110 protein-coding genes and 1 riboswitch (2 of these 111 cut by a window edge) are annotated in these 115,343 nt (G+C 45.6%); of the genes, 102 read left to right on the top strand and 8 right to left on the bottom strand.

Going from position 1 to position 115,343, the window contains the following annotated elements; translation table 11 throughout:
- Positions 1-377, top strand: the 3' portion of a protein-coding gene (gene bcp / locus BK120_RS04555) for a thioredoxin-dependent thiol peroxidase (protein WP_076266305.1). Its footprint begins 94 nt before the window's first position; the window shows 377 of its 471 coding nt (coding positions 95-471); its start codon lies off the left edge, out of view; the stop codon is at positions 375-377.
- A 75-nt stretch (positions 378-452) separates the two neighbouring features.
- Here bcp and BK120_RS04550 read toward each other — a convergent pair whose 3' ends face one another.
- Positions 453-2,315, bottom strand: coding sequence for an LTA synthase family protein (locus BK120_RS04550; RefSeq protein ID WP_076266304.1), 1,863 nt, complete (start codon positions 2,313-2,315; stop codon positions 453-455).
- Between the two features lie 340 nt (positions 2,316-2,655).
- On the opposite strand from BK120_RS04550, the gene BK120_RS04545 reads away from it, so the two are divergent.
- The gene (locus BK120_RS04545; RefSeq protein ID WP_076266303.1) at positions 2,656-3,552 is read left to right on the top strand and encodes a M15 family metallopeptidase; all 897 of its coding nucleotides are present in this window, start codon (positions 2,656-2,658) and stop codon (positions 3,550-3,552) included.
- A 93-nt stretch (positions 3,553-3,645) separates the two neighbouring features.
- Here the strand turns inward: BK120_RS04545 and BK120_RS04540 are convergent, their stop codons facing one another.
- Positions 3,646-3,801 carry a DUF1540 domain-containing protein gene (locus tag BK120_RS04540; RefSeq protein WP_076266302.1) on the bottom strand — a complete coding sequence of 52 codons (156 nt, stop codon included), beginning with the start codon at positions 3,799-3,801 and terminating at the stop codon, positions 3,646-3,648.
- Between the two features lie 73 nt (positions 3,802-3,874).
- On the opposite strand from BK120_RS04540, the gene BK120_RS04535 reads away from it, so the two are divergent.
- A complete protein-coding gene (locus BK120_RS04535) occupies positions 3,875-4,846 on the top strand; it encodes a nucleoside hydrolase (protein ID WP_076266301.1) in 972 nt (323 codons plus the stop codon).
- A gap of 156 nt (positions 4,847-5,002) precedes the next feature.
- Here BK120_RS04535 and BK120_RS04530 read toward each other — a convergent pair whose 3' ends face one another.
- Complete coding sequence (locus BK120_RS04530; protein ID WP_076266300.1) at positions 5,003-6,319, bottom strand: deoxyguanosinetriphosphate triphosphohydrolase family protein; 1,317 nt, start codon at positions 6,317-6,319, stop codon at positions 5,003-5,005.
- 205 nt (positions 6,320-6,524) lie between these two features.
- On the opposite strand from BK120_RS04530, the gene cls reads away from it, so the two are divergent.
- From cls to BK120_RS04430, 21 genes are all read left to right on the top strand, one after another.
- Positions 6,525-7,973: a cardiolipin synthase gene (gene cls, locus BK120_RS04525; protein WP_076266299.1), complete on the top strand. Its 1,449-nt coding sequence runs from the start codon at positions 6,525-6,527 to the stop codon at positions 7,971-7,973.
- Positions 7,974-9,291: 1,318 nt separating this feature from the next.
- On the top strand, positions 9,292-9,687 hold the full coding sequence (locus BK120_RS04520; protein ID WP_076266298.1) for a Fur family transcriptional regulator: 396 nt from the start codon (positions 9,292-9,294) through the stop codon (positions 9,685-9,687).
- Entirely contained in the window at positions 9,663-10,496 is an 834-nt protein-coding gene (locus tag BK120_RS04515; protein ID WP_083681617.1) for a winged helix-turn-helix transcriptional regulator, read from the top strand. Before BK120_RS04520 ends, BK120_RS04515 begins: the two co-directional genes overlap by 25 nt.
- Positions 10,497-10,665: 169 nt before the next feature.
- Entirely contained in the window at positions 10,666-12,120 is a 1,455-nt protein-coding gene (locus tag BK120_RS04510; RefSeq protein ID WP_076266297.1) for a catalase, read from the top strand.
- A 1,106-nt stretch (positions 12,121-13,226) separates the two neighbouring features.
- The gene (locus BK120_RS35865; protein ID WP_256710795.1) at positions 13,227-13,535 is read left to right on the top strand and encodes a hypothetical protein; all 309 of its coding nucleotides are present in this window, start codon (positions 13,227-13,229) and stop codon (positions 13,533-13,535) included.
- Positions 13,505-13,900 carry a hypothetical protein gene (locus tag BK120_RS35860; protein WP_256710794.1) on the top strand — a complete coding sequence of 132 codons (396 nt, stop codon included), beginning with the start codon at positions 13,505-13,507 and terminating at the stop codon, positions 13,898-13,900. Before BK120_RS35865 ends, BK120_RS35860 begins: the two co-directional genes overlap by 31 nt.
- Positions 13,901-14,162: 262 nt before the next feature.
- Positions 14,163-14,645, top strand: a complete 483-nt coding sequence (locus BK120_RS04500; protein WP_305953867.1) for a CcdC family protein — start codon at positions 14,163-14,165, stop codon at positions 14,643-14,645.
- Positions 14,646-14,664: 19 nt separating this feature from the next.
- Positions 14,665-16,011 (top strand): DUF2252 domain-containing protein, encoded by a 1,347-nt coding sequence (locus BK120_RS04495; RefSeq protein WP_076266296.1) that lies wholly within the window; start codon positions 14,665-14,667, stop codon positions 16,009-16,011.
- A 259-nt stretch (positions 16,012-16,270) separates the two neighbouring features.
- Positions 16,271-16,816, top strand: coding sequence for a glutathione peroxidase (locus BK120_RS04490; protein WP_076266295.1), 546 nt, complete (start codon positions 16,271-16,273; stop codon positions 16,814-16,816).
- A 1,105-nt stretch (positions 16,817-17,921) separates the two neighbouring features.
- The gene (locus BK120_RS04485; protein ID WP_076266294.1) at positions 17,922-19,286 is read left to right on the top strand and encodes a sodium-dependent transporter; all 1,365 of its coding nucleotides are present in this window, start codon (positions 17,922-17,924) and stop codon (positions 19,284-19,286) included.
- Between the two features lie 126 nt (positions 19,287-19,412).
- Complete coding sequence (locus tag BK120_RS04480) at positions 19,413-21,086, top strand: glutamine--tRNA ligase/YqeY domain fusion protein (protein ID WP_076266293.1); 1,674 nt, start codon at positions 19,413-19,415, stop codon at positions 21,084-21,086.
- Positions 21,087-21,163: 77 nt separating this feature from the next.
- Positions 21,164-21,766 carry a molybdenum cofactor guanylyltransferase gene (gene mobA, locus BK120_RS04475; protein ID WP_076266292.1) on the top strand — a complete coding sequence of 201 codons (603 nt, stop codon included), beginning with the start codon at positions 21,164-21,166 and terminating at the stop codon, positions 21,764-21,766.
- Between the two features lie 152 nt (positions 21,767-21,918).
- Entirely contained in the window at positions 21,919-22,425 is a 507-nt protein-coding gene (locus BK120_RS04470) for a GNAT family N-acetyltransferase (protein WP_076266291.1), read from the top strand.
- Positions 22,422-23,135, top strand: coding sequence for a metallophosphoesterase family protein (locus BK120_RS04465; RefSeq protein WP_076266290.1), 714 nt, complete (start codon positions 22,422-22,424; stop codon positions 23,133-23,135). The genes BK120_RS04470 and BK120_RS04465 overlap by 4 nt, the downstream gene beginning before the upstream one ends.
- A 3-nt stretch (positions 23,136-23,138) precedes the next feature.
- Entirely contained in the window at positions 23,139-23,591 is a 453-nt protein-coding gene (locus BK120_RS04460) for a VanZ family protein (RefSeq protein WP_076266289.1), read from the top strand.
- A gap of 74 nt (positions 23,592-23,665) precedes the next feature.
- Entirely contained in the window at positions 23,666-24,727 is a 1,062-nt protein-coding gene (gene hisC / locus BK120_RS04455) for a histidinol-phosphate transaminase (RefSeq protein ID WP_076266288.1), read from the top strand.
- Positions 24,727-25,164: a hypothetical protein gene (locus BK120_RS04450; protein WP_076266287.1), complete on the top strand. Its 438-nt coding sequence runs from the start codon at positions 24,727-24,729 to the stop codon at positions 25,162-25,164. The genes hisC and BK120_RS04450 overlap by 1 nt, the downstream gene beginning before the upstream one ends.
- Before the next feature lie 156 nt (positions 25,165-25,320).
- Complete coding sequence (locus tag BK120_RS04445; RefSeq protein ID WP_076266286.1) at positions 25,321-25,926, top strand: TetR/AcrR family transcriptional regulator; 606 nt, start codon at positions 25,321-25,323, stop codon at positions 25,924-25,926.
- Entirely contained in the window at positions 25,878-26,315 is a 438-nt protein-coding gene (locus BK120_RS04440; RefSeq protein ID WP_305953866.1) for a DMT family transporter, read from the top strand. The genes BK120_RS04445 and BK120_RS04440 overlap by 49 nt, the downstream gene beginning before the upstream one ends.
- A gap of 1 nt (position 26,316) precedes the next feature.
- Complete coding sequence (locus tag BK120_RS04435) at positions 26,317-26,640, top strand: DMT family transporter (protein WP_076266284.1); 324 nt, start codon at positions 26,317-26,319, stop codon at positions 26,638-26,640.
- Positions 26,641-26,769: 129 nt separating this feature from the next.
- Entirely contained in the window at positions 26,770-27,447 is a 678-nt protein-coding gene (locus tag BK120_RS04430; RefSeq protein WP_076266283.1) for a serine/threonine-protein kinase, read from the top strand.
- Positions 27,448-27,513: 66 nt separating this feature from the next.
- Here the strand turns inward: BK120_RS04430 and BK120_RS04425 are convergent, their stop codons facing one another.
- The gene (locus BK120_RS04425; RefSeq protein WP_076266282.1) at positions 27,514-27,723 is read right to left on the bottom strand and encodes a hypothetical protein; all 210 of its coding nucleotides are present in this window, start codon (positions 27,721-27,723) and stop codon (positions 27,514-27,516) included.
- 303 nt (positions 27,724-28,026) lie between these two features.
- Here BK120_RS04425 and BK120_RS04420 point away from each other — a divergent pair, with 303 nt between their 5' ends.
- The 7 genes from BK120_RS04420 to BK120_RS04390 all read left to right on the top strand — a co-directional run bounded on the left by BK120_RS04420 (position 28,027) and on the right by BK120_RS04390 (position 34,457).
- Positions 28,027-28,446 carry an RrF2 family transcriptional regulator gene (locus BK120_RS04420; protein WP_076266281.1) on the top strand — a complete coding sequence of 140 codons (420 nt, stop codon included), beginning with the start codon at positions 28,027-28,029 and terminating at the stop codon, positions 28,444-28,446.
- Positions 28,447-28,519: 73 nt separating this feature from the next.
- Positions 28,520-28,831, top strand: coding sequence for a thioredoxin (trxA, locus tag BK120_RS04415; RefSeq protein WP_054025488.1), 312 nt, complete (start codon positions 28,520-28,522; stop codon positions 28,829-28,831).
- A gap of 284 nt (positions 28,832-29,115) precedes the next feature.
- Entirely contained in the window at positions 29,116-29,898 is a 783-nt protein-coding gene (locus tag BK120_RS04410; protein ID WP_256710793.1) for a glycosyltransferase family 2 protein, read from the top strand.
- Between the two features lie 51 nt (positions 29,899-29,949).
- Positions 29,950-30,294 (top strand): DUF2304 domain-containing protein, encoded by a 345-nt coding sequence (locus tag BK120_RS04405; RefSeq protein ID WP_054025487.1) that lies wholly within the window; start codon positions 29,950-29,952, stop codon positions 30,292-30,294.
- Positions 30,294-30,638 carry an EamA family transporter gene (locus BK120_RS04400; protein WP_076266280.1) on the top strand — a complete coding sequence of 115 codons (345 nt, stop codon included), beginning with the start codon at positions 30,294-30,296 and terminating at the stop codon, positions 30,636-30,638. Before BK120_RS04405 ends, BK120_RS04400 begins: the two co-directional genes overlap by 1 nt.
- A gap of 32 nt (positions 30,639-30,670) precedes the next feature.
- Positions 30,671-31,933, top strand: coding sequence for a phospholipid carrier-dependent glycosyltransferase (locus tag BK120_RS04395; protein ID WP_076266279.1), 1,263 nt, complete (start codon positions 30,671-30,673; stop codon positions 31,931-31,933).
- A 139-nt stretch (positions 31,934-32,072) separates the two neighbouring features.
- Positions 32,073-34,457, top strand: coding sequence for a YcdB/YcdC domain-containing protein (locus BK120_RS04390; protein WP_076266278.1), 2,385 nt, complete (start codon positions 32,073-32,075; stop codon positions 34,455-34,457).
- Between the two features lie 92 nt (positions 34,458-34,549).
- Here the strand turns inward: BK120_RS04390 and BK120_RS35150 are convergent, their stop codons facing one another.
- Positions 34,550-34,693 carry a hypothetical protein gene (locus tag BK120_RS35150; RefSeq protein ID WP_179089742.1) on the bottom strand — a complete coding sequence of 48 codons (144 nt, stop codon included), beginning with the start codon at positions 34,691-34,693 and terminating at the stop codon, positions 34,550-34,552.
- 351 nt (positions 34,694-35,044) lie between these two features.
- On the opposite strand from BK120_RS35150, the gene ychF reads away from it, so the two are divergent.
- From ychF to prmC, 3 genes are all read left to right on the top strand, one after another.
- Positions 35,045-36,145 carry a redox-regulated ATPase YchF gene (ychF, locus tag BK120_RS04385; protein ID WP_076266277.1) on the top strand — a complete coding sequence of 367 codons (1,101 nt, stop codon included), beginning with the start codon at positions 35,045-35,047 and terminating at the stop codon, positions 36,143-36,145.
- A gap of 239 nt (positions 36,146-36,384) precedes the next feature.
- Positions 36,385-37,455: a peptide chain release factor 1 gene (gene prfA, locus BK120_RS04380; protein ID WP_076266276.1), complete on the top strand. Its 1,071-nt coding sequence runs from the start codon at positions 36,385-36,387 to the stop codon at positions 37,453-37,455.
- 242 nt (positions 37,456-37,697) lie between these two features.
- Positions 37,698-38,648: a peptide chain release factor N(5)-glutamine methyltransferase gene (prmC, locus tag BK120_RS04375; protein WP_076266275.1), complete on the top strand. Its 951-nt coding sequence runs from the start codon at positions 37,698-37,700 to the stop codon at positions 38,646-38,648.
- A 789-nt stretch (positions 38,649-39,437) separates the two neighbouring features.
- Here the strand turns inward: prmC and BK120_RS04365 are convergent.
- Both BK120_RS04365 and BK120_RS04360 read right to left on the bottom strand, forming a co-directional pair.
- Positions 39,438-39,875, bottom strand: coding sequence for a carboxymuconolactone decarboxylase family protein (locus tag BK120_RS04365; RefSeq protein ID WP_076266273.1), 438 nt, complete (start codon positions 39,873-39,875; stop codon positions 39,438-39,440).
- A gap of 169 nt (positions 39,876-40,044) precedes the next feature.
- On the bottom strand, positions 40,045-40,917 hold the full coding sequence (locus BK120_RS04360) for an RNA polymerase sigma-70 factor (RefSeq protein WP_076266272.1): 873 nt from the start codon (positions 40,915-40,917) through the stop codon (positions 40,045-40,047).
- A 184-nt stretch (positions 40,918-41,101) separates the two neighbouring features.
- Between BK120_RS04360 and spoIIR the strand changes: the two genes are divergently transcribed.
- The 61 genes from spoIIR (at position 41,102) to BK120_RS34520 (ending at position 104,903) form a co-directional block, all read left to right on the top strand.
- Positions 41,102-41,866, top strand: coding sequence for a stage II sporulation protein R (gene spoIIR, locus BK120_RS04355; protein ID WP_083681616.1), 765 nt, complete (start codon positions 41,102-41,104; stop codon positions 41,864-41,866).
- Positions 41,867-41,990: 124 nt separating this feature from the next.
- Complete coding sequence (locus BK120_RS04350; protein ID WP_076266271.1) at positions 41,991-43,052, top strand: L-threonylcarbamoyladenylate synthase; 1,062 nt, start codon at positions 41,991-41,993, stop codon at positions 43,050-43,052.
- 123 nt (positions 43,053-43,175) lie between these two features.
- Positions 43,176-43,736 carry a manganese efflux pump MntP gene (locus BK120_RS04345; RefSeq protein ID WP_076266270.1) on the top strand — a complete coding sequence of 187 codons (561 nt, stop codon included), beginning with the start codon at positions 43,176-43,178 and terminating at the stop codon, positions 43,734-43,736.
- A gap of 142 nt (positions 43,737-43,878) precedes the next feature.
- Entirely contained in the window at positions 43,879-44,457 is a 579-nt protein-coding gene (locus BK120_RS04340) for a low molecular weight protein arginine phosphatase (protein ID WP_076266269.1), read from the top strand.
- An 83-nt stretch (positions 44,458-44,540) separates the two neighbouring features.
- A riboswitch (ZMP/ZTP riboswitch) is annotated at positions 44,541-44,621 on the top strand.
- A gap of 98 nt (positions 44,622-44,719) precedes the next feature.
- A complete protein-coding gene (gene rpiB / locus BK120_RS04335) occupies positions 44,720-45,178 on the top strand; it encodes a ribose 5-phosphate isomerase B (protein ID WP_076266268.1) in 459 nt (152 codons plus the stop codon).
- A 16-nt stretch (positions 45,179-45,194) separates the two neighbouring features.
- Complete coding sequence (locus BK120_RS04330) at positions 45,195-45,800, top strand: TIGR01440 family protein (RefSeq protein ID WP_076266267.1); 606 nt, start codon at positions 45,195-45,197, stop codon at positions 45,798-45,800.
- Between the two features lie 98 nt (positions 45,801-45,898).
- Entirely contained in the window at positions 45,899-47,146 is a 1,248-nt protein-coding gene (locus BK120_RS04325) for a serine hydroxymethyltransferase (protein WP_144376684.1), read from the top strand.
- Between the two features lie 720 nt (positions 47,147-47,866).
- Positions 47,867-49,549, top strand: coding sequence for a peptide ABC transporter substrate-binding protein (locus BK120_RS04320; protein ID WP_076266266.1), 1,683 nt, complete (start codon positions 47,867-47,869; stop codon positions 49,547-49,549).
- A 134-nt stretch (positions 49,550-49,683) separates the two neighbouring features.
- Positions 49,684-50,619 (top strand): ABC transporter permease, encoded by a 936-nt coding sequence (locus BK120_RS04315; RefSeq protein ID WP_076266265.1) that lies wholly within the window; start codon positions 49,684-49,686, stop codon positions 50,617-50,619.
- The gene (locus tag BK120_RS04310; protein WP_076266264.1) at positions 50,616-51,539 is read left to right on the top strand and encodes an ABC transporter permease; all 924 of its coding nucleotides are present in this window, start codon (positions 50,616-50,618) and stop codon (positions 51,537-51,539) included. Before BK120_RS04315 ends, BK120_RS04310 begins: the two co-directional genes overlap by 4 nt.
- Before the next feature lie 13 nt (positions 51,540-51,552).
- The gene (locus tag BK120_RS04305) at positions 51,553-52,551 is read left to right on the top strand and encodes an ABC transporter ATP-binding protein (RefSeq protein WP_076266263.1); all 999 of its coding nucleotides are present in this window, start codon (positions 51,553-51,555) and stop codon (positions 52,549-52,551) included.
- Positions 52,548-53,510: an ABC transporter ATP-binding protein gene (locus tag BK120_RS04300; protein WP_076266262.1), complete on the top strand. Its 963-nt coding sequence runs from the start codon at positions 52,548-52,550 to the stop codon at positions 53,508-53,510. Before BK120_RS04305 ends, BK120_RS04300 begins: the two co-directional genes overlap by 4 nt.
- Before the next feature lie 517 nt (positions 53,511-54,027).
- Entirely contained in the window at positions 54,028-55,125 is a 1,098-nt protein-coding gene (locus BK120_RS04295) for a glycine-rich domain-containing protein (protein ID WP_076266261.1), read from the top strand.
- Positions 55,126-55,293: 168 nt separating this feature from the next.
- On the top strand, positions 55,294-55,923 hold the full coding sequence (gene upp / locus BK120_RS04290; protein ID WP_076266260.1) for a uracil phosphoribosyltransferase: 630 nt from the start codon (positions 55,294-55,296) through the stop codon (positions 55,921-55,923).
- 38 nt (positions 55,924-55,961) lie between these two features.
- Positions 55,962-57,110: a non-hydrolyzing UDP-N-acetylglucosamine 2-epimerase gene (gene wecB, locus BK120_RS04285; protein ID WP_054025466.1), complete on the top strand. Its 1,149-nt coding sequence runs from the start codon at positions 55,962-55,964 to the stop codon at positions 57,108-57,110.
- 190 nt (positions 57,111-57,300) lie between these two features.
- Positions 57,301-57,534 carry an AtpZ/AtpI family protein gene (locus BK120_RS04280; protein WP_076266259.1) on the top strand — a complete coding sequence of 78 codons (234 nt, stop codon included), beginning with the start codon at positions 57,301-57,303 and terminating at the stop codon, positions 57,532-57,534.
- Positions 57,527-57,895, top strand: a complete 369-nt coding sequence (locus BK120_RS04275; RefSeq protein ID WP_076266258.1) for an ATP synthase subunit I — start codon at positions 57,527-57,529, stop codon at positions 57,893-57,895. Before BK120_RS04280 ends, BK120_RS04275 begins: the two co-directional genes overlap by 8 nt.
- Positions 57,896-57,917: 22 nt before the next feature.
- Positions 57,918-58,682 carry a F0F1 ATP synthase subunit A gene (gene atpB / locus BK120_RS04270; protein WP_076266257.1) on the top strand — a complete coding sequence of 255 codons (765 nt, stop codon included), beginning with the start codon at positions 57,918-57,920 and terminating at the stop codon, positions 58,680-58,682.
- Between the two features lie 76 nt (positions 58,683-58,758).
- Positions 58,759-58,974, top strand: coding sequence for a F0F1 ATP synthase subunit C (atpE, locus tag BK120_RS04265; protein WP_053373757.1), 216 nt, complete (start codon positions 58,759-58,761; stop codon positions 58,972-58,974).
- An 85-nt stretch (positions 58,975-59,059) separates the two neighbouring features.
- Entirely contained in the window at positions 59,060-59,542 is a 483-nt protein-coding gene (gene atpF / locus BK120_RS04260; protein ID WP_076266256.1) for a F0F1 ATP synthase subunit B, read from the top strand.
- On the top strand, positions 59,539-60,078 hold the full coding sequence (locus tag BK120_RS04255) for a F0F1 ATP synthase subunit delta (protein ID WP_076266255.1): 540 nt from the start codon (positions 59,539-59,541) through the stop codon (positions 60,076-60,078). Before atpF ends, BK120_RS04255 begins: the two co-directional genes overlap by 4 nt.
- Before the next feature lie 25 nt (positions 60,079-60,103).
- Complete coding sequence (gene atpA / locus BK120_RS04250; RefSeq protein ID WP_076266254.1) at positions 60,104-61,618, top strand: F0F1 ATP synthase subunit alpha; 1,515 nt, start codon at positions 60,104-60,106, stop codon at positions 61,616-61,618.
- 143 nt (positions 61,619-61,761) lie between these two features.
- Positions 61,762-62,622, top strand: coding sequence for an ATP synthase F1 subunit gamma (gene atpG, locus BK120_RS04245; RefSeq protein WP_076266253.1), 861 nt, complete (start codon positions 61,762-61,764; stop codon positions 62,620-62,622).
- Between the two features lie 78 nt (positions 62,623-62,700).
- Complete coding sequence (gene atpD / locus BK120_RS04240; RefSeq protein WP_076266252.1) at positions 62,701-64,104, top strand: F0F1 ATP synthase subunit beta; 1,404 nt, start codon at positions 62,701-62,703, stop codon at positions 64,102-64,104.
- 24 nt (positions 64,105-64,128) lie between these two features.
- Positions 64,129-64,527 (top strand): F0F1 ATP synthase subunit epsilon, encoded by a 399-nt coding sequence (locus BK120_RS04235; RefSeq protein ID WP_076266251.1) that lies wholly within the window; start codon positions 64,129-64,131, stop codon positions 64,525-64,527.
- Between the two features lie 302 nt (positions 64,528-64,829).
- Positions 64,830-67,052 (top strand): methyl-accepting chemotaxis protein, encoded by a 2,223-nt coding sequence (locus tag BK120_RS04230; protein WP_076266250.1) that lies wholly within the window; start codon positions 64,830-64,832, stop codon positions 67,050-67,052.
- A 160-nt stretch (positions 67,053-67,212) separates the two neighbouring features.
- Positions 67,213-68,826 carry a spore germination protein gene (locus tag BK120_RS04225; protein WP_076266249.1) on the top strand — a complete coding sequence of 538 codons (1,614 nt, stop codon included), beginning with the start codon at positions 67,213-67,215 and terminating at the stop codon, positions 68,824-68,826.
- The gene (locus BK120_RS04220) at positions 68,823-70,079 is read left to right on the top strand and encodes a Ger(x)C family spore germination protein (RefSeq protein WP_076266248.1); all 1,257 of its coding nucleotides are present in this window, start codon (positions 68,823-68,825) and stop codon (positions 70,077-70,079) included. Before BK120_RS04225 ends, BK120_RS04220 begins: the two co-directional genes overlap by 4 nt.
- 9 nt (positions 70,080-70,088) lie before the next feature.
- Positions 70,089-70,331, top strand: coding sequence for a hypothetical protein (locus tag BK120_RS04215; protein ID WP_076266247.1), 243 nt, complete (start codon positions 70,089-70,091; stop codon positions 70,329-70,331).
- A gap of 5 nt (positions 70,332-70,336) precedes the next feature.
- Positions 70,337-71,572, top strand: a complete 1,236-nt coding sequence (locus tag BK120_RS04210) for a GerAB/ArcD/ProY family transporter (protein WP_076266246.1) — start codon at positions 70,337-70,339, stop codon at positions 71,570-71,572.
- Positions 71,573-71,708: 136 nt separating this feature from the next.
- Positions 71,709-72,023 (top strand): NADH-quinone oxidoreductase subunit A, encoded by a 315-nt coding sequence (locus tag BK120_RS04205; RefSeq protein WP_256710814.1) that lies wholly within the window; start codon positions 71,709-71,711, stop codon positions 72,021-72,023.
- Positions 72,008-72,526: a NuoB/complex I 20 kDa subunit family protein gene (locus tag BK120_RS04200; protein ID WP_076266244.1), complete on the top strand. Its 519-nt coding sequence runs from the start codon at positions 72,008-72,010 to the stop codon at positions 72,524-72,526. The genes BK120_RS04205 and BK120_RS04200 overlap by 16 nt, the downstream gene beginning before the upstream one ends.
- On the top strand, positions 72,523-73,164 hold the full coding sequence (locus BK120_RS04195; protein WP_076266243.1) for an NADH-quinone oxidoreductase subunit C: 642 nt from the start codon (positions 72,523-72,525) through the stop codon (positions 73,162-73,164). The genes BK120_RS04200 and BK120_RS04195 overlap by 4 nt, the downstream gene beginning before the upstream one ends.
- A gap of 7 nt (positions 73,165-73,171) precedes the next feature.
- Complete coding sequence (locus tag BK120_RS04190; RefSeq protein WP_076266242.1) at positions 73,172-74,272, top strand: NADH-quinone oxidoreductase subunit D; 1,101 nt, start codon at positions 73,172-73,174, stop codon at positions 74,270-74,272.
- Positions 74,272-75,288 (top strand): NADH-quinone oxidoreductase subunit NuoH, encoded by a 1,017-nt coding sequence (gene nuoH, locus BK120_RS04185; RefSeq protein WP_076266241.1) that lies wholly within the window; start codon positions 74,272-74,274, stop codon positions 75,286-75,288. The genes BK120_RS04190 and nuoH overlap by 1 nt, the downstream gene beginning before the upstream one ends.
- Before the next feature lie 16 nt (positions 75,289-75,304).
- Positions 75,305-75,754: an NADH-quinone oxidoreductase subunit NuoI gene (nuoI, locus tag BK120_RS04180; RefSeq protein WP_054025448.1), complete on the top strand. Its 450-nt coding sequence runs from the start codon at positions 75,305-75,307 to the stop codon at positions 75,752-75,754.
- Positions 75,755-76,270: an NADH-quinone oxidoreductase subunit J gene (locus BK120_RS04175; protein WP_076266240.1), complete on the top strand. Its 516-nt coding sequence runs from the start codon at positions 75,755-75,757 to the stop codon at positions 76,268-76,270.
- Positions 76,271-76,274: 4 nt separating this feature from the next.
- On the top strand, positions 76,275-76,577 hold the full coding sequence (gene nuoK, locus BK120_RS04170; RefSeq protein WP_076266239.1) for an NADH-quinone oxidoreductase subunit NuoK: 303 nt from the start codon (positions 76,275-76,277) through the stop codon (positions 76,575-76,577).
- A gap of 8 nt (positions 76,578-76,585) precedes the next feature.
- Positions 76,586-78,457 (top strand): NADH-quinone oxidoreductase subunit L, encoded by a 1,872-nt coding sequence (nuoL, locus tag BK120_RS04165; protein ID WP_076266238.1) that lies wholly within the window; start codon positions 76,586-76,588, stop codon positions 78,455-78,457.
- Positions 78,454-80,085 (top strand): complex I subunit 4 family protein, encoded by a 1,632-nt coding sequence (locus BK120_RS04160; protein WP_076266237.1) that lies wholly within the window; start codon positions 78,454-78,456, stop codon positions 80,083-80,085. The genes nuoL and BK120_RS04160 overlap by 4 nt, the downstream gene beginning before the upstream one ends.
- Positions 80,086-80,088: 3 nt before the next feature.
- Positions 80,089-81,642, top strand: a complete 1,554-nt coding sequence (locus BK120_RS04155) for an NADH-quinone oxidoreductase subunit N (RefSeq protein ID WP_076266236.1) — start codon at positions 80,089-80,091, stop codon at positions 81,640-81,642.
- Between the two features lie 660 nt (positions 81,643-82,302).
- Positions 82,303-85,656, top strand: a complete 3,354-nt coding sequence (locus BK120_RS04150) for a S8 family serine peptidase (protein ID WP_256710792.1) — start codon at positions 82,303-82,305, stop codon at positions 85,654-85,656.
- Between the two features lie 116 nt (positions 85,657-85,772).
- On the top strand, positions 85,773-86,039 hold the full coding sequence (locus BK120_RS04145; RefSeq protein ID WP_076266234.1) for a DUF1146 family protein: 267 nt from the start codon (positions 85,773-85,775) through the stop codon (positions 86,037-86,039).
- A gap of 300 nt (positions 86,040-86,339) precedes the next feature.
- Positions 86,340-87,776, top strand: a complete 1,437-nt coding sequence (gene murA, locus BK120_RS04140) for a UDP-N-acetylglucosamine 1-carboxyvinyltransferase (RefSeq protein ID WP_076266233.1) — start codon at positions 86,340-86,342, stop codon at positions 87,774-87,776.
- Between the two features lie 173 nt (positions 87,777-87,949).
- Positions 87,950-88,927: a LacI family DNA-binding transcriptional regulator gene (locus tag BK120_RS04135; RefSeq protein ID WP_076266232.1), complete on the top strand. Its 978-nt coding sequence runs from the start codon at positions 87,950-87,952 to the stop codon at positions 88,925-88,927.
- Positions 88,928-89,118: 191 nt separating this feature from the next.
- On the top strand, positions 89,119-90,426 hold the full coding sequence (locus BK120_RS04130; protein ID WP_083681614.1) for an ABC transporter substrate-binding protein: 1,308 nt from the start codon (positions 89,119-89,121) through the stop codon (positions 90,424-90,426).
- A gap of 106 nt (positions 90,427-90,532) precedes the next feature.
- Positions 90,533-91,417 (top strand): carbohydrate ABC transporter permease, encoded by an 885-nt coding sequence (locus BK120_RS04125; protein ID WP_076266231.1) that lies wholly within the window; start codon positions 90,533-90,535, stop codon positions 91,415-91,417.
- On the top strand, positions 91,417-92,244 hold the full coding sequence (locus tag BK120_RS04120) for a carbohydrate ABC transporter permease (protein WP_076266230.1): 828 nt from the start codon (positions 91,417-91,419) through the stop codon (positions 92,242-92,244). The genes BK120_RS04125 and BK120_RS04120 overlap by 1 nt, the downstream gene beginning before the upstream one ends.
- A gap of 24 nt (positions 92,245-92,268) precedes the next feature.
- A complete protein-coding gene (locus BK120_RS04115; RefSeq protein WP_076266229.1) occupies positions 92,269-93,726 on the top strand; it encodes a glycoside hydrolase family 32 protein in 1,458 nt (485 codons plus the stop codon).
- An 11-nt stretch (positions 93,727-93,737) separates the two neighbouring features.
- Entirely contained in the window at positions 93,738-94,688 is a 951-nt protein-coding gene (locus BK120_RS04110) for a carbohydrate kinase family protein (RefSeq protein WP_076266611.1), read from the top strand.
- Between the two features lie 218 nt (positions 94,689-94,906).
- Positions 94,907-95,278, top strand: a complete 372-nt coding sequence (locus BK120_RS04105; RefSeq protein ID WP_477581803.1) for a DUF3846 domain-containing protein — start codon at positions 94,907-94,909, stop codon at positions 95,276-95,278.
- Positions 95,279-95,512: 234 nt separating this feature from the next.
- Positions 95,513-97,018, top strand: a complete 1,506-nt coding sequence (locus BK120_RS04100) for an efflux RND transporter periplasmic adaptor subunit (protein ID WP_076266227.1) — start codon at positions 95,513-95,515, stop codon at positions 97,016-97,018.
- The gene (locus BK120_RS04095) at positions 97,015-97,782 is read left to right on the top strand and encodes an ABC transporter ATP-binding protein (protein WP_076266226.1); all 768 of its coding nucleotides are present in this window, start codon (positions 97,015-97,017) and stop codon (positions 97,780-97,782) included. The genes BK120_RS04100 and BK120_RS04095 overlap by 4 nt, the downstream gene beginning before the upstream one ends.
- Entirely contained in the window at positions 97,724-98,914 is a 1,191-nt protein-coding gene (locus BK120_RS04090) for an ABC transporter permease (protein ID WP_076266225.1), read from the top strand. The genes BK120_RS04095 and BK120_RS04090 overlap by 59 nt, the downstream gene beginning before the upstream one ends.
- Before the next feature lie 124 nt (positions 98,915-99,038).
- Positions 99,039-100,229, top strand: coding sequence for a stage II sporulation protein D (spoIID, locus tag BK120_RS04085; protein ID WP_256710791.1), 1,191 nt, complete (start codon positions 99,039-99,041; stop codon positions 100,227-100,229).
- Positions 100,230-100,311: 82 nt separating this feature from the next.
- A complete protein-coding gene (locus BK120_RS04080; RefSeq protein WP_076266223.1) occupies positions 100,312-101,058 on the top strand; it encodes a M23 family metallopeptidase in 747 nt (248 codons plus the stop codon).
- 192 nt (positions 101,059-101,250) lie between these two features.
- Positions 101,251-101,538 carry a sporulation transcriptional regulator SpoIIID gene (gene spoIIID / locus BK120_RS04075; RefSeq protein WP_054025430.1) on the top strand — a complete coding sequence of 96 codons (288 nt, stop codon included), beginning with the start codon at positions 101,251-101,253 and terminating at the stop codon, positions 101,536-101,538.
- 124 nt (positions 101,539-101,662) lie between these two features.
- On the top strand, positions 101,663-102,655 hold the full coding sequence (gene mreB, locus BK120_RS04070) for a rod shape-determining protein MreB (RefSeq protein WP_076266222.1): 993 nt from the start codon (positions 101,663-101,665) through the stop codon (positions 102,653-102,655).
- A 175-nt stretch (positions 102,656-102,830) separates the two neighbouring features.
- A complete protein-coding gene (locus tag BK120_RS04065) occupies positions 102,831-103,694 on the top strand; it encodes a flagellar hook-basal body protein (protein WP_076266221.1) in 864 nt (287 codons plus the stop codon).
- 32 nt (positions 103,695-103,726) lie between these two features.
- Positions 103,727-104,569 (top strand): flagellar hook-basal body protein, encoded by an 843-nt coding sequence (locus BK120_RS04060; protein WP_076266220.1) that lies wholly within the window; start codon positions 103,727-103,729, stop codon positions 104,567-104,569.
- Between the two features lie 16 nt (positions 104,570-104,585).
- Positions 104,586-104,903, top strand: a complete 318-nt coding sequence (locus BK120_RS34520) for a DNA-directed RNA polymerase subunit beta (RefSeq protein ID WP_083681610.1) — start codon at positions 104,586-104,588, stop codon at positions 104,901-104,903.
- A 147-nt stretch (positions 104,904-105,050) separates the two neighbouring features.
- Here BK120_RS34520 and BK120_RS04050 read toward each other — a convergent pair whose 3' ends face one another.
- Positions 105,051-107,255: an Ig-like domain-containing protein gene (locus BK120_RS04050; protein ID WP_144376682.1), complete on the bottom strand. Its 2,205-nt coding sequence runs from the start codon at positions 107,253-107,255 to the stop codon at positions 105,051-105,053.
- Between the two features lie 245 nt (positions 107,256-107,500).
- Here BK120_RS04050 and BK120_RS04045 point away from each other — a divergent pair, with 245 nt between their 5' ends.
- The 7 genes from BK120_RS04045 to BK120_RS04015 form a co-directional block, all read left to right on the top strand.
- Positions 107,501-108,034 (top strand): CDP-alcohol phosphatidyltransferase family protein, encoded by a 534-nt coding sequence (locus BK120_RS04045; RefSeq protein ID WP_076266218.1) that lies wholly within the window; start codon positions 107,501-107,503, stop codon positions 108,032-108,034.
- A 176-nt stretch (positions 108,035-108,210) separates the two neighbouring features.
- The gene (gene fabZ / locus BK120_RS04040; RefSeq protein WP_056631018.1) at positions 108,211-108,642 is read left to right on the top strand and encodes a 3-hydroxyacyl-ACP dehydratase FabZ; all 432 of its coding nucleotides are present in this window, start codon (positions 108,211-108,213) and stop codon (positions 108,640-108,642) included.
- Between the two features lie 33 nt (positions 108,643-108,675).
- The gene (locus tag BK120_RS04035) at positions 108,676-110,403 is read left to right on the top strand and encodes a phospho-sugar mutase (RefSeq protein WP_076266217.1); all 1,728 of its coding nucleotides are present in this window, start codon (positions 108,676-108,678) and stop codon (positions 110,401-110,403) included.
- 35 nt (positions 110,404-110,438) lie between these two features.
- The gene (locus BK120_RS04030; RefSeq protein WP_076266216.1) at positions 110,439-112,583 is read left to right on the top strand and encodes a DUF5693 family protein; all 2,145 of its coding nucleotides are present in this window, start codon (positions 110,439-110,441) and stop codon (positions 112,581-112,583) included.
- Positions 112,547-113,695 (top strand): polysaccharide pyruvyl transferase CsaB, encoded by a 1,149-nt coding sequence (gene csaB, locus BK120_RS04025; RefSeq protein WP_076266215.1) that lies wholly within the window; start codon positions 112,547-112,549, stop codon positions 113,693-113,695. The genes BK120_RS04030 and csaB overlap by 37 nt, the downstream gene beginning before the upstream one ends.
- Positions 113,696-113,759: 64 nt before the next feature.
- On the top strand, positions 113,760-114,464 hold the full coding sequence (locus BK120_RS04020) for a WecB/TagA/CpsF family glycosyltransferase (RefSeq protein WP_083681660.1): 705 nt from the start codon (positions 113,760-113,762) through the stop codon (positions 114,462-114,464).
- A gap of 103 nt (positions 114,465-114,567) precedes the next feature.
- On the top strand, positions 114,568-115,343 hold the 5' portion of the coding sequence (locus BK120_RS04015; protein WP_054025418.1) for a glycosyltransferase family 4 protein. 367 nt of this gene lie beyond the right edge of the window; the window shows 776 of its 1,143 coding nt (coding positions 1-776); its start codon is at positions 114,568-114,570; its stop codon lies beyond the right edge, outside the window.

Genomic DNA, 115,343 nt, shown 5'->3' with positions numbered 1-115,343 from the left:
AGAAGCTCGTTATTTATTTTTATCCACGCGATATGACGCCTGGCTGTACGACTGAATCATGCGACTTCCGTGACTTTAACGGCGAGTTCGGTACGAATAACACGGAGGTAATTGGAATCAGCCCAGATGATCTTGCATCTCATGAGCAATTCGTAGACAAGCATGAGCTGCCATTCCTATTGCTGTCTGACACCGAGCATACGGTTTCGGAGCTGTTCGGCGTATGGAAGCTGCGGAGCTGGAACGGTGAGGAATTTATGGGTATCGAGCGCTCGACTTTCCTGCTTGATGAACAGGGCAAGCTTGTTAAGGAATGGCGCAGCGTAAGCGTGGATGGACATGTGAAGGAAGTACTTGAAGCGGTAAAAAGCAGCTAGCTTTGTCATTTGCGTAAAAGAAGGCTCCTCTCGAAGCGTGATATTCGCTTCAAGGGGAGCCTTTTAGTTTTTTTATTATTTGGTTTTCCAAGAAGGCAATTGGCTAACATAGCTGTCAGATAAGTTGAGGAGCTCTAATGCACGCTGATACTCATCTTCTGTCGCAGCCTGCTCCGTAATGCCGTCTCCGGCTAAGGAATAGTGCTTGCCGTCCTCATATCCGCTGCCTGACATGAATAGCTCTTTGCTGCTTAAGAATGATCCAGTCGGGAGATAATAACGTTGTGGCAATACGTTATACGACTGATTAAACAAGTCTTGGCCGAAGTGGATGTGATCATCCAAGGAAATGCCAAGCATGTTCGCGATCGTAGGCAATACGTCAACTTGACCGCCAAGCTGATCGAATACTTTGCCTTCGGTTACGCCTGTCGATGCAACAACGAGCGGAATGTTGATCATATCGGTGTAGCTATATTCATGACCATAAATTTCAGCCATAAGCGCTTTGTCATCACGATCCAGCGAGTACACTGGAAGGCCGAGATGGTCACCGTATAACAAGATTAAGCTGTTGTCCCAAATGCCGCGTTCCTTCAAATCTGCAATGAATTCGCCAAGTGCGAAGTCAGCGTAGTTTTGTGCACGGATATAATCACCAACAAAAGTTTTCTCATAACGCTCAGGGAGCGTCATTTTGTATTTGTCAGCAGGAATGGTGAATGGGTGATGTGATGTCATCGAAATAACATGGGAATAAAATGGTTTGCCATTCTCGCTCATGCGTGACATTTCAGCAGCTGTTTTCTTGTAAAGCTGCTCATCGGAAGCACCAAAAAATACGGTATCTTCATCTCCAAAAAACTTCTGATCGTAGTAACGGTCGAAACCAAGCGCTTTGTAAAGCTCGCCGCGATTCCAGAACTCAACAACATTCGTATGGAACGTAGTTGTATCATAGCCGTTTGCTTTCAGCAGTTTCGGCAAGCTCGGAAGCTCTTTGTCGGCATAAATCATCGTTGCCGCACCGCGTGGCGGAATATAGAAAGACGTGTTTACAACGAATTCCGCATCGGATGTATTGCCTTGGCCGACTTGCTGATAGAAATGCTTGAAGTAATAGTTTTCGTTGACCAGCTTATTAATGTTTGGCGTAATCTCTTTTCCGTCAATCTTCAAATTTACGAGGAAGTTTTGAAATGATTCCATTTGAATAATGATGACGTTTTTGCCTGCTGCTGTTTTCCACAGCTGCGGAGCGCCAGGTGTTTCGATCTTTTTGACGGAATCGATTTTTTCTTGCGTAATATGGTTTGGATCAACAAAGTCAATCGTTTTGTTCTTGAAAATCATATAAGCCTCGTAATTGAGTATACCCATTTGCTCCGCTTTGACGATCTCATTCATGCTGGCGCGGTTAGGCAAAATGTTGAACAAGCAAAGCGCGATTGAAATGCTGAACAGGGCAAGGACAAGTCGTTTGCTTTCCTTAACGGAGCTTTGTTTCTTCCAATTCACTGCTTTCTTAGGTCTAAACAACAGCACAGCCATAATGATAATGTCGATAAAGATGAGCAAGTAGTAAGGGTCCATCAGTGAAAATACGCTATTTTTTACCGCGGTGACTTGGTTTACCTGCTCTAGAGCGAGATAGGTTACAATTACACCGTAATACTTGTAATACATAATGACGGCAAATAATATGAGTGTCATTACTAGATTTGCTATTAAATAGTAAATAAGTTTACGTTTCGAAGCGAACCACTCTATGAGACAATAAACAATGAGGACAAACGGAATTTCTTTTAAAATAGTAGTCCACGAAAAACCATCCTCGAAAATGACCATCCAAGCCAGATAGCTTTTGAGAAGCATGATAAATGAAAAGAAAAGGATGGGACGAGTGCTTAATAATCGTTTTGGAGTTAAAAATGTCATATAACCGCCTACCTTTCACAGCAAAAACTGGCCATCTCACAGAGGCAGCCAGGCCGCTAATCATAATATACGTTCGTTCTGTAAATTCTTATCCATTATGCTCCTAATTATAGTCGAATGTCAAAAGGCAAAAGGCTCCTCCATGTCCAATCATAATTTATTGTAAATAACAAATTTATAAGGATTTTTGTTTATTCCTATTCATTACAACATTTCCAAGCTATTAGATTGAAACATTATAGCTGATTTAGTAGTCTATTAATTAGATGCTATTAGACAAACCATGATTACAAGTATAATTACATGAAATATATGTAAAAAATTATGTTGGAGGCTTATCATGAAAAAAAGAAGAAGAAGGCTGCTGCTGTTTATTATTGTATGCGCAGGAATGGTGTTTGGTTACTCTTTATTTAATAAGGATGAGACAACCACGATTCCGCCAAAGCAAGCTTCCGCTGATGGTACCACTAACGGCGGGGAAGTGTCGGGCAGCATAGGTTCTGAGCCTACGGATAAGCCGAGCGGCGGAACTCCAACAGATGGACAGCCAACAGCTACGGATAAGCCCGGTTCAAGCAATAACGGTAATGGTGGCAAGGGCTCTGGCACAGGAAAAGCAGAGCAGACTGAGGATGGAATGGTCGTTATTGCCAAACCAGAGGATATCGCGGTGCTTGTGAATAAGCAGCACAAGCTTCCGGAGGAATACAATCCCACGGATTTAGTTTATCCTGACGTTCGGTTTATATTTGCTGAGAAAATTGAAAAACGCATGATGAGACAGGATGCAGCTACAGCGCTTGAGAAGCTGTTTGCAGCCGCTGAGGAAGACAACATCCAATTGGCCGGTGTATCCGCTTATCGTTCGCATAAGACGCAAACAACGCTCTTTGATCGCTATGTGAAGAGGGATGGACTAGAAAAGGCAAGAACTTATAGCGCTCTACCTGGTACAAGCGAGCATGAAACGGGACTAGCGATCGATGTGTCGGGTAGTGACGGCAAGTGTGCGGCTGCCGATTGTTTTGCAGATACAAAGGAAGCGCAGTGGCTTGAGAAGTATGCGCATGAGTACGGATTTATCATTCGTTACTTGGAAGGCAAAGAAAAGATTACAGGCTATCAATATGAGCCTTGGCATTTGCGGTATGTAGGTGTGGATGTAGCTACTGAGATGGCGAAGAGCGGAGAAGTGCTGGAAGAGTATTTTGACGCGGTTCCTGTCACAAAATAAGATGCAATAGCGCAGCGCAAGCTGTATTCGCACAAGCCTTATTGCTCATAAAGGATAGTCGCTTGCGCTGCTTACTATTGGTAATGCCCTTCGTTAGATCTTTGCTTCAAACGTTTTGCAATCTGTTTCTTCGGAGTTGCTGGCTTGCTTGCCGCGATTGCTGACCACATAAATAGAAGAGGCGCCGCAGTGATTACCTGCTGCCCAGAACTTGCATGAATTCACTTCGCACAGTACATCCTTAGCCATTGACAATTCACCTCCTCTCTATATAGGATGGACAAACGATATATCGTTTTATACTCAGGAAGGATGGATAGATATGGGAGTTAAGCTTTATTTTAATCATGACGCCGGTGTAGACGACCTGGTATCGCTTTTTCTTCTTTTGCAAATGAAAGATGTTGAACTGCTTGGGGTATCCGTTATTCCAGCCGACGGCTATTTGGAGCCTGGCATCAAAGCCAGCAGCAAAATCATTGACCGCTTTGGCGACCCTGTCAAAAATAAATCACTTGAAGTGGCTAGATCAAATTCACGCGGTGTAAACCCATTCCCTGCTGAATGGCGCATGCATACGTTTTTTGTGGACGCGCTGCCTATTTTGAATGAATCGGGAACGATTAACACGAAAGTATCTGCGCTGCCAGCGCATCAACATATGATTGAACAGCTTCGCAAATCGGATGAGAAGGTGACATTGCTGTTTACAGGTCCGCTTACTGACCTAGCAAGAGCGCTGGATGAAGCTCCGGATGTGGAAGCGAAGATTGAGAAGCTTGTATGGATGGGCGGTACATTTAATGAGAAGGGCAATGTTCAAGAGCCTGAGCATGACGGAACCGCAGAATGGAATGCCTTCTGGGACCCTGAATCTATGCACCGCGTATGGGCAAGCAGCATTCCGATTTTGCTTGTTGCGCTTGAGAGCACGAACAAAGTACCTCTTACGATGGATGTACGCAACCGCTGGGCATCGCTTCGCAAGCATGAGGGACTAGATTTTGTCGGTCAATGTTATGCTGCATGTCCTCCACTTGTTTATATGGAGACGAACTCGACATATTATTTGTGGGATGTGCTTACGACAGCTGTTGTCGGCAATCCGGATCTCGTGGAAATTAAGACGGTACACAGCGGCGTGATTAAGGATGGACCTAGCCAAGGCCGTACGGTGGAAGTGGAAGGCGGTCGCCCGGTCAGCCTTGTGTATGATGTTGATCCTGTTCGATTCTTCGATTATATTACGGACCTTTCTGCAAGTGCGGTTAGCTACAATGTTAAGCAAGACTAAACCATAACAAAAAGCGCAGCTTCGAATGAGTTACACTCATCCAAAGCTGCGCTTTTTTAAAATATAAGAAAGTATATTATTTTCTCATACTTAGCTTATATTTCACGGTCTAAGCTGCTTCAGCGCCAGAAGGACGCCGAAGGCGTTTTAGCTTGTTTAATCCATTTCATAAATCGAACCTGATTTGCTGGCATAAAGCTCGGCGTACACCTTCTCGGCGTAAGCATCGGTCATACCCGAAATATAATCTGCAACAAATCGCGGCCAGCTCCATTTGTTCTTATGGATCTCGTAATTTTCTATCCAGTCTGGCGGTATGATAAGGCGACCAGATTCTTGAACCTTGAAGCTGTCCCATAACCGTCTTATCATAATTTCACTGCGCATTTGCAAGCGCTGAACACGGAAATCCTTAATGAGGGTTACCCATGCAAGCTTCTTCAAAATCTCCATTGTGCGGAGCAACTCGATATCCTGTTGCCCATTGTTGACGAACGTGACCTTTTTCCAGCTGCGCGATGTATCGTCTATAATACCGACTTTGCCTGCAAACAAGCTGACCCAGCGCGCTTTCATCTCCCGCCTTGTGCGCGAGGCTTCGCGATCACAGCTTGCATACAGCTCCTGCCACTGCTCGAAATAGGAGACGAGTACACGCTTCACCATCGCAGGGATATCGACCTCACCCCAGCCGATTCCGGTGTTGCCTTTATCCTCGACAATTTCCTGAACAACATGGTCGATAAGTCTGCTGTCTTCGAAAAAAGTACGGTTCATTTGGATTTTACCAGCACGTATGCCGTCTTCGATGTCATGTGTGGAATAAGCGATGTCATCACATAAATCCATGAGCTGTGCTTCCAAAGTTGAGCAGCCTTCTGGAATTTTCCATAAATGGCGTAGCTGTTCAATCTCTCCCCACTCGGTGCTGTAAAGCCCTTTTAGACGGCCAGGCTCACTGAGACTAAAAGGGTATTTATTAATAGCAAGCAAGACAGCTGCAGTTAAATCAAGGCCGCTTCCGCTTCCTGCCCTTTTCTCTAAAAACATCAATATTCGAAAATTTTGCGCATTGCCCTCGTATGGTATGCCATACTCCTCCATGAGCAAATGGTTGAGCACTTCTTCACCTTTATGTCCAAAAGGAGGATGACCCAAATCATGCGCGATCGCGGCAATCTCGACGACAGCGGGATCTAATATGAGCCCCGGATGCTCCTTGCGTGCAAGGAAATCATATTGTTTGCCTAACTTGCGAGCAACCTCGCGTGCAATCTGCGACACTTCGAGAGAGTGAGTTAGCCTTGTTCTATAGTAATCGCCCGTACCTGCGCCAAATACTTGTGATTTACCTTGCAGGCGGCGAAAGGCGGGAGATTGAATGAGTCTCGCATAATCTCGTTCATACTCATCTCGCTCCTCGCTTAAAGTACCGAGCGCTTTCTCGTCCAATCTAAGCTTGCGTATGTCCATCGTAAGTCCTCCAGTGCCGTTTATGCGGGTATTATTGAAATATATTAGCTCAAATAGTACATGTTGTAGATAGGTTTTTTTACGTCTTAAATTAGGAAAAATGCTTTGTTGCTTGAATTGTAGCATATAATGAGGCTTGAACATACACCGTGCTTGGAGTATGATCGCATTAGCTTTAACATAAAACTGAGGTGCTATAATACGGATGGTCATAATGCAAAATGCATCTGCAATTATTATGCTGCTAAACATTTTTTTGGCGATTACGGTTATCTTTCTAGAGAGGCGCAGCGCAAGTACAACTTGGGCATGGCTGATGATTCTTTTTTTCATCCCCGTTTTCGGCTTTGTTTTGTATTTAATATTAGGGCAGAAGGTACGTAAAAGAAAGCTGTATAAGCTGTTGGGTGATAGTCAGCGCATTATCGAGCATACGGTCGAGAGGCAAATGCGCCAGCTGCGAGAAGATGAAATTGTATATAATGATCCAGCGATGCGAAGTTATCAAGACATGATCTATATGAGTCTGAAAACGAGCTACGCGGTATATACGAGCAATAATGCGGTTGAGATCTACACGGAGGGCAATCAGAAGTTTGATGCGCTGCTTAAGGATATAGAATCAGCCCAGCATCATATTCATCTCGTTTATTATATCGTCCGTGACGATGAGCTTGGCAGAAGATTGGTTAAGGCGCTGGCAGCGAAAGCGGCGGAGGGCGTAGAAGTCAAGTTTTTGTACGATCATATAGGAAGCTCAAGCTTGCCGAAGCGTTATTTTGCGGAGTTGATTGCAGCAGGCGGCAGGGAAGCGGCGTTTTTCCCATCGCGCATTCCTTATTTGAATTTAAAAATCAATTATCGCAATCACCGCAAGCTCGTTATCGTTGACGGACAAGTCGGTTATATCGGCGGCTTCAACATCGGGGATGAATATTTAGGATTAAACGAGCATTTCGGCGAATGGCGGGATACTCATCTTAGAGTTCGCGGCAATGCCGTGCTGCAGATGCAGGCGCAGTTTCTGATGGATTGGAATTTAGCGGCTTCCGGTCGAATTGAGCTCAACGAGCTGTATTTCCCAATTATGAGCGATGATACGGGAACGATTGGCATGCAGCTTGTAGCGAGTGGCCCGGATACGCAATATCAGCAAATTAAAAATGGCTATATCAAAATGATTTATTCGGCTCGGAAAACAATCAGCTTGCAAACGCCATATTTTGTACCGGATGAAAGCTTGATGACCGCGCTGAAGATCGCTGCCCTGTCCGGGGTAGATGTACGTATTATGCTGCCGAGCAAGCCGGATCATTTCTTTGTATATTGGGCAACTCATTCTTATTTGGGAGAACTTCTCGCAGGCGGAGTGAAATGTTATATGTACGAGAAAGGGTTTCTTCATGCAAAAACGCTTGTCATCGACGGCAAGGTGGCGTCCGTTGGAACAGCCAATGTCGATATTCGCAGCTTTAAGCTTAATTTCGAGATGAATGCGTTTATCTATGATACGCAGACATCGGCAAAGCTGCAACGTATTTTTGAAGAAGATGTCAAACATTGCACGCAATTAACGGAACAAGTTTATGCTAATCGTCCAATCATCAATCGATTGAAAGAATCGATTTCCAGGCTGCTCAGCCCAATTCTATAGACAAACATCAGTCTAATCCTATAGACGCAAATCAGTCCGATCCTATAGACGCACATAAGAAGGGCTTCTGCTTATCTAAGATAACCAGAAGCCCTTCACGTGCTTGGTAGAGAACTATTCAATTTATTCTAACGCTCCAATCCGCTGTTTGCCTCTTCTTCGTCCTTTCGAATTTGTTACAAACCCTATCGACTTCGATCCTAATTTTATTGACCTCGATCAACTTCCTTTCGATTTGTTTCAAATCCTTGTTGCTTGTAAGTACTTCTCATCCAAATGGTCGACTACATCCGTCTTCGCTATTGTCCCAGCATGTCCGGCAGTGATTGAATGCTCCTTCCCGAGATTATGAGACATGCATCGCTAACCTACTTCAATGGGCTATCCCCTCTCGTTTAAGATAGGCTTAGTATACACCTTTATTTGAATTTTGTAAATATTCAGATTATTTAATTCGACAAAAAAAATTGTGTTGATTTTTTAGGTGTGATTTTGCGTGTGGGGTGGGGCGGGTTTACATCTTAAGGTAGTATAAGCTGCTGCTGTTTATGGTGAATGGAAGTAGGCGGGATGGTGGTGGACGCAGAAATGGTTGCTTATGGTGAATGTAGGTTAGGCGGGAGTGTGAAGGATCGGATTAATGGTGGATGGAGCGCGGGTCGGTTGGTAATGGACGTAGAGGTTTGAGTAAAGGTGACGGGATGCTGACTAAATTGCGATAGACGTAGGAGTTGAAGTAATGGTGTTCGAAACTTGTGAATTACAGTCTGGATGGTGATGGATGCAAAGTTGCTGTTTGAGGTGTATCAAGTTCAGGGTGAACGCTGGCGGGTAATAGTAGAAATCAATGTTTTGTCGCGATTGGAGCTCAAGCTGTGTTGTAACGGGCGTAGAAGTCGAAGTAATTGTGAGTGGAGTTCATGCTTGCCTCTAACGAACTCAGAAGTCGTTATTATAATGCTTTAGGCATAATCTGAATTTTAACGAACTTAGAGAGCGCTATATGCTCAAAAATGAGTTAAATCATTGATATTTGAGGCTAATAGGGTTATCTGAGTTCGTTACGTTTGTAAGTGTGTGGAATTGAAGCAAATAAGACTTCTGGAGTTCGTTACAACTTTTCGCGAGGTGCTTTTGTAGATAGCGTGTGGCTTCTGTGTAAAGTTAATGAGCTTCCATTTTGTTTCGTCTAGTATTGGTTGTGGCTTTGAGCCGCCTTTTGGAATAAGGAGGATAAAGGAAAGCTCATGAGGTTGACCGTTTTCGACCTTCAATTTATACTTAGTCTAAAATCAGTAGTAAAAGGAATGATCTTTTTATGAATAAAATTAACTTAACGATACAGCGCAAGGCCATCTTTGAAGTTGTGCAGCAAGCCCATGATCACCCGACGGCGGCCGATGTCATTGAACGGCTTCGGGGCAAAGGCTTCAACTTCGCATACGGCACCGTGTACAACTCATTGCGTTATTTAACTGACGTGGGTCTCATTAGAGAATTAAAGCTTGGAGAAACGGTTAGCCGCTATGATGCTCGGACGGATGAACATCAGCATATTGTGTGTACTGTATGCGGTCGTGTGGATGAAGTATTGACCGATTTGCCGAGTGAGTGGATGGAGAAGGTAGCTTTGGAGACGAAATACAAGATCGAGCATGTGCAAGTTGTATTAGAGGGGGTTTGTGATCAATGCGCGACGAAACAACCACAATGAACAACGATTATTTGAACGAGGGGATGCCACTCGACCAGAATGCTGCCTCAGCCACTGGCTATTCAGAGGAAGAGCTGCTGCAAAATGGGATGCTTTGCTCGATCACGAAGCGGGTCATGATTATTAGTCCGTTCCCAGAGAGGGTCAAAAGCCTGCTCGTCGCGCTTTCATCCGAATGCTTTGATGTGTTTTCACTGCATGATTTCAATAAAAGCATGCTCCAAAGCTTGCAGCCGGAGCTGCTCGTATTTGATGCGATTCCTGTAGCTCAAGCTGCCGCGAGCCATACGCTGCAAGCAGGAGCAGAACTGGTAGAAGCGGCTGAGCTGCATGCGGTTCCTGTCCTCATTTTAATGGATCAAAAATCGTATGATAGCCGTGAAACTTTTGCCCTTGGCGCATCTGAGCTGCTAGTCTGGCCGGCTAAACCTGAGCAAGCGATAAAACAAATCAACCGTATGCTTTTGAATAAACCAGCAGCAGCTGCGAAGGCAGATAGCGACATTCGTGTGTTTAAGGATATTGCAGTTGACCTCAAAAAAATGACCGTTGATCGAGCGGGGCAGCGAATTGAGCTTACGAAGACGGAATATGATTTGCTTCTGCATTTCATGACATCGGACGGCTCCGTTCTAACGCGTGAATCTTTGCTCGATACCGTTTGGGGGCTGCATTTCTATGGAGGCAGCAACTTGGTGGATGCTCATATTAAGAGCTTGCGCAAAAAACTAAAGGATAGCGCCGTAGCGCCAAAATATATAGTTACCGTGCGTGGTGTAGGTTACCGGATAGCGGATATCCGCGACTAAGGAGTATGTGCATCATTTTAGGTAATGAATTTCACCAGCATGCTGCGGTTCATGAAATATTCATTTTTCATTCATTAGGCTTTCATGACAGTAGTGCCTTGATTCGATAAGATTGTTTTATGGATTTAGATCAAGTCTAAATATATAAAATGATCGATGAGGTGCTATCATGGAAAACTATATGACAACGAACCAAGGCACGCCGGTTGGCGATAATCAAAACTCGCGCACAGCGGGGCAGCGTGGACCAACACTAATAGAGGATTACCATTTGCTTGAGAAGCTTGCGCATTTTGATCGGGAGCGTATTCCAGAGCGCGTCGTGCATGCCCGGGGAGCAGGCGCACATGGAGTATTTCGTACGGAAGTTAGTATGAAGGATCACACGAAGGCTCTTTTTATGCAGGAACCGGGAGTAGAGACGCCTGTATTTGTACGCTTTTCAACGGTTATTAACGGAACAGGCTCGCCGGAGACGGCGCGCGACCCACGCGGCTTTGCGGTAAAGTTTTATACGAAGGAAGGTAACTATGATCTTGTTGGAAACCATTTGCCGGTATTTTTCATTCGAGATGCGATGAAATTTCCTGATATGGTGCATTCCCTCAAGCCGGCGCCAAATACGAATGTCCAAGAGCCTGCGCGCTACTGGGATTTCATGACGCTCTCCCCAGAATCGACGCATATGCTCACTTGGTTGTTCTCCGATGACGGAACGCCTGCTACTTATCGTGAAATGGACGGATTCGGCGTTCATGCCTTCAAGTGGATTAATGATGATGGTAAACCGACCTATGTTAAATATCATTGGAAGTCGCTGCAAGGAGTACGAAACTTTACAGCAGCGGAAGCTAGCGTGATGCAAGGCAAAGACTTTAACCATGCGACACGTGATTTACATGATGCGATTGAACTCGGCAATTTTCCAGAATGGGAGCTTCATGTGCAGCTTATGCCTGTCGATCATGTGGAACGGTATTCGTTTGATCCGCTAGATCCAACGAAGGTGTGGCCGGAGGATATGTATCCGTTGCAAAAGGTAGGCACGATGACGTTGAATCGCAACCCAGTTAATTATTTTGCTGAGGTTGAGCAATCGGCTTTCTCGCCAAGCACACTTGTACCAGGAATCGAGCCATCGGAGGATAAATTGCTGCAAGGCCGACTGTTCTCTTATCCGGATACTCAGCGCTACCGCCTTGGAGCGAACTACCTGCATATTCCGGTAAATTGTCCGTATGCACCTGTTCGCAACTATCAACGAGATGGTGCAATGACAATGCACGCAAATCCTTCTCCAGTGAATTACGAACCTAATAGCTCATCAGAGAGTCCAAAGGAAGCAAAGGTTTATGCTGATTCTTACGCACCACTTCAGGGACAGGCTGGCCGCCAAAAAATCGATAAAACTGACGATTTCACTCAAGCGGGCGAACGCTATCGCTCACTGCCTGAAGAACAACAAGCAAACCTAATCGCCAATTTGACGGGTGAGCTGGAGCAAACCAATGATGATATAAGACTCCGCGCCATCTGCAACTTCTTCCGGGCTGATCGCGAATTAGGCATGAAGCTTTCGCAAGAACTGGGCGTTGATATCCGCAAGTTTGTACCGCAGAGCTAATTCAGAAGCAAATGGGAAACACAGAAGCACGCTGAATATGCGTGTTTCTGTGTTTCCCATCTACATATTCTTAAATCCACTAGAAGCCATGAGTAAGCGTAAAAGCAACGTCCAGCTGTGAGAAATCACAATTGGTCAAATCAAACTTTAAAAGATATCCCGTTCAAGACGAACGATTTAACCAAGAATGAAGAAACTTTTAACCACCTAGTACTCTACTCAACAATCTACGAACTATTGAACCGACGTATCGACGAACCCACGAACCCACGAACCCACGAACCCACGAACCCACGAACCCACGAACCCACGAACCCACGAACCCACCAAACAAACAAACTAACTAACCTATTCTTTCAATATCAACTAACACTAACAGGAAAACCTCCTTCTAATTATGCTAATTCAGCTGATTTTGCTCACTTAGAAGGAATATCTCCCGTTAATTTGTTGGATATTAGCAAATTCAGCCGAGATGGACAGTATTAACAGGAGAAATTCATCTTAAATTAATATTTTCCGTAAAAAAGTGTGAATTAGCGGTAGAAATTCCAGTTAAGCTGCTTTTCTTTGAGGAGGCAAGTTATGGAGGCAAGTAGGTTACATTTCTTATGCGAAGGATATGTTCATTTTAACCAAATCACTCAACATCAATTAACTCTAACAGGAAAACCTCCATCTAATTTTACTAATTCGGCTGATTTTAGTCATTTAGAAGGAAAGCCTCCCGTTAATTTGTTGGATATCAGCAAATTCCGCTGAAATGAACTAAATTAACAGGAGAAATTCCTGTTAAATTATTATTTTCCGAAAAAAAGGGTGAAATAGCGGTACATATTCCAGCTAAGTTACTTTTCTTTTGAGGAGAAAAGTTGAAGAAGCAATTTAGTTGCGTTTCATGCCAACTGATCGTTTATATGAGGTGGATAAGGTTGGACTTTCAGGCAACGGATAAGTTTGATATAACGCTAAAAAGAATGCAATAACAACACTATTCTTATTATTCCAGATACCTTATAATCAAAGGCAAGAGACGAAGAACGTCCCGTTACCACTCACTCTTGAGTGGTGACGGGACGTTTTCTATTTTTCAGAGAGGATGATTGATGGTGACTTATGAGGAGGCGCATCGCACATTTATTCAATACCATTTAGATGAAAGGGCAGGGGAACGTCGCGGCAGACTGGAAAGAGGGCATGGACATGCGGAATCGAAATTTTTGCGTAACGTCTGGTGGCCACTCTGTGGAGATTTTCGAAATCTGCATCCCGAGTATGAAGTGATGGATTGGCGCGGCAGATCCTATTTTGCTGATTTTGCTTGGCTCTCGGGTACCGTAAAGCTCATTATTGAGATCAAAGGATTGCATCTCATGTTAGAGACATGGATAGGCAAAAATATTGCCATGAACTAAACCGCGAAACCTTTTTGCATGCGATGGGTTACCCGGTCATCTCATTTGCTTACGATGATGTTGAGAAAAACCCTGAGGTATGTATGACTATGCTTAAAATGGTGATGAGCAGGTACCAGGCTAGGCGAGCACCAATAACGCGAATTCAACTAGCAGAGAAAGAAATTATACGGCTTGCAGTTCAACAGGCTCGTTTAATCAGGCCGAAGGATGTGGAGCGTCATTTTGGTATTGATCATAAAACAGCAGTAAATTTATTGAAAAAGTTATGCTCAAAAGGAGGGCTTATCCCTCTTTATCGTGGCAATCGACAACGAGTCGTAGGATATGAGCTCGCTCATGATTTTGTTAACTTTCTGAATTAATGGCTCGCCTCGTTATTACTGCCAGTTTTTTTCTTACATCGCAGCTTCCTTGAAGCTAGACGAAAATGAGGAACTTTTAGACCAGAGGAAAACCCTCCATAGACGATCACAGGTTTAAAAAAATAGCGTATGTTTGCGATGTTTATGGTTTTGAAGTACGATGGAATAAAGAGTAATTTATTGCTGCCTTGTAAAGGATTAAGAGCATTTTCGCGATTATAAAAATAGGGCATCCACACCATGAAAACGGGGGTAATTAGCGGTGCTGCTGTCAACGCAAGCGATTCAAGTTGGTTCCATCGTCATATCTGCTCTGGCCGGTCTTACACTTATTGTCCTGCGTATACGCGCTGGTAAACGGCCGACCTCATTGCGCAAAATCATCATACCGCCGTTAGGCATGGCAACAGGCTTCGTCATGTTTGCCTTTTCCCAGACGCATATTCCATGGTTTTGGGGGTTAGCCGCTTTTTTGACAGGCATGCTGATCTTTGCTTTCCCACTAATCGTCACGACCCGTTTGGAACGCGTGAAGTCGGAAATCTATGTAAGACGATCTAAGGCGTTTGTATTTATTATGCTGACGCTATTCATAATCAGGCTTTCTCTCCATAGTGTCGTAGAGCAATATATGTCGATTCCGCAAACCGGGGCGGTTTTCTATTTGCTCGCTTTTGGCATGATTTTACCATGGCGCTTGGCTATGATTAGTGATTATATGAGACTGCAAAAAGTAGAAATGTAAGTTGAATGGGGGAGAATGTATGGATTCGAAGCTGACAGAACGAGTGAAGCTGACCCAGAGCAAACTTAGAAGAAGGACACTATCTGCGATTTTTCAAGAATTTGATCAAAAAATAATGAAGCTTGAGCGCGGAAAACGTGAAGAAAAGTATCTTAAAATGTCGGAAACGCCATTTTCTTTTTTTCGCGGCAGCGCTTATTTGTTTTATTTTGACGCATCACGAATTTGGTTTCCCTATCACACGCCAGAAGGGCGTCCCACTTGGGTTCAGGGCGATCTGCACTTTGAGAACTTTGGTGCTTTCCGCAATGAGCAAGGTACGCTCGTCTATGATGTGAATGATTTTGACGAAGGTTATCTGGGCTCGTATTTGTATGATTTGATGCGAATGACGGTAAGTATAGCGCTCGTCGGCAGGCTTAAAGGACAAACCCATGCTAATCAGGTTAGCGCGGTTGAAGCTTATCTACAGGCCTATTCCAAGCAGATGCGCCGATTCGCAAAAGGCAAGGATGATCCCGGCACTTATGTGATTGATATTGAGCGTGCGGAAGGTCCCGTCAAGAAGCTGCTCAAAAAACTGCAAAAACGCAAGGATCAGCACTTCCTCGAAAAGGTTACGGCGCTCGTACAGGAGCATAGGCAGTTTGCAACGACAGATGAAATTGTATCTCCGACTGACGACGAACGTGAGGCTTTATTGCAAGCATGGCCGATGTATTTAGATACCGTCAAAGCCGATGACTCAGAAGAATTGCGTCATTTTCAGGTAAAGGATATTGCAGTGAAGCATGGCTCGGGGACAGCATCCATTGGGCTCGATAGATACTATGTACTGATTGAAGCAGGCGAAGATGCACAAGGCGAGGACGATATCGTGCTTGAGGTAAAGGAAGTGCGCGTTCCAGTTCCTGCTTATTTTATGCCTTATGATGAGACATTTTGGTCTATGTTTGAGCATCAGGGACAGCGCGTAACCATGACTCAAAGAGCGATGCACCATGAGGCAGACCCGTATCTTGGATGGTTATCCATTGGAGAGCGGCAGTTTTATGTGCGTGAGCGATCACCATATAAGAAGCGGCTTAAGCTAGAAGCGCTTGATACGGCTGGAGATTTGCTGTCGGTTACGACGAGCATGGGCAGGCTGACTGCAAAAATGCATGCGAGGGCGGATGCCGATGTAGCGCAAGGTATTCTTGCGTATCACAGTGAAATTGAGATTGTGAAGGCGATGGGTAATGACGAGGATGCTTTTTGCACGTCAATTGCCAATTGGGCGCTTTCCTACGCGGATCAAGTGGAGCAGGATTATGCTTTGTTCACGGAATGGCTGGGCGGTAGAAAGAAGCAATCGCAATTATAAATAATGGGACTGCACCGAGGCGCGAGGTAACTCGCAAGAGGAGCAGTTTTTTTTTTGCGTAGCAGCTATAAAAAAACGGTGGTCAGCGCAGGGGATTACATATAGCGACTGGATTATCGATTTTATAACCATGCTTTGCTTTTCCTATATAGGCTTTAGGTTTGACATTCATTTGTTTCGCATGGTATTCTATGTAATAATTAAATTGTGTACAATTTAATTTATTATAACTCACATATTTTAGAGGAGGCAATAAACAATGAGCATTTACTCACATGAGTTGCAAAGCATTAATGGTAAACAACAAAGCATGGAACAATATAAAGGTAAGGTGCTAATTGTCGTCAACACAGCAAGCAAATGCGGCTTTACACCACAATACGCGGATTTGCAAAAACTATATGAACAGTATAAAGACCAAGGTCTTGAGATTCTTGGTTTTCCAAGTAATCAATTTGGCGAGCAGGAGCCGGGTGCAAACTCTGATGTTCAAAGCTTTTGCCAGTTGAACTACGGCGTGACATTCCCTCTTTTTGAGAAAACCGATGTACGGGACGAAACCGCTCATCCTCTTTTCAAGCAGCTAACGGAAGATGCACCTTTCCAAGGTTTTGATACAAGCAACCCTAGCGGTAAAATGCTCAATGCTTTCCTTTCGGAGAAGCTGCCTCATTACCTCGAAGGCAACTCAGTCAAATGGAACTTTACTAAATTTCTAATTGACCGTGAAGGCAATGTCGTAAAACGGTTCGAATCGACCGATGAACCTTCCGAAATGAAGGCTAATATCGAGCAGCTGCTATAGTGCTCCCTCACTTAAAAATGAAATACATGCGGCTTCCGGGCGAAAAAAAGCCCATTTAATGGTTGTTTTAGTCGTTTTGTAGGTAAGGCTGGCGTCTAATGACGAATAGCTTCCTTATAACCATACATTCTTCGATATGGAGGACTATACTTCGACCTTTGGAAGTGAATGTAGAACTTACTTCTATATACTTGAACCGGATGGTTCATGGAAGTGATATCGAATAAAGTAGGATCATTACGGACAACGAGATATGCGAGGCTTGATCAATATGCTATCGCAATGCCGTAAAATCAACGAGGAATTGCTAAGGTTTTGATAGAGTGAACAACGGGTAATTGCTGAGGCTTTGATAGAGTGAACAACGAGCAATAGACGGGTTTTTAATTAGGATAACAACGGATTCAACTACACGTTCACACACCGTATATTAAGCAAAATGTGATCGGCGTAACCTCAGTTTAAGAGTTAATTGTTGGGCTCATCATACACTTCATACTGGCCTATCGATCCTGCAATTCTTATGAAAATATCGTACTTACACTCTATTCAATTAATATAAGATAGAAGTTGAAAATGGACAGAAACGATTAATCGTTTCTGTCCATTTTTTGATGGTATTAAGTATCTTGAAATTCGATATTTGAGTATTTTTCTATCCAAAATAAAAGTTGTAAATATGCAATTATATTCAAAAGAAACTTTTTACGCAATCAACATATGACCTTAGTATATAGGGATTTATCCATTACGTGTACCTGAGTAATTCGAAGTTTTAAAAGGTTCATATATGCAAATTAAAAATTCGTTCAGTCCTGTTAACTAGGATCAAATGAATAAATAGAAGCGAAAACGGAGCTGCAATGAAGCAGTGTGAAATATGTTGATTTATGATACTGTTCTTACCACCATTCTGATGATTGGCGAAGTACGAAGTAACCATCGTCAATACATATTCCAGCCAATTGGTTTATGGGTTTTTCAGATGAAACTATACCGGCTCAGACCGTGCGCTTGCAGATATATTTTTTGAAAAAGGTTATACTACCCATCGGAGCAATAGATAAGTCGCAGACAGCTTAGATTACTACAGGAGGAATGGCTTATGAAGGATCAAAAACAAGAAGGAGCCTCGCAAAGCGGGGAGAGCGGTACAGGGGAGCGGTTTACGTCCTCAGGATTTATTTTGGCGGCAATAGGCAGTGCGGTCGGACTCGGCAACATGTGGAGGTTCCCGTATATTACAGGTAAATATGGAGGAGCGGCTTTTTTTCTTCTATTTTTTATATGCATGCTGCTAGTAGGACTGCCGGTGCTGCTAGCGGAACTATCAGTTGGTCGAGGCGGCCGCGGCAATGCGTCCTCTTCGTTCACTCGGCTGGGCGCGCATAAGCTGTGGAGCGGCTTCGGCGTTATTATCATTTTGGGAGCGTTCGTTATATTGTCGTTCTATGCGATAGTCGCAGGCTGGACTTTGCATTATGCGATGCTGTCTTTTACAGGGCAGCTGTTTGAAAATAATGATTTTGCGCAGCAGTTCAGTGATCTTAATGGAAGCTGGATGCCGGTATTCTGGCAATTCATCGTCTTGCTGCTAACGGGTCTCATCATTATTCGAGGTGTATCGGCAGGGATTGAAAAGGTTAATAAAATTTTTATTCCAGGGCTGCTTGTACTGCTCATTGTACTTTGTGTGCGTGTAATGTTTCTGGATGGAGCCGGCGAGGGCGCAGCTTTTTTCCTAAAGCCTGACTTTAGCAAGCTGACAGCGGAGTCTGCATTCGTAGCGCTTGGCCATGCCTTCCTATCCCTTTCTCTTGGCATGGGTACCATTATTACTTATGGGGCGTACGTGGATAAACGGCAGTCGCTTTCTCTAGCAACAGCAGCAGTAGGTACAGGCAATATTGTTTATGCACTTCTTGCAGGACTGATCATTTTTCCTACTACCTTCGCATTTGGACTCGAGGCTTCGCAAGGCCCTGGTCTCGTATTCGTAGCCTTGCCTGCAGCGTTCTCAGCTATGCCGTTAGGGTGGCTGTTTGGAGGGCTGTTCTTCGTGATGATCGCCTTTGCGTCGCTTACTTCAACCATCTCACTGCTTGAGGTGCCGGTTGCTTTCGTTCGTGAGAAGTTTGGTTGGAGCCGCAGCTTTTCAGTTATTTTGTTATCCATTCTTTGCTTCGTTATTGGGGTGCCATCGGCGTTGTCGCTTGGTGACAAAATACCTTGGCTTACGTTTGGCGGGAAGTCGTTTTTTGACTGGGTTGATTTTGTATGCACGAACATCGTTCTGCCGCTTGGCGGACTAGTTGTTACTATATTTGTCGGGTATGTATGGAAAGGCGGAGCTAAAGAGTCAGGCTTGTCTGCATGGTGGCTGCGAGTATGGTTATTCATGCTGCGTTATGTGGCGCCTATTCTGGTATTGCTCGTATTTCTTTATTCTTCCGGCATTATTTCGTTCTAGTGCTCTGGATTGCTAGGCTCGGGAGCGTGCTCTGAAAGTGGTTGATACATACTAAGTATTATAATTTGACGGGAATTTGTGTATTATAAGAGGATAAATATTTTCCGTGGGAAAGGTTGGTCGCAGATGGAGAATGCAGTAGATAACAAGTCCTCATCCTCGAATTTTATAAAAAGCATCGTAGTCGAAGATTTGAAGAGCGGCCAAGTGAAAGAAATCGTCACTCGTTTTCCGCCAGAGCCAAATGGCTATTTGCATATTGGACATGCCAAGTCGATTTGCTTGAACTTTGAGCTGGCTGATGAATTCAAGGGCAAGACTAACTTGCGTTTTGACGATACGAATCCGTTGAAAGAAGATACTGAGTATGTAGAGTCCATCCAAGAGGATGTTCGCTGGCTTGGCTTCGAATGGGACGACCTTCGCTTTGCTTCCGATTATTTTGAAGAGCTTTACAATCGTGCGGTGTTTCTTATTCAAAAGGGCAAAGCATATGTATGTGATCTGACAGCTGAGCAAATGCGCGAATATCGCGGCACGTTGACTGAGCCAGGCAAGGAAAGCCCGTATCGGAACCGTACAGTAGAGGAAAACCTTGATTTGTTCGCACGCATGCGCGCAGGCGAATTTAAGGACGGCGAAAAGGTGCTGCGTGCAAAAATTGATATGGCTTCACCGAACATCACATTGCGTGATCCTGTGTTGTATCGCATTGCGCATACGCATCATCACCGCACGGGAGATGCTTGGTGCATCTATCCGATGTATGACTATGCTCACCCGCTAAGCGATGCAATTGAAGGCATCACGCATTCGATCTGTACGCTGGAATTTGAGGACCACCGTCCACTCTATGATTGGACGATAGCTGAATGTGAGATGGCTTCCACACCGCATCAATATGAATTTGCCCGCTTGAACGTAACGAACACCGTTATGAGCAAGCGCAAGCTGAAGCAATTGGTGGATGAAGGGGCTGTAGATGGCTGGGATGATCCGCGTATGCCAACGATCAGCGGTTTGCGCCGCAAAGGCTATACACCGGAATCGCTGCGTGCTTTCTGCCGTGAGATCGGTGTATCGAAGAGCAACAGCCTAGTGGATGAGCGCAACCTGGAGCATTTTATAAGAGAAGACTTGAAGCTGAAGGCGCTTCGTACGATGGCTGTATTGCGTCCGCTTAAAGTGGTCATTACAAACTATCCAGAAGGTCAAACTGAGCTGCTTGATGCCGAAAATAATGCGGAAAACGAAGAGATGGGAATCCGTCAAATTCCGTTTTCGCGTGAGATCTACATTGAACAGGATGATTTCATGGAAAATCCTCCGAACAAATATTTTCGTCTGTTCCCTGGCAATGAAGTGCGTCTAAAACATGCTTACTTCATTACATGCCAAGAGGCGATCAAGGATGCAGAGGGCAATGTGATTGAGCTGCGCTGTACCTATGATGTGAAGACGAAGAGCGGATCCGGCTTTAATGAACGTAAAGTGAAAGGCACCATCCACTGGATAGAAGCTTCTCAGGCGATAGCTGCTGAGTTCCGTTTGTTTGAACCGCTCATTACGAGCGAAGCGGAAGATGAAGGCAAACCTTTCATGGAATGCATCAACCCGAATTCACTTGAAGTATTGCAAGGCTTTGTTGAGCCTAATATGAAAGACGCTGTCGGCGGCGATAAATTCCAATTTTTCCGTCATGGCTACTTTAATGTAGATCCGAAGGATACAACAAGTGAGAAGCTTGCCTTCAATCGAATCGTTTCATTAAAGAGCTCATTCGATCCGTCCAAGGCGTAAACCCGTAAAAAATAATACAAGCCTGCCTTGCCTGAGTGCTCGGCAGGCTTTCTTTCTGTTTAGAGGGGGATGAGAAGATGGCGAAGCATGATATTAATGGCTTAATACTAGCTGGAGGCTTAAGCACGAGAATGGGAGCCGACAAAGCGCTGCTGCTTATTGAGGGCAAACCGCTGCTATATCATCTCGTACAACAGCTAACAGAGCTTGTGCAGCATGTAGTTGTTTCAGTAGGATCGCCTGAGCGTGAAGAGCTTTATCGTAAAAGCCTTGAAGATTTAGGAGAAACGGTAAGCTTCGTGACGGATCATTACCCAGAATGCGGGCCGTTATCGGGAATGCACGCGGGGTTGTCCATGATTGCAGAGGGTTATGTATTTGTTATGGCGTGTGATATGCCACAGTTGTCCGAAGGATTGCTGGCTGAGCTAATGACTCATGTGGAAAAAGGGGTAGACGTAATCCATGCGTCTGACCAGCCTTTTCATGCACTCTATCATGCTAGCATTGCCATTCAAATAGAAGAAGCGCTAAAGGAGCAAGATTATCGTTTCATGGGTCTATTGCGCCGGCTTCAGACCATCGAGGTTTCTCTGCTAGAGCAGTATGGTGTATCTGTTTTTACGAATCTCAACACGCCTGAAGATTATAACAAGTATAGGCAGGGACAAGGGGACTGAAGAAGCTCGCCCTTTATAGTCGGAATTAGACGGAATCTACAATGCGGCATAGATGCTTAAACATTCAGCGATGTGATATAATTTGTCAAAGTTGTAATAGGCCTATTTAAAGCAGCATCCATCTAGACGTAGAAGGGTAAGAGGTGGCAAGTATGACCAAAGAACTCAAATATGAAATTATCGATGCGCAGCTAAGTGATCTGGGGCGTATTGTTGATATTTATAATTCAACAATTGCAAGCAGAATGGTGACGGCTGATCTTGAGCCAGCTACTGTAGCTAGCAAAAAAGCATGGTTTGATGACCATTCTCCTGATTTCAGGCCGCTATGGGTATTAACGATTGAAGGGGAAATCGCAGCTTGGTTTAGTTTCCAATCGTTTTATGGCAGGCCCGCTTACAATGCAACTGCCGAGATAAGCATTTATATAGCGGAAGAATACCGCAAGCTTGGTCTTGGAACGGTACTGATTCAGAAAGCGATAGAGGCAAGTCCGGGCTTGGGGATAAATACGCTGCTTGGTTTTGTATTTGGACATAATGAGCCGAGCCTCGCTCTGCTTCGTAAGTTTGGATTTGAGGTTTGGGGTCATTTGCCTAAGGTAGCGGTACTGGACGGTGTAGAAAGAGATCTGGTGATCTCGGGGAGGCGTATATGAAGCGAACGCTTGTGATTAGTGATATTCATGGATGTTATACACCTTTTAATGATTTGCTTGAACGTATGAATTATTGTCCCGGCGAGGATCAGCTTATGCTGCTTGGTGATTTCGTTGATAGGGGGCCGCAAAGCAGAGAAGTGGTAGAGCAGGTCATCGGCTTAGTCCAAAAGGATGGAGCAATTGCCATTCAAGGCAATCACGACGAGAGGCTCGTTGATGTTATGCTGGAGCGAAGCGAGCAGGCGCTGCTTAAGTTTACCGGCCATGGCGGCAGGCAAACCGCAGAGAGCTATGCTGGCATTAAGCAAGGTCCGATTGAGTATGTTATCGATCAAGCCAAAATAGCTGTTCAAGAGCGTTATGCGCATCATATGACTTTTCTGGACAACCTGCCCTATTATCATGAGGATGAACACTTTATATATGTACATGCGGGTCTTAATCCGAATTACTTGAATTGGAAAGAGCAGCCTGCCAGAGATTTTCTTTACATAAAACAACCATTCCTTGAGAGGCCGACCAATGTAAACAAAACGGTTATTTTCGGCCATACAAAAACCATCGATATTCATGGAAAACCAGATATTTGGTTTGGCGCAGGGAAGATTGGCGTTGACGGAGGATGTGCAACAGGACATCAGCTTAACGGACTAGCGATTACAGGAGCGACAGAGTTTAACGTGTATTCTGTCCCTTGGAGATTGTAAGGGATGCGCGGGTATTCGAAAGCCATATTCATAAGCTCTCTGCTGAATATGTTGATTACCGTAATTGCTGTGTTCTACACCTTGATCATGTGCTGGCTTTTATTTCATCGTGGCCGTTATTTTGGCGAGGGGTACAACTATAATCTGGTACCGCTTTATACGATAAAAAAATATATCATCCATTATGATCATTTCAATCCTGACATTTGGTTCAAAAACTTATTCGGAAACATTGTCTTATTCATACCGATCGGCATATTCCTGCCCTTATTAAATAAGAAGTACTTGAAAGTATTTAGACTGACAATGGCCACGATTATGTTGATTACAGCCGTTGAGCTTACTCAAATGTTGACGCGGGTGGGCAGCTTCGACATTGACGATATTATTCTTAATACGTTTGGCGCGCTGCTTGGACTGCTGATGACTAGGCTTGTCGTTCGTCGGACTCTGTAATTAACACATCCTTTAATGTTAAAATAATTGAAAAGAAGCGATAGAAATATCGATTACGAAAGGAAGAATTGTCATTGAGTAAATTTTGGAGTCCGCTCACTGCTTCACTGGTGCCGTATGTCCCAGGCGAGCAGCCAAAGGATAAGACATATATCAAACTGAATACGAATGAAAATCCGTACCCGCCATCTCCGAAGGTAATTGATGCGATCAAAGGTGCAGCTAATGCTGATTTGCGGCTATATCCTGATCCTACTTGCGAGGGGCTGGTGAAAGCTGCTGCCTCCTATTACGGATTGCGGGCTGAGCAAGTGTTTGCGGGCAACGGTTCTGATGAAATTTTAGCTTTTGCGTTCGCAGCTTTTTTTGATCCGGCTAAGACGGTACTGTTCCCTGATATTACTTATAGCTTCTATAAGGTGTATGCGAAGTTATATGGCTTGCAAACAGAGCTTATCGCATTGGACGAGCAATTTAACGTTCAAGTCGAAGCATTCCATTCGGACAATGGTGGTATCATCATACCAAACCCAAATGCGCCAACGGCTCAATTGCTTCCGCTCGATGATATTCGTACATTGCTAGCAAGCAATCCTGATCAGGTTATTATCATCGACGAGGCCTACATTGACTTCGGCGGACAATCAGCAGTGGAGCTTATTCACGATTATCCCAATTTGCTTGTCGTTCAAACACTCTCGAAATCCCGTTCGCTCGCTGGGCTTCGCGTTGGTTTTGCTTTTGGCAGCGAGGAGTTAATTGATGGATTGAATCGAATCAAAAATTCATTTAATTCCTATACGATGGATCGGATTGCTTTGGCAGGCGCCATTGCTGCTCTTGAGGATGACGCTTATTTCCGAGATACGACGGAGAAGGTCATTGCTACACGTGAACGTGTAACGGAGCAGGTGAAGGAGCTCGGCTTTGCTGCAACAGACTCGAAGGCAAACTTCGTCTTCATTTCGCATAAAACGATAGCAGCTAAGGACATCTTTGTGCAGCTGCGCGATAAGGGCGTGCTGGTCCGGTATTTCGATCAACCTCGGATTAATGAATATTTGCGGGTGAGCATCGGAACGGATGAGGAAATGGATGCCTTTATTCGGGCACTCCAAGAAATCGTAGGCGAGTAATGGAAGAGGTTACGAAGGAGCAAGTGTTGTTTCGGCGGTCGATGCGGTTGGTACTGATCTTAAGTGCCATCTATGCTGCAGTGAGTAATGTGTTTCTATATACAGCTTATTATTATAGCGGGATTGTGGAGCAGAGCTACATCATTTGCATGATTATGATTATTGCGTTCGCTTTGCCAATCGTAAAGTTTTTTCGAAATCAGCATTGGTACTTTCCGATCTTCATATTTTTGTTCTGGATCCCGTTTAGCGTGCTTCTCGCATTTATACTAAGCCAAGTGCTTCCTCTATCGGACAATACGGTCGATTTTGGACTGCTGCTTGTTTACTGTCTTATTTTGAACGTTATCGTTACGCTGCTTGGCATTACACTGGGCATGATCTTTAATGGAGGATCTACGCTTTGGAAGAAATATAGCCAAGCCTCAAAGCAATAACAATAAAGCCATGTATGATCTCCTATGAAGGGGAGCGTGCATGGCTTTATTTGATGATCGTTATTTTCATCTTGACTAAATGATTATTTCATTTTAAAATTTGTAAAAACTAACGTTCGTTAGGCAGGGGAACGAAAGCGGATCGGAGGGAATGACATGAGTGCTGAATTAACAACGTCGGAACGAATAAAGCTAGCGGCGCTGACGATGTTTGCAGAATCAGGCTATGAGGGGGCATCCTTGTCAGAAATTGCCAAGGTAGTGGGCATTAAGACGCCATCCATATATGCGCATTATAAATCGAAAGAACAACTGTTCTTGCAGCTCATTCAGGAAATGATTGTTGAAGAGCATAATCAGTTTATAGAGCTTCTTCAAGATATGGATCAGGCGCCGATTAAGGAGCAAGTACATCGACTGTTTACTTTTTTTACCGATCTCACTCATTTAACGACAGGTCAAGCTTTCTTGAAGAAAACGATGCTTGTACCGCCGCGCCATTTGCGCGATCAGCTCAATCAAGATTTATTGCGCTATGAGTATGAACTGAACAAGGGAATTATTAGCGTGCTGGAAAAGGGAGCGTCACAAGGGTTGTTTAACCTGGAAGAGACGGAACGGTTAATTGCTACCTTCTATGTATGTGTAGATGGCATCCTTGTTGAGAATCAAATATATGGAAAAGAGCTGCTTGAGAAAAGGAAGCAAATGGTGTGGCAATCATTATGGCAGATTTGGACGATGACAGCGAGAGAGGATTGAAAAAAATGCAATGGGTCTTTTTATTATTAGCGGGGTTTCTTGAGGTAGGCTGGACGTTTGGCCTCAAATATTCGGAGGGCTTTACAGTGCTTGTTCCAAGCATAATAACAGTGGTGCTGCTTGTCATAAGCTTTATGCTGTTTGCCCGCGCAATGCGTACGATTGAGATTGGCGTTGCCTATGCTATGTTTACGGGAATTGGAACAGTAGGCACTGTTCTCGCAGGTATTATTATACTGAATGAGCCGGCTGATTTTTGGCGTTTGTTCTTTATCGCATTGCTTGTAGGGGGCATAGTCGGACTTAAGCTTGTGTCAAATGACAAGCCAGCTCCTGACAAAGCACCAAAGGCTGTAACCAACATAGAACAAGATAAGGTGGGTTCATAAAATGGCATGGGTCTTTTTAATCATATCAGGCTTCGGTGAGGTCGCCGGCGTTACTTTCATGAAGCTCTCTGATGGCTTTAAACGCTGGAAGGGAACGGTAGGGGCGATTGGCGCTGGTTTCGTGAGCTTTTTCTTCTTATCTAAAGCGTTACAGACAATTCCAATTAGTACGGCATATGGGATATGGACCGGAATCGGCTCGATAGGCAGCGTAGTGCTGGGTATGGTCATTTTTGGAGAGTCGAGAAATTGGCGCAAGATGCTGTTTCTCTCTATGATTATATCAGGCGTTATCGGGCTGAAAGTAGTAAGTGGAGGCCATTAGGATCAAGTTTGAAGCGAGACCGTGCAAAAGGGCTGTAAAGCTTTTTGGTGCGGTCTTTATTTTTGCAGCTCCTGGTCTTACAATGAAAGGAAAGCATGTATGTAGATAGGGAGAAGAGGAGTACTTACTATGGAGGAGAAGCAGCTGAATACGTTTATTGCTCTTATGGAGCAGTCATTGCTCTCGGAGCTTGTGCTTGATAGCGTTGACCCCACAAATCCAATCCGAGTAGCGGAGACGCCGCGCGGTTGGAGACTGCTTGGGGCGGGCAATTACGCTGGCGTATTTACACATCAGGACTATTCAGATATAGCTGTGAAGGTTTATGCGCCAGGCCGAGACGGCTGGGAGAGTGAGTGCGAGGTTTACCGGCGAATTGGCACGCATCCTGCCTTTTCAACTTGTTATCATGCCGGAGAATATAAAGGCCATTATTATTTGATTTTAAAGCGATTAAAGGGAAAGACCTTATATCAGTGCATCATTGATGGGGCAGCAATACCAAAAAAAGCGATAGAAGATATTGATCAAGCGCTGGAGTATGCAAGATCCCGCGGTTTGTTCCCGCATGATGTGCATGGAAAAAATGTAATGATCAAGGATGGAAGAGGCATCGTGCTTGATATTTCAGATTTTTTGAAGGAAGAGCCGTGCACGATGTGGGATGATTTGAAGAAAGCCTACAATCGTATCTACATGCCTTTTCTATCCAAAAAACCGATTCCGGTTCCCGAATGGGTGCTGAACGGTGTTCGTAAGGGCTATCGTTTTATGAGGAATTCTTCCGTAGTGGGACGCTCGTCCTAGAGAATCAGCACAAGCAGCGGCTGCCCTGCAAGGGTGCCGCTGCTTGGCAAAGCTTTGCCGCACATCTTAATGCTCCTCGTCAAACGCGTCCAGCAGCGTCTTGGCGAGATCGGCATCCTTTTTAAGCACATGAATCCGTTTCAAGGAATTGCCCTCAATGGTGATTTTGGTTTTCAATCCATTAGTTTTGAAATGAGCTTCCAATCGGTCTATGAGCTCCGATCTAGAACCCCCTTCCGTACGAATGACTACCCATCGATTCCAAAATAACGCCATTATGCGTCACCTCCTTAAAGTTTTACATTGTAAAACTAGTGTAGGAAGCCATGTGCCCATTGGATTTGAATGTTTTCTTATACGTTCAAATCAAATAAGGATGCACCTTTCATATTTATTCAGCAGAAGCCTTCAAACATGACAGAAAACCTAAAAAAACATTTGCCTTTAATCCAAAATCTGTTGGGGAATAACGTGATTGCTCCTGCCGTATCCTAAGAAAGCGAGATGGCGACCTGACCTATTGACAAACTTAACTGTAACGGATAAAATTACAGTATAAAGCAGGGAGGCCCTTAAACAGTGAACAGCGAATTTACGATTGCCGTACACAGTCTCGTTTACTTGGCTTATTTACCGGAAAGAATGGCTAGCAGCGATATGATCGCCGAGAATGTCGGCACACATTCTGCTCGTGTTCGCAAGGTAATGGGTGGTTTGCGCCGCAGTGGATATGTAGATACCCGTGAAGGCTCAGGAGGCGGCTATAGGCTGACGATTGACCCGAATGTGGTAACACTTGCCGATATCTATCGCGTGATGGCACAAGGCTCGCTAATTCCGAGCTGGTGCTCGGGCAACCCAGAGATGGATTGTGTTGTTGGGTCGAATATGAATCAAGTGATGTTCGGCATATTTTGTACAGCGGAGAAGCAGCTGGAAAGTCATTTTAGCGCGATTACGATTCAGGATGTGTTGAAGCAAATTCACGCATGCGGTTAGCAAATGATGTTTCATTTAACGGTGAGACGGGTATTCCCTTTATCATACACATTGTTTGGAGAGGATGATTGAAATGGCAGTAGCATTGACGAAAGAAAACTTTAACGAGTCCATTCAAAACGGCGTTTCCCTTGTAGATTTCTGGGCACCTTGGTGTGGACCTTGCAAAATGCAGCTACCAATCGTTGAGGAGCTTTCTGCTGAGCTGGAAGGCCAAGCAGTAATTGCTAAAATTAACGTTGACGAGCAGCCAGAACTTGCTTCACAATTCGGCGTTATGAGTATCCCAACATTGATTTTGTTCAAAGACGGTCAACCCGTTGACAAAATGGTTGGCGTACAATCCAAAGATGCTTTGAAAGCAAAAATTTCCGGCCAAATGTAAGCAACATTTTGTAATAAATAACCGTCTTAATATCGTCTGGTATCAGTGAGCAACTGGTGTCAGGCGATATTTTTTTTCTGGAAACTCTCATTTTCAATAAGATAATATTGGTATAAAAGGGAGTAAGTGTGAATGTAAAATTCGACCTAATTAAGCAAATGTTAAGGAAATAATAAGCGTTTATACCAACCTTATCTGTTGCTTTATACTAATTTAGTTAGTAGAATTAAAAATAATTGTACGCAGCAGCGTGCCCTAACTTTGATTTATGGAGTGGTGATGTAGTGAACGCAGTCAGTACGAAAAAGGACAAAACGGTTACCGGTGAGTCCCTGCGGCAAGGTATGACATCTTCAAAAATTTTGATCATTATACCGGCTTATAATGAAGAACACAGCATAAGCCATGTGATACATGATGTGAAGACACATTGCCCAACTGCTCATATTCTGGTCATTAATGATGGCTCCAAAGACCGTACACGTGAAGTGGCTGAAGCGAACGGTGCTTCTGTTATTACACTTCCGACCAATTTGGGCATCGGCGGAGCTATGCAGACGGGATATCGTTATGCCCACCGTTATGACTATGATGTAGCCGTTCAAGTGGACGGAGACGGTCAGCATAAGGCGGAGCAGCTTCATTTGATTTTGGATCCCGTGCTAAGCGGGAAAGCGGATTTGGCGATTGGTTCACGTTTTATTGAACAAACCGGCTTCTTGTCCTCCGCAACGCGCAGAGTTGGTATCAAGATTTTATCTACTATTGTTACTGCAATGACACGCAAGCGTGTGCTGGACGTAACCTCAGGGTTCCGCGCTGCAAATAAACGTGCGATTGCTGTATTCCAAAGCGATTATGCGACAGACTATCCAGAAGTGGATTCCATCGTGCTTATTCATCGCAGCGGATTGCGTACAAGCGAGGTGGCAGTCGTTATGGAAGCACGTACAGGTGGTACGTCATCAATAAATGCGATGCGTTCGGTTTATTATATGGTTAAGGTAACATTGTCGCTATTCATTCGCAGCTTGAAAGCAACGAAGCCAGTCGAGGTTCAATCTTAGAAAAATGCTTACGATGAGAGTTTGCTCTGCAAACTTTAAGGAGGATACACCATGCAAGCCTTGTGGATTATCACAAGTGTGGTTTTTTTGTTCGTGCTGATTATGTTGATTAACCGGAGATTGCTCCGTGAGCAGTATTCAATGCTCTGGCTTTTGTTTGGTGTAGTGATGCTGATATTGTCCGTGCGCGTCCAGATTATTGATACGCTGGCCCACGCGATTGGTATTGCTTATGCCCCGGCGCTGCTTTTCCTAGTCGGAATTTTATTTTGTATTATGCTTATTTTGCATCTTACAGTCATTGTATCCAAATTGTCGGAGAAGGTTATTCGTCTTACACAAGAGCTTGGAATTTTACATCACGAGCTGCATGAACGCAAAAGGTCGGATTCATAATGGCATATATCATATTGTTTTTTAATATTTTGCTGCTTGTTTCTGGCCAATTATTGTGGAAAACAGGAATGAACAAAATGGATACGGCGAAAGGCGACACATGGGTATCGTTATTGTGGTCGCCTCATATATGGTCAGGACTTGTTTTGTACGGAATTGCTACCGTTCTTTGGTTGTACGTACTTAAGAAGCTGCCGCTTAGCCTTGCCTATCCGCTGCAAAGCTTGGCTTATGTAATAGCGCTGGTTGCAGCTGTATTTATATTTAACGAATCGGTACCGCTGCAGCGCTGGATAGGCGCAGCTATTATTTTGGCGGGTGTAATCGTACTCGCTTGGAAATAAGCCGCTTTCAACATTGGGGAGGATCAATTTACGTGGTGGAATGGGTTAGGAAAAACAAAGCATGGACGATAGCGATCGTTCTTATTTTTATGCTTGCCTTGTGGCTGAGGGTTGATTTTCTTACATCGGTCAAACATAACATTTCACATGATTCGAAGTATTACGATGAGATGGTGCACCGGTTGCTTGATGAAGGCATTTACGCCTACAAGGAAGAGGTTTCAAATGCAAGGGTAACACCGGGTTATCCACTTTTTATGACGGGTATGTATTTGGTGGCTGATCAAATCGGCGTAGAGCCGTTCCCGCTTATTCGTTGGGTACAGGTGTTAATTAGCATGGCTACACTCATTATCATTTATATGATTGCGATGCAGGCAACAAGAAACAAATGGGTTGCAATTGTAGCGTTTTTTATTAGTGCAATTTATCATCCCTTCATTTGGGCAAATGGAGCAGTTCTCACAGAAACGCTCGCATTATTTCTCTTAATGGCCTATCTGTCTATGCAGTTATATGCCTTTCGTACCGAACGAAAGCGCGATGCTGCGCTTGCGGGTATCTTGTTAGGGCTCACCGTACTTGTTAGAGCGGAATTTTTACCGATTTTTGTTCCTTTGTACGGAGTGTTTTTGCTGCAGAAATGGTTCAAGAAGAAATCGGGTGTGCAGACCGAGGTTATATCCAAATGGGCTATTTTCAAAAAAGTTCTATTAATGGGTATTATTACGGGACTGTGCTTATCGGCTACGATGCTTCCTTGGTGGATAAGAAATGTCGTTTCATTAAATGAATTTGTATTGACTGCTTCCCAGTCCAATCCGTTCAAAGCGGGTACTTATCCAAATAAAGATTATACAGACAAGATCGTTGATCCAACGGGATTGACGCAGGATGAGGTTGCATGGGCGCGCATCAAGGCCGGATTCACGCAGCAAACCTGGAAATATGTAAAATGGTATACGGTAGGAAAGCTTAAATATACTTATACGCATATGTTCTTCGGCTCAGGACATTCTCCTATGTACCATGCCTATCCGAAGGTAGCATACTTGCATGTATTGATTATATACAGCACGATTATTCCTCTGCTTGCGCTGATATGGAGATGGAGACATCCTGCAGCCATGCTGGCGGTAGTCATCTTCGTCATGACGATGATTAGACTTGTATTCGTACCGGAATATCGATATAACTTTACCGTTATGCCCCTGTTTATTATATTGTTCTCTTGGCTCGGTATTTATATTTTGCAAAAAATATGGGCATATATTGAACGTAGAAAAACGGCGTAGCAGTTTTAACTGTATATTATCAAAGACTGCCTAAAGGACAAGCGCCTTGGGCAGTCTTTTTTCGCTTATTGTGCAACTTCCACAATGTATGGCGCGTCTAATTTATGAATAAATTGGAAAAGCATTGGAGGGTGAAGCAGTGAGGATCAATCATCGAAAGAGGCTTGCGGTAGTGCTATCAACAGCGATGCTTATGAGTATGTTGCCAGCAACGGCATTTGCTGAAAGCTCAAACAAGCCAGCAGTGACGAATGCAGCAGCAAAAGCCGTGCCATCGTCGGAAGGAGACATCATGAAAGAAGGATTTGCAGCTCCAGTTGATGTAGCAATAACGAAGGAAAAAGCGGAAGCACTAGCGAGGCAGTATGTAAGCATTCCGAAGGAGTATATCCTCCAAGGAGCTAGTCTTAATATGGAAGTGATGGCTAGCGGCAAACGTAATGCTTGGGGACTGGATTTCGTGAAGAAGGTGAACGGCAAGCATTTGGGAAGCATCTACGTTCGTATTCATGCGGATAAAGGTCAGCTTCTTGAGTTCAACTCTTATACCGATAACCCATCTGCCAAACCAACGTATCCGCTTAAGGTTGAACGTGATGCCGCTCAGCAGATTGCGCTCCAATTCATAGATAAAATCGCAGCTGATTATAAAGGACAAATTCAATACAATCCTGACTATGGTGTTCAACTGCGTCCACCGCTAACGGGTGAGGTTGTGCATTCCATTCGTTATGATCGGTTGGTGAATGACATACCCTATGTAGATAACTACATAGAGCTTGAAGTGGATAGTGAGGGGCATGTCCGAAGATTTTCCTTGCAATGGGATGATACAATTATTTTCCCAAAAGTAGATGCAAAGCTGTCGGCAGCAGAAGCAAATGAAAAGCTGAGAGCAGCAGCAGCTCCACTGTTAGCTTATATCGTGCCTTACAATATGCAGGGGAAAAGGAAACCTTTGCTTAGTTACGAGCTTCAGCCTATATCGATCGATGCGGTGACTGGCCAGTTAAAGGATCAGTCGAGAGACAATTATTTTAGAGCGGGAACGATATCGGAAACACCTATATCCGAGAAACCTTTAGGTGAAAAGCCGAAGGCGGGGGCAGTTACCGAGAAGCAAGCGATAGATGCGGTAAAAGCTGCTTTCGCGCTACCGGCAGGGGTGGAGCTTAATGGTTCCAACTACAGTGAAAATAGCAATGAAAGCACGGGTGAAACCGAAGCCTATTGGCAGCTGAATTGGACAGTGAAAAAGGATGGCAAGGAAGTGGGCTCAGCTTCAGCTTCCGTTAACGGTCGCACTGGAGAGGTTCGCCATTTCAATACGTATATGTATAACGAACAAAGTCAATCAGGCGGGACAAAGGTGACGCTAGAGCAAGCGTCAACAGCAGCGGTAGAAGCGATTAAGAAACGTCTGCCATGGCTAACGGATGAGCTATATTTGGTCAAACCTGATCCGAAGCAATATGAGGGGATTGTCGCAGGGCAACCTAGTCAATACTATTTCAATTTTGTACACAAAATCTATGGCGCAGTGGTTGAATATGACAACATTAGCTTATCGATTCATTCAAGCACTGGGGAAGTTGTAAATTACGATGCTAATTTGTCGAACTTTGAATATCCAGCTGAGGCTCCTGCCTTGATTAAGAAGGAGCAGGCAGTTGACAGCTGGCTGAATTATTACCGAACACAGCTTACGTATCGGCTTGTGCAAAGCTTCGCATGGAACGGGCAGCCAATTACAATTGAAAAATATAAGTTGATGATTGCTTCAGGCGAAATAAGAGGCGACGAAGTGGATAGAAAGACAGAGGCAGAACTAGTTTACCAATTAGTGCCTAAGCTTATGGATGAGTCAGTGTTCCTCGATGCAGTGACGGGCGGCTGGCGAAATCGGGAAACAGGTGATGTCACACAGCTCGAGAAGCCGAAGGCTAAGGATATTGAAGGACATTTTGCACAGCGTCAGCTTGAACTAATGGTTGCATACAAAGCGCTTGATGTGAAAGATGGTCTTGTGCGTCCCAATGAGGCGGTTACACGCGGAGAGCTGATTAAAATGCTGGTACTAGCGCGCAGCAGCGGAGTATCACCGCTCTCGATGTCCTTCAGTAATCAGCTTGGTGGTAAAGCCTCATTTAATGATGTAGCTGCGGATTCCAGCTATTTCGTTTATGTTGAAAGTGCATTGGAACAAAATTTGATAGATGTTGGGGATGGCTCCTTTAACCCTAGCGGTAAAGTATCCCGTGATGAGATGGCTGAGCTGATCGTGCGAGCACTTGGTTATAATGCGCTTGCGAATTATGATCATATTTTTAAAGCCTCGTTTAAAGACTCGGATCAGATCCAGAATAAGGGGCAGGCAGCCATTGTTGTCGGTCTCAAAATTATGAGCTTATCGGATGGCAAGTTTTTGCCTAAGAAACAAGTAACGCGAGGCGAAGCATCGGTAGCGTTTTTCCGTTACCTTCAATCGCGCGCAGAGCTGCAAGAAGCGCCGCTTCGGATGTAATGTATTCTTAATACAAGAAACCTGGATTCTACAAGTGGATGATACGCTTGCAGATCCAGGTTTTTTATAGATAAGGGCTCGGAAGTTATCCTTTAATCTGTTTTCTTCTTTTTCGAGGTAAAATTTGTTACAGATTTTGTATCCTCAATGGTATCGTTTACGAATGCCATATCTTGATTTTTGGCTTTCATATTCGTCGTTCCTTTGTAATTGCCCTTATGAGTCTGATTTTCCATTAGCTTGCCTCCTCAAATTTTAGGTGCTTGCGTGCACAGCTTAAGCCAGTGCCAACATAGTATTTCCGCAGCGCGGCTTATCATTCTCAGCAGTAACTATCTTGCGGCGAGGCACAAATAAGATACCGTTTAGGGGTATAAAACGGGTTAAAAACAAACGACTGTTCAAATGCAGGGTTTTATAGGTTTTCACAACTTACAATGCTTTTATTGTTCAGAAAACCGTCTTCATTTGCCAAGGAAGCCATCAAATGCCGTTTAGGCTTAACGGATGGCACTTTCAAAGTAGGTGACGCTGGGGTATAATAGCTGGAGTTGTTTACTTTCGGGAAAATAGGGGTGTCTTATAGCATGGCATTGAAAGCAGGAATAGTAGGTTTGCCCAACGTCGGCAAATCAACATTGTTTAACGCAATTACGCAAGCAGGAGCAGAATCTGCCAATTATCCTTTTTGTACAATAGATCCTAACGTTGGTGTTGTTGAAGTACCGGATGAGCGTTTGGACAAGCTGGTTGAGCTCGTTGTTCCTAAGAGCATCGTGCCTACAGCGTTTGAGTTTGTCGATATTGCCGGCTTGGTTGCTGGTGCGAGCAAAGGCGAAGGATTGGGCAATAAGTTTTTGGCGCATATCCGCGAGGTAGACGCCATTGTTCATGTGGTTCGCTGCTTCCAAGATGACAACATTACGCATGTATCTGGCAAGGTAGATCCAATTAGCGATATTCAAACGATTAATTTGGAGCTTATTTTGGCGGATATTGATTCGGTTGATAAAAAGATTGAACGCTCCCGTAAAAACCTTAAGGGCGGAGACAAAAAAGTTGCTCAAGAAATCGAAGTGCTTGAACGCATCAAGGAAGCGTTGTACAACGATAAGCCTGCTCGCAGCCTAGAGCTGAGCGATGATGAGAAACTGCTTGTTCGTGATTTGCATTTGCTGACAATGAAGACGGTTTTGTATGCCGCTAACGTGAGCGAAGACGAGGTTTCAAATTCAGACGGCAATGAGTACGTACAAAAAGTACGCGAATTCGCAGCTGCTGAAGGTGCTGAAGTTGTGCCAATCAGCGCGAAGGTTGAAGCTGAGATTGCTGAGCTTGAAGGCGAAGACAAAGAAATGTTCCTTGAGGAGCTTGGCATGTCGGAGTCGGGCTTGAACCGTTTGATCAGTGCGGCTTACAAACTGCTTGGCCTATACACTTACTTCACAGCAGGTGTACAAGAGGTTCGCGCATGGACGATTCGCAGTGGAACAAAAGCGCCGCAGGCGGCTGGCGTTATTCATACCGATTTCGAACGTGGATTCATTCGTGCTGAGGTTGTTTCCTTTACAGATCTTGCAGCTGCGGGTTCGATGGTAGCGGCTCGTGAGAAGGGGCAAGTTCGTCTTGAGGGCAAAGAATATGTCGTTCGTGACGGCGATGTTATCCATTTCCGTTTTAACGTGTAAATATTAGGGGAATAATAGAGCCCTGTAAGTGCAGCTTTGCGCTTACAGGGTTTTGTTGCAATCAGTATTCATGCTGGATGCTCAGTAACCAATGGCGGTTGCCTGGCATATGAAGATTGAGGCGGTTCGTAAAAATGGGCATGATTAGCTGGCTGTAAATCGAAACCAGCAGTCGATAGAAACTCGATGATATGGTATAATGAACATTATCCTAATGGAATAAACAGAGGTGAATGATCGTGTTTGACCGTTTACAAGCACTCGCAGACCGGTATGAGAAGCTGAGTGAGCTATTGTGTGATCCAGATGTATCCAGTGATCCCAAGCGGCTTAGAGAGCTTTCCAAGGAGCAGTCGGATTTACAAGAGGCATATGATGCCTTTACGGAATATAAACAAGTTACCGAGCAGCTGGACGACGCTAAGCTGATGCAAGCTGAGAAACTCGATGACGAAATGCGTGAAATGGTTAAAATGGAAATCGACGAATTGAGCAAACGCCAAGCTGAGCTTGATGAGCAAATTCGTATCGTTCTATTGCCGAAGGACCCTAATGATGACAAGAACGTTATTGTCGAAATTCGCGGTGCGGCTGGCGGAGACGAAGCAGCATTGTTCGCATATGAGTTATATCGTATGTATACAAAGTTTGCTGATGCACAAGGCTGGCGTGTAGAGCTAATGGATTTCAGCGAGAACGACGTTGGCGGATTTAAAGAGGTAATCTTTATGATTACGGGCAAAGGCGCGTACAGCAAGATGAAATTCGAAAGCGGCGCTCATCGCGTACAACGGATTCCAGTAACGGAATCAGGCGGCCGTATTCATACATCAACATCTACGGTAGCTGTTATGCCTGAGGTTGAAGATGTGGAGATTGAAATTTTCGACAAGGATATCCGCGTGGATACGTTCTGCTCCAGTGGAGCGGGCGGCCAATCCGTTAATACGACGAAATCCGCGGTACGTGTATTGCACGTTCCAACCGGCATTATGGCGACTTGCCAAGATGGCAAATCACAGAATGAGAACAAAGCGAAGGCACTTGCCGTGCTTCGTGCACGTATCTCTGATGTTCGCCGTCAAGAAGAAGAAGCAAAGTATGCGGGCGAGCGTAAAAGCAAGGTTGGAACGGGAGATCGCAGCGAACGTATTCGCACATACAATTTCCCGCAAAGTCGTGTAACGGATCACCGTATCGGATTAACGCTTCATAAGCTGGATTCAGTGATGAACGGCGATTTGACAGAGGTTATTTCCTCCCTGACGATTGCAGAGCAAGCTGATCTTATGGAACGTGAAATGGCTTAACAAATTTGCGCTGGGTCGCTGGTTGCTTACAATAAGCAATCAGCGGTCTGGCGTTTTGTTCGGTTTGGGGAAGCAAAGGCAAGGCATGTGGTCGTTTGGAGCGCATAAATAGATCGGACATAGCAGTGAATTATTGTCGAATGTGCTGATAGCTGTTTGGCAGTAATGGCAATAGATTGGCTATAGTTGCTGCTGCATGAAGGAGAAGGAAGTTACTTTAAAGTGGGAAGGGCGATACAGGGATGAGCAAGCATTCGGAGGAGCAATGGTTTGTTGCGCCATTAACATTGCGGCAAGCTTGCATGCAAGCGACAGCGATTTTGCAATCGGAAGCGGTGGAAGAGCCGCGCAACAATGCAGAGCTTTTGCTCATGCATTTGCTGAATATGGATCGAGCGGCATTGCTGCGTGATGGCAGTGAGTTATTTCCTGTAGAGCGGTTAGGAGAATGGGAAAGCCTCATACGTCGTAAGGCTGCAGGGGAGCCTGTTCAATATATTATTGGTGAGCAATGGTTTTATGGGCGGCCATTTACAGTCTCGCCTGCCGTGCTCATTCCGCGTCCGGAAACAGAGCTGCTCGTCGAGGCTGTGCTTGAGGCAGCTGATCTTATTTGGCCCCCTGCGCTGATTGCAGGGGATATGCAGCCGCCGACGATTGTCGACGTCGGCACAGGCAGCGGCGCCATCGCCGTGACGCTAGCTTCGCAGCGTCACGCATGGCGCGTATGCGCGTCCGATCTATCGCCGGACGCGCTGGCAGTCGCCCGCACGAACGCGATCCGCCATGAGACGGCGGATCGGTTGACATTCGTGCAGGGCGACCTGCTCATGCCATTTGTACATGGGCATGAGCAGGGTGAACTGCAGCACGGCGAGCTTCGCATCGACGTGCTTGTATCCAATCCGCCGTATATACCGGCGGCGGATATGTTAGAGCTGCAGCGCGAAGTCCGCGACTATGAGCCGCATCTCGCGCTGGAAGGCGGGCCGGACGGGTTGATCCCGTACCGGCGCATGCTGGAGCAGCTTCCGCTGCTCGCGCAGATGCCTCGCATCGTCGCATTCGAGCTCGGCATGGGCCAGCCTCGCATCGTTGCAGACATGATGCGCGAAATGTCGCAATGGGACGACATTCGAATCATCAGTGACTACGCTGGAATCGAGCGCCATGTCATTGCAACGAGGAGTTAACTTCGCTTACAGCAAAAGAGGCTTCCCAAAAAGTAGATTTATCTACTTCGGGAAAGCCTCTATTTCATTTCAAGCAGCGGCCTGACTGGGCTCAGCAAAAAAAATCTATTTCCTAGATTTATTTTCGCTCGAACACATCATTTAGCGCGTTTTTGTATGCGATGCGCAAAAATAAGCCTACATTCTAGCTCTATTTTCGAGAAAAGGGTTCCTTTGACGGAAATAAGCCTGTTTTTAAGTCTTATTTTCACTGGAACGCACCATTTACCGCTTTTTTGTATGTGACGCGCAAAAATAAGCCTACATTCTAGCTCTATTTTCGAGAAAACGGCTCCTTTGACGGAAATAAGCCTACTTTTTAGCCTTATTTTCGCTTGAACGCACCATTTACCGCGTTTTTGTATGTGACGCGCAAACATAAGCCTACATTCTAGTTCTATTTTCGCGAAAAGGGTTACTTTGACGAAAATAGGACTACTTTTTAGCCTTATTTTCGCTCGAACACATCATTTAGCGCGTTTTTGTATACGATGCGCAAAAATAAGCCTACATTCTAGCTCTATTTTCGAGAAAACGGCTCCTTTGACGAAAATAAGCCTACTTTTTAGTCTTATTTTCGCTCGAACACATCATTTAGCGCGTTTTTGTATACGATGCGCAAACATAAGCCTACATTCTAGTTCTATTTTCGCGAAAAAAGTTCCTTTGACGAAAATAAGCCTACTTTTTAGTCTTATTTCCGCTCGAACGCATCTTTTAGCGCTTTTTTCCGATTTTAGCCGCTCACACTTATTCCGGCATCATACCGGTGCTTATCGCAAGACGGTTCCACCCGTTGATCGTAATAATAGCCATAATAATCTCGCCGACTTGTTTGCTCTCGAAATACCGGGCAACTTCTTCATATACCGCATCGGGCACATGTTCCTTCGTAATGACTGTGACAGCCTCCGTCAAAGCGAGTACCGCTCGCTCCTCCTTCGTAAAGTAAGGCGTATCGCGCCAAGCGCTCAATGCATAAATACGCTGCTCGGTCTCGCCCAAGTTTCTAGCGTCTTTCGTGTGCATATTAATGCAGAAAGCACAGCCATTTATTTGCGATGCGCGAATTTTAATCAATTCTAGCAGCTGCTTGTCGATGCTCGTAGTGCCTAGGTATTTTTCCAATCCGCTCATTGCCTGATATGCAGCAGGTATTTCTTTAGCTATTTGGACTCTTTCTGTCATGTTCCTCATTCTCCTCTATGTTCTAATTATTTGCTTTCATCCTCTAAGACAAAACACAGTTAAAGGTTGTGACAGAAGGTTAAAAAAATTTTTATTTATTCGTTCTTGTTTAGTCGTCCTGTGTTTAGTCGTCCTGTTCACTATTGGCGGTTCGTAAATTTTCAGTTTGTCATTCGATCAGAACATGCTTCAGCTTATCAGGGTTCAACATGACATAAATCCGCTCAACCTTCTGCCCTTCCTCATCGAGCCGAAAGCTGATAACACTTCTTGGCATACCGGCTTGCTTAACGATGACGCCAGCTTGTCCGTTCACCTCAGCGAATTGATGGCCATCTCCCAAGAAGGTCTTCGGAATAACACCCTTCAAAAAGGCAATGACTCTTTCTCTGCTAATGATGGCGAAAATAGCTGCACGTACCTTGCCGCCTCCATCGGAGACAAGAATCGCTTCTTCGGACAAAAGAGAAATCAATTTCTCGAAATTTCCGGAGGAAGCTGCTTCCATGAAGGCAACAGCGAGGGTTTCGGCTTTATCCGTGTTTAATGGTAGCATCGATCTATCTTCCTGAAGCTTCTCTTTGGCTCGGCTGTATATTTTACGACAGTTTGCTGTTGTTTTATGTAAGCAGGAAGCAATATCCTCATAATCGTATTGAAGTGATTCTCTTAAAATAAACACTGCCCGTTCAACGGCTGTAAGCTGCTCAAGCATGACAAGCAGCGCGTAGGAAATCTCTTCATGCTCCGCATAAATTTCAGCAGGGTCTTGTTTTACGGTGCTGACGTCTGGTTCGGGCAGCCACTGTCCAACATATACTTCTTTTCTTTTGCGCGCGGATTGGCTGAGATTGATTGAGCGGTTAGTGAGCATCCGAACGAGATAGGCCTTCTCATTTTTAATTTCACTAGGGTCCAAAAGGCTGTAGTCTGCAAACACATCCTGGACCAAATCCTCGGCCTCGCTGAATGTGCCAAGCATCCGATAAGCAATGGAATGGAGCAGCGGTCGATACGCTGCATAAGTTTTTTGGAAATCCATTCTTCATCCATCCTTCTCATTTATTGAAAATATTATAACTTGCTAGAAGAGTGTCTGCGATAAGATAAAAAATAGATAGATTGATAGGTTTATATATTAAGCATAGCGGACATAATGACGGATAGATACGTTCCGGAACGCAAGCAGACGCACTGACGGGTGCGACGAGAGGAGCTTGTGTTATATGTCCAGCCATTATTCTATTCATTCCTATTCCAATATTTCTAAATCCGCTCAATCTCATTCGGGTAAGGCTAATAAATTTGTTTATCGCAAATCATATGGTTTTATTATTTTTGCACTTATCATTTTAATTATGAGCTGGGAAGCTCAGCAAATGGATGCTGCAGTTGCAGGCGGAGAAATTCCGCAGGAAGCCATTCGCCTTCGTATTTTAGCCAATTCCGATAATCCTGCTGATCAAGTCGTGAAACGTCTTGTCCGGGATGAAATCGTTAAAGCGATGAATAGCTGGGTGACGGGACCTCAGACGATTGAGGAAGCACGTCAGACGATTCTCGCCAATATGCCTGAAATTGAACGCATAACAGCGGAAGTGCTAAAGAGCCGCGGCTTTGAATATGGCTCATCCGCAGAGCTTGGAATGGTACCTTTCCCAACAAAAATGTACGGGAATCAAGTTTACCCCGCTGGCGACTATGAAGCCCTTCGTATTACACTTGGCGAAGGCGGCGGACAAAATTGGTGGTGCGTATTGTTCCCGCCGTTATGTTTTATCGACGCAGTAAGCGGTGAAGCATCAGCAGCAGCTGGAACAGAGACAGAGCAAGCGTCAGTAGTGAAATCGGATACTGCAGCGACTAAGACAGCTTCCTTAGCAGCAGCTCCAGCAGATACTCCTTCCCAAGGCGAAGCGCCGGAAGCAAAATTTTTTATTTGGGAAATGATCGAGTCTTTTATCAATTGGATTAAATCACTGTTTTCATAATAAACGACAGTTGCACCTTTGAATGTAAAGGTACAGCTGTCGTTTCTGCTTGTTTGCGGGTGCTTATGCTATAATAACGAATGAATGAACAATTTCAATTAAGAGCAAGGATTGAAGGATAGAGATGACTAAAACAAATGTATGGCGCGTAAAGAAGGCTCATGATTCTCAGCTGCGGGAACAATTATCGGAAGCTGCCAGCCAATTAAGAGAAGGCGGAATTATTGCATTCCCTACAGAGACGGTTTATGGGCTTGGCGCGGATGCTCGCAGCTCAGCGGCTGTTGAACGGATATTCACCGCAAAGGGACGTCCATCGGACAACCCTCTCATTGTGCATATTGCGGGTCGCAAGCAGTTAGATGAGCTGGTACTGCCGTATTCTGAGCTGGCTTCATCGTTGATGGAACAGTTTTGGCCAGGACCACTTACCATTGTGCTGCCCGTTCGTGAGGATGCGTTATCGCCGCTCGTAACGGCAGGACTGTCTACCGTTGGTATTCGAATACCGGATCATAGAACAGCGCTTGCGCTGATTGAGATCGCAGATTGTCCAATTGCTGCACCAAGCGCCAATCGTTCTGGAAGGCCAAGCCCAACACTTGCTGAGCATGTGCTGGAGGATTTGGATGGGCGGATCGATGGTCTTGTTGATGACGGCGCAACAGGCGTTGGCCTGGAATCTACTGTAATTGAGATTGCTGGCGAGCATGGCATTCGAATTTTACGGCCAGGCGGCATTACGCGCGAAGCGCTTCAAGAAGCGGCACCCCATGCGTTGATTGATAGTGCCTCGATAGAAGAACCGGAGTCGGCTCCGCGATCACCAGGCATGAAATATACTCATTATGCGCCACAAGGGGAGCTTGAGCTTGTGCAAGGCCATTTTGAAGCTGTCGCAGCGTATATTGGAGATCAAGTAGAAGCTGCAAAGAAGCGCGGCGAGGTAACTGGCGTACTTGCTTTCGAAGAGAGATTGAATCGCTATGATGCAGATTATGTTTTCTCATTAGGCAGCGAGGTGGAGCTTGGCACAGCAGCGCACCAGCTTTATGCGGCATTGCGAGATTTTGACGGGGCGGGCGCTCAGCGTATTTGGGCAGAGGGCTGTACGGAGCATGGGATCGGCGCAGCGCTTATGAATCGGTTGGCCAAAGCGGCTGGAAACCAAATTATTCGTGTATAGAAATTGTTCTAAGGGGAACGATCATTTTTGAAACAAAATTAGCTTGAAACCGCACTAGTATGTTTGTCCTCATGTCCGCATATGTTTGGTAAAGACTACAAGCGGACATGGGGGAGATAGGCTGTGATTGAAGCACAATTACAAGCTGGACAGTTTTTGACGCTGCTTATTATTGCGGTGGCACTCAGTCTAGACGCATTTTCTCTTGGGCTCGGCATTGGGCTCAAAGGCATAAGGCTGCGAGATATTTTGAAGCTGGGCATTGTAACTGCGTTGTTTCATATGATCATGCCGCTGGCAGGTATTTTTACAGGTCAATACGTGGGCTCCTTGCTTGGAGATGTAGCCACGACTGCGGCAGGCATTTTGCTAGTGCTGCTCGGCGGACATATGATTTATAGCTCGCTGCGCGGCGAGGCGGTTCAATCTTTTGACCATAAATCTTTTTGGGGCTTGCTCGTGCTTTCGCTTAGCGTCAGTATCGACTCGTTCTCAGTAGGCATTACGCTTGGGATGTTCGCTGCAAACATGTTGATGACGGTTTTACTTATCGGTCTGCTCGGCGGGCTGATGTCGATATGTGGTTTAATGCTGGGGCGTAAAGTCAGCGGTCAGCTTGGCGAATATGGCGAGGCTATAGGCGGAGGAATTTTGTTCGTGTTCGGCATCTTGTTTATCTTTTAGAATATAAGTAAGAAAGCAGAACAAAATTTTAGTCTTATTTCAAATTTCAAGTCAAAGCTGCTTTAACATCTAAGGAACGCTGCAGGTGTTTTCGCTTAATCGTTGAACAGCTTGGAATAATGTGCAAAAAGGAGTTGGCAGTGTGAAACGTATTTTATTTGTATGTACAGGCAATACATGCCGCTCACCGATGGCAGAGGCTATGCTTCGCCGAATGGCTGCTCTAAGAGGGATCACTGTAGCTGTTCGCTCCGCAGGCATATCTACAATTGACGGACTGCCCGTGTCAGCTCATGCGGTGGAGACGCTTAGGCAGCGGGACATCGAGCACAAGAGCACGTCGCTGGCGCTGACGAGCGAGGCGGTTGGTTGGGCTGATATTATTTTGACAATGACGGTCAATCATAAGCGTGGTTTGCTGCAATGGCATCCCGAAGCGGTCGACAAAATCTATACGTTAAAGGAATATGCCAATCAAGACGCTCAAGTGCTCGCGGATATTGAGGAGCTGGAGCAGCTTTATACAGAGCTTCATATGAAGCAGGCGCTTGGCCAACAGCTGACGACTGGCGAGAGAAGACGATTGCTTGAGCTGGAGCGTCGTATACCGAGCTTTGACATCGTTGATCCTTTCGGAGGCTCGCTTGCTATATACAGCAGCAGTGCTAACGAAATAGAGGACGCGCTCGTCAAGCTGTTGGACAAGCTTGCCAAAAGATAAGCATTTAGGGTTGCGGAAGTCATTTTTGCTCCCATTCGATTGATTTTTGCAGCTGTATAAGATATAATAAAATGACAATATACGGTTTCCGATGTAACTGGCGACGGAAGTGGGTAACCACGGTGGAGCATCGGAATATACGGCCGGTCGCCTGGGCAAAGAGCAGCATGCTAATAAGCATGTCTTGCTCTTTTTTCGTCTTTTTGGGCAAAAATAGGTATACTAGCACTGTGATGTTTCATTTCTAAGGAGGTCTTTTGCGTTGAAAATTGCTATTGGTGCTGACCATGCAGGTTATCGTTTGAAGGATGAAGTTGTACCGTTTCTTCAATCGCTTGGTCATGAAATTGAAGATCTTGGTTGCAACTGTGACCAATCCGTCGATTATCCGGACTATGCATTGCCCGTATGCGACCTTGTTACGAGCGGCAAAGCAGAGCGCGGTATACTCATTTGTGGAACAGGTATCGGTATGTCGATTGCGGCTAATAAAGTACGCGGCATCCGCTGTGCGCTTGTGAATGATATGTTCTCAGCCAAAGCAACTCGGGAGCATAATGATACTAATGTTTTGGCGCTTGGGGAACGAGTAATCGGTCCTGGAGTGGCACTCGAAATTATTCGCATATGGCTTGAAACGCCGTTCTCAAATGGAGAACGTCATGTCGGTCGTGTTAGTAAAGTGAAACAAATTGAAGAACAGTACAGCAGCCAGTCCTAACTAGGGGGCATTCGCAATGAACGTAGACGAAAACGTACAGCTAGGAAGCATTGCAGAACAGGTTGAGCAAATTGTTCGGGAACTGGCAGCGGCAGGCAGGCTTGGTATGAGTCAGCTGCTAGTAATCGGTGTAAGTACTAGTGAGGTGCTTGGTCATCGCATTGGCACTTCGGGAACCATTGAAACGGCTGCACAAATTTACGCAGGCGTTGAAGCGGTTCGCAGCGAAGTTGGCTTTATTCCCGTTTATCAATGCTGTGAGCATCTAAATCGAGCGCTTGTCATTGATCAAGCTTCCGCAGAACGATTGGGGCTTGATATTGTAGGTGCAGTGCCAGTGCCTAAAGCGGGCGGATCCATGGCAGCCTATGCCTATCGTCAGCTGAAGGAGCCTTGTTTGGTGGAAACGGTGCAGGCGCATGCGGGCATCGATATTGGTGATACGTTTATCGGTATGCATTTGAAGCGGGTGGCTGTTCCCGTTCGTCCGACGATTCGTGAAATTGGCGGAGCGCATGTCACGATGGCTATCACAAGGCCAAAGTTAATAGGCGGCTCCCGAGCGGTATACGAGCTCAGCGAGAATATAACGCCGGAGCAATCTGCTGGAACTTGCGAATAGTTGATTTATAGCCATAATTTTTTGATTTTCAGCGTCTAAAGGACACCGAAGACGTTTTTGCTTGATAAAGGGCATCTAATTTGAGGAGGAATTTAATCATGGAAAATTTGCGCAAACAAGACCCAGAGGTATTGAAAGCTCTAGGACTAGAACTTACTCGTCAACGTGACAATATCGAGCTTATCGCATCCGAGAACATCGTTAGCGAAGCGGTATTGGAAGCTATGGGAAGCGTTTTGACGAACAAATATGCAGAAGGTTACCCAAGCAAACGTTTCTATGGCGGTTGTGAGCATGTTGACATCGTTGAGGATATTGCCCGCAACCGTGCGAAAGAGCTTTTTGGCGCTGAGCATGCGAACGTGCAACCACACTCCGGCGCACAAGCGAACATGGCTGTTTACCTTGCAGCTTTGCAGCCTGGCGACACTGTGCTTGGTATGAATCTAGCACATGGCGGACATTTGACACACGGCAGCCCTGTTAATGCATCTGGATTGCTTTATAACTTTGTTGCATATGGCGTACAAGAAGATTCCTTCACTATTGATTATGAAGAAGTTCGCAAGCTTGCTTTCAAGCACCGTCCTCGTTTGATCGTTGCTGGCGCTAGTGCATATCCGCGCACAATCGATTTCGAGAAGCTTGGCAAAATTGCTAATGATGTAGGCGCATTGTTTATGGTTGATATGGCTCACATCGCTGGTTTGGTTGCTGCAGGCCTTCACCCGAGCCCAGTGCCTCATGCACATTTTGTAACAACTACAACGCACAAAACCCTTCGCGGACCTCGCGGCGGTATGATCCTTTGTCGTCAACCTTGGGCTGCTGCGATTGATAAAGCGGTTTTCCCAGGCTCGCAAGGCGGTCCTTTGATGCATATTATCGCTGCAAAAGCAGTAGCTTTCGGCGAGGCGCTTCAACCTGAATTCAAGCAATACGCAACACAAGTTGTTAAGAACGCTAAAGTTCTTTCGGAAGAGCTTGTTGCAAAAGGTTTTAATATCGTATCTGGCGGAACAGACAATCACTTGATGCTGCTCGACACGCGCAACCTGAACATTACAGGCAAAGTAGCAGAACATGTGCTTGATGAAGTAGGCATTACGGTTAACAAAAATGCCATTCCGTTTGATCCAACAAGCCCGTTTGTAACATCGGGTATTCGTATTGGTACACCTGCAGCGACAGCTCGCGGCATGGAAGAGAACGCAATGAAGGTTATTGCTGAGGTTATTGCACTTGTGCTTAACAACCCTCAAGATCAAGAGGTGCTCTCCAAAGCGCGCGGCATGGTTCGTGATCTTACAGCACAATTCCCGCTTTACCCTGGCATGACTTACTAATCTTAAATATATTATTAATTAAAAAAAGACCTATTTGTGCATATGCATGAATAGGTCTTTTTTTGATTATATGCCGTGCATAAATAATTTATCTAAAAAAAATAATACAGTTAGAAGCTACGTGGAATAAATGAGCAAACGTCAATATTGAAATGAAAAAACGTTCATTTTGCACAACCGGAAAATAATAATTAAATATAATGGTCGTTATTATTTATGTTATAGTATAAATACGAGAAAACACGTTATATATTTGTGGAATATATATGTATTTTAAAACAATATGGAAATATAAAGGATTTTCAATTTAATCTGTATTTTTAAGTATTAGTGCTATTTTTGTAAATAAATGACTGTAAAAATATTAAAGTGAAATATTATTAAAATAATTAACTGAATAAACGCTGTACAGCATTAACGCAACAGAATAATTAATTGAATAAACGCGTTAATGTGTTAAAGAACAGTGTATAAAAGTAATTATAAACAAAAATTTACAGCTTACATATTCTTGATAAATAATTAACATGGTTGTATAGTGAAATTTATTATTATATTTAAACTCATTGTTTAAATGGGGAAAATGTTTAGCATTGCTCAAGAGGATACGTATATTTGCATTGGACAAGCTAGAAGAAGATGCAAACGTTTGTGTACAAAGCGAGTAAGTTGGACGGTTTTGCCATGTTGAACTGAGCAGAAAAAAACGGGAGGATTACAATGAGAACAAGAAAGTCTGCTTTATCATTTATTGCTGCTTTACTCATTCTTGCTATTGTCGCTGTTGGTTGTACGCCTAAAGAAGAAACAGGCAACAACGGTGCTACGAACGGCGCAACAAACGGCGCTACAAATGGAGGAGCATCCGAAGCGAAAGTTTTCAGAATGAACATTCACTCTGAGCCTTCGACACTTGACCCGGCACTTATGGAAGACAACGTATCAGGTACACTTGCAACTGGTATCTACGAGGGTCTAACTCGTAAAAACGAGAATGGTGAATCCATTCCTGCAACAGCTGAAAGCTGGGTAAAATCAGAAGACGGCAAAACCTACACATTTAAAATCCGCAAAGACGCAAAATGGAGTAACGGCGACCCTGTTACTGCAAATGACTACGAATTCTCTTGGAAGCGCGCGCTTGATCCAGCTGTAGGTTCAACTTACGCGTACCAATTCTACTACATCGTTGGCGCACAAGATTATAACGAAGGCAAAACGACAAACACAGACGCTGTGGGTATCAAAGCTCTTGATGCTCAAACGCTTGAAGTTAAACTCGTTTCACCTACACCATACTTCTTGAGCCTTACATCATTCTATGTTTACAACCCTGTTCATCCTTCTGTGAAGGACAACGAGGCTTGGGCTGCTGATGCTAAAACAATCATCGGTAACGGTCCTTTCAAAATGAGCGAATGGCAGCACAATACTTCCATTAAGCTTGTTCCTAACGAAAACTACTACGATAAAGCACAAGTGAAATTTGCAGGCGTTGACTTCACAATGATCGCTGAATCTGCAACTGAACTTGCTAACTACGAAACGGGCAAACTTGATTACACTGGTAAACCAACTGGTGAAATCCCAGCTGAGCAAATTCCGGTTCTAAAAGAATCTAAAAAAGACGAGATCGTTACTAAAGGTATCGCAAGCTCGTACTACTACCAATTCAACACAGAAGAAGTTCCTTTCAACAACGTAAAAGTACGTAAAGCACTTGCAATGGCGATTGATCGTCAAGCAATCGTTGAGAGCGTAACAATGGCTGGCGAAGTTCCTTCGTTTGGTTTTGTACCACCAGGCATCATCGGTTTGAAAGAAGATTACCGTAACGAAGTAAAAGATGATTTCTTTACTGAAAATGTTGACGAAGCAAAAACATTGCTTGCTGAAGGTCTAGCTGAGCTTAAGCTTGCTAAGTTCCCTAAAGTAACATTGACGTTCAACACAAGCGACGGCCACAAGAAAATTGCTGAAGCAATCGTTGAAATGTGGCGTCAAAACCTTGGTATCGAAGTTGGTATCGAGAACCAAGAGTTTGCTGTTCTATTGAAAAACCGTACTGCAATGAACTATCAAATCGCTCGCGCAGGTTGGGGAGCTGACTACAACGATCCAATGACTTACTTGGATATGTTCGTAACTGGCGGCGGTCAAAATAATACAGGTTTTGCTTCACCTGAATACGACGCTTTGATCAAAAAAGCGAATGCAAGCGGAGATCAAGCTGAACGTATTGCGGCTATGACTGAGGCGGAAAAAATTCTTATGGAATACATGCCGATCATGCCAATTTACTACTACAGCAACGTTTACATGCTTAAACCTGGATTCAAGAACATCTTCTTGGACTACAAAGGGGACATCGACTACACAAGAGGTTTCTACGAAGCGAAATAGTCGTCCTTCCAGCACCTGAAGCTAGGGATATATGCGGGGTGTCCGCATATATCCCTTTCTTGTTGACAGATTCAGGCTTTATCACTTTTTAGCATTACTTCTTGTTTATATTCTGTAAGGAGGTGTCCATTGCGTTGATAAAATATGTATCCAAGAAGTTTCTGTCCATGTTTGTCTCGTTGTTTGTTCTTGCGTCCGCTACGTTCTTTCTTATGAAAATTATCCCGGGCGATCCCTTCATTAGGGAGAAGGCTATTCCTGAGAAAATAAGGGAGCACCTCTTGCAAATGTACGGCCTTGATCAGCCGGTATGGAAACAATATTTGATGTATTTGAACAATTTGCTTCATGGCGACTTAGGGATGTCAATGAAGCAGCAATATATGTCCGTTACTCGCATTATTAAAGAAAGCTTTATTTACTCTGCGCAAATCGGCCTTTTTGCCGTTATTGTGTCGCTAGCGTTAGGTTTGATTCTGGGCATCGTTGCAGCTCTTAATCATCGTAAATTTTTGGATAGCTTCACGATTGTTATTGCAGTGCTTGGGGTATCGATTCCTAACTTTTTGGCAGCATCAATTTTACAGTTCGTCCTAGGCAGCAAGCTGCGTTGGCTGAATGTATCGGGACTTAACGATCCTACAGATTTTATTATGCCTGTTCTTGCGCTTTCGTTTCTTCCAGCTGCATTTATCGCGCGTCTGACGCGCTCAACGATGCTAGAAGTATTATCCGCTGATTACATTAAGACCGCTCGTGCTAAAGGTCTCAGCGGCCGCATTATTTTGGTTCGTCATGCTCTACGCAATGCTATTTTGCCAGTAGTAACTTATATCGGACCGATGACCGCTAACATTATTACCGGTTCTGTCGTTGTCGAACAAATTTTTGGTATAGGTGGAATTGGGAAATATTTTGTACAAAGTATTACTAACCGCGACTATACGCTCATAATGGGGCTTACTTTATTTTATGGAATTATCCTGATGGTTGCGCGTTTCTTGACTGACGTTGCTTATGGCTTTGTCGATCCGCGTATCAAGCTAACAAGAGGAGGCGGAAAAGGATGAAGGATAAGACCTTTACGCCGGATCAATTCGCGAAGCTGAACAAAGATGAGAAGCACACGGAAGTAGTTGTTCGTGAGAGCATCTCGGCATGGAAAGATGCTTGGCTGCGTCTGCGTTCCAACAAAATAGCGATGTTCAGCTTAATTGTGCTGCTTATCGTCTCCCTTATGGCGATTTTTGGCCCGATCATATCAGAGCAGGATTTTCAAACGAATCACTTGAAGGAAAAGAACCTGAATCCTAACGGTACCTATTGGTTTGGTACAGACGATCTTGGGCGGGATCTCTTCACCCGTACTTGGATGGGGGCAGGGATATCTCTGCAGGTTGGTATATATGCTGCACTCGCAGACTTGGTTCTTGGTGTAATTATCGGTGGAATTATGGGTTACTTCGGCGGTCGTGTCGATGAGATATTGAACCGTTTCTGTGAAGTTCTATACTCCATTCCAAGCATGCTTATTATCATTCTTTTGATTGTCATATTAGAGCCGAGCATGTTCACGATCGTGCTTGCGCTTAGTATAACCGGTTGGATCAGTATGGCTTGGATTGTGCGCGGCCAGATCATGCAGCTCAAAAATCAAGAATACGTTATGGCTGCTCAAGCGCTTGGCGCAAGCACTCCACGTATTCTATTCAGACATCTTATTCCTAACGCAATGGGTCCGATTATCGTAACGTTGACGCTTACTGTTCCAAGTGCGATCTTCGCAGAGGCATTCCTCAGCTTCTTGGGACTAGGTGTTCAATCCCCGGCTGCGTCTTTGGGTACGATGATAAATGATGCAATTAAAGCATGGACACTGTATCCTTGGAGAATGATTTTCCCAGCAGCAGTTATAAGCGTTACGATGCTTTGCTTTAATATTTTTGGCGATGGTCTGAGAGATGCGCTTGATCCGAAAATGAAGAAGTAGGAGGTGGTCAATGATGGAGAAATTACTTGAAGTAAAAGACCTTCGTGTTAATTTCAAAGTTCGAGGCGGTATCGTTAAAGCGGTTCGCGGTGTGAATTTTCACGTCAACAAAGGCGAGGCAGTAGCCATCGTTGGGGAGTCCGGTTGCGGCAAAAGTGTAACTGCACAATCGCTCATGCGTTTGATTCCATCGCCTCCGGCCGATACTAAAGGATCGATTATGTTTAAAGGCCAAGAAATTTTGAAAATGTCCAATAATCAAATGGAGGACATTCGTGGTAAAGAGATGGGGATGATCTTTCAGGATCCAATGACCTCTCTTAACCCTACGCTAACGATTGGCCGTCAAATTACAGAGGGACTAATTAAGCATCAAGGAATAAGCGGTGCAAAAGCGACTGCGCGCGCGGTTGAGATGCTTGATCTTGTAGGTATTCCGAACCCTGCTTCGCGAGTTAATCAGTATCCGCATCAGTTCTCTGGAGGCATGCGTCAACGGGCAATGATTGCTATCGCGCTTGCATGCAACCCATCGCTTCTTATTGCGGATGAGCCAACAACGGCACTAGACGTTACAATTCAAGCGCAAATTATGCGAGTCATGAAGGACTTGCAGCAAAAGCTTGGCACTTCTATTATTCTTATTACGCATGATTTAGGCGTTGTAGCAGATATGTGTGACCGCGTTATCGTTATGTATGCAGGCAAGGTTGTGGAAACCGGTACGAAATGGGAGATTTTCAAAAACCCTAAGCATCCTTATACAAGAGGTTTGCTGCGCTCCCTTCCTCGTCTTGACCAGAAGAAGGAAGAGCCGTTGGTACCGATTTACGGTATGCCGCCGGATTTGATCAAGCCGCCGACGGGCTGCAGCTTCTGTGCTCGATGTGATGAAGCCATGCGGGTTTGCGTTGACAATGATCCCGAATTGCTCCCAGTGGATGGCAATGAGAATCATGAGTCGGCATGCTGGCTAGCACATCCTTATGCAAATCGGGAGGTGTCAGTATGAGTGCGCCATTAATTGAAATTAATAATTTGCGTAAATCGTTTAATTTAGGCGGAGGAGCGACGCTCCACGCTGTTAATGATATATCTTTCTCCATCAAAAAAGGAGAAACGGTCGGCGTAGTTGGTGAGTCCGGCTGCGGAAAATCAACAGCTGGTCGTACTATTATGCGGCTGTATGAACCAACTAGCGGCGGTGTTAACTTCGACGGGCAAGATATTTATAAGTTGAAGGGCCCTAAGCTAAAAGAGCTTCGCCGTGATATGCAAATGATATTCCAAGATCCTTACGCATCATTAAACCCGCGTATGACGGTTATGGACATCATCGGAGAAGCGCTTGATATTCACAAGCTTGTTGCAAGCAAGAAAGAGCGCAAGCACAGAGTTGAGAACCTGCTGGATGTCGTCGGTCTTAATCCAGACCACGCTACAAGGTATCCGCATGAATTCTCTGGCGGTCAAAGACAGCGTATTGGTATTGCACGCGCGCTTGCCGTTGATCCGCGCTTCATCATTGCAGATGAGCCGATCTCAGCGCTCGACGTATCTATCCAAGCGCAGGTTGTTAACTTGATGATGGATCTGCAGCGCAAGATGGGTTTAACTTACTTGTTTATCGCGCATGATTTGTCCATGGTTAAGCATATAAGCGATCGTGTAGCGGTTATGTATCTTGGTAAAATCGTTGAGCTTGCAGAGAGCAGCGAGCTGTATGCGAGCCCTGCTCACCCTTATACTAGGGCTCTGCTTTCGGCTATTCCGATTCCAGACCCGGAAATTGAAGCGACTCGTGAGCGTATTGTATTGACTGGCGATTTGCCTAGCCCAATCAATCCGCCTACAGGCTGCCAGTTCCATACGCGTTGTCCGATTGCGACAAACAAATGCAAGGTGGATGAGCCAGCTCTGCTTGAAGTGAGAAAAGGGCATTTTGCTGCTTGTCACTACGCGTCAGTTTAATCATTATCAATTATCTAGCATAAAGCTAGTTGTGAATAAGTTTTTGAAAAAAGATGGAGCAAGGATGATTCCTGCTTCATCTTTTTTTGTTTTTAGTAGGTTGTGCACAAAAATGTTGATAATATGTGGACAATTGTGGATAACTCATATCAAAAATGTGGATAGTTTATCATTCAAGCGTTTTTTTAATAAATATATAATTATTTTTATACTGATTGTGGATAGAAGTTTACATGATGAATTCAAGGCTCACTATATAAGCTTGAAGAGAGCGGCTTCGGAGTATGCAAGTGCAAGGAGCAGGTTCGTAGAGCGATTGTACTGGACACTGCGGGGTTAACAGAGGGGAAGCTCTCCCGTATGATGAAGCAGGCATACAGGGCAATACAGCGCTGTTTAAAGGCTTCTATTCAGAAGAGAGCCTCGATTTTATGTGTGACCTTCATTATCCTGATGACCCGTGCGATTAGGAGATGTGTTAATATATGGGTAAGACGAACCGACGTGGGAGGAAGAGATGGGGAGTTTAGTGATTATTCCAATTATATTTGTGATAGTACTGATTATCATCGTCGTATTTGCAATTTCGAAATCCTCAAAATTTATCGCACAATCAGGCGGCAGAGGCAGAGAATATGCTGGTCGTACCAATGCGTTTACACCTTGGCCAAATGCCGAGCTGCCGACTGCACTTGGCGTGCCGTATGGGCACCCTGCGAGAACCGCGGCGGAACGCTTGGAGTCGGCGCTAGGTATCGATTTTGAGAGCCGAGTGAAGGACAGGGTATTAAAGGAATTCCCCAAAATATCAGATAAAGAATGGAATTGGACCTGGTTTGAGCTGAAGCGATATTTTCTTATGTGCGGCATCATGCGCAGTGTTCCTATGTATAGCAAGCAGGTTGATGCGGTATGGCATGAAATGCTTATGTTCACGAGGGAGTATGAACAGTTTTGCATGAAATTCTCAGGTGCAATGATTCATCATGCGCCTCATGCGCCAGGTGCGCAGCCGCTCCCGGGAGAAAGAGCCATGTTCGACTGGGCTTATGGCGAGCTGTTTGGACAGGCGCCGGTTAGCGGCAGAATATGGGGAGCTTTTTACCGAACGCAAATGTCGGAGCAACGGCTGGAGGAGCTTGCTGGCTGGAGTACAGAAGAGCTGCGCAAGCAATGGTTTAACGTGAGTACGACAGAGAGACATTATGATTTGAAAGCGACAGCTAACTACATGATAGATAGAGCCAAATCGCAGCTTTTGGCTGCTGGAAAGGGCAAAGCGCCTTACGGGAAAGAGCCTAGCTCCGCGAGCAGCTATGGGTATGATCCTGTTTTAGGAGCAACGGGCCTATTATCAGGCCTTCTCATTTACAATTCTATATCGCACCCGAATGATTTTGCCCAGCAGATGGATCAAGCTCAAAATGAAGAGGAACGTAAAGCGAATGGAAGCGGCGATTCCACTTATGCTTGCAGCGGCTCATCCGACGATGGAAGAGATGACCATTCGTGCGGAAGTGACGGCGGAGATAGCGGATCAGGCGGGGATTCCTCCTGCGGAAGCGGTGGAGACAGCGGCGGATCATCCTGCGGCGGCGGAGGCTGCAGCAGTTAAAAGGAATATACTTACAGCGGCCTATGACTCCTATTTTTGGAATCACTGGCCTTTATTTGCGAAAACACAAAACTCGAGATGCAAGGGCTTGTTTACAATGCTATAATATACGGGATTGTGTGAAGACTACTATACAATAACAACAACAAACGGGAGGAATACCGCTCCATGAGCAAAGTAATTATTTGCGACCATCCGTTAATTCAGCATAAGCTGACTTTTATTCGGAATAAAGAAACGAATACAAAAGATTTTCGGGAATTGGTTGATGAAGTTGCAACATTGATGTCTTACGAAATTACGAGAGAAATACCGCTTGATACGATTAAGGTGCAGACGCCTGTAGCCGAGACGGATTCGAAGGTTGTATCCGGAAGAATGCTTGGGCTTGTGCCTATTTTGCGCGCTGGTCTTGGGATGGTTGACGGTATATTGAAGCTGATTCCATCGGCAAAGGTAGGGCATATCGGTCTAGCGAGAGATCATGAAACGCTCCAGCCTAAAGAGTATTACATTAATTTGCCTACAGATGCACCGAATCGTCTGCTTATTGTTATCGATCCGATGCTTGCTACTGGCGGCTCTGCTATCGCAGCGATCAATTCACTGAAAAATCATAATTGCGATCAAATTAAATTAATGTGTCTTATTGCTGCTCCGGAGGGCGTGAAGGCTGTTCAAGAAGCGCATCCTGATGTCGATATTTATATCGCCGCACTCGATGAGCGTCTGGATGAAAGAGGCTACATCATCCCTGGTCTAGGCGATGCTGGAGACCGCATGTTCGGAACAAATTAGCACAGTATCGTATGAAATGATAATAGGAGTGGAATCTTTTGTCTAAACTGAAGGTAATGACTATTTTTGGAACACGTCCGGAGGCAGTCAAGATGGCGCCGCTCGTACTCGAGCTCCAGAAGCGAGAGGATGAAATCGAATCGATCGTTTGTGTAACTGCGCAGCATCGCCAGATGCTTGATCAGGTACTCGATTTTTTTGAAATTCATCCAAATTACGATTTGAATGTGATGAAGGATCGTCAAACGTTAACGGAGACGACTGTTCGCGTGCTAGAAGGGCTTGATCCTGTTCTAACGCAAGCGAAGCCTGATATCGTGCTTGTTCATGGCGATACACAGACAACGTTTCTAGCAAGCTATGCAGCGTTTCTTAAGCAAATAAAAGTTGGCCACGTTGAGGCGGGGCTTCGTACTTGGAATAAGCTTTCTCCGTATCCGGAAGAAATGAATCGGCAGCTTGCCGGCGTGCTCTCAGATGTGCATTTTGCTCCGACAGAATGGTCGGCGAACAATTTACGCAAAGAGAACAAGTCGGATGCTGCCATTTATGTGACTGGGAACACCGCTACTGATGTATTCCAATATACGGTGGATGAGTCTTTCTCGCATCCGGTCATCGACTGGGCTAAAGGGAAACGGATGATTCTCATGACAGCACATCGTCGTGAAGCGTTAGGAGAACCGCATCGCAATATTTTCAGAGCGGTGAAACGAATCGCCGACGAGCACGAAGATGTGGTAGTCGTGTATGCGGTACATCCGAATCCAGCGGTCAGAGAGCCTGCGAATGAAATTTTGGGCGATCATCCGCGTATTCGCTTGATTGATCCGCTGGATGTATTCGAGTTCCACAACTTCTACCCGCATGCTTTTATGATTATGACGGATTCCGGCGGTTTGCAAGAAGAGGCTCCATCGTTTGGCGTGCCGACTCTCGTGCTTCGCGATACGACAGAGCGTCCAGAGGGCATCGAAGCAGGAACGCTAGAGTTGGTAGGTACAAATGAGGAGCTGGTGTACAGCAGAGCTCATGCACTGCTAACTGATTCTCAGCTGTATTCTCGCATGAGTCAAGCTGCCAACCCTTATGGGGATGGCACCGCTTCCGAGCGTATTGTAGATGCGATCTTGCATCATTTTGGCAGACTAAAGGATCGTCCTGTTTCGTTCACAGAACGTTCATAGATTACACAGGAGTGATGAGCTGAGAGGCGAATGTACAGCATACAGTAGTACTGTACGGTTTCCGGGACGCACAACACCTTATGTATCAAGGGTTTTGGTCGATCAATTCACCAAAAGTTTGCAGTGATTTCAATTGACAAACGTGTTGTGGCTTGGATAAAATAAATGAGGATTGACAGGGGTATGAACCATGAATAAAAAGGACAGAAGGGACAATCCACTGCTCGCAGCCGGACTAGTCGGCGCACTCGGATTGCAAGTCGCTGTATGTATCTTTTTAGGCTATTGGATCGGCTCTTCTCTCGGGAACCGTTTTGGGGACGCGAAGGGATGGACGCTCGGTGGCATACTGGTCGGTCTGGCTGTCGGACTACTCTCAGCCATTCTGCTTGTTAAGAAGGTTATGGAGGACGCCGATGGATAAAATAATGAAGACAGCATTACGTACGCTTATTTATGCAATGGCGGTATGCCTAATTGTATGGGCTTTCTTGCCGGACTGGCGTACGGTGTCTCTCGGTCTTCTTGTGGGATTGGCAGCAAGTTCCATGAATGCGTTTTTACTAAGACGCAGAGTAGAAATGGTCACCCTAGGAGCAGCGGGGGTTGGACCACGCAAGAGAGGTCTTGGTCTAGGAAACCGCATCGCAACAGTGTTGCTGGTTGCCATGATCGCCTATCGTTTTCCGGAGGATCTCAGCATGCCGGCCGCGTTAGCTGGCTGTATGGTCATGCCGTTTATTCTTTTGGTAGCAGCATATATTCACAATAAACGACAATCTTAGCGGAAAGGGGTGAAAATTTTAGATGCATGAATTTCCGGTGATGCCACTGGGGCCGTTTAATATTGACATTTCGACCTTGGTAGCACTTGTGGTTTCAGTCATTGTGACGTTCTTGATCGCTAAGCTGGCTGTTCGCAACCTTTCGGTGGACAACCCTTCGAAGATGCAGAACTTTTTGGAATGGGTCGTTGATTTCGTTCAAAACTTTATTTCAAGCACAATGCCTGCAAAACGAGTCAGACCGTTCATTTCTTTAGGAATGACGCTGATTATGTTCATTTTCATCTCCAACCTGCTCGGTTTGCCTTTCGGTATCGTAACCGAAACTACTACTGTTAATGAAAATATCGGTGTTACGCAGGAATTATTGGATGAGAAGCATGGTCATATTGAACTTGCTTGGTGGAAATCGCCAACTGCTGATATTTCAGTAACGGCAGGGTTAGCGCTTATCGTATTCGTAATCGTCCATTTCCTTGGTCTGAAACAGAATAGAAAGCACTACTTGAAACATTATTTCCATCCATACCCAATATTCTTCCCAGTTAACCTTATTGAGACAATCGCTAAGCCAGTAACACTTGCGCTTCGGTTGTTCGCTAACATCTTCGCAGGTGAAGTACTGATTGCAACAATCCTGATGATGGGCTGGATTGGTACGCCGTTCCTGGTTGCATGGCAGGGCTTCAGTCTTTTTGTAGGCGGTATTCAAGCTTTCTTGTTCACGATTCTTACGATGGTATATATTTCACAAGCTGCCATTCACGATGAAGAGGAAGCACATTAATTTTCGCTTTATGCCTTAATTCAACATTGAGGTTGGTTATACAAAAAAACAACAATTTTCGAGGAGGATTTTAAAAATGGAATTATTAGCAGCAGCTTTGGCAGTAGGTTTGGGTGCAGTTGGCGCGGGTGTAGGTAACGGTATGATCGTTAGTAAAACAGTTGAAGGTATCGCTCGTCAGCCTGAACTTCAAGGTAAATTGCAAACAACAATGTTCATCGGTGTAGGTATCGTCGAAGTTGTGCCTATCATCGGCGTAGTTATCGGCTTCTTGGCTTTCTTCCAAGCTTAATAACTGAAATTGGCGGGGAAGGCCTTAGCCCTCTTCGCCTTCGTTATGATTAAGACAATATTGTGGTGAGAAAGGAGCGGCATCTATGTCATGGCATTGGGAATCAACAGTAATCGCAATGGTTGCATTTGGTGTTTTGTACTGGTTACTCAGTAAGTACGCATTTGGACCATTATTCGAAGTAATGGAGAAGCGCAGACAGCTTGTGCTTGAACAAATGAATACAGCTGAGAACAGTCGTAAAGCAGCTGAGCAGCAAATGGAAGAGCAGAAGGCTGCACTCCAACAAGCTCGCAAAGAAGCTTACGAAATTATTGAACAATCCAGAACAACGAGCTCGAAACAAGCAGACGAGATCGTTCAAACAGCAAAAACAGAAGCATCCCGTCTGAAAGACGATGCTCTCAAAGATATCGAAAGCGAGAAAAACAAAGCAATTGCAGCGCTTCGTACTGAAGTTGGCGGCATCTCCGTAAAAATCGCATCGAAAATTATTGAGAAGCAAGTGGATGAGAAATCACAAGAACAGCTTGTTGGTCAATATTTGAAAGAAGTTGGAAATAAATGAGCCGCGATGCAGTCGTAGCGAAGCGCTACGCTAAAGCACTGTTCGAGGTTGCACAGCAGCAAAAGGTTGTTTCAGAGGTTCAGGAGCAGCTTAAGCTGATCGTGCAAGCTCTTGAGCAGGACGCTGACATTGAAAAGTTCCTGTCTGTTCCAAGTATTGCTCCAGAACAAAAGATTGCCGTTCTAAAAGCAGCATTCGGTGATCGTGTATCTTCACTGGTATTCAACACCGTACAAATTCTTATTACTCGCAGACGCCAAGATATTATTGCTGAGGTTTATGCAGCATATACGAAGGTTGCGGGAGATTCGCTCGGTCAAGCACATGCTACGGTTTATTCCGCACAAGCTTTGTCTGATGCTGAGCTTGCTAACGTAGCGGCGCAGTTCGGACAATTGACTGGCAAAGCTATTATTGCTGAGCAAATAGTAGATCCTTCATTGCTAGGTGGCGTACAAGTGCGCATCGGCGACCGTCTTTATGATGGAAGCTTGTCCGGCAAGTTGGAACGTTTACAAAAATCGTTTAAAATCTAATGCACTGTAGATAGGGGTGAACGAATTGAGTATCAGACCTGATGAAATCAGCACGCTGATTAAACAACAGATCGAAAATTTTAAATCCGAAATTCAAGTCGTAGACGTCGGCACCGTAATCAATGTCGGTGACGGTATCGCCCGCGTACACGGTTTGGAAAATGCGATGCAGGGTGAATTGCTCGAATTCTCAAACGGTGTAGTCGGTATGGCTTTGAACCTCGAAGAAAGCAACGTCGGTGTCGTTATCCTTGGACCATACACGGATATTCGCGAAGGCGATCAAGTTAAACGTACAGGCCGTATCATGGAAGTACCTGTTGGCGAAGAGCTTCTTGGCCGCGTAGTAAATCCACTCGGACAGCCACTAGATGGTAAAGGTCCAATCAACACGACTCAATTCCGTGCGATTGAATCTCCAGCACCAGGCGTAATTGACCGTAAATCGGTTCATGAGCCTATGCAAACAGGTATGAAAGCTATCGACGCAATGGTACCAGTAGGCCGCGGACAACGTGAGCTTATCATCGGTGACCGTCAAACGGGTAAAACATCCATTGCAATCGATGCAATCATCAACCAAAAAGGCAACGGCGTAAAATGTATTTACGTAGCTGTTGGTCAAAAACAATCCACTGTTGCAAACGTAGTGGAAACACTTCGTCGCCACGGTGCTCTTGAATACACGATCGTAGTAACTGCTGGTGCATCTGAGCCGGCTCCATTGCTCTTCCTAGCTCCTTATGCTGGTTGTACAATGGGCGAGTACTTCATGTACAAAGGCGAGCACGTTCTTGTTATCTACGATGATCTATCAAAACAAGCTGCTGCTTACCGTGAGCTTTCCCTATTGCTTCGTCGTCCACCGGGTCGTGAAGCATACCCAGGTGATGTATTCTACCTTCACTCCCGTTTGCTAGAGCGTGCGGCTAAACTAAGCGACGCTAGAGGCGGCGGTTCAATGACGGCATTGCCATTCATTGAGACACAAGCATCAGACGTATCGGCATACATTCCTACGAATGTTATCTCGATTACAGACGGTCAAATCTTCCTAGAAGCAGATCTGTTCTACTCCGGTCAGCGTCCAGCGGTTAACGTTGGTATCTCTGTATCCCGTGTAGGTGGTTCCGCTCAAATCAAGGCAATGAAAAAGGTTGCTGGTACGCTTCGTCTGGATCTTGCGGCTTACCGTGAGCTTCAAGCGTTCTCGCAGTTCGGTTCCGACCTTGACAAATCGACGCTAGCTCGCCTTAACCGCGGTGCGCGCACGATGGAAATTCTTAAACAAGACGTTAACAAGCCGATGCCTGTTGAGAAGCAAGTTATCTCAATCTTCTCTGCTGTTAAAGGTCATTTGGATGAGATTCCAGTTGGCGATATCCTTCGCTTTGAGGAAGAGTTCCACGCGTACCTCGATTCGAACAGCCCTGAAATTGGCCAATCGATCCGCGATACTAAGGATCTTGTTGCTGACAACGAGAAAGCTCTCGTTGAAGCTATCAATAAATTTAAGAAAAGCTTCTCTGTATCGGCATAATTAAGCATATACGGGTGAAACTTATACCTTCTTATAATCCAATATAAATCGAAGCCCGTTCTTAATGTTCGGGCCTAGATAACTTTCTCCACCAACACCAGGCTTTGGAGCAGGTCCAAAGCAACAAAGGCGGGTGAAACCAAATGGCAAAAGGTATGCGCGATATTAAACGCGAAATCAAGAGTAAACAAAATACGAAGCAGATTACGAAAGCGATGGAGATGGTTGCCGCTTCCCGCCTAAGAAAGGCACAAGAAGCAGCGCAAGCATCACGCCCATATGCTGAGAAGCTGAAGGAAGTTGTAGCAAGCATCGCAGCTGGCACTAAAGATGTGAAGCATCCGATGCTAGAGAAGCGTCCAGTGAAAAAAACGGGTTATCTCGTTATTACATCGGACCGTGGACTAGCGGGCGGCTACAATGCGAATATTCTTCGTAAAGTAACGCAAACGATTCGAGAGAATCATAAGTCGACGGATGAATATGTATTGTTCGTTATCGGACGGAAAGGTCGCGACTATTTCCGCCGCCGCAATATGACAATCGTTGAGGAAGTTATCGGCTTGCCGGATGCTCCTACATTCGCAGACATTAAATCGGTTGCTTATTCAGCCGTTAATATGTTCTCAGAAGGCGCTTATGATGAGTTGTACTTGTACTATAACGAATTCGTAAATGCGATTACTCAAGTGCCGACAGACGTACGTTTACTGCCTCTTGCAGAAGTAGGCGGGAACGCAGCTGTCACATCGTATGAATACGAGCCATCACCGGAGGGCGTGCTTGAAGTGCTGCTGCCTAAATATGCGGAAACGCTTATTTACAGCGCAGTTCTAGACGGAAAAGCAAGTGAGTTCGGGGCACGTATGACTGCCATGGGAAGCGCCACGAAAAACGCGACGAAAATCATCAACCAATTGACGCTCACTTACAATAGGGCGCGTCAAGCAGCGATTACACAAGAAATTTCCGAGATCGTTGCTGGGGCAAATGCTCAATCTTAATATATACACTGCAAGGGCCAGGCGCTTGCGATAAGCTGACCGGCGTGCAGTTACAAGAAGGAACCAGGAGGGAAAACCATGAAAAAAGGACATGTTGTATCCGTCATGGGTCCGGTCGTAGACTTAGAGTTCGAACGCGGCAATTTGCCGGAAATTTTGAACGCTGTCAAAATCGAGCAAAAGGGCGAAGCAGGCGGCATTGATATTAACTTGACGCTTGAAGTAGCCGTTCACCTCGGTGACAATAAGGTACGTGCCGTAGCTATGAGTACGACAGACGGTCTTGTACGCGGTATGATTGCCGTAGATACAGGTGCACCTATTACTATTCCGGTTGGTGCTTCTACGCTTGGTCGCGTATTTAACGTGCTAGGCCAACCGATTGACGAAGCTGGCGATGCTTCATCGGTAGTTAACCTTCCGATTCACCGCGCAGCACCTGCTTTCGACGAATTGTCCACGCAAGCGGAAATTCTTGAAACAGGAATTAAAGTAATCGATCTTCTCGCTCCATACGCAAAAGGCGGTAAAATCGGCCTCTTCGGCGGCGCGGGCGTAGGTAAAACGGTTACGATTCAAGAGCTTATCAACAACATCGCACAAGAGCACGGCGGTATCTCCGTATTCGCGGGTGTTGGTGAGCGTACTCGTGAAGGTAATGACCTTTACCACGAGATGAAAGATTCCGGCGTACTAAGCAAAACAGCGATGGTATTCGGACAAATGAATGAGCCGCCAGGCGCACGTCAACGCGTTGCTTTGACTGGTCTGACAATGGCTGAGTATTTCCGTGACGAAGAAGGAAAAGACGTTCTATTGTTCGTCGATAACATCTTCCGTTTCACACAAGCAGGCTCCGAGGTTTCGGCCCTTCTAGGCCGTATGCCTTCCGCGGTAGGTTACCAGCCAACATTGGCAACTGAAATGGGTCAATTGCAAGAGCGTATTACGTCTACGAAAAAAGGTTCGGTTACTTCGATCCAAGCGATCTATGTACCTGCCGATGACTATACGGATCCAGCTCCAGCAACGACGTTTGCCCACTTGGATGCTACAACGAACTTGGAGCGTAAAATTTCCGAGATGGGTATTTTCCCAGCGGTTGATCCACTCGCGTCATCTTCACGTATCCTAAGCCCATCTGTTTTGGGTGCAGAGCACTATAACGTAGCTCAAGGCGTTAAGAAAATTCTTCAGCGCTACAAAGAGCTTCAAGATATTATCGCAATCCTTGGTATGGATGAGCTAAGTGAAGAAGATAAATTGACCGTGTCTCGCGCACGTAAAATTCAACTATTCCTTTCTCAACCGTTCCACGTTGCTGAGCCGTTCACAGGAACTAAAGGTAAATATGTACCTGTAAAAGAATCGGTTCGCAGCTTTAAAGAAATTCTCGAGGGCAAACATGACGACCTTCCGGAAGAAGCTTTCCGATATGTTGGTGTGATTGAAGAAGCCGTGGAGAAAGCCAAAACGCTTTAATAGCGAAAGGCGGGAGGAATCCACATGAGTTCTTTTTTAGTAGAGATTGTAACACCTGAGCGTAAAGTATACGCAGAGACTGCTAATATGGTTAGTGTAACAGGCGTTGAAGGTGAGCTTGGCATATTGCCAAATCACATTCCACTTGTCACACCGCTTCGTATTGCACCTGTCGTTATCAAACGCGGTAATCAAGTAGATGTAGTAGCAGTTAATGGAGGCTTCATCGAAGTACGCAAGGATAAGATCGTTATCCTTGCTGAGAGCGCTGAGCTTGCAACTGATATTAACGTTGAACGTGCAGAAGCCGCTAAACAGCGTGCTCAGCAGCGTCTTGCTGCGAAGCAAGACCAAGTTGATTTCCGCCGTGCAGAGCTTGCTTTGCAGCGTGCGATGAATCGTCTGCATATTAAACACAAATAAGCAACAACCACCAAAGCACTGTCAGCGCCTTTAAGGCGCTGGCGGTGCTTTTTTTTATAGGAAAAGAGAGGTTAGATGTAAAGATAGCTAATATGTAACATATTATAGTGTGAATAAAAGTCAGCGCTGATTTTCAATGTCAGGTTGATTCGAATATTCGTGTTTAACCCCCTATTCGGTGTTATGTATTCTGAAATGCGCTTATTTTCGACAAAAAAACTAATTATTTGTATATAATTCTCCCTAATATATGTTAATATAGTTAACATCATAGACAATGAAAATAGCGGGGGGAGAATCATATGTTTGACTGGCTAGGTATGAAAGTAGGGTTTCCGCTCTGGGTTTCATGGCAATTGAATAAAGATATGAAAACAGATGTCGAGCAAAGCTTTGAGGGGATTGCGGAGACACGTAAGGAATTGCTAACTGCGTGGGCAATGGAGTATTGGAATTACATCGATCAATTGGGTGGCCAACTGACAGAGCTCCTCGCTCAAAACAAAGATTTTTCTACTTCTACTGAACAGTCACAAATAGAACGATTATTTGAAAGAACATATGCTCGAGCGATCGATATAACCGAGCTGTTTTTACTCGATGTGAAGCAAACCGTTATCAGCTCCACACACAGTCCGCATATTGGGACAATCTATCAAGAAGATAGCAGCTTGCAGCTTGGACTGAGCTTCACTAAGCAGTTGAGCAGCCCTCGTCGATGCTTGTTTGGGCCTTATAGTGATTCTCTCACTTTAAAGCTAGGAGCGCGTTCATCCTCTTTTCATGACAAAATGACTCTATTATTTATGCTTCCAATTACGTTAAATGGCAGCTTTGCAGGGACGTTATGCGCGCGTGTGCCGAATGATGTACTAGGAGATTTAATTCAGCGAGAATCGGGCCACGTCTATCCAGATTCGGGTGATAATTATATCTTTATGGCGAAGGCAGGCCTGAATACTCATATAGCGCCAGGGACGGCTTTATCTCGAAGCAGGTTCGAGGATCGAACATTCACACATGGTGAAAATCTTAAGGATGGCGTAACAACTGATTGGGGCAAAGTTTCGATCAAGGAGCATACAGAGCTTGAAATTGTTTTTAATGATCCGGCAACTGGGCAGCTTCATCCTGGGGTTGCGAATACCATTGCAAGCGACAGCAATCTATTCGTTGAATATCCAGGTTATTCGGATTATAGGCATATATCGGTTATTGGCAAGGGAGTGACCTTTCAGCTCCCGCATTGTCCGGACAAATGGGGGATGATGTGCGAGGGTGACTTGGAGGAAGTATACCGCATTCGCAGTATAGGCTGGAGACAACGCAAGCAGCAGCTAATATCGATTACGAGTGTTAGTATTTTGTCGGCATTGCTTATGTTATTTATTGCCGTTCATGCTCCAATCTGGGTGACTGCAACAGCGGCAGGTTTATTCAATCTTGTATTTGGATTGTTATTCAGTTTTACCTTTCAAAATAGGGAATCGAAGCGTGTCGTATCGCATCTGCGCCAAATTAATCGTTTTATTCGCATAAATGCAGAAGGAAAGGGCGATCTGACACAGCGCTTGCAGCTTAATCATTTTGATAATGATGAATCGAAAGAATTAGCAAAATGGATTAATAATATGATAGATTCCTTGGAAGGCATTATGCTGCAGGTTAAGCTTGCCTCCTCTGATGTTTTATCCAGCCAGTATGTCCTAAACGAATCAGCGGCTGTCACTTCAGCTTCAACGGAACGAGTCAGCGGAAAAGTATCCGATATGATTGGAAGCATTAGATTGCAATTGAAGGATATTGATATGGCGAAGGATGCTGCAGGTGATATGCAGGCAACGCTGAAACAGATCGAAGAGCAGGCAGCTGGGCAGATTGAGGTAGCCAAAGCCGAGGTTGATCGCATCGGGGAAAAAATGCTCCACATTTCTGCCAAGGTAGGGGAAACCAACGGAACAATCCATAAATTTATGGATACGGTGCAAGAAATACAAGGGGTCTTGCATGTCATTGAAGAAATATCTGCACAAACGAATTTATTAGCGCTTAATGCATCAATCGAGGCAGCAAGGGTTGGTGAGCAAGGCAGAGGTTTTGCCGTTGTGGCGTCGGAAATTCGCAAGCTTGCCGATATGACCAAAAAATCGACCGAAGAAGTACATGAAATTACTCGTCATATTTATGATGAAGCGAAACAAGCGTACGCCTCTATGGATGAAGGTACTCGCGTTGTTGAGGAGGGCAATCAGCTTGTAGCTGCCGCTGCCAGTACGCTTGCTTCAGCACATGCTGAGGATCATCGCAAGACGCAGGTCGTTGACGAGGTCGTGCAGCTGATGGAGAAAATCGCACTGGTAAGCAGAGAAAATCGGAAGATTTCTTCCGATGTAGAGAGCAAAGTGCAAGAGCTCATAGGCGAAATGACGAATGTGAGACAAACGTCTCAGAGTGTGGAGTCTATAACGACGCTGCTTCAACAGCTTGTTGGCCAGTTTAAGCTGACAGAATCACGAATAAGATAAGTGAACGAGATAGGGTTGCAGAAGTCCGTGTAAAACGGAGCTGCGGCTCTTTTTTTTATGCGATGCATTCTTTAATCAACTAATACTCAATACATAATTATGCCATGGAAGAGTTATCCTAAGCATCAATCCGATTGTGCAACAGAAAGGAGATGGGTAAATGTTCCGAACCTATAAGCAGGGCAATGGAAGCGCTGGGAAAAAGGCTGATAAGCGTATAACCAAAGCAGAGATGCATGAAAAGGAGCAGCTTCAGCCTTTTGCGGAGAAGGCCCTTTTCACTTCTCTGGAGCAAAATATGGAGACCATGAAGCGTGAGCTGGGTGAGAGTCAGGATATTATTTATCGTGAGCTGACGTTAACGGATAGAGGCCACACGAAGGCGCTAATTGTTTATGTACAAGGGATGGTTGACGATGAACGTCTTGACCATTTTGTCATTCAACCGATGCATGGAGGCAAATACCCGGAGGAGGCTAATTTAGAGCCTGCTGAGCTGCTTGCATTTATGAAAAACAATTTGCTCTCAACCGGTATTATTAATGATTTATGCGATTGGAAGCTATTGTTTCAAAAATTGTTTATGGGCTATTGCGTCATCATGATAGAGGGTGCAACTCAGGCAATAGGAACCAATGTAGTAGGGGGAGCAAGAAGAAGTGTAGAAGAACCGAAAACCGAGATGGCCATACGTGGTCCTAGGGAAGGGTTTACGGAGTCGATTAGAACAAATACATCGCTGATTCGCAGGAAGATACGAAGCCCGAAGCTGTGGATGGAGCAATGGACGATCGGAGAAATTTCACAAACTCCTGTATGCATCATGTATGTCAAAGATTTAGCGGATGAGAATGTGCTTACGGATTTAAGAGAACGTCTGGAAGAAATACAAATTGACGGCATACTTGAATCCGGTTATATCGAGGAATTAATTACGGATCAGAAGTGGTCGCCGTTTCCTACCATCATGAGTGTAGAGCGGCCGGATGCTGTAGCAGGCAATTTGCTTGAAGGCCGAATAGCGATTTTTGTTGATGGGACGCCATTTGTTCTGATCGTACCCACGATTTTAAATATGTTTTTTCAGGCTTCAGAAGATTATTATCAGCGGTTTGATATCGCGACATTTCTGCGGCTGCTTCGTTTTGTATCCTTTTTAATCGCACTGCTTATGCCGTCGATTTATGTCGCGATCGTTGGATATCATCAGGAAATGATACCGACTCAACTGCTGCTAAAGCTTGCGGCACAGCGGGAGGGCGTGCCTTTTCCCGCCTATTTGGAAGCTTTTATTATGGAATTTGTATTTGAAATATTACGGGAAGCCGTTGTACGAATGCCTAGTGCTGCGGGTAACACGATATCGATCGTTGGAGGTCTTGTTATCGGACAGTCGGTCGTAGAGGCAGGGATCGTCTCGCCAGCCGTCGTTATCGTCGTTTCCTTCACAGCGATTGCCAGCTTCGTATCTCCTAACTACAGTCTTGGAATTGCGGCTAGGCTGCTGCGCTTTCTACTGCTTCTAGCAGCGTCGACACTCGGTTTTTATGGGATTGGATTAGTTGTACTGCTGCTTCTGCTGCATTTGAGCAATTTAAGATCGTTTGGCATGCCGTATATCAAACCATTCGCCCCTATGTATTTAAAGGATATGAAGGATACGCTGGTTCGGGCGCCACTTTGGATGATGCGGGAACGGCCAGAGAAGCTTGCTTCGAGTAATAGAGTTAGACAAGACATTGAAACGGAGCATAGGAAGGAGCCGCAGCAATGAGCGATGGCAGTGTCAATGCAAGGAAACGGATATTTTCATTCAGGAAAATAGGACGGAAGCTCATTCTTGTATGGACAGTATGTATGCTGGCGGTATTAAACGGCTGTTGGGATTTACGTTATTTGGACAAGCTTGGCGTCGTATACGCCATAGGAGTTGACGATGACCCAACAGGAAAAAACAAGCTTCAGTTGACCGTTCAAGTCGTATTGCCCCAAAACGTTGCAGCGGAAACCAAAGGGGCCATTGGCGGCACCGCAGTGACGACATTTACGGAGAAAGGGGATACATTGTTTGAGGCGATTCGAAAAATGTCGACAAAAACATCTAGACGGCTTTTTTTCTCCCACACACAAATGCTGATCGTTAGTGAGAGTATGGCTAGAAAAGGCATCTATCCCTTAGTTGATTTAATTGAGAGAAATCCAGATATACGCACTGATATTTCAGTGCTTATTACACGAGGGATGAGAGCGGAGAATTTGCTTCGTTTAACGACGCAAACAGAATCTATTCCTGTTAATCAGCTTCGGGAAATGGTTGAAGTCAATCAGTCTGCGTATGCGTCGAACTATGTCGTATTAGTCAAAGATTTAACGAGACTATTGGGAAGAGGGAAGCAGCAAGCAGTATTGCCTTCAATTCTGATAGAGGGGAGTAAGGAGATGGGGCATTCAAATGACAATTTAAACAGCATACCTGCAAAAGCGATTCCAGTGCTGTCGACTATGGCTGTTTTTCGCGATGGCAAGCTTGTTGGTTATTTGAAGTCCAAGGATTCGAGAGGTCTATCTTGGCTTCAAAATAAAGTGGAGAGCACTGTCGTAAAGCTTGGATGCCCGGAGTCAGAAGGGGAGCTCATCGTTGAGGTACAGGATACGGCGACCGTGTATAAGGTTAAACAAGATCCGGATGGTCATCCAATTATACAGGTCCATATTAGTGTAGGGGGTGGAATTCAAGAAATCATGTGCCACGGCGTCAACATCACGGAGGAAAGTGTACTGATCAAGATCGGCAAAATGACAGATAAGGCGATCGAGGAAGAGGTAGCGGGCACGATCAATAGCGTGCAGAAGAAATTCCACACGGATGTATTAGGGTGGGGAAAAGAGATTTATTTTCAAAAACCTAATATTTGGAGAAAAATCGAAGCGGACTGGGAAGATATTTTCCCTCAAGTGAAAAGCGAAGTCATCTGTACGACTCAAATAACAGGCTCAGGTGTACGAGGCGAATCTATATCGAAGTGAGTGATTAGCATGATGGCTCTCATTGTCCTCCTCTTATCTTCCGTTATGGTTGGAACGGCAATATGGAGAAGGAATAGCAAAAATAACCGTCAGCGTGAAGGTGGCTGGGCTTTGGTCATTTTAATCATAGGGGTTGGAATTATGGCAGCAAAGCATATGCATCTACCGATACCCAATCCGGCAGATTGGATTACAGCTATATTCTCACCCGTATATAAACCTATATTAAAGTGGATCGAGCAGGGGGCATAACATAAATGAGCAAATTTGCGGGAATAAACAATGCCGAGATTACTTCGGGGCAATGCGCCAAAATATTGTTTTTATTTGCACTAGGAAGTGCAGCGCTCATATTGCCAACAATGGTGACGTCGATTGCCAAGCAGGATGGATGGATTTCAATGGTGCTCGCAGGACCGTTTAATTATTTCATACTGCTCATTTATCTAGCGCTTGCTGATCGTTTTCCAAAGCTGACTTTGGCGCAATACTCAGAAAAACTGCTGGGGGTTTGGCTCGGTAAGGTAGTAACTTTACTGTATATTTTTTATTTTTTGTTGTTAAGCGCATTGGTACTGCGCAATATATCCGATTTTTTGAATTTATCCGTATTGCCGGAGACACCAGAGTGGTTCATTAACCTCACCTTTATGATTGTTGTTGTATATGGCGTTCTTTTAGGCATTGAGACGATTTCGAGAACGGGTGAGATTTTATTTGGATGGGCGGCCTTAGTTATTGGGATTGTTCTCCTTGCTTTGTTCAATCAATTTAATTTCCAAAACTTTGAGCCTTTCTTGTACGATGGCTGGATAAGGCCGATTAAGGGGGTCTATCCGATTCTCGGGTTCCCTATTGCGGAATTCGTGTTTATAACGACGATTTTCCCGCTTGTGCGTCAGGAGGATCGTAAAAAATTAAGAAAAAAACTGAAGCTCTCTGTTTTTGCCATTGCTTTTGTCAGTACGCTAATTACGATTTTTCTGGTTGCTGTAATGGGTGTGCAAGAAGCGAGCAGAAGTCCGTTTGCCGTCTATGATATGGCAAAAAACATTAATATCGAAGAGATATTGGTGCGTGTTGAAATATTAGTTGCGATGGTTTGGATCGGGACGGTCTTTATGAAGCTTGCGCTTTGCGTTTATGTACTGACGGTCTTAACGGCTCAAATGCTTAAGCTTTCTACCTATCGTCCATTGGTCATTCCCTATGCTTTTGTCATTGTGCCTATCTCGCTCATGGTATATCGAAATGCGGCTCATGCGCATGAATTTGGCATAGGAGTATGGACGGTCTACAGCTTGCTGCATGGTTGTGTTGTACCATTATTGCTGCTCATGGTTGCTGTTATTAGGGGGAAAAAGGATACGAGCGACGGTCGGTTTCAAGATGAGCAGAAGTCCAGCAGCCGCAGGCAAAAAGGGAATGAAGCAGCAGAAGGGGATTCCGATATAACGAACAAGGAACCTGCCCTAGGCACAACTCCATCATAGACGGCAGTGGAAGCATTTGTTATAATTGTGAGGAAAATTGACCAAGCGGCTACCTACTCAAATTTACGGAGGCGATCGTGTGGAACACTACTCCAATAATTATGTCGTCGTGGCTATTTTTATCGTGCTTGGCATTATGCTTCCCGTCGTTGCATTAACTGTAGGAAGACTGCTAAGGCCGAATAAGCCAAGTGAGCTCAAACAAACCACCTATGAAAGCGGAAATGAGCCGGTAGGTGAGGGACAGGTCCGTTTTAACATCCGCTATTACTTGTTTGCACTAATGTTTGTCATCTTTGATGTAGAAACCGTTTTCTTATATCCTTGGGCCGTCGCATATAATAAGCTCGGCTTATTTGTGCTAGTCGAAATGTTGATTTTTGCGGGAATGCTGCTTATTGGTCTTCTATATGCCTGGAAAAAGAAGGTGCTGAAATGGAATTCAGTTTAGAATCAATTTCGTTAGAGGAACGCAAAGAGCTGGAACGCAACGTATTTATGGGCACCTTGGAGCAACTGAAGGCTTGGGCAAGAAGCAACTCGTTATGGCCGCTCACATTTGGTCTTGCTTGCTGTGCGATTGAAATGATGGGAACGGGCGCATCGCATTATGATCTGGATCGTTTTGGAGTGATGTTCCGTACCTCGCCGCGACAGTCTGACGTGATGATTGTGGCCGGTACAGTGACGAAGAAGATGGGTCCCCTTTTACGCAGGCTTTACGATCAAATGCCAGAGCCGAAGTGGGTTATCGCAATGGGATCCTGCGCAACGGCTGGCGGACCTTATATTAAGTCCTATTCAGTCATCAAAGGCGTCGATCAGATCGTGCCTGTTGATGTGTATATTCCGGGCTGTCCGCCTAATCCGGCCGCGCTGATCTATGGCATTAATAAGCTGCAGGAGAAAATCCGCTATGAAGCGAAGACTGGGAAGCGGGTGACCAGTCGATGAGCGAAGAGGATAAACCGGTCGCAGAGACGCCTCCCGTAGACCCGGAGAAGGAAGCCAAGCTGAAGGCAGCTGCGGAAGCACGCGCAGCGAGAGCGGCAGCAAAAGCAAAGGCCGAAGCAGAAGCGAGTGAAGCAGAGCCGGAGCAGCCGAAAGCACCTTCGCCAAGGCAGCCTGAGCTTGATGCCATAGTCGCGCTTCTGAAGCAGGAAGTCGCAGAAGCAGCGGTTGAGGATGCCTATGTAAATGAACTGAACGGCGATATGCCGATGATTATCTTACGCAATGAACACTGGCGGGAAGCTGCAAAGCTGCTTAAGGAGCACGAGCAGCTTCAATTTAATTATTTGCGTAATGTGTCAGGTGTCGATTACGAGACCCATATAGAAGTGGTATATCATATGATCTCGCTTGGAACCAGAAGAGAGGTCGGAATTAAGATAAAGACAGAGCGGGAAGCGTCAGCCGTCTATTCGGCAACACCAGTCTGGGCAACAGCGAATTGGAATGAACGTGAAATTTACGATTTACTGGGAGTTGATTTTCCTGGACACCCCGATATGCGGCGGATCATGATGCCTGATGATTGGGTGGGCCATCCGCTGCGCAAAGATTATGAGTCGATAGATTCGGAGGTGTAGGCAGCCCTTGATTCGTACAGAAGAACTGCTACTAAATGTAGGTCCTCAGCATCCAAGCACGCATGGCGTATTCCGGATTATCGTTAAGCTCGATGGTGAAGTCATAACCGAAGCGACACCTGTCATGGGTTATTTGCACCGAGGCACCGAGAAGATCGCGGAAAACTTGAATTTCACGCAAATCATCCCCTACACCGATCGAATGGATTACGTCTCTGCAATGACTAATAATTATGTTCTCGTACATGCAGTGGAAACGATGATGGGGCTTGAAGTGCCGCAGCGGGCGGAGTATCTCAGGCTTCTCGTTATGGAACTGCAGCGTATAGCCAGCCATCTAGTATGGTGGGGAACTTATCTGCTTGATATTGGGGCAATGAGCCCGTTTCTTTACGCATTCCGTGACAGGGAAATCATTATCGATTTATTTAATGAGCTGTGCGGCGCAAGATTAACTTACAATTACATGCGAGTTGGCGGAGTGAAGTGGGATGCGCCTCCGGGTTGGTTGGACAAAGTGCGCGACTTTATTCCTTATATGGAGAATAAGCTGCAAGAGTATGATAAACTCGTCAGCGGCAACGAAATTTTCCTTGCCCGCATTAAAGGGATAGGAAAATATGATGCGGCAACAGCGATTGATTATGGCTTATCTGGAGCCAACTTGCGTTGTACAGGTGTAGACTTTGATATTCGAAAAGCGGAGCCCTACAGCTTGTACAGCCAATTTGAATTTGATGTGCCGCTTGGAAAAGTGGGAGATTGTTATGATCGCTATCGGATTCGGCTGGAAGAAATCCGCCAAAGCTTGCGTATTTTGAAGCAGGCGCTGGAGCAATTCCCTTCTGGCGGGGAGACGATGGGGAAGGTTCCACGCGCAATAAGGCCCCCTGCTGGAGAGGTGTATGTGCGGATCGAATCGCCGCGCGGCGAAATTGGCTGCCATATCGTATCCAAAGGCAAAGCAGAACCCTATAGGCTCAAATTCAGAAGACCGTCATTCGTTAATTTGCAAATACTGCCGAAGCTGCTCGTAGGCGAAACGATGACAAACCTCATTACGATACTAGGCGGCATTGATATTGTCGTCGGGGAGGTCGATTGCTAATGCAGTCATGGCTTAACCAATCGCTAACTTGGGGAAATGCACTTGTGCTGTTCCTTTGGGCTGTCGTATTTTTATTCATTGTGCTTGGTTTCGTCACGTACGCCATCTATTTCGAGCGCAAGGTAATCGGGTGGATGCAGCTTCGCATCGGTCCCAATCGCGTAGGGCCTTTTGGCTTGCTGCAGACGGTAGCGGATATTTTTAAGCTGCTCATTAAAGAAGACACGATTCCGCGCAAGGCAGACCTTGCATTGTTCATTCTTGCGCCTGCCCTAGCATACATACCGGCATTCTCCGTACTCGCTGTGCTGCCTTATACACAAAACTTATATTTCGCAGATCTGAATGTCGGTTTGCTCTATTATGTAGCCCTGTCAGGCATCTCTACGCTTGCCATCGTACTTGGCGGATGGGCTTCCAATAATAAGTATGCGCTCCTTGGGGGTATGCGCTCGGCGGCACAAATGATAAGCTATGAGGTACCGCTTGTTATTTCGGTAGTAGGCGTTATTTTACTTAGCGGAAGCTTGAATCTGCGCGATATTGTAGCGGCGCAGGATGGCGGCTGGTTTTGGAATTGGAACTTCATCCCTCAAATTATCGGTTTCATTGTCTTTATTATTGCAGCTGTATCCGAGCTCAATCGTACGCCCTTCGATTTGCCGGAGGCGGAATCTGAGCTTGTTGCAGGTTATCATGTTGAATATAGCGGCTTTCGGTTTGCATTTTTTATGCTCTCGGAATACGTATACGTTTATGCCATTGCTGCGTTAACAACCGTATTGTTTCTGGGCGGCTGGCACGCACCGGCGCCATTTCTTGATTTTGTACCGGGCATTATATGGTTTTTGCTCAAGTTTGCGTTTATTGTGTTTTTCTTATTTTGGATTCGCGCTACACTGCCGCGCATACGGGTAGATCAGCTTATGGGTCTTGGCTGGAAGGTGCTGCTGCCGGTGTCGCTGCTTAATGTGTTTCTAACGGCTGTATATTTAGAGTTGTTTATCAAGAATTAGCAAAGGGGAGAAGGAAATGAAAGGAATGCTGCAAGGACTGGGTGTAACGCTCAAATCAATGACGGCTCCAAAAGTGACCACCTCCTATCCTGATGTGCCCTTTGTCATGCCGGACCGCTTCCGTGGTATTCAGCACTTTATCCCGGATTTATGTATCGTTTGCAACCAATGCGCTCGCATTTGTCCAACCGACTGCATTACGCTGACCGGCAAACCGAACCCGGACCCTGATAAAAAGGGCAAGGTGATTGATACTTTTGATATTAATTTTGAAATATGCATCTTATGTGATCTGTGCACCGAGGTTTGTCCGACCGAAGCGATCGTGATGTCCAATCATTTCGAGCTGGCAACCTTCAGCCGCGATGATTTGTTCAAGGATGCAGAATGGCTGACAGACAATAATACACTTACTCGGCAGGACAATAACAATATCGGAGCGCCGGCCAAAGGGGGCGCAAAATAGTTGTTCAATATTGATTTTACAGGCGAATTTGTCGCTTTTTTTATCTTCTCAGCCATCATGATATGCGGCGCTGTCCTAATGATCAGCTTAGAGAAGGTCGTACATATGGTCATCTCTATGGCTGCTGTATTTCTAGGCTTAGCCGGAATGTTCGTGCTTCTGGAAGCTGAGTTTGTCGCATTTGTTCAGGTGCTTATCTATGCTGGAGCAGTCTCGATTCTGATGATATTCGGTATTATGATGACGAAACATCAGCCAGGAGAGCGTGAGCCGGTGAAGCCGCTCCATGAAACGCTTGCCGCTGTAGGCGCGCTCAGCTTGTTTGGCCTATTGTTTTATGCGATCCGTTCAACAACTTTTCCAGAGCCGCAGTCTTTTCAAGCTGGAGAAGACAATACGATGGCAATTGGCGAGCTCTTATACACAGGGTATGTGATACCGTTTGAGCTGCTTTCGGTGCTTCTGACGGTAGCATTTATTGGAGCAATCGTACTTGCCAAAAAGGAGGAGGAATAATTACATGCTTCCTTCCTATTTAACGATGGCGGCTATTTTGTTTTGCATTGGGCTATATGGCGCATTAGTGAAAAGAAATGCAGTCGTCGTACTGCTCTCGCTTGAGCTAATGTTGAATGCGGTCAACTTGAATCTTATTGCTTTCTCCAAATATGGTGTTGTTCCGTCATTGACGGGGCAAATTTTTTCATTATTTACAATTACAGTCGCAGCGGCAGAAGCAGCGATTGGGGTAGCTATATTAATAGCATTGTTCAGAATGCGCGGGACAGTTAATGTCGATGAGTTTGACAAAATGAGGAGGTAGCGCGGCGTATGAATATGTACTCACAGACGGCTTGGTTAATTCCGCTGTTTCCGCTGGCAGCATTCCTCGTTTTGACGGCGCTCGGTCGCAGCTATCGACGAGCGGGCGTTATCATCGGTTCGCTTGGATCATTTGGCGCTTTCGTTCTATCTTTGCTTATTATGATTGATCGACTTGGTACCAATGAAGTGGATTATAATTATTCCTTTGATTGGATTGCTATCGGAGATTATACGTTGAAGATTGGTTTCGAGGTGACCAACCTGACAGCGCTTATGCTTGTGGTCGTGACACTCGTCAGCTTTCTTGTGAATGTATACTCGGCCGGCTATATGAAAAATGATGAGCGAATAACCGTGTTTTTTGGTTATGTTGCCTTGTTCACATTCTCTATGCTGGGACTCGTATTATCCGATAATTTATTATCGCTTTATATTTTCTGGGAACTAGTTGGCGTATGCTCGTTCTTGCTAATTGGCTTCTGGTTTACACTGCCTAAAGCGCGAGCGGCGGCCAAGAAGGCATTTATTGTGACAAGGATCGGCGATGTTGGCTTGCTGATCGCTATTATGCTCCTTTTCTGGTATATGCCGGATCATGCCCTTGATTTCACTACGATTCAAAGCGTATTTGATGGGCAATCGGGTGCGATTACGAACGGAATTACGACGTTGATTGCTTTGCTTATTTTTGTAGGCGCGATCGGCAAATCAGGTCAGTTTCCGCTTCATGTGTGGCTTCCTGATGCAATGGAGGGCCCGACACCGATCAGTGCACTGATTCATGCTGCTACTATGGTTGCGGCAGGTGTATTCCTTATTGCACGAACGTATGATATTTTTCAAGATTCTGCAGCTGCTATGGAGACCATCGCATATGTAGGCGGTTTTACAGCTATATTCGCTGCGACGATTGCACTCGTACAAAAGGATATTAAACGGATATTAGCCTATTCCACGGTCAGCCAATTGGGTTATATGATGATGGCGCTTGGTCTGGGTTCCTTAACAGGCGGCATCTTCCACCTGTTCACGCACGCTTTCTTCAAAGCATTGCTCTTCCTTGGTGCTGGCAGCATCATTCATGCGGTACATACACAGAACATTCATGAGATGGGCGGACTTGCCTCGAAAATGAAAGTAACGACATGGACGTTCGCAATCGGCGCTTTAGCGCTTGCTGGCATTCCACCATTATCCGGCTTTTGGTCGAAGGATTTAATTTTGACGGTTGCTTGGGAGACGAATCCACTATTATTTATTGTAGGTTTGGCAGCCGCTTTCTGTACGGCGCTTTATATGTCTCGGTTGTTCTTCCTTGTATTTATGGGAAAACCAAACGAGGCCTCTTCTCATGCGAAAGAATCACCAATTTCGATGACGCTGCCGATGATCGTGCTGGCTGCTCTCGCCATTGTAGTTGGGTTTATTGAGACGCCATGGAACGGCGCATTTGGCTCATGGATCACCGATGGGGGAGAGTCGCTGCATAAAAGCGGCATCGCCATTGTTGCATCCATTGCGGTTGGCCTTCTAGGTATCTATATTGGCTGGCTCATCTATGGAAAAAACAGTGTGAACAAAGATGTACTGCAAGAAAAAATGCCTAAGCTAGTCAAGCTGCTGGAAAATAGTTATTACATCGATGAGCTTTATGCCGTTATCATAGTGAAGCCGCTGAAGCTGATTGGCTCTGCGCTTATGGCGTTTGATTCTTATGTCATAGGCGGAATTGTGAGGTTGACAGGCACGGCTGTTACCTCGGCTGGAAGAGTGGCTGCTCGTCTGCAGAACGGTCAAGTACAAACCTACGGTTTGGCAGCTGTTATCGGGTTCGTCATTCTTGTGGCTGCTATCGTTGGAAGGAGGTTCCTGCCATGAGCATCCTGAGTGACATTCCGATATTATCACTTGTATTACTGGCACCGCTGCTTGGTATCATCGTTCTGCTGCTGCTTCCGAAGCAGCGCAGCAGCTGGATGAAAACAACGGTTGTCATAACCACATTGGTTCCTTTGCTGCTCTCCTTGTGGCTTTATGCTGATTATAATAAACAGCAGGGCGGGGCCGCATATGACGAGCAATATAGCTGGGTGGAAGTGCCGCTAAATAAAGAGGTGCCATCGGGCGTATCTGAATTTAAGTTTACGTTTCAATATGAGCTCGGCATAGACGGCCTGTCGCTTCCGCTTCTGATTCTCGCAACGCTCGTATCTGCAATGGCTGCACTTGCAGCAGTTCATATCAAGAAAAGGTGGAAATCTTTTTTCATATGGTTTCTGCTGCTGGAGCTCGGAATGCTTGGCGTATTTCTAGCCCGTGACCTATTTTTGTTTTTTGTATTTTTCGAGATTACGCTTGTTGCGATGTATTTCTTAATCGGAATTTGGGGTTACTTCAATCGCGAGCGTGCGGCCAATCAGTTTTTAATCTATAACGGAATTGGTTCAGCCATTATGCTGATTGCGTTCGTTATTCTCGTGAACACAGCTGGCTTCCGCGTGGATCAAATAGGCGAACAAGTTAGCTTTATTTACAGCGGCAGCTATACAGACATTTTCCGCAACATGGCGGACGCATCTGCTTGGGTTAACCTGACTAATGAGCAGCTTGGTTCAATTAATCCATTCCAGTTGACGGATTCGATGCAATGGGTGCTGTTTATTATGCTGCTGGTTGCTTTCGGCATAAAGCTTCCGATATTTCCATTCCAAACTTGGATGCTTAAGGTGCATACGGAAGCTCCGACCTCGATTGTTATGATTCACTCCGGGGTATTACTGAAAATGGGCGCTTACGGTTTACTGCGATTTGGGATTATGCTTTTCCCTGATCAAGCGCGACAATTTGCGACAGTACTGGCCGTGCTAGGCGTCATAAATATACTGTATGGAGCGCTGCTAGCCTTCAGGCAGCGTGAGTTTAAACTAGTGCTTGCTTATTCCTCCATCAGCCATATGGGTATCGTATTGCTCGGGATAGCTGCAATAAACGAGATTGGCTTGCAGGGAGCTGTATACCAGCTCGTATCGCACGGACTCATATCTGCCTTGTTATTTCTGATCGTTGGCAGCATCTATGAACGAACGGGAACGACTGAACTGCAAGAGCTCGGTGGGTTAGCGCGCTCAATGCCATTTATAAGCGGCGTACTGCTAACTGCGGGGCTCGCTTCACTCGGTTTGCCGGGCTTATCCGGTTTTATAGGGGAGTTTCTATCGCTGCTCGGCCTATTCGAGTCGCATCGCTGGTTGACTGCGGCTGCGGCGCTTGGCATTATTTTGACCGCTGTCTATATGCTTCGCGCTGTACTTAAGATTACATTTGGTCCACAGCGTGAGGCGTTTGGAGCATTTAAGGACGCAAGGCTAATTGAGGCGGCTCCCATGATTGTGCTGCTTGCATTCATTGTGCTTCTCGGCTGTTTTCCTTCCGTCCTTACGGATACTGTGCAGCATGGCATGGATAAGCTGTTCGGACAATTACTTGCATCAAGGGCGGGGGGATAAACCATGTACGAAGGCGTTTCATTTATACCACTGACATGGACGGATATGCTCTACCTTGCCCCTGAGCTTATGCTGGCCGCCATGTTTTTGTTTCTTGTTGTATTGGATTTGTTCTTGCCGAAGCGCGTGAACAGAAAATTTACAGGGTGGCTGACGTTAGCGGGCATTCTTGCATCGCTGCTGCTAGTCGTGCTCCGGATGTTGGATATGAATCAGGGCGGAGCATCTGCCGACTCTATCCATCTGCTAAGCAACAGCTACCGCATTGATGATTTCGCCAGCCTGCTGAAAATAGTATTTTTAACGGGTACTGCGCTTATCATTCTGCTCGCAATTGGATCGGATCGGGATGAAGAGGAGATAACAGACAAATCAGAGTATTTCTATTTGGTGCTTCCCGCGCTTATGGGCGCGATGATGATGGCTTCATCAGGAAACCTGGTTACGTTGTATATCGGATTAGAGCTTCTTAGTATTACAAGTTATGTATTGGTTGGCATTAGACGCAAATCAACTTTGTCTGCTGAAGCGGCATTCAAGTATGTCATTACGGGCGGGATTTCCTCGGCGATGGTGTTGTTCGGCATGTCGTACATTTACGGCATAACCGGATCAGTTGATTTGGGTGTAATTGGGGATGCTTTGCCGCGGGCGATGCAGGATTTCAAAGCGCTTGCTTATGTGGGCTTCCTATTTATGATTGCTGGATTCGGTATTAAGATTGCAGCGGCTCCGTTTCACGCATGGGCGCCTGATGTATATCAAGGGGCTCCAACGCCTGTATCGGCTTTTCTAGCGGTCATTGCCAAAGGTGCTGCGCTGGCTGCTATATTTAGGGTTATGTTTAGCACTAGCTTATTCAGCGCAGCGGGAGAAGCGGCAAAAATATCAAATGATCTCTTCCTGGTCCTGCTGGTGCTGGCTGCTGCAGCGATGCTCGTCGGAACGACAGCTGCGCTTAAACAAAGGAACGTGAAGCGATTGCTGGCCCTGTCAGGAGTAGCCAATGCGGGTTACATGCTGGTGCCTATCGGTATTTCAATAACGATGGTTCATAGCAGCAACTTCTCTGAATTTGTTTATTATTTGGTTGCGTACTTGTTTATGACGATAGGAGCGTTTGCTGTCTTTACGGTAGTTAGCCGCGCATCGGGGCATGAGGAGCTGAAAAGCTTCGCGGGTATGTACTACCGAGCGCCTTGGACGGCAGCGGCTATGGTGGTATTTATCTTGTCTTTATCGGGCTTGCCGATTTCCGGTGGATTTTTTGGGAAGCTGTTTATCTTGCTCGGAGCAGCGAATGCTAAAGCTTATTGGCTCGTAGCTGTTATCGTCGTGAGCAGCGTCATTTCCTACTATTTCTACTTTGGCATTGTTCGTCAAATGTTCATGCGCAGCGGGGAAGAAAATAATGAAGTGCGAATATCTGGAGCAACGGGAGTTGTGATCTGGCTGTGTGCAGCTGCAACGATTGCACTAGGTATTTTCCCAGGACCGTTAATGCAATGGATTGATGCCATATTCTCGATCAAGGGCGATTTAATGATAATGGGATAAGCAGATTGTAGTAGAGTGATATTAAACCTTTGTTCTCTAAAGGTGTGAAAATAATAGGTCGTTTAAGTAGATGATGAACTGATGTCTATTTAAACGATCTATTTTTTTGTTTAATCGATGAAGGGGATTTTCGAGGAGGCACAAGGGCAATAGAAAGTAGTTTATAAGCTAAAAAGCAGCATGATAGTTAAAGTTACTGTTAAGGACACAGACTGCAGCAGCAGTTTTAGATATGATGATAGTAACGGCTGGATTATAGTCATTTCTATATTTATTTTCCTTGCATATAGCAAGAAGAGAGGAAACTGTCTGACGCTGTTTTAATCAGGAATTACGAGCAGAAATATAATTACAGTGTTTCAGCGGAGAATGTTGCGGGTAATGTGCAGCAGGGGGAGTATAGGTTCATCGTATAGTAGACATGAAGTACTATTCTATCTATGTGAACTTGTGTTGCCGCTCGTCTATATTTACCGGGAAATAATAGTTTGTGCCGAATACTGACGTTCCAAGCTATGGAGCGGGATAGTTGTAGGACTTTTGTCCTTTTTGTCTTACAGAAACAAGGGAATTGATACCTGTGAAGAGAAATTGTAGTGAAGGAATATCCAATTGAAAGTGGGAAAAAACCATAACCCGTTTCATACGAAAAGGCAGAAAATGATGAGCACTCAAAAAGAACCAAAGGAATTACGAAAATCACAAATGATTAGTCAGAGCCCATCTGTTGATCGACAGGGCTCTGCGCTCAAAAAGCATAAAGCTCGCTTGTCTATGCAAGCAATCGCCATTGCCACGCTCGCCGCGCGCAAGCTCCTTCGTCGCGCGCTGCCCGCGCTGCTGATCGGGAGCATCACCCTCGGGGGCATAGCCCCCGCAGGGTTCGCTCCCGGAGCGGCGCCTACGGCGCTGGCCGCAGCATCCCCTGCGGCTGAGGACGCCGAAGGCGCCGATGCAGAGCAGCCGCAAAGCTGGCTGCTCAAATGGCGTGACCCCGCGCTAGCGCATGAGCTGCGCGGGACAGAGGTGCTCCGCCGCCAGAATGAGGCGGCGGTCATGCTCGTACGTCCGGCCGCTGAAGGCGCGGACGTACAGGAATGGCTCGACCGGCTGCGAAGCCTGCCGGGCGTAGAGTACGTGCACCCGAACAATAGGGTGCATATGCTTGCTCTGCCTGCCGGCGAGTCGGAGGACGCAGCCTCGGCAGGCTCAGAGGCCGCACGCAGCGATGCGCGGCCTACAGGCTCTTCACCATCCAATGTATCGCCCGCAAGCTCTGTATCTTTAGATGCATCAATCCCAGGAACTGCGTCTTCTGATTTGTCGCCTACAAGCTCTATATCTTCAGATGCATCACTCCCTGGAGCTGCATCTACTGATGTGTCGACTAAAGAGTCTTCACCATCCAATGTATCACCGGCAGCTTCTGTACCTAACGAAGAATCGCCCGCAGAGACTCCATCGACACCGCCAGCGGCGCCGCAGGAGTCTGAGGCTGCTTCCACAGCGAAGATTGCGGCTGCAGCTACAGCACTGAAAGCAAATGATCCTGAATTGTCTAAGCAGCTTTATCTCAGTCAGATCGGCGCGCAAAAGGCGTGGGAAACCGTTCGCGAGCAGCAGCAGCTTACGATAGCGATCGTGGATACAGGTGTTGATTTGGAACATCCGGATTTGAAGCCTAATCTTGTTCCAGGCGCTAATCTAGTGAGCCCTGGCGATTCGCCCGATGATGACAATGGGCACGGTACAAGTGTAGCAGGTGTTATCGCAGCTGTAGGAAATAACGGCATTGGCGTTTCAGGCATCCTGTGGAAAGCCAAAATCATGCCGATAAAAGCGCTGGATCACCGAGGTGACGGAACAGAGCAGGAGCTCGGCGAGGCTATATTGTACGCCGTTCGCAGCGGAGCAAGCATCGTTGTGCTGTCGGTTGGCCTTCATCGATATTCACCGTACATGCTCGACATTGTACAATATGCGGAAAGCAAAAACGTACTGCTCGTAGCAGCGGCAGGCAATGACGGAGTCACCTTTGGAGAGAAAGCTGCGGTAAAATACCCGGCAGCTTATCCGACGGTACTCGCTGTCGGTGGCGTCAAGTCGAATAATACGGTCGATAGTCGATCGAATCGAGGCACTGAGCTTGACCTTGTCGCACCTTGGAATGTATATACAACAGCCATTGGTGGACTCTATAAGAAAGAAGAAGGAACTTCAATGGCGGCTCCGCAAGCCGCAGCTGCTGCAGCGCTCATATGGGCTCGCTACAAGGACATGAAGCCTTACCAGATACGCGAGCTGCTGCGCCAAACAGCTAAGGATATTGGGCCGCCAGGTGCGGACAGCACGTCAGGCTACGGTGTGCTGCAGATCGATCAAGCGGTACGTTCAACCTTGAAGCCAGACGGCTTCGAACCGAATGACACCCAATCAACTGCTGCAAGGTTTCCGCTGAATAGCCAAATTTCGGCTTTGCTGCAGGGCGTATCCGACCATGATTGGTATCAAATCGATGCGCCGTATGATGGCACACTGACCATACAATATGAAGGGCTTGTTCCTAGCGGAAAAATTGTCCCGCCTGTTAGGCTCACCCATTACATGAATGGCGTGAAGCAAAGCACGAGCGATACGAAGCTTGCAAGCAGGTCCATTGATCTTGAAGTTAAAAAAGGGCGGCAGCTCATTCATCTGGAGCTCATCAATCAGAGCAGCAACGATGAATTGCCTTATCTGCTCACGTCTACTTTTACGATGAAGCCGGACGATTACGAGAAAAATGATAAATCGTTTGAAGCCTATACATTGCAGCCTCGTACACAGTCGATTACAGGCAACTTTCATCAACCCGCCGATCGCGACTGGTTTACGATAACCTTTACGCAGAGCGGGAAGCTAAGTCTTACGCTTAGTACGAATACGGCGCGTATTGATCCTGGGCTTGCTATTCAGAAGGCAGGTCAGCAATTAATGGTGTACGATGATGAGGGTGAAGGGGAGACTGAGCAGTCACCAGTCATAACTGTGACTCCTGGTAAATATTATATTCGTGTTCACAATGCGATCTCCTCAGAAGCTAGTCCGACCATAGGCACCTACATATTGAAGATGGATTACATGCCAAAATATGATGATCCGAATGAACCAAACGATAAATCGTACGAGGCGTTTATGATTAATCCAGGTACGGAGTACCTTGGTGTAATTAGCAGCTACTCCGACGTAGATTGGTTTCAAATCCGGGTTTCAAACGCCAGCATCATCAGCATGACGGTAAACGGTGTGCCGCTTGACGTTGATTTGAGCCTCTTGCTCTATGATAAACGGATGAAGCAGCTTACGACATCCAAAACAAAAGCAAGCGGGAAGCTGCAAACCGAAGAAAAGCTGCTGCAGCCTGGAGTGTATTACGTGAAGCTGGAAGCAGATGCCCCTTTTGACAAGCAGTATTATCGCTTAAAGGTGAAATCAGAGGAGTTGATTGCTGGATTCCGTGATATTAAAGGCCATTGGGCTCAAAATGAAATCGTCGCGTTAAACAAAAAAGGCATTATTAACGGAACAGGACAAAATCGCTTTGAGCCTAGACGCTCCATAACGCGAGCCGAGGCCGTTTCAATGGTTGTGAAGGCATATAAGCCAGCTTTATCAAGTCGCGTGCAAGGGAAGCGATTCAAAGACGTCCCATTAAAACATTGGGCTAATGATGCGATTACGAGGGCTGTAGAGCAAGGCTGGGTAAAAGGATTCCCGAATGGCGAGTTCAAGCCGGATCAGCCGATTACAAGGGCGGAAATGGCAATGATTATCGGTTATGCGGAAGGTGTACGGCCTAAGCTGCCTGTCATTGATCCGTTCGCCGATGTACCAAAGTCTCATTGGTCAGCACCCATGCTGTATGCCATGAAGCTGAACAAACAAATTGAAGGGATAGAGTCAAATCTGTACAAACCAAGCCTGCAGGCTAGCCGTGCAGACTACACGGTGCTGCTCCACCGATTTATCGCCTAATATTTTCATCAAACAAAATGGCTTCCAGTTACGTTAATAATATGAAGCAAGATAAATGCTTCTTGTAAAGCTGCTTGAGTTTGAAGCTTAAAACATGAAAAAGCTCAGGAGGCATCATGGACGTTAATTACGGTCTTATAAATGGTTTGCAAAACTACACCGGAATGACCGGGTTGTTTTCTATAATCATTGTTATTCTCAGCATTATTCTGGTGTGGTTTGTACTGCAAGAGGTGAAATGGGAAGCTTTTTTTCGTTTTCCAAAGAGTCCAAAGGCTCGTTTGTTTCAAGTATTTGTTGCAATTATAATGGGTCATTTGTTAGCAAAATTCATCTTGGAATATTGGGGCTACACCGTTCTTCTCAAATCGTTTGTCGAATAACAAAAGCGAAACATGTCAACAATGGGTAATACATGACGGTCTCAAAAAGCAGATGGCTTGCGAATAGGTATAAATCAGGACCCGTAATCGAACCGGAAACGTAGTTTTTTCGTGAAAAAGAGACGTTTTTGGAGAAAAAAGTCATAAAATGCGCTGGGAATGACATGTAAAAAATGGTAATAATATAACGCTTGTCGATTGGTGTAATTGAGTGATAAGATGAAGGTTGGGTAAAGTGAGATAAACCTTTTTTTTCACAAATAGGAAATAGAAAATGCAGTTCGCGGAGGGAACCAAAAGATGACCAAAATTATCGTCCGCGGAGGCCAGCGTTTGAAGGGAACGGTCCGTGTTAGCGGAGCAAAAAATGCAGTACTCCCCATTTTAGCGGCCTCATTATTGGCGACAGAAGGAGACAGCGTCATCTATGACGTACCCCTCCTCGACGACGTTATGACGATTCAGAAGGTGCTTGCCTCTTTAGGCGCACAATTATCCTATAATAATGAAACGATGCGCATTACAGCGCAGACCATTACGACTTATGAAGCTCCTTATGAGCTTATTCGAAAAATGCGGGCATCCTTCTTAGTTATGGGTCCTCTTCTTGGTCGGATAGGCAAGGTAAGAATTTCATTGCCTGGCGGCTGTGCGATCGGCACTCGTCCGATTGATCAGCATTTGAAGGGCTTTGAAGCGATGGGCGCTGAAATTACGCTTGGGCAGGGCTTTATCGAAGCCAGCACAAAGACGCGTCTTAAGGGTGCGAAAATTTACCTAGACGTAGCCAGCGTAGGCGCAACGGAAAATATTATGATGGCAGCTGCTTTAGCAGATGGCACAACGATTCTTGAGAATGCAGCCAAAGAACCGGAAATCGTGGATTTGGCCAACTATATCAATGCTATGGGCGGCAAAGTTCGTGGCGCTGGTACAGGAGTTATTCGTATTGAAGGCGTGGACCGGATGTATGGCGCAGCTCATAATGTAATTCCTGACCGTGTTGAAGCAGGCACGTACATGATTGCGGCCGCTATTACAGGCGGTGACGTATTCGTTGAAGGTGCAATTTCTGATCATTTGACGCCGGTAATCTCTAAGCTGCAGGAAATGGGCGTAGAAATTACGGAGAGCGATAACGGAATTCGTGTACAATCGAGCAAGCAATTGAAATCGGTTGATGTGAAAACATTGCCGCATCCAGGTTTCCCAACAGATATGCAATCTCAAATGATGGCTCTTCTCCTCGTATCTGAGGGAACAAGCGTTGTAACGGAAACGGTTTTCGAAAATCGTTTTATGCATGTCGAGGAATTCCAGAAGATGAACGCTCAAATTAAAGTCGATGGACGTACAGCTATCGTTAATGGCGGTATGCCGCTAACGGGTGCAAAGGTATGCGCTACCGATTTGAGAGCAGGAGCAGCACTTATTTGTGCGGCTTTGCGGGCGGAAGGCGAGACTGAAGTAACAGGTCTGCATCATGTGGATCGCGGTTATGTCAACATTACAGGCAAGCTTGCAGCTCTTGGGGCTGATATTCATCGTATTGAGCTGATTAGCGAGGAAGACACGGCGGCAAGCAAGCCATCCGTTTCGGTCCAAGTTACATCGGTAGTACGTGATACAGCTGCTGTAGTGGCGATCTCTTCAACGTCTTCTGATGTGGATACAGCTGCTTCCTTTAAGCGTGAGAAAGAAGTTGTGGTTCTCAAAGTTCAGCCGACGTGGGCTTAATTTTCCGTTAAGAACAAGATAAAGAAGCTGTTTCAAATAAGTCGCAAAGGGCTTATCTGAAACAGCTTCTTTTTGTTTGGACAATCTATACTTTTGAATTATTTATTAAGTATAATAAGGCTAACCATTTAGCTATAATGGTTACTACTACTGCAATAAGCAAAGGGGCGGCCATGGCAACGATACACGATGTGGCAAAAATAGCGAACGTATCCGTGACGACGGTTTCCCGCGTTTTAAACAATCGGGGTTATATTAGTGAAGCTACGAGAACGAAGGTTTATCAAACGATGGAGCAACTAAATTACCAGCCTAATGAGATTGCCCGCTCTTTACTAAGAAAACAATCTAACGTCATTGGTCTTATTATACCTAGTGTAGCTCATCCTTTTTTTAGCGAGCTCGCGAATCACATAGAAAACTATGCTTATGAGCTCGGCTTCAAAATGCTGCTTTGCAATTCCCAGCTTGACCCGCAGAAAGAAAAGGATTATATCGAAATGCTGAAGCGCAATCGTGTGGATGGCATTATTATGGGCAGCCATACGCTTCAGGTCGATGAGTACAAACATTTGAACTCGCCAATTGTCACGATTGATCGTCAGATCAGCAGTGAAATTCCATATATCTCTTCCGATAATTATGCAGGCGGGAGCCTTGCGGCACAATTGCTGGTTAGTGAAGGCTGCAAAAAAATTGCGCATATATGCGGTAATTTGGAGCTGCATTTGCTCGCAAATCAGCGTACAGAAGCGTTTCAAGCCGTGATGAAGGAGAAGGGGATCGAGCATGTCATCATTCAGACTGATATGAATGTGTTTGATCAACTCCAGTACGAGCAAATTATACATCAGCTTTTTCAGGATCATCCCGATCTGGATGGCATTTTCGCAACGAGCGATATTATTGCTGCTTTTGCAGTTAAGGAGTGTGTGATCGCCGGCAAACGAATCCCGGAGGATGTGAAAATTATCGGTTACGACGATATTAGCGCAGCCAGATGGCTCACGCCGGAGCTGACAACGGTGAAACAGCCGATTGCAGAAATTGGGAAAATGGCGATTGATTTGATTATGAAGCAGATGAACGAGGAAGTTTTCGAATTCGAAAATATTTTACCGGTTGAACTGATTAAACGAGCTTCTACATAGATTAAAAAAACGTGAAAAACCCAAGCGCAGCAAGGGTTTTTTATTTTTTTAAAAGTTATGTCAATCGATTAACATGTCAAACGATTGACATGCTCTTATTCACAATTATATAATACGTTTTGTAAGCGGTTTACACGATCGGTAAATCGTCTTTCAATCTTTTTCAATCTCAAAAAATTGGGGGCAATCAAATGAAATCATTGAAATGGATGCAAGCGATAGCATTATCGCTAATGGTAGTTATGGTTGTAACGGCATGTGGCAATTCGAATAATGCGGGATCGTCTAATGGAGGGTCTGCAGTAAAGATATCGTTGCTTAACTCGAAGGGCGAGATTCAAGCCCAGCTCGAAGAGGCTGCGAAAGTATTTAAAGAGGATAATCCTAACATTACGCTTGAAATTATACCGGTACCGGCTGGACAGTCACCTTTTGAGAAAGCGTCTGCGCTTTATGCATCAGGAAACCCGGCTACCATTACGATGCTCGATACAGGAGATGTTGAGAAATTCAAGGATCGTGTTCTTGATCTTAGCGGTGAGAAGTGGATGGCGGATGCCGTTGACCGCAGCACGGCGCTAACGACTTTTGATGGTAAAAACTACGCTTTCCCGCTTGCAGTTGAAGGTTATGGATTTATTTATAACAAAGCGGTAGTAGATCAAGCGGTAGGCGGAACATTTGATCCAGCAACGATTAACACAACAAGCGCACTTGAAGAGCTGTTCAAGAAAATCGAAGCTTCGGGAAAAGCGCCGCTTATTATCTCTCCGATGGATTGGTCGCTGGGAGCACATTATTTGCCGCTGGCTTACGCAGGTCAATCAGCTGATACGGCTGCAGTTGCAAAGTTCATAGACGATTTGAAGGCTGGAACAATCGATTTAGCTAGCAATACGGTTTTCAATGGACTAATGGATACGTTCGACATCATGACAAAATACAATATCGACAAAGCTTCCCCATTGTCCGGTACCTATGAGCGCGGTCCAGAGGTGCTCGGTAAAGGCGAGGTGGGCATCTGGTTCCAAGGGAACTGGGCTTGGCCGCAAATTAGCAGCTTTGATACGGCAAGCGGACAATACGGCTTTCTGCCTGTCCCTATAAGCAACAATCCAGATGATTTTGGCAATACACAAGTGTCTTCTGCGGTTTCGAAGCGTTTGGTCATCGACAAGGAAAAAAATACGGCGGAGCAGCAGGCTGCTGCAAAAACGTTTTTGGAGTGGATGGTATACAGCGAGAAGGGGCAAGACTTCCTCGTGAACAAAGCGAATATTATTCCAGCGTTCAAGAACATTACACTTGAAGCCAAAGATCCACTTGCAAAGTCTATTTCTGAACATATCGCAAACGGCAAAACAGAGGATTCCATCAGCACGCTGCCAGCTGACCACTGGGCTAAGCTTGGCGCATCGATGCAGAAATATTTAGCAGGTGCTTCGGATCGTGCGGAGTTGACGAAAGATATTGTGGAGTATTGGAAGACGGTTAAATAATCCTTAATAGCTTATAGAAGGCTTACCCCGCCAAACGACGGGGTAAGCTGTTTACTCTTTATCGTATTTTGACTTACAAAACCATGCTTGAATGTGAGGGATCATGATGATAACGGAAAAAGGGCTGTGGAATCGATTGCGATTGCGGCTGCTGTTTACCGGACCGACTTTGTTTGCTTTTCTTGCTGTAATGATTATTCCATTCTTGTATGGGATTTATTTGACCTTTACGAATTGGGATGGCATATCGACGACAAGTAGTTTGGTTGGATTTGAGAATTACGTAGCGGTATTCAAGGATGCTGTTTTTTGGAAATCATTTTTGCTTACGTTAAAATATGTTTTTATTTCAGTTGCCCTTATTAATGTAGTTGCGTTTTTGCTAGCCTACGTATTAACGAGAGGATTGAAGGGGCAAAGTATTTTTAGAGCAGGCTTCTTTATTCCCAACTTGGTAGGCGGCATTGTACTCGGCTTTGTATGGCAATTTATTTTCTCGAATGTACTCGTGTATCTAGGCAAAGAATGGGGTATTCCGTTATTCAGCTCCTCCTGGCTGGCTGACCCGGACAAAGCATTCTGGTCGATGATTATCGTCACGGTATGGCAATATGCCGGTTATATGATGGTTATTTATGTAGCTGGGCTTATGAATGTGCCTAAGGATATTTTGGAGGCAGCAAGTATTGATGGTGCGAGCCTATGGACGAAAATGCGCAAAATGATTTTGCCGCTGATGGTTCCATCGTTTATCGTCTGTGTTTTCCTATCACTGCAAAGATGCTTTATGGTTTATGACCTGAACGTTTCACTCACAAAAGGCGGACCGTTCAAAAGTACGGAAATGGTATCGATGCATGTATACGAGAAGGCATTTCTATCGCGGGATTATGGCGTAGGCCAAGCAGAAGCATTTGTCCTGTTCCTGCTGGTGGCGACGATTACCATAGCACAGGTTTATTTTAGCAAGAAGCTGGAGGTTGAGGCGTGATGGAGAAAAAGAACCAATGGCTCGCATGGACGAAGTTCATCGCCCTCTTCGTTATTTTAGTTCTGTTCGTCGTTCCTTTTTTTATGCTGCTCATCAACTCATTTAAGGAAAACAAGGCGATCACATCAAGTCCGCTTTCCTTGCCGGATAGCCTAAACTTCACGAACTACACAAATGCATTTGAAAAAATGAACTTCATATCGGCATTTATGAACTCTGTAGTCATAACTGTGCTTAGCGTGGTGCTTATCTCTATTTTAGCTGCAATGACGGCTCATTATTTTGTGCGAAACCAAACAAAAACGAACCAATATATGTTTTTCCTTATGGTTGCGGCCATGATCATACCTTTCCAAGCCATTATGATCCCTCTCGTCAAAATATACGGAACCATTGGTCTTCTTAATAGCAAATGGGCCCTTATTTATATGTATGTTGGATTTGGCAGTCCGCTGGCCGTCTTTATTTATCATGGGTTTGTAAAAAGCATACCAGCCGAGCTGGAAGAAGCGGCGCTTATCGATGGCTGCACGCGGACGCAAACTTTCTTCCGTATCGTATTTCCGGTGCTTGCTCCGACGACGGTTACGATTGCCATTTTGAATGTATTATGGATTTGGAATGACTTTTTATTGCCTTCCCTCGTGTTGATTTCGCCGGATGAGCGGACACTGCCGTTGTCTACTTTCTATTTCTTCGGTACGTATTCGGTTGATTATGGACCATTAATGGCAGGGCTTATGCTGACCATATTGCCTGTGCTTGTTGTATACTTGTTTGCGCAGAAATATATTATCCAAGGAGTCATGCAAGGCTCAATTAAATAATAAGTAAGGGTTGGATGCTTTATTTTGTATACAAGAGAAAATGCCGACACATTTATTGCAGAACGCAAGTATTTGTTGAAAGAGGAATACCGCCTTGCTTATCATTTAATGAGCGAGTTTGGCTGGATGAATGATCCGAATGGTTTTGTTTATTATAACGGTGAATACCATATGTTCTATCAGCATTATCCCTATCAGCCCGTATGGGGGCCTATGCACTGGGGACATGCGGTTAGCCATGATCTCATCAAGTGGAAGTACCTCCCGGTTGCACTTGCGCCCGATCAGGACTACGACCGTGATGGCTGCTTCTCTGGCAGTGCTGTTGAGCGGGATGGCAAGCTGTATTTGATGTATACGGGACATTTGATAACGGGGCCTAATAGAGAGCTTGATTATAGTCAAAATCAAAATATCGCTGTTTCCGACGATGGCATCCATTTTGAGAAGCTGGCTAGCAATCCTGTTATTGGCTCAGACCAAATACCGTCAGGATTCAGCCAGAAGGATTTCCGAGATCCGAAGGTATTCGAGCGCGACGGTGTTTATTATGCAGTTTTAGGGTCAAATGATGGACAGGGCCGCGGACTTATTTTACTATATCGTTCAACGGACCTTGTGAGTTGGAGTTTTAGTGGGGAAATCGCGCGCAGTGATGGGAAGCTTGGTGACAACTGGGAGTGTCCTGATCTGTTTGAGCTCGGAGGACGCGATGTGCTGGTAATGTCGCCGCAGCGTATGCCAGCGCAAGGAGATGACTATCGTAATCTACATTCCACTACTTATATGATTGGACGCTTGGATATTAAGCAAAGCAGCTTTCAGTATGATCGATATGAGCCGGTTGACTGCGGCTTTGATTTTTATGCTCCGCAAACAACAGTTGATGAAAAAGGCAGACGCATTATCATCGGCTGGATGGAGGCATGGGAACAAGAAATTCCGACGCAGCTTGGGCATTACTGGGCCGGCGCTATGACTTTGCCGCGCGAAATTATTTTGCAGGGTGAGTCGTTATTGTTCAAGCCGCTTGAGGAAATGAAAAATTACCGGAAAAATGCTTATGAGGCAAGCAATATTAACTTATCAGATGTTGTTATAGATATGGGAGTTAGCGGCGATTGTTATGAGCTGGAGGTCGTATTCCAGGCAGATCAAGCCAGGGAATTTGGTTTGAAGCTGAGGGTGCACGGCGAGGAAGAAACCGTATTGTCTTATCAACAATCAGAAGGCAAATTCCGTTTTAATCGCGATAAGTCAGGAATTGGTCTTGGCGGTGAGCGCAGGACGAGTGTTGAACTGAAGGATGGTTTGCTGGCTTTGCGCATCTTCGTCGATAAATCCTCCGTCGAGGTGTTCATTCAAGGCGGCGAGAAGGTGATGACAGGCCGTATTTACCCAGGTACTGAATCTCTCGGCATATTCGCCTACGCAGAAGGTGCTTGTACTATGGTATCCTTTAAAAAATGGGACATCAGCTAGGAGGGCTTAATCTGTCTAAACTATATACGATTGGTGAAGCGTTAATTGATTTTATTCCGGATACTCGCGGCATTGAGCTCAAAGATGTCGTTGGTTTCACGAAGGAAGCAGGCGGCGCTCCAGCTAATGTTGCTTGTGCGGTTGCGAAGCTAGGCGGCAGCAGTGCATTTATAGGCAAGCTGGGTAAAGATGCTTTCGGTGACTTTCTCTTGGAAACGATGAAAGCGTCAGGTGTTGATACCCAGCATGTGCTCCAAACGAATGAAGCAAATACTGCTCTTGCGTTTGTAAGCTTAAAAGCTGACGGGGACCGCGATTTTTCTTTCTACCGAAATCCAAGTGCCGATATGCTGCTTTCAGAGGATGAGATTAACGAAGAGTGGTTCGCTAAAGGAGATATTTTGCACTATTGCTCAGTAGATCTTATTGAAGCTCCTGTGAAATATGCGCATCTTAAAGCGATTGCTGGGATGAAAGCAGCAGGAGGACTCATCAGCTTTGATCCTAACGTGCGCCTGCCGCTATGGGAAGATCACGAGCAGTGCAGACAAACGATACTGCAATTCATTCCTTTGAGCCATCTTGTCAAAATAAGCTCGGATGAGCTTTCTTTTGTGACGGGAATTGAAGACGAGAAAGAGGCTATTGCTTCTTTGTTTGTCGGAGACGTTCAAGCTGTTGTATACACAAAGGGAGCGGATGGTGCGGTGTGGTATACGTCTTCCTACGAAGTAGCTACTCCTGGCCAGAAAGTAGCCGTTGTGGATACGACTGGGGCTGGCGATGCTTTTATTGGAGCGCTGCTGTACCAGATGCAGCGAAGTGAAGAGGCGTTAAGCGAAATGAATGCTGATACGGCCAAACGTTTGATTTCGTTTGCGAACGCTGCCGCTGCTCTTACGACAACAAGAGCAGGCGCGATTTCGTCGCTGCCTGTTTTGCAGGAGCTTCCTCCTTTGTAATCAACGCTGTATTTATTTAGAGAGTATGTTTTTTCTCGCCAATTCGGGAGAATGAAACATACTCTTTTTTTGAATGGACGACTGAATGGTTATAAGTCCTCGCAAACGTTGATAAATGTGCATGCAAGTGAAAGTTTGTAATTGGGTAAGCACTTGTCATAGAATGAATTAAAATAATGGTTTTGGCAGAACGAAGGGTGTGTTGTCCATTGGCTACGATGAAAGTCATTGTTGCAGAAATCGAAAAAGAATTAGAAGTAAAAGAAATAGAGATAATGGGAAACATCTATGACGCATTAGATGAAATAGCTGAAGGCAACGTAGAATCTATCACGATATGGAATGACGTTGTTTTATGGTTTAACATGGATTTGCAGTCCGATGGGTCAGCATTCAATTTCCATCTGACCGAGAAATCGCGAATTAGAAACCAAGATGAATACGAGCCTAAAGTATCCGTTATTGGAAATGCTATTTTCACTGGAACGGATGAAGATGGCGAGCCTGTTGGATTGACGGAGGACGAAATTAAGGCTGTCATGAGTAACTTCATCGACCGCAAAACATACCACCAATTCACTAGAATATAAAGAATGAGGGCGGAGAGGGATTTCCGCTCTTTTTTTATTCCATTTATATCGTTATTCAGTAGGAACCCTGTTATTACTGAACTTTTACCGCTTCACGTAATCTTTTGCATCATACGCCTGCTCCCAAATGAACACTAGATGGGGGCTTTTTGTCGTCAAGCTTGTTCATCTTCCGTTCATTTTTGAATGCTATAGTCGATCTCACTAAGACCAATGGAAGGTGGATTAAAGCAGATGAAGAAGTGGACGATAGGGCTCGGCATTTTAATTATTTTAGCCGCAGCTGGAGCAGGTGCCTATTATTTTTATTTTGCTAAGGATAAGGAAGCAGCAGGTGTCATGCCTACGTCACTGACGGTGCAGGCGACAAAAGGGTCAATCGTAAAACAAATTAGCGGGACAGGTTCGGTAGCAGCTAATTCGAGGGAATCGGTGACTGCTGGCAAAAGCGGCACCATAGCTACTGTGAATGTCAAAAAAGGAGATAAGATTAAAGCGGGACAAATTCTTGTTACTTTTGAGTCTGCGGACGACAATGATGACAAAATTAAATCGATCAATAAAAGCATCACAAAACTACAAGAAACGATTACGGAATACCAACAAAGCTATAAGGAAGCAACGGGCACTGAAAACGAAGAGGCCACGAAGGCATCGCTTCAAAAGAATATTGAAAATGCAAACGATGAGATTGCAGACTACCAAGATCAACTGCAAGATATCTATGAAGCACAAGCAAAAGAGGAAAAAGTAGTGACAGCCTCCATAGATGGCGAAGTTACCGAAATGTCTATTGAGGTAGGCGATGAGGTGAATGCCAATACGGCAATAGCTACAATTGTAGATTATACGAAGCTGGAATTTGTTACATCTGTGGATGAGCTTGATATATCTGCTTTAAAGGTTAATCAATCGGCAGATTTGTCCTTAAGCGCGCTGACTGACAAGAAGATTAATGCAACCGTATCGGATATTGCGATGGAGGGTACTTCCAATAACGGTTCATCTTCATTTGAAGTGAATTTATTGCTAAAGAACATCGAAGGCGTGAAGGCGGGGATGTCAGGTGAGGCAGCCATTACAATTGCGTCTAAGGAAAACATCATTCTTGTACCGGTAAATGCTGTCGTCGAAATGGGCACAAGGTCTTTCGTTCGTATTCCATCTGACAATAGCGGAGCGGGTACATCGGCAGGCGCTGGACAGGCTGGGCAGCAGCAAGAAGGGGCAGCTGCTCCTGGTGGAGCTGTAGGCGGGAAACAAGGAACGGCGACGGGACAAGGCACTACAACAAGCGGAGCACAGAAAGCTCCGACGGGGGGAACGGGAACAGGAGCTGTGAGGCAAGGTGCTCAGGGTGCGCAAGGCAATGGTGCAAGAGCAGGCACAGGTCAATCCATTGCAGCTGATGGTTCGGCTTCAGCAGGACAATCGGGAGCAGGTCGTGCAGCCGCTGGTGGCGGATTTGCAGCTGGCGGTCGTGGCGGCCGCATGCCGGATGCGCTTGGCGGCCAGCTGGTTGAGGTGACCACAGGACTCAGCAATGAAAATTTTGTGGAAATTGTCTCAGGGCTAAAAGAAGGGGACAGTGTGCTTGTTCCGATTGCCCAAGGAACGGCTGGCATGGGCAGCAGCTCTGCGGAGACGACAATGCGGCAGGGCGGCTTTGCTGGCGACGTAATGGTCTTCCCAGGAGGCATGGGCGGGGGAATGCGGACTGGAACAGGTGGTCCACGATGAGTTCAACGCTGAATGCTCCATTAATAGAAATGAACAAGATCACGAAGTTTTATACGATGGCTCGTGAAAAAATGACAGTGCTCCATGAGGTCTCACTCACGGTTGCACGCGGTGACTTTCTAGCCATCGTGGGTCCATCCGGCTCTGGAAAATCGACGCTTATGAATATTATTGGCTGTCTTGATTTGCCGAGCGAAGGAAGCTACAGGCTTGAGGGGCTTGAGGTGACTGGACAAAGCGATAATAAACTGACGGAAATACGAAATAAAAAAATTGGATTTATTTTTCAAGGGTATCATTTGCTTCCGAAGCTCACAGCACTTGAGAACTGCGAGCTTCCGCTTATTTATCGGGGGCTGCCGGGCAAGGAGCGACGTATGCGTGCGATGGAAGCGCTGGATAGAGTAGGGCTAGGTGATCGAATAAACCATCGCCAAAACGAGCTGTCGGGCGGGCAGCAGCAGCGTGTTGGCATTGCGCGCGCTCTGGCGACTAATCCGCCAATACTTCTTGCCGATGAACCAACAGGTGCGCTTGATTCTAAAACAGGCATGGAAGTGCTCAATATGATGGATGAGCTGCATCGCGCGGGTCAGACTATCGTTTTGATTACACATGATATGGAAGTAGCCAAACGAGCAAGCCGTACGGTCATTATTCGGGATGGGGTGTTGACGGAGCGGGAGCAAGAGAGGAGGGACAGCGATGAAGCTTACGCAAGGTCTCAGGATGGCAGTCAAGAGTGTCTTATCCAACAAGCTTAGAACAATATTATCGATGCTCGGTATATTGATCGGTGTCGCAACGGTCATTGCGCTTGTAGCTATGGGGAAGGCTTCCTCCAATGAAGTGGCTAAGCAGGTATCTTCCCTTGGCAGCCCTAACTCGCTCTCCGTTAATATTCTTGGACGTGGAACAGTTACGACGCTGTCAGTCGATGAAGCGAATGAGCTTGGTGATGTCATGAATATTGCGGGTGTTGCGCCTGTGACGAGCACAACAGGATATGCGAAATACGGCAAGACGCAGGTATCCGTTACCGTAGAAGGAATAACCGCCGCTTATGAGGAAGTGAAAAGCTTTCCCGTACAGGATGGCAGGTATATCGCCTCTCCAGATATAACAAACAATACAAAGGTTGCGCTTATTGGCGTGGAGACCGCGAAGGATTTATTTGAGGACGAGAGAGTGGACCCTGCGGCGGCAGTAGGGAAAAAGATAACTATAAACGGTTATAATTTTACGATTGTTGGATTGCTGGAATCGCAAGGAAGCTCACTCAGCGGCTCAAATGACGAGAAAATATTAATTCCGATAACGACAGCTCAGAAAATATTTCAAACAAGCGGTGTTTCTACTATTAACTTAATTGTCTCGGATATAGAACGTATGGCTGCGACGGTTACTGCCGTAGAAGCTGTTCTCTATGAGAAATTCCGAGGCAATGAGAATGCCTACAGGGTGTTTAATCAAGAGGAAGCGATGAAAACATTAAATTCCGTTAATGAAACGATGAACAGGCAGCTCATTTATGTAGCGATCATTTCTCTTATCGTTGGTGGCATCGGCATCATGAATATTATGCTAGTGTCTGTAACAGAGCGAACGCGAGAGATTGGCATTCGTAAATCATTGGGAGCAAAAAAGCGGGATATTATGTTTCAATTTCTAGTAGAGGCGGTGTGCATCAGCGGTTTGGGAGGCGCACTAGGAATTGGGCTTGGATATATCGCCTCTTTTACTATTGGAATGATTATGAAGACGGAAACGGAAGTACCTTTAGATACTGTATGGTTAGCTTTTGTCTTTTCTGCCCTCGTAGGCGTTATATTTGGCTATTTGCCTGCAAATAAAGCGGCCGGTCTGCGGCCGGTTGACGCGCTTCGCCATGATTAGACTTTTAGGTTCTACCCTATTATTTGTGCTCATAGAATGAACCATCAGGACCCGTATTAAGAGAGAGGGGGCGGCAGTGGCTGCTTCCTGCTTCCTTTTTCCGGCCAAGATGGAAGGAGAGCTCATGAGGCGAAGAAGAGGGACGTTTTCAATAGTTTCGATGATCGATCGTATGCGGACAAGCAGACCGATGGCCTTGTTTGCAATCGGAGCGATGCTTGGCGCATCTGTCATTCTAGTAAGGCTTTCAGTTGACGAGCTTCACGATGCGAAGGCTGCTAGGTCTTTAACAGACAACGCATCTATTAAAGCGGGTAATCAAACGATGCCGAAAACGGACATGTTGGATGATGCGGATGCGCTCATTCCATCTTCTGAAAATGATCTTTTAAATCGGCCAACGGCTGGTGATGGGAAGAACGGTGAAACGCTGGATGTGATTGATCGTCTCGTTATTCGTGTTTATTTAACGAAGGAAAAGCGGATAGAGCGAGTTCCGCTTGAAGCGTATGTTCGCGGTGTAGTAGCTGCGGAAATGCCAATCGGATTCGAGCTTGAGGCGTTAAAGGCGCAAGCCATTGCAGCACGTACGTATATGATTCGTAGAGTTTTTCTTGGCAATGATAGCGGAGTTCCGGTAAAAGGAGCGGATGTGACGGACACGACCGATCATCAAGTGTATATTTCAGTTGCAGAGCTCGCAGCCAAATGGCCAAAGAATGAGCAGAAAAACAATATGAGTAAGCTTAATGAAGCGATCCTTCAGACGAAGGGCAAGGTTATCACTTATAAAGGCGAACCGATAGATGCTGCGTTCTTCTCTACCAGCAATGGATTCACCGAAAACTCGGAGGACTATTGGACGCAAGAAATTCCGTATTTGCGCAGCGTAGCAAGCCCATGGGACAAAGAGCTGTCGCCGAAATATAAAGAAACGGTCAAGCTGTCGCTTAACGAGTTTTACAGTAAGCTAGGAGTAGCAAAGAAGAACTCTGCCAAACCTTCCATTCGTGTAATAGAGAAGACGGAAGGAAATCGAATCAGCAAGATGATTATCGGAGACAAAACGTTCACAGGCCGAGAAGTGAGAGAGCTGCTAGGACTTGCTTCCTCTCAATTTATTTGGAATATAAAAGATAAATCGATATCCATAACGACTTTTGGTTATGGGCATGGAGTCGGCATGAGCCAGTGGGGAGCCAATGGAATGGCGCAATCAGGGGCAAAAGCCGAAGCTATTCTGGCTCATTATTATTCTAGCGTTCAAGTGGAACAAGCTTCGAAGCTATCGGAAGAGCTGAGAGCTCGCTCGTAATTTGAACTCTTTCAATATTTCGTATTCACCTCACGTATAAACCTAGCAGATCTGGTAACAATGGCTAGTGAGGTGATAGAAAATGAATGATCAAAATCAAAGTAAACCGAAGCAAAGACCAGAAGAAACTCCCAAAACTGTTCTGGGAGGAACGTCTGCCGCCAAATCTAGCAGTGGATGGAAGAACCTTTTTGCAAAGCGATGGGTATCTCCAGCAATCTTCATGGCCGCGGCAGCAATTATCGTAACCTTAATGTGGATCTATCAGGGGGCGGATACAAAACCGACAGCGACAACAGGAAAAACCGAGCCTTCTGAAGTTACACAAGGGGAAGCGTCAGGAACGCAAGGCAAGGATGAAGAAGTGCAAGAAGTTATTGCTGCCAACGAATCGATCCATTGGCCGCTAGCTGACAAAACAGTGCTTAAAGAAGAGCTTCCATTCTACGATGCAAAAGCAAGTGACGCAGAACGCGAAGCTGCATTGATCCAAACGGGTGACAAGTTCTCTCCTCATATGGGTATCGACTTTGTTGACCCAAATGGAAAAACATTTGATGTGCTTGCAGCATTATCCGGCAAGGTTACTTATGTGGAGCAGCATCCAACTAACGGCAACTCCGTCGAAATCACACATGAGGGCGGTCTAGTGACTGTTTACCAAAGCTTAGCGGATGTAACAGTTAAAGAAGGCGATGATGTTACGCAAGGAACAATAATCGCAAAAGCCGGTCGCAATGATTTGGAACGCGATTTGGGCATCCACCTTCATTATGAAACAAGAAGCAATGGCAAGGCGATAAACCCAAGCTCGTTAGTCCAAGAGTAATACAAGTTAAACCATAACGTCAGGGTAGTAAAAATAGGACTTTAGTCGTACAGGCGGGGAGCAATTCCCTGCCTGTTTTACGTTTTTATGAAAATTTATTCACATTCCTGCCTGTCAAGCTTGGCCACAACGAATATATACGGTGCCTACTCATATAATGTACCAAACTATCTCGAGTAGGGAGGCGGGAACGTGCACGATTACATTAAGGAGCGAACCATTAAAATAGGCCGCTGCATCGTGGAAACGAAGCATACGGTGCGGACGATCGCCAAGGAGTTTGGTGTGTCTAAAAGCACTGTGCACAAGGATTTAACTGAGCGGCTTCCTGAAATAAACCCCGATTTGGCCGATCAGGTAAAGCACATTCTCGAGTACCACAAATCGATTAGGCATCTGAGGGGAGGAGAAGCGACCAAAATTAAATATAAAAAAACGAGTACAAAAAAGCGTGAAGTACTCGCAGCAGGCAAGCATTGAAGTTTTTTCACGAATTATAGAGGAATTTTGTCTTTTTTGGCGAATAATAAACGTTAGCGGTTTCTGTGTCAAGGGAACCAAATGTACGTTTTGTAATTATTATTCGTTGGGGGACTTAAGCCTTATGTTGAGCAAGGATATTGGGATTGATCTTGGTACTGCTAATGTATCCATACATGTAAAAGGAAGAGGCGTTGTTCTCGATGAGCCTTCTGTAGTTGCCATTGAGAGTGATTCAAAACGCGTGCTGGCAGTTGGCGAGGAAGCGCATCGCATGGTAGGCAGAACGCCGGGCAATATTATTGCGATTCGTCCGCTGCGTGATGGTGTTATTGCGGATTTTGAAATTACGGAAATTATGCTTAAAGCATTTATTGATCGCGTGGAGGGACGGAAATGGTTTAGCCGTCCCCGTATTCTTATCTGTGCTCCAACCAACATTACTTCTGTGGAGCAGAAGGCTATTCGTGAAGCTGCAGAACGCAGCGGAGCAAAAGAAGTATTTCTTGAGGATGAACCAAAAGCCGCTGCGATAGGGGCTGGAATGGATATCTTCCAGCCTAGCGGCAATATGGTCGTTGACATTGGCGGAGGCACGACAGATGTAGCCGTTCTTTCTATGGGCGATGTTGTCACTGCCTCCTCCATTAAAGTCGCAGGGGACAAGTTTGACGATGCGATTATGAAGTTTATCAAGAACAAATACAAGCTTCTAATCGGTGAAAGAACAAGCGAGGATATTAAAATTAAAATTGGTACTGTGCTAGAGGGCGGAAAACAGGAAGAGATCGATATTCGCGGTCGCGACATGGTTTCAGGGCTTCCTCTCACATTAACGATTCGTTCAGGAGAAGTTCGTGAGGCGCTATGGGATTCCGTAATGTCCATCGTATCGGCTGCTAAGGCTGTGCTGGAACGCACGCCGCCTGAGCTGTCAGCGGACATTATTGACCGTGGTGTTATTTTGACAGGTGGAGGCGCTTTGCTTGGCGGACTAGATTCGCTACTAGCAGAAGAGCTTAAAGTTCCTGTGCTTATTGCGGAAGATCCGATGCACTGCGTCGTTAAGGGAACGGGAATCCTTCTAGATAACTTGGACAAGCTCGGGAAGAAGTAAAGACCGTATGCGGCCTATATAATAGATGATTTGCGCGGGTAGGGAGCCTTAGGGGGGCGTAGCCGAGGCGTAAATGAGTCATAGGTCGCATGGACAAGCTATTCAGGCAGCCTTGCTTTCAACCGATAACATATATAGCTAGGATCGATTGGAAGCACTAAGGGGGTAACAACGGATGTTAAGAGGATTGTACACCGCGGCGTCAGGCATGATTTCTCAGCAGCGCAGACATGATACGGTGACGAACAATATTTCGAATATTAATACGCCTGGTTATAAGCAGACAAACGCTGTAACTCGTTCGTTTCCGGAGATGATGCTGTCATTGACAGGCGCGGGTCCGGAGAATTTCACCAAGATCGGTAAACTGACTAACGGTGTATTTGCGGAAGAAAGCTTGTCTATTCATTTGCAGGGCGATCTAACACAGACGAACAACTCGTCTGACTTTGCTTTGATCTCCAACATTGAAGTAGACGGGTTGTCCTTTGACGCTTCCGGTAAAAATATAAGCCCGGACGGAGAGATTACTTTTCAGCCTCAAGCCTTTTTTACACTACAGGATCAAAATGGCGAGGTTCGGTATACGCGGGGCGGGAAGTTTACGCTGACCGAGGATGGCTTTCTTATGGGAAGTGACGGATCGAGCGTGCTTGGAACGAATGGTCAGCCGATTCGGATGCCTGCCGGTGTAGGTCTAGACAGACTCGTACTGACTGATAATCAACGCTTCGTTGATGCCAATGGGCAGGATATCGGCGTTCAATTGCTAATTAGCCGTGTTGATAATCCGAATATGCTTGTGCGCGAAGGGAACGGAAGCTTCCGATTCTCGGGAGAGGGCGGCGAAGCTGTCGCTATCGCTCCGAATGAACGCGTGGAAGTGAGACAAGGCTACATAGAACGATCTAATGTTGATACCGCGCAAGCAGCTATTGACCTTATGTCGGCGCTGCGCGCTTATGAAGCTAACCAGAAGGTTATCCAATTTTATGATCAAAGCTTGAGCAAAGCCGTCAACGAAGTCGGTCGCGTGTAACAACAGGTTGAAGTAGCGGAGGTGCACGAAACATGAACAGTTCAATGATTAACGCTATGGTATCCATGAATGGTCTTCAACAGAAGCTGGATCTTCTTGCGGATAACATTGCTAATGTGAATACGGTTGGTTACAAAAAGAAGGAAGCTACCTTTGAGGATCTTCTTACGAACTTAAGAACTCAGCCGGAAGCTTTCAATCAGCCTGGCCGTAAAACGCCGATGGATTTCACACAAGGCTGGGGCTCAAGAATGACAATGGTTCAGCCCAATTTGTCCCAAGGTCCAATGCAGGGAACCGATAAGGACACGGATATTGCGATCGAGGGAAATGCATTGTTCGAGGTGGAAGTGGACAACGCTGGCAACCGTGCTTATACACGCAATGGAGCGTTTCAGTTGACGGTCGGCGCAAACGGTGATACGATTTTGGCAACGGAAGACGGATATCCAGTCGTAGCTAATGTAAGAAATGCTGTGACAGGAAACGTGGTTGAGGGCAATATCGTAGTACCACAAGGGTACAGTTTGCGGGTTAATCCAGATGGAACGGTGCTAGGAGTATCTTCCGAGCGCACAATTCCGCTTGGCAGTATTAAGCTGCTCCAAGCTTCGCGTCCTGCGGCACTAACTGCTGTTTCTGATAACCTGTTTGTCGTTGCAAACGGAATTAATGCTGGTGATGTCGTGCAGCAGACCGTGCCGAACTCGGAAAATAACATTGTACTGCGTCAAGGTTACTTGGAGCAGTCAAATGTCGAGCTGACGGACGAGATCACCGAGCTTATTAATGTGCAGCGCGCTTATCAATTGGCAGCTAGAGCGTTATCGTCAAGTGATACGATGATGAGTCTTACCAACGGGCTGCGCGCATAAGGATAGGATGATGTGAATGAGTATGGCCGATGAGCGAATGGACCACGAAGCAAGCGGATCCGGGAGTAAAGCGGAAGAGAAAAGCTCAGGGAGGCAGAAGCGCGCCAGTCGCGTGAAGGCTGAAGAGAAGAGCTCCAATAAGAAGCAACGGCCCAAAGGGGTAAGCATGCTGCTGTGGCTTTTGCGCAAAAGCATCGTACCGCTCATAATGATCATTATGCTTGTGGCAGGCTTATACATTGGTTACGCTGTAATAGGCAAGCAGCCTGAGGATGAGGTTTTTAGCTGGGCTACATGGCAGCATCTCTATGACTTAGTGTTTGCTGAATCGTAATCAATTAAATAGAAAAAGGGATGCCCGCTTTGCAGTGTATGCTGCGCAGCGGGCTTCCCTTTTTTTGATGATCAATACTTTATTTGTGCAAGTGAAAAACTCGTCGTGTAATGAGGTAACGAGCTTCTCACTTGCTGCATTTTTGAACTATTTTACACTTACTCTAATCGTCACACTTTTTCCTGCATAGGTTGCTTTAATGGATGCAGATCCTTTGCTAACAGCGACGATCTTTCCATTAACGACTGTTGCGACACTCGCTTTGGAGGATGTCCAAACGGCATTGTCGGTAACGTCAGCCGGGTTTCCAGTCGTAAAGTTAGCTTGCAGCTTAGCCGAATAGCTTCCTCCCGGACTGAGCTGAACCGATTTGCTGGATAGTACAAGTGATTTCAGTTTAGGTGAAATCACGATAGGAACGGTGACCGTTTTGCCTTGGTATGAACCAGTAATCTTAGTTGTTCCTACGGCAATTCCTTTAACCGAGGTACTGCTAACGGTTGCGATATTAGGATTGCCAGACTCCCAGTTCATTTTTGAACCTAGTGAAACCTGCTTGCCGCTCTTGTAGTAACCTGTAACCTTAACGGATTTGGATTTTCCAGGGTAAAGATCTAGAGAGATAGGGTCAACAACAAGCTTGACGATTTCTTCCTCTATTCTTACACGTACCGTTACACTCTTAGTCAGGTAAGTAGCAGTGAGCGTGATGCTTGTCACATCTAAGCCCTTCATCGTCGTTTCTTTCAATACGATATCATCTGATGAAGCCTTCCATTTCACTCTGCTTGAAATATTCTCTTCTTCTCCGTCTTCATTAATAACGGTTACGGAAGGGAAAGGCGTTTCTTTTCCTAAAATAATGCTAAGTTCCTTAACGTCGGCAATAAGCTTTAACGGCTTCATGTGAACGACTAATTTTACATCCGCTTTATAGTTTTGAAGAGATGCTGTAAGAACGGACTCTCCGAGTGTTTTGGCTGTCCATTGACCATCTTTAATCGTTGCAATCTTCTCATCTGCGGATGACCATTTTACGATTTTGGATACATCTACCTTCGAGCCATCAAATGTTGTTGCCATGACTCTAGGAAGATCCTCGCTAATATCGGTATAACCATCGATCGTTTCCGTTTCAATACTAAGTTCAGTTATGCTCGGATACACTGTAATCTCGATGCTGCGGCTTACACCTTTGTAGCTGGCTGTAATTCTAGTTGTACCGACGGATTTAGGGCTAACCAATCCATTTGATACAGTAGCGACTACAACGTTTGAAGACGTCCAATCGGCTAAGGTGGTTACTGGAGAAGAGAAATTTTTATTGTCGAGCACATCTGCTGTTACTTGAAGATTTGCGTCCTGAAGCTGCAGATGATATTCCTTCTCTGGAGAGAGCCTGATTGATTGGTAAGGCGTACGTATGACCACATCGATCGTTGTACTAACCCCTTTATGAGATACGGTGATCGTCGTTTTTCCGGCGCTTACTGCAGATACTACGCCTTGTTTAACTGTAGCAACTTTTTCATTAGCACTAACCCATTTTGCATCTTTTGTTACATCAAGGATCGAACCGATCTTTGGATTGACGGATGCCGTTAATACTTTATCATCATTGCCGATGTCGATTTCGACTAGCTTGCCAGAAGTACCTGAATCAATCGTAATTGATTTGTAAGGGGAGGTTACATTTAATGTAATCGCATCGGATTTACCTTTAAGCTTGGAGGTAATTGTAACAGCTCCAACACCTAACAGTTTAATAACACCTTCATCCACGGTTGCGATCGCTGCGTTCGATGTTGTCCAGACAGCGTCACCTGTTACATTTTGCGGCTCTTTGTTTGCTTTCAAGCCGTTTAGCGTGAAGGCCAGATTTTGACCAATCTCGATATCCAGCGTTGTTGGAGCGGTTACTCCGTTCTGCATGAGGCTTACGGAATCATAGATATAGTCAGATGAAGCCTTGATAGAAATGGTGAAGCCTTTATAAGTAGCGCTTATCGTTGCGGTTCCCTTGCCTACACCCGTTAAGACGCCTTTTTCCACTTTGACGAAAGCGGTATTCGATGATTTCCATGTCGCATCGGCAGTAACTTCTTTTCTAGTGCCTGAGCCTGTTGCGAAAACGGCTAGATTAACCTTATCATCTTCAACAAATGTTTCCAGTGATGATGTGTTGCTGTTGTAATCCGATGGGTCATAGGTGAAATCAAGGCCGGTAACCGTATCTTCTGCGGCGTTGACAATGCCGGTCATGGAAGTCATAACCATTACGATTGCAATTGTAGCTGCAAGCCACCTGCGAGTTATTTTCAACGACTTATTCAAGCGTAAACTAAAATTCACTACATCCCTGTCCTTTCTTGTTTAAAGTAATTGGTATTCTATTTATAACGGTAAGTAGATGGTGAAAATGAATAACGATCACAAAATGTATACATAAAAAAATTGCAAATAGTCAGTTAGAACTAACTTCTGCAATTTGTTCCGCTTATTAGGAACAGCGGATAGTTTTATTTTTACGGGAGGTAGTTGTATAATAGTTGGGAACCATGGTGGACCGTCAGTTATAGGTAGAGGAGCGTGAATAGTTGAATCTGCCGAATCTATTAACATCATTGCGTTTTTTATTAATCCCTGTCTACATCGTGATTTTTGCGGAAGGACATATGATTCCTGCCTTTTTGATTATGGTAGCAGCCGGAATAACCGATGTTCTTGATGGTTATATCGCGCGCAGAACCGGTCAGATTACAACGGCTGGAATGATGCTTGATCCGCTTGCGGACAAGATGATGCTGATCACTGTTATTGTATCGCTGCTCGTATCCGGCCATATTTCCTGGGCTGCGGCTGCAGCGATGTTTTTGCGCGATTTGGGCATGATAGCGGGGGGATTCTATTTTCACTTCCGAGGGAAAAAGACGGTGCCTGCCAACTGGATGGGAAAGCTGACAACTGTGCTCTTTTATGCAGCGATAATGCTCATTTTCTTTGAAGCGCCGAATGCTCATATTTATTTGTGGGGCGTTATTGGCTTTTCATTCATTACTTCAATGATGTATATCGTCATGTTTAAAGCGCTGAATAAACACATAACAGAAACACCTACTGGACATTCGTGATCATCAAGTCACTACATATGAACAAAGAGGCTTGGCGGAGGACACTTCGGGTCCAAGCAGCCAAGCCTCTTATCTTAACCTTCATAAACTGCAGTTTATGAGGGATATGTATAGTGTCGTACAGAATGACACTTTTTATACTACCTAACTTAACTATTGAGAGGGGCTTTTTTTTCATGTTGGATATTAACCAAATTCAAGAAATCATTCCGCACCGCCCGCCGTTTCTGCTAATCGACCGTATTTTGGAGGTTGAGCCAGGCGTACGCGCAGTCGGTCTTAAAAATGTTACGATGAATGAACCTTACTTTGTTGGTCATTTTCCGGGTTATCCGGTTATGCCAGGCGTGCTTATAGTAGAAGCGCTTGCACAAGTAGGTACTGTAGCGATGCTGATGATTGAAGCCAATCGTGGCAAGCTTGGCTTTTTTGCTGGCATCGATGGCTTCCGCTTTCGCGGTCAAGTTAAGCCTGGCGATACGTTGACGCTTGAGGTCCAGATTACAAGGCTGAAGGGCTCTATTGGAAAAGGACAAGGAACAGCACGGGTTGGCGATCAAATCGTTGCCGAAGGCGAGCTTATGTTTGCTTTATCTAATCCTTCATAAATTAAAATTCATGAATGAAAGAGGCTGCTAAATATGACGAACGAAACGAATGCTAATGTTATTGCTAAATATGAAGCGTGGCTAAATGATCCGTTGATTGATGCAGGAACAAAGGACGAGCTTCGCAGTATTGAAGGACAAGAAAAAGAAATTACGGATCGCTTTTATCGCGACCTTGAATTTGGTACGGGCGGCTTGCGCGGCGTAATGGGTGCAGGAACGAATCGTTTGAATACGTATACGGTTGGTAAAGCAACACAGGGACTCGCAAATTGGCTGCTTGCTGGCAAGTCGGCGGATGGAGCGGCTCCTTCTGTTGTTATCGCTCACGATTCCCGCAATAACTCACCTGAGTTTGCACTCGATGCAGCGCTTGTGCTTGCGGGCAACGGCATCACTACTTATTTGTTCACAGCGCTTCGTCCAACACCACAGCTTTCTTTTGCGGTACGTGCGCTGAATGCAGCAAGTGGAATTGTCATTACGGCAAGCCACAATCCACCTGAATATAATGGTTACAAAGCATATGGCGCTGACGGCTGCCAGCTTATTCCTGAGGAAGCTGAACAAGTTATTTCTGCTATCAGCCAAATCGCGGGTTTCGATGAAGTAAAACGGGTTTGCCGTGAAGAAGCTGAAGGAAAAGGCTTGCTGCGCTGGCTTGGAGATGACGCCGATCAACAATTTATTGATACGGTAGTTGCTCAGAGCTTGAATGCTGACCTTATTAAAGGTGAAGTTGGAGAAAAAATTAGTGTTGTCTTCACACCTCTACATGGCACTGGCAACATGCCTGTTCGCGAAGTGTTGAAAAAGGTTGGTTTTAAAAATGTACACATCGTACCGGAGCAAGAGCAGCCGGATGGATATTTTAGCACGGTAAAGTCTCCTAACCCGGAAGAGCGCGAAGCGTTCACGCTTGCGATTAAACTGGCGCAGCAGGTGAATGCTGATATCATTATCGGTACTGATCCTGACGCAGACCGTATGGGTGCGGTTGTGAAAAACAATGAGGGCGAGTACGTGGTACTCACTGGCAACCAATCGGGTGCGCTAATGGTTCATTATGTGCTAAGCCAGTTGAAGGAACGTGGACAGCTGCCAGACAATGGCGTAGTGATCAAAACGATCGTAACTAGTGAACTAGGCGCAGATATTGCCCGTTCCTATGGTGTAGCGGTTGAGAACACGTTGACAGGCTTCAAATATATTGGTGAGAAAATGACTCGTTATGAGCAAACAGGAGAGCATACCTTCCTATTTGGCTACGAGGAAAGCTACGGTTATTTAACAGGAACTTATGCGCGTGATAAAGATGCGATCGTTGCTGCGCTGTTAATTGCTGAAGCTGCAGCTTATTATAGCAGTCAAGGAAAAACGCTATATGATGTTCTTTTGGAGTTATACGCTGAGCATGGCTTCTATTTGGAAGGCCTGGAGTCGCGTACACTTAAGGGACTTGATGGCGTGCAAAAAATAGGCGCTATTATGGATGACTGGCGTCAAAACCCGCCTGCAGAAATCGGCGGCGTCAAAGTGGAGAGTGTGCTTGATTACGGCAAAGGCCAAGATGGCTTGCGTCCGGAAAATGTATTGAAATATTTGCGCGCAGATGGCTCATGGTTCTGCCTTCGTCCATCTGGCACGGAGCCAAAGATCAAAGTTTATTTTGCGGTTAAAAGTGAGTCGAAGGATGCTGCTGTTGAGGCACTGCAAACATTGCAAGCCTCCGTTATGGAACGGGTAGACTCTACCGAATAGTACAATAATTAACCTGTTTAGAACGGAGGAATTGTGTGTTTTTACGTTGGCAGCAATGGAATCGGCGCGCAAGATTCGCATTATGGATCATTGCAATTATCGGGGTGGCGGCAGCATTGCCGCTCGGTGCCGTTCGGATGGAAATGGAAAAATCGTCGAAGCAAGTAGAATATGTATTTGATTATCGGGATATTATTGAGGTGGCGGAGCGTCAGGCTCGTCCGCAGCAATTTTTAACGGAAAAGCTGGAGATGCTCAAGGAAGCTGGCGTCACTACAATGGCTGTTTATGAGAGCTCTCTGAAGGATCTGCAAATTTCCGGCAGACTTACTTTTTACAGCTCCAGAGATGCTGCACTACTTCAAAGTAAATTTGAGCCGGTAGGCCAAAACTTTACTTATATTTTGTTCAATGGGCCCAAAGAAGAAGAAATGATTGGACCGATTGTTCGCGAAGCGCTTGATCGTTCCGAGGCTGTGTATAGCAATTGGTCGTACGGTGGCCGAAATGGCTTAGTCGTTGAGATGCCTATTGCAGAGGCAGTTATGAAGACGATGGATTTTGATCCGATTTCACTTGAAACGATTCATAATGCCGGACTTCAAATATTGCCTCGCTTATCTGACCGTATTAAGCCTTATGATCAGCAGGCAACAGATGCTATGCTTGCGAAATTGAAGGAATACGATGTAGACCGCGTATTGTTCGACGGTGACAAAGTAAAGGGTGCATCCGATCAAGCGATGGATAACAGCCTTTATCAGTTCGGAGAACTGCTCAAAAAATACGATATGGGCGTAGCGACCATAGAAAATTTGAAAAAACCGCAACAAGGCATAAATAAATTAGCTTATATTACAAATTATAATGTAGTGAGATTATATTCATTGTCGGAGAACGACGGTATGACGATGACGCCGGAAGCTATTGCTGATCGTTTTCTTTTAGCGGCGAAGGATCGTAATATCCGGATGTTTTTCTTGAACGGGACAGCTCAGTCCAATACGGATAAAGCAAAGGTAGTTCACTCCTTGGACCGCATTGCTGAGGCAATGAGTGACGAGGGCGGAATCGTAGATAAGCTCTCGGACGCCGGCTTTACGCCAGGCAAGCCAAAACCGTTTGATCATGAGCAGCCTTCTTGGAATAAACCGCTGCGTGCAATCGTTGCTGCGGCTGCAGTAGCACTGATTACTTTGTTAATCGGCGCATTTATTCCAGGCGTTTATATTCCAGTTTATGCGATTGGCTTAGTTGGAAGCGCAGGCTTGTACAAGCTAAACAGCTCGCTTATGGAGCAAGGACTTGCATTAGGTGCTTCAATTGCAGCCCCTACGCTGGCTCTTATATGGGTAATGAATCGGATTTATTCCCGTACCGTTGGCGAGCGTCGTGTTATTGGCGGAACGAAATGGTCAGTAGGAAGAAGCCAGCAAGGGCAGACTCCTCAGCAGCCAGGTGCTGTATATGAGAACGGCAATCGTATGAAATGGATATTCCCTGCCATATCTACGGGAAGACGTTTTGGTCTTGCTCTGAATTGGTTTATTGTGGCGACGCTCATCTCTCTTATGGGAGCGCCGATGATATTCGGATTGTTGAACAATATTACGTACAATCTTGTATTGGAACAATTCCGCGGCGTAAGTGTGCTGCATTTGGCTCCGATTATCCTTGTGGCCATTTATGTGTTTTTCTATAACGGTCAAACATCAATCGGAAAGCTGCGCAAGCTGCTTTCTCAACCTATTACATTAACATGGATTATAGTAGCTGGAGTTATTGGCGTTATCGGCTTCTATTACTTGTCTCGTACAGGGAATGGTGGACAAGCACCTGCTATTGAGCTGCTTATTCGCGGTTGGCTGGAAAATACATTCGGCGTACGACCGCGCTTTAAAGAGTTCATGCTTGGTCATCCGCCGCTGCTGCTTGGCTTGTTCCTTGCACTTCGTTATCGCGCGGCATGGCTGCTTGTTATCATTGGTTCGATCGGTCAATTGACGATGGTTGATACGTTTGCACATCTTCATACACCACTTCACATTTCGATGATTCGTGTAGCGCTCGGCTTGGGTACAGGTATCATAATCGGATGTATCTTGATTTTGGCATGGCAGATCGTGGAAGGAGCAATTCGTAAATGGGCACCAGCCATCATCCGCAAATTCGTCGAATAGTAATTTCAGGCTATTATGGCTTCTACAACAGCGGTGATGAAGCGGTACTCAAATCGATATTGCTAGCACTAGAAGAAGAAGGCAAGGCGCAGGGCGTACAAATTCAGCCGATCGTTTTATCAGGTGATCCAGATTGGACAAGCCGTATGTACGGAGTTGAAGCTGTCCGCCGCATGCATCCAGGAGATCTATGGAAAGCATTGAAAGGCAGCGACGGTCTAATAAGCGGAGGCGGAAGCCTCCTGCAGGACGTTACAGGCGCCAAAACGATTCCTTATTATACTGGCGTCATGAAGCTGGCCCAATTGCTGGGTAAGCCAACATTCGCTTATTCGCAAGGGATTGGCCCTGTGATTCGGCGCTGGATGGACCCTATGATTCGCGGAGTAATGAAGCAAAGCGCATATGTATCCGTTAGAGATGAGGAATCCGCTGCTTTGCTTGGACGAATCGGCGTGCCTAGTGATCGGATCGATGTTGTTCCCGATCCGGTCATGGGCTTGCCGCTCCCTGCGGGTTCATCAGCGGCTGGACAAGCTTCCGACCCTGCTGCTGCGCCGCTGGTCGGTGTATCGCTGCGCCCCTGGCGCAGTGACGGCGCCGATCTCGAACGCGCCGCCGATGCGCTAGTCGCGCTGTCGAAGCGCATGCCTGTCCGGCTGCGCTTCCTGCCGTTCCACACGCCCTCCGACACTGTAGCGTCGGAGCAGGTGCTGGAACGGCTGCGCGGCAGGCTCGGCGACGGCTCCACCGCCGAGCTGGCCGCGCCCGGCGACGACCCCCAGCAAATGCTGCTTGAGGTCAGCCGGTGCGACGCTTTGTTCGGCATGCGCCTCCATGCGCTTATTTATGCCGCCGGCCAAAGGGTTCCCATGCTTGGCCTCTCGTACGACCCGAAGATCGACCAATTTCTGGGTCGACTTGGCATCAAAGCCATCGGCACGACGGAGCAGCTCGATGCCGAAAAATTCGCAGAAGCAGCGGGTTTGCTGCTGTCTGACAAAGAGGGCTGGCAAGCGAAGCACAAGCCAGCGATCGACCTTTTAAAACAACAATCGCAAAGACCGGCGCAACAAATTGTACACTTGCTGCGTCATACATTATCGAGGTGAGTTCCTCTTGTCGAAACAACTACCAACTGTGCCGATATACGGCATACCATTCTCCAAAGTGGGCATGGATGACACAGTCAATTACTTAATAGAAGCGATCGAAGCAAGACGGGTAACACATGTGATTACCGCTAATCCGATTATGATTATGTCTGCCGTCGAGGACTCCAAGTATAGTGCAATGATGCGGCGCGCAGATCTAATCGTACCCGATGGTGCAGGAGTTGTGTGGGCAGCCAAATACGTAGGACAGCCTGTTGCTGAACGTGTGACGGGGTTTGATCTCCTTCACCGCTTGCTGCATGAGGGTGAAAAGCGTAGATGGAAGGCTTACCTGCTTGGCACCTCACAGGAGATTATTGAAGCCGCGGCAGAGAAGCTGCAGCTGCAATATCCTCAAGTGAAAATTGTAGGCTATCGGAACGGATTTTTTGGCCCTGATCAGGATGAGGAAGTCATCGAAGAAATCCGTGCGGCTGCTCCTGATTTATTGTTTGTGGCACGAGGCGCGGATACGCAGGAGCCGTGGATTGTGAAATACAAGCAAAAGCTGGGCGTACCATTGATTATGGGCGTTGGCGGAAGCTTCGACGTTGTTTCGGGTAAATTAAAGCGAGCTCCGAATATTTTCCAAAAACTTCGGCTTGAATGGTTTTATCGCTTGCTGCAAGAGCCTAAACGCTACAAAAGAATGCTTGTTTTGCCGAAATTCGTAGTGAAAGTGGTTCGCGACAAAGAAAACGTTACAAAACCTCGACCTACACCGTGAAATTCTCGTTAAAACCATCAAAATTGGTTGAAAACGGGGTTGGAGTTTCCTTTCCAATCGGAGTATAATTCACTTCGGTAGAAAGAAAAGGGGAGTTGCACACATGCCGGTAGGCTTGCTGTATTCAATTGGGTTCATAATCGCTCTTGTTCTAGCCATTGCGATGACGCCGCTTGTTAAGAAATTTGCTTTCAAAGTAGGCGCAATAGACAAACCAAATCACCGCAAGGTACACACGCGCATTATGCCGCGTCTTGGCGGTCTAGCTATTTATATTGCATTCGTTGGCGCATTCTTTATTTTATCGCCATTTATACCAGACGGCTTGCTCCGTCCGCAAGATTCCAATATGATCAACGCGCTGCTAGTCGGCGGTACGATGATTATTATTTTAGGTGCTTTCGATGACCGCTTCGAGCTTTCAGCTAAAGTGAAGCTGCTCGGTCAAATCGCGGCGGCATGCGTAGTCGTTTTCGTCTTCGACGTTAAGATCGACTTGCTGAACATTCCGTTCGGCGAAACGATGCAGCCAATTGCTGGATGGATCAGCATTCCGCTTACGATTCTCTGGATCGTCGGTGTAACGAATGCAATTAATCTGATCGACGGCTTGGACGGGCTTGCTGCCGGCGTGTCAGGCATCGCGATTGCAACGATTGTTGTGATGGCATCACTGATGGGCTTCCAACCAGTTATCTTACTGAGTACATTGCTGCTGGGCGGAATTGTCGGCTTTCTCGTTTTCAACTTTCATCCCGCAAAAATATTTATGGGCGACTCGGGCTCGTTGTTTCTCGGCTTCAGTCTAGCAACGCTTTCGATGCTTGGCTTCAAGCAGGTAACGATGGTATCGTTTGTAACACCGCTGCTCATTATCGG

Source organism: Paenibacillus sp. FSL A5-0031 (assembly GCF_001956295.1).
In the GTDB taxonomy this organism is placed as follows: Bacteria; Bacillota; Bacilli; order Paenibacillales; family Paenibacillaceae; genus Pristimantibacillus.
The sequence above is the reverse complement of the archived record's forward strand: the minus strand, read 5'-3'. Positions and strand labels throughout refer to the sequence as shown.

Bases quoted from the DNA above. Each gene is read 5' to 3' on its own strand.
- BK120_RS04225 (WP_076266249.1), top strand. From the start codon at position 67,213: ATGTTCCGAACCTATAAGCAGGGCAATGGAAGCGCTGGGAAAAAGGCT.
- cls (WP_076266299.1), top strand. From the start codon at position 6,525: ATGGTCATAATGCAAAATGCATCTGCAATTATTATGCTGCTAAACATT.
- BK120_RS04425 (WP_076266282.1), bottom strand. From the start codon at position 27,723: ATGGCGTTATTTTGGAATCGATGGGTAGTCATTCGTACGGAAGGGGGT.
- csaB (WP_076266215.1), top strand. From the start codon at position 112,547: ATGGGCACCAGCCATCATCCGCAAATTCGTCGAATAGTAATTTCAGGC.
- BK120_RS04150 (WP_256710792.1), top strand. From the start codon at position 82,303: ATGATGAGCACTCAAAAAGAACCAAAGGAATTACGAAAATCACAAATG.
- BK120_RS04460 (WP_076266289.1), top strand. From the start codon at position 23,139: ATGCGCGGGTATTCGAAAGCCATATTCATAAGCTCTCTGCTGAATATG.
- BK120_RS04105 (WP_477581803.1), top strand. From the start codon at position 94,907: ATGAAAGTCATTGTTGCAGAAATCGAAAAAGAATTAGAAGTAAAAGAA.
- BK120_RS04230 (WP_076266250.1), top strand. From the start codon at position 64,830: ATGTTTGACTGGCTAGGTATGAAAGTAGGGTTTCCGCTCTGGGTTTCA.
- BK120_RS04135 (WP_076266232.1), top strand. From the start codon at position 87,950: ATGGCAACGATACACGATGTGGCAAAAATAGCGAACGTATCCGTGACG.
- prmC (WP_076266275.1), top strand. From the start codon at position 37,698: ATGAGCAAGCATTCGGAGGAGCAATGGTTTGTTGCGCCATTAACATTG.
- BK120_RS04545 (WP_076266303.1), top strand. From the start codon at position 2,656: ATGAAAAAAAGAAGAAGAAGGCTGCTGCTGTTTATTATTGTATGCGCA.
- BK120_RS04465 (WP_076266290.1), top strand. From the start codon at position 22,422: ATGAAGCGAACGCTTGTGATTAGTGATATTCATGGATGTTATACACCT.
- BK120_RS04035 (WP_076266217.1), top strand. From the start codon at position 108,676: ATGACGAACGAAACGAATGCTAATGTTATTGCTAAATATGAAGCGTGG.
- upp (WP_076266260.1), top strand. From the start codon at position 55,294: ATGAGCAAAGTAATTATTTGCGACCATCCGTTAATTCAGCATAAGCTG.
- BK120_RS04065 (WP_076266221.1), top strand. From the start codon at position 102,831: ATGTTAAGAGGATTGTACACCGCGGCGTCAGGCATGATTTCTCAGCAG.
- BK120_RS04450 (WP_076266287.1), top strand. From the start codon at position 24,727: ATGGAAGAGGTTACGAAGGAGCAAGTGTTGTTTCGGCGGTCGATGCGG.
- nuoH (WP_076266241.1), top strand. From the start codon at position 74,272: ATGCAGTCATGGCTTAACCAATCGCTAACTTGGGGAAATGCACTTGTG.
- BK120_RS04535 (WP_076266301.1), top strand. From the start codon at position 3,875: ATGGGAGTTAAGCTTTATTTTAATCATGACGCCGGTGTAGACGACCTG.
- spoIIR (WP_083681616.1), top strand. From the start codon at position 41,102: ATGTCCAGCCATTATTCTATTCATTCCTATTCCAATATTTCTAAATCC.
- BK120_RS04155 (WP_076266236.1), top strand. From the start codon at position 80,089: ATGTACGAAGGCGTTTCATTTATACCACTGACATGGACGGATATGCTC.
- BK120_RS04470 (WP_076266291.1), top strand. From the start codon at position 21,919: ATGACCAAAGAACTCAAATATGAAATTATCGATGCGCAGCTAAGTGAT.
- BK120_RS04490 (WP_076266295.1), top strand. From the start codon at position 16,271: ATGAGCATTTACTCACATGAGTTGCAAAGCATTAATGGTAAACAACAA.
- BK120_RS35860 (WP_256710794.1), top strand. From the start codon at position 13,505: ATGGATAGGCAAAAATATTGCCATGAACTAAACCGCGAAACCTTTTTG.
- BK120_RS04540 (WP_076266302.1), bottom strand. From the start codon at position 3,801: ATGGCTAAGGATGTACTGTGCGAAGTGAATTCATGCAAGTTCTGGGCA.
- BK120_RS04205 (WP_256710814.1), top strand. From the start codon at position 71,709: ATGCTTCCCGTCGTTGCATTAACTGTAGGAAGACTGCTAAGGCCGAAT.
- BK120_RS04200 (WP_076266244.1), top strand. From the start codon at position 72,008: ATGGAATTCAGTTTAGAATCAATTTCGTTAGAGGAACGCAAAGAGCTG.
- BK120_RS04195 (WP_076266243.1), top strand. From the start codon at position 72,523: ATGAGCGAAGAGGATAAACCGGTCGCAGAGACGCCTCCCGTAGACCCG.
- BK120_RS04125 (WP_076266231.1), top strand. From the start codon at position 90,533: ATGATAACGGAAAAAGGGCTGTGGAATCGATTGCGATTGCGGCTGCTG.
- ychF (WP_076266277.1), top strand. From the start codon at position 35,045: ATGGCATTGAAAGCAGGAATAGTAGGTTTGCCCAACGTCGGCAAATCA.
- nuoK (WP_076266239.1), top strand. From the start codon at position 76,275: ATGCTTCCTTCCTATTTAACGATGGCGGCTATTTTGTTTTGCATTGGG.
- BK120_RS04495 (WP_076266296.1), top strand. From the start codon at position 14,665: ATGGATTCGAAGCTGACAGAACGAGTGAAGCTGACCCAGAGCAAACTT.
- BK120_RS04220 (WP_076266248.1), top strand. From the start codon at position 68,823: ATGAGCGATGGCAGTGTCAATGCAAGGAAACGGATATTTTCATTCAGG.
- BK120_RS04080 (WP_076266223.1), top strand. From the start codon at position 100,312: ATGAATGATCAAAATCAAAGTAAACCGAAGCAAAGACCAGAAGAAACT.
- murA (WP_076266233.1), top strand. From the start codon at position 86,340: ATGACCAAAATTATCGTCCGCGGAGGCCAGCGTTTGAAGGGAACGGTC.
- BK120_RS04520 (WP_076266298.1), top strand. From the start codon at position 9,292: ATGAATAAAATTAACTTAACGATACAGCGCAAGGCCATCTTTGAAGTT.
- BK120_RS04405 (WP_054025487.1), top strand. From the start codon at position 29,950: ATGCAAGCCTTGTGGATTATCACAAGTGTGGTTTTTTTGTTCGTGCTG.
- BK120_RS04060 (WP_076266220.1), top strand. From the start codon at position 103,727: ATGAACAGTTCAATGATTAACGCTATGGTATCCATGAATGGTCTTCAA.
- atpF (WP_076266256.1), top strand. From the start codon at position 59,060: ATGTCATGGCATTGGGAATCAACAGTAATCGCAATGGTTGCATTTGGT.
- BK120_RS04480 (WP_076266293.1), top strand. From the start codon at position 19,413: ATGGAGAATGCAGTAGATAACAAGTCCTCATCCTCGAATTTTATAAAA.
- BK120_RS04295 (WP_076266261.1), top strand. From the start codon at position 54,028: ATGGGGAGTTTAGTGATTATTCCAATTATATTTGTGATAGTACTGATT.
- BK120_RS04350 (WP_076266271.1), top strand. From the start codon at position 41,991: ATGACTAAAACAAATGTATGGCGCGTAAAGAAGGCTCATGATTCTCAG.
- BK120_RS04300 (WP_076266262.1), top strand. From the start codon at position 52,548: ATGAGTGCGCCATTAATTGAAATTAATAATTTGCGTAAATCGTTTAAT.
- mobA (WP_076266292.1), top strand. From the start codon at position 21,164: ATGGCGAAGCATGATATTAATGGCTTAATACTAGCTGGAGGCTTAAGC.
- BK120_RS04445 (WP_076266286.1), top strand. From the start codon at position 25,321: ATGAGTGCTGAATTAACAACGTCGGAACGAATAAAGCTAGCGGCGCTG.
- BK120_RS04210 (WP_076266246.1), top strand. From the start codon at position 70,337: ATGAGCAAATTTGCGGGAATAAACAATGCCGAGATTACTTCGGGGCAA.
- BK120_RS04515 (WP_083681617.1), top strand. From the start codon at position 9,663: ATGCGCGACGAAACAACCACAATGAACAACGATTATTTGAACGAGGGG.
- BK120_RS04280 (WP_076266259.1), top strand. From the start codon at position 57,301: ATGAATAAAAAGGACAGAAGGGACAATCCACTGCTCGCAGCCGGACTA.
- BK120_RS04145 (WP_076266234.1), top strand. From the start codon at position 85,773: ATGGACGTTAATTACGGTCTTATAAATGGTTTGCAAAACTACACCGGA.
- BK120_RS04400 (WP_076266280.1), top strand. From the start codon at position 30,294: ATGGCATATATCATATTGTTTTTTAATATTTTGCTGCTTGTTTCTGGC.
- nuoI (WP_054025448.1), top strand. From the start codon at position 75,305: ATGAAAGGAATGCTGCAAGGACTGGGTGTAACGCTCAAATCAATGACG.
- BK120_RS04090 (WP_076266225.1), top strand. From the start codon at position 97,724: ATGAAGCTTACGCAAGGTCTCAGGATGGCAGTCAAGAGTGTCTTATCC.
- atpD (WP_076266252.1), top strand. From the start codon at position 62,701: ATGAAAAAAGGACATGTTGTATCCGTCATGGGTCCGGTCGTAGACTTA.
- spoIID (WP_256710791.1), top strand. From the start codon at position 99,039: ATGAGGCGAAGAAGAGGGACGTTTTCAATAGTTTCGATGATCGATCGT.
- BK120_RS04530 (WP_076266300.1), bottom strand. From the start codon at position 6,319: ATGGACATACGCAAGCTTAGATTGGACGAGAAAGCGCTCGGTACTTTA.
- BK120_RS35150 (WP_179089742.1), bottom strand. From the start codon at position 34,693: ATGGAAAATCAGACTCATAAGGGCAATTACAAAGGAACGACGAATATG.
- fabZ (WP_056631018.1), top strand. From the start codon at position 108,211: ATGTTGGATATTAACCAAATTCAAGAAATCATTCCGCACCGCCCGCCG.
- nuoL (WP_076266238.1), top strand. From the start codon at position 76,586: ATGAATATGTACTCACAGACGGCTTGGTTAATTCCGCTGTTTCCGCTG.
- BK120_RS04095 (WP_076266226.1), top strand. From the start codon at position 97,015: ATGAGTTCAACGCTGAATGCTCCATTAATAGAAATGAACAAGATCACG.
- BK120_RS04305 (WP_076266263.1), top strand. From the start codon at position 51,553: ATGGAGAAATTACTTGAAGTAAAAGACCTTCGTGTTAATTTCAAAGTT.
- BK120_RS04020 (WP_083681660.1), top strand. From the start codon at position 113,760: ATGGATGACACAGTCAATTACTTAATAGAAGCGATCGAAGCAAGACGG.
- BK120_RS04310 (WP_076266264.1), top strand. From the start codon at position 50,616: ATGAAGGATAAGACCTTTACGCCGGATCAATTCGCGAAGCTGAACAAA.
- BK120_RS04100 (WP_076266227.1), top strand. From the start codon at position 95,513: ATGAAGAAGTGGACGATAGGGCTCGGCATTTTAATTATTTTAGCCGCA.
- mreB (WP_076266222.1), top strand. From the start codon at position 101,663: ATGTTGAGCAAGGATATTGGGATTGATCTTGGTACTGCTAATGTATCC.
- BK120_RS04275 (WP_076266258.1), top strand. From the start codon at position 57,527: ATGGATAAAATAATGAAGACAGCATTACGTACGCTTATTTATGCAATG.
- BK120_RS04235 (WP_076266251.1), top strand. From the start codon at position 64,129: ATGAGTTCTTTTTTAGTAGAGATTGTAACACCTGAGCGTAAAGTATAC.
- BK120_RS04325 (WP_144376684.1), top strand. From the start codon at position 45,899: ATGGAAAATTTGCGCAAACAAGACCCAGAGGTATTGAAAGCTCTAGGA.
- BK120_RS34520 (WP_083681610.1), top strand. From the start codon at position 104,586: ATGAGTATGGCCGATGAGCGAATGGACCACGAAGCAAGCGGATCCGGG.
- BK120_RS04120 (WP_076266230.1), top strand. From the start codon at position 91,417: ATGGAGAAAAAGAACCAATGGCTCGCATGGACGAAGTTCATCGCCCTC.
- BK120_RS04430 (WP_076266283.1), top strand. From the start codon at position 26,770: ATGGAGGAGAAGCAGCTGAATACGTTTATTGCTCTTATGGAGCAGTCA.
- atpB (WP_076266257.1), top strand. From the start codon at position 57,918: ATGCATGAATTTCCGGTGATGCCACTGGGGCCGTTTAATATTGACATT.
- BK120_RS35865 (WP_256710795.1), top strand. From the start codon at position 13,227: ATGGTGACTTATGAGGAGGCGCATCGCACATTTATTCAATACCATTTA.
- BK120_RS04255 (WP_076266255.1), top strand. From the start codon at position 59,539: ATGAGCCGCGATGCAGTCGTAGCGAAGCGCTACGCTAAAGCACTGTTC.
- atpG (WP_076266253.1), top strand. From the start codon at position 61,762: ATGGCAAAAGGTATGCGCGATATTAAACGCGAAATCAAGAGTAAACAA.
- BK120_RS04435 (WP_076266284.1), top strand. From the start codon at position 26,317: ATGGCATGGGTCTTTTTAATCATATCAGGCTTCGGTGAGGTCGCCGGC.
- BK120_RS04160 (WP_076266237.1), top strand. From the start codon at position 78,454: ATGAGCATCCTGAGTGACATTCCGATATTATCACTTGTATTACTGGCA.
- BK120_RS04360 (WP_076266272.1), bottom strand. From the start codon at position 40,917: ATGGATTTCCAAAAAACTTATGCAGCGTATCGACCGCTGCTCCATTCC.
- BK120_RS04485 (WP_076266294.1), top strand. From the start codon at position 17,922: ATGAAGGATCAAAAACAAGAAGGAGCCTCGCAAAGCGGGGAGAGCGGT.
- BK120_RS04215 (WP_076266247.1), top strand. From the start codon at position 70,089: ATGATGGCTCTCATTGTCCTCCTCTTATCTTCCGTTATGGTTGGAACG.
- BK120_RS04550 (WP_076266304.1), bottom strand. From the start codon at position 2,315: ATGACATTTTTAACTCCAAAACGATTATTAAGCACTCGTCCCATCCTT.
- BK120_RS04320 (WP_076266266.1), top strand. From the start codon at position 47,867: ATGAGAACAAGAAAGTCTGCTTTATCATTTATTGCTGCTTTACTCATT.
- trxA (WP_054025488.1), top strand. From the start codon at position 28,520: ATGGCAGTAGCATTGACGAAAGAAAACTTTAACGAGTCCATTCAAAAC.
- atpE (WP_053373757.1), top strand. From the start codon at position 58,759: ATGGAATTATTAGCAGCAGCTTTGGCAGTAGGTTTGGGTGCAGTTGGC.
- BK120_RS04510 (WP_076266297.1), top strand. From the start codon at position 10,666: ATGGAAAACTATATGACAACGAACCAAGGCACGCCGGTTGGCGATAAT.
- BK120_RS04330 (WP_076266267.1), top strand. From the start codon at position 45,195: ATGAACGTAGACGAAAACGTACAGCTAGGAAGCATTGCAGAACAGGTT.
- BK120_RS04365 (WP_076266273.1), bottom strand. From the start codon at position 39,875: ATGACAGAAAGAGTCCAAATAGCTAAAGAAATACCTGCTGCATATCAG.
- BK120_RS04130 (WP_083681614.1), top strand. From the start codon at position 89,119: ATGAAATCATTGAAATGGATGCAAGCGATAGCATTATCGCTAATGGTA.